At 72.3% G+C, this 113,887-nt stretch carries 96 protein-coding genes and 8 pseudogenes (2 of these 104 cut by a window edge); 40 read left to right on the plus strand and 64 right to left on the minus strand.

Annotated elements, in window-relative coordinates; genetic code table 11:
• The 5 genes in view from sbnA to AC07C1_RS00330 are tightly spaced (at most 41 nt apart) and all read right to left on the minus strand, a layout consistent with a single transcriptional unit that may run on beyond the window.
• On the minus strand, positions 1-95 hold the 5' end (the start) of the coding sequence (sbnA, locus tag AC07C1_RS00310; RefSeq protein WP_478935896.1) for a 2,3-diaminopropionate biosynthesis protein SbnA. It extends 934 nt beyond the left edge of the window; 95 of the gene's 1,029 nt are visible here — the first part of the coding sequence; it begins with the start codon at positions 93-95; its stop codon lies off the left edge, out of view.
• 36 nt (positions 96-131) lie between these two features.
• Positions 132-1,202, minus strand: a complete 1,071-nt coding sequence (gene sbnB, locus AC07C1_RS00315; RefSeq protein WP_478935898.1) for a 2,3-diaminopropionate biosynthesis protein SbnB — start codon at positions 1,200-1,202, stop codon at positions 132-134.
• A complete protein-coding gene (locus AC07C1_RS00320) occupies positions 1,199-2,203 on the minus strand; it encodes a TauD/TfdA family dioxygenase (protein ID WP_478935900.1) in 1,005 nt (334 codons plus the stop codon). Before AC07C1_RS00320 ends, sbnB begins: the two co-directional genes overlap by 4 nt.
• A 41-nt stretch (positions 2,204-2,244) precedes the next feature.
• Positions 2,245-5,508 carry a non-ribosomal peptide synthetase gene (locus tag AC07C1_RS00325; RefSeq protein WP_478935901.1) on the minus strand — a complete coding sequence of 1,088 codons (3,264 nt, stop codon included), beginning with the start codon at positions 5,506-5,508 and terminating at the stop codon, positions 2,245-2,247.
• Positions 5,509-5,521: 13 nt separating this feature from the next.
• Positions 5,522-8,116 carry a Pls/PosA family non-ribosomal peptide synthetase gene (locus AC07C1_RS00330; RefSeq protein WP_478935902.1) on the minus strand — a complete coding sequence of 865 codons (2,595 nt, stop codon included), beginning with the start codon at positions 8,114-8,116 and terminating at the stop codon, positions 5,522-5,524.
• A 617-nt stretch (positions 8,117-8,733) separates the two neighbouring features.
• Here AC07C1_RS00330 and AC07C1_RS00335 point away from each other — a divergent pair.
• Positions 8,734-8,981, plus strand: a pseudogene (locus AC07C1_RS00335) (SpoIIE family protein phosphatase); the annotation flags it as partial.
• A gap of 23 nt (positions 8,982-9,004) precedes the next feature.
• Here the strand turns inward: AC07C1_RS00335 and AC07C1_RS00340 are convergent.
• The 11 genes and pseudogenes from AC07C1_RS00340 to AC07C1_RS00390 form a co-directional block, all read right to left on the minus strand.
• Positions 9,005-9,493, minus strand: coding sequence for a hypothetical protein (locus tag AC07C1_RS00340; protein WP_478935903.1), 489 nt, complete (start codon positions 9,491-9,493; stop codon positions 9,005-9,007).
• Between the two features lie 319 nt (positions 9,494-9,812).
• Positions 9,813-10,202, minus strand: a complete 390-nt coding sequence (locus AC07C1_RS00345; protein ID WP_478935904.1) for a hypothetical protein — start codon at positions 10,200-10,202, stop codon at positions 9,813-9,815.
• A 294-nt stretch (positions 10,203-10,496) separates the two neighbouring features.
• Positions 10,497-11,213, minus strand: coding sequence for a SecDF P1 head subdomain-containing protein (locus AC07C1_RS00350; protein ID WP_478935906.1), 717 nt, complete (start codon positions 11,211-11,213; stop codon positions 10,497-10,499).
• A complete protein-coding gene (locus AC07C1_RS00355; RefSeq protein ID WP_478935907.1) occupies positions 11,210-11,761 on the minus strand; it encodes a SigE family RNA polymerase sigma factor in 552 nt (183 codons plus the stop codon). Before AC07C1_RS00355 ends, AC07C1_RS00350 begins: the two co-directional genes overlap by 4 nt.
• Positions 11,762-11,998: 237 nt before the next feature.
• Positions 11,999-12,181: pseudogene (locus tag AC07C1_RS00360) on the minus strand (transposase); the annotation flags it as partial.
• 31 nt (positions 12,182-12,212) lie between these two features.
• A pseudogene (locus AC07C1_RS00365) lies at positions 12,213-12,369 on the minus strand (DUF6584 family protein); the annotation flags it as partial.
• Positions 12,370-12,546: 177 nt separating this feature from the next.
• Entirely contained in the window at positions 12,547-14,397 is a 1,851-nt protein-coding gene (locus tag AC07C1_RS00370; protein WP_478935908.1) for an ABC transporter ATP-binding protein, read from the minus strand.
• On the minus strand, positions 14,394-14,831 hold the full coding sequence (locus tag AC07C1_RS00375; protein WP_478935909.1) for a lasso peptide biosynthesis B2 protein: 438 nt from the start codon (positions 14,829-14,831) through the stop codon (positions 14,394-14,396). The genes AC07C1_RS00370 and AC07C1_RS00375 overlap by 4 nt, the downstream gene beginning before the upstream one ends.
• Entirely contained in the window at positions 14,828-15,082 is a 255-nt protein-coding gene (locus tag AC07C1_RS00380) for a lasso peptide biosynthesis PqqD family chaperone (RefSeq protein ID WP_478935910.1), read from the minus strand. Before AC07C1_RS00380 ends, AC07C1_RS00375 begins: the two co-directional genes overlap by 4 nt.
• Positions 15,083-15,112: 30 nt before the next feature.
• Positions 15,113-16,963, minus strand: coding sequence for a lasso peptide isopeptide bond-forming cyclase (locus AC07C1_RS00385; RefSeq protein WP_478935911.1), 1,851 nt, complete (start codon positions 16,961-16,963; stop codon positions 15,113-15,115).
• A 26-nt stretch (positions 16,964-16,989) separates the two neighbouring features.
• Positions 16,990-17,100, minus strand: a complete 111-nt coding sequence (locus AC07C1_RS00390; protein ID WP_107047813.1) for a keywimysin-related RiPP — start codon at positions 17,098-17,100, stop codon at positions 16,990-16,992.
• Positions 17,101-17,699: 599 nt separating this feature from the next.
• Between AC07C1_RS00390 and AC07C1_RS00395 the strand changes: the two are divergent.
• Positions 17,700-17,813: pseudogene (locus tag AC07C1_RS00395) on the plus strand (IS630 family transposase); the annotation flags it as partial.
• A gap of 177 nt (positions 17,814-17,990) precedes the next feature.
• Here AC07C1_RS00395 and AC07C1_RS00400 read toward each other — a convergent pair.
• The 8 genes and pseudogenes from AC07C1_RS00400 to xylB all read right to left on the minus strand — a co-directional run bounded on the left by AC07C1_RS00400 (position 17,991) and on the right by xylB (position 27,230).
• Positions 17,991-18,131: a hypothetical protein gene (locus AC07C1_RS00400; protein ID WP_478935913.1), complete on the minus strand. Its 141-nt coding sequence runs from the start codon at positions 18,129-18,131 to the stop codon at positions 17,991-17,993.
• Between the two features lie 16 nt (positions 18,132-18,147).
• A complete protein-coding gene (gene exaC, locus AC07C1_RS00405) occupies positions 18,148-19,671 on the minus strand; it encodes an acetaldehyde dehydrogenase ExaC (protein WP_478935914.1) in 1,524 nt (507 codons plus the stop codon).
• 55 nt (positions 19,672-19,726) lie between these two features.
• Entirely contained in the window at positions 19,727-21,034 is a 1,308-nt protein-coding gene (locus AC07C1_RS00410; RefSeq protein WP_478935916.1) for a GAF domain-containing protein, read from the minus strand.
• Positions 21,035-21,189: 155 nt separating this feature from the next.
• Entirely contained in the window at positions 21,190-21,795 is a 606-nt protein-coding gene (locus AC07C1_RS00415) for an N-acetylmuramoyl-L-alanine amidase (protein WP_478935917.1), read from the minus strand.
• 197 nt (positions 21,796-21,992) lie between these two features.
• Positions 21,993-23,007: pseudogene (locus AC07C1_RS00420) on the minus strand (acetamidase/formamidase family protein).
• Between the two features lie 323 nt (positions 23,008-23,330).
• On the minus strand, positions 23,331-24,053 hold the full coding sequence (locus AC07C1_RS00425; protein ID WP_478935918.1) for an APC family permease: 723 nt from the start codon (positions 24,051-24,053) through the stop codon (positions 23,331-23,333).
• Positions 24,054-24,532: 479 nt separating this feature from the next.
• Positions 24,533-25,741: an ROK family protein gene (locus AC07C1_RS00430; RefSeq protein WP_478935919.1), complete on the minus strand. Its 1,209-nt coding sequence runs from the start codon at positions 25,739-25,741 to the stop codon at positions 24,533-24,535.
• A 28-nt stretch (positions 25,742-25,769) separates the two neighbouring features.
• Entirely contained in the window at positions 25,770-27,230 is a 1,461-nt protein-coding gene (xylB, locus tag AC07C1_RS00435; RefSeq protein WP_478935920.1) for a xylulokinase, read from the minus strand.
• 154 nt (positions 27,231-27,384) lie between these two features.
• Here xylB and xylA point away from each other — a divergent pair, with 154 nt between their 5' ends.
• The gene (gene xylA, locus AC07C1_RS00440; protein WP_478935922.1) at positions 27,385-28,551 is read left to right on the plus strand and encodes a xylose isomerase; all 1,167 of its coding nucleotides are present in this window, start codon (positions 27,385-27,387) and stop codon (positions 28,549-28,551) included.
• 212 nt (positions 28,552-28,763) lie between these two features.
• On the opposite strand, the pseudogene AC07C1_RS00445 reads toward xylA, so the two are convergent.
• The 3 genes and pseudogenes from AC07C1_RS00445 to AC07C1_RS00455 all read right to left on the minus strand — a co-directional run.
• Positions 28,764-30,098: pseudogene (locus AC07C1_RS00445) on the minus strand (esterase-like activity of phytase family protein); the annotation flags it as partial.
• Between the two features lie 149 nt (positions 30,099-30,247).
• Positions 30,248-31,567 (minus strand): SWIM zinc finger family protein, encoded by a 1,320-nt coding sequence (locus AC07C1_RS00450; protein WP_478935923.1) that lies wholly within the window; start codon positions 31,565-31,567, stop codon positions 30,248-30,250.
• Positions 31,564-34,449: a DEAD/DEAH box helicase gene (locus AC07C1_RS00455; RefSeq protein WP_478935924.1), complete on the minus strand. Its 2,886-nt coding sequence runs from the start codon at positions 34,447-34,449 to the stop codon at positions 31,564-31,566. Before AC07C1_RS00455 ends, AC07C1_RS00450 begins: the two co-directional genes overlap by 4 nt.
• Positions 34,450-34,691: 242 nt before the next feature.
• Between AC07C1_RS00455 and AC07C1_RS00460 the strand changes: the two genes are divergently transcribed.
• Positions 34,692-34,874: a hypothetical protein gene (locus tag AC07C1_RS00460; protein WP_478935925.1), complete on the plus strand. Its 183-nt coding sequence runs from the start codon at positions 34,692-34,694 to the stop codon at positions 34,872-34,874.
• Between the two features lie 141 nt (positions 34,875-35,015).
• On the opposite strand, the gene AC07C1_RS00465 is transcribed toward AC07C1_RS00460, so the two are convergent.
• Positions 35,016-35,867 (minus strand): hypothetical protein, encoded by an 852-nt coding sequence (locus AC07C1_RS00465; RefSeq protein WP_478935926.1) that lies wholly within the window; start codon positions 35,865-35,867, stop codon positions 35,016-35,018.
• A gap of 141 nt (positions 35,868-36,008) precedes the next feature.
• Positions 36,009-36,305, minus strand: a complete 297-nt coding sequence (locus tag AC07C1_RS00470) for a hypothetical protein (RefSeq protein ID WP_478936555.1) — start codon at positions 36,303-36,305, stop codon at positions 36,009-36,011.
• 96 nt (positions 36,306-36,401) lie between these two features.
• Between AC07C1_RS00470 and AC07C1_RS00475 the strand changes: the two genes are divergently transcribed.
• Positions 36,402-37,307, plus strand: a complete 906-nt coding sequence (locus AC07C1_RS00475; RefSeq protein WP_478935928.1) for an oxygenase MpaB family protein — start codon at positions 36,402-36,404, stop codon at positions 37,305-37,307.
• Here AC07C1_RS00475 and AC07C1_RS00480 read toward each other — a convergent pair.
• Positions 37,284-37,817 carry a PadR family transcriptional regulator gene (locus AC07C1_RS00480; protein ID WP_478935930.1) on the minus strand — a complete coding sequence of 178 codons (534 nt, stop codon included), beginning with the start codon at positions 37,815-37,817 and terminating at the stop codon, positions 37,284-37,286. The genes AC07C1_RS00475 and AC07C1_RS00480 overlap by 24 nt on opposite strands.
• Positions 37,818-37,925: 108 nt before the next feature.
• Between AC07C1_RS00480 and AC07C1_RS00485 the strand changes: the two genes are divergently transcribed.
• The gene (locus AC07C1_RS00485) at positions 37,926-38,681 is read left to right on the plus strand and encodes an alpha/beta fold hydrolase (RefSeq protein WP_478935931.1); all 756 of its coding nucleotides are present in this window, start codon (positions 37,926-37,928) and stop codon (positions 38,679-38,681) included.
• Between the two features lie 16 nt (positions 38,682-38,697).
• Here AC07C1_RS00485 and AC07C1_RS00490 read toward each other — a convergent pair whose 3' ends face one another.
• Positions 38,698-39,297, minus strand: a complete 600-nt coding sequence (locus AC07C1_RS00490; RefSeq protein WP_478935933.1) for a class I SAM-dependent methyltransferase — start codon at positions 39,295-39,297, stop codon at positions 38,698-38,700.
• 152 nt (positions 39,298-39,449) lie between these two features.
• On the opposite strand from AC07C1_RS00490, the gene AC07C1_RS00495 reads away from it, so the two are divergent.
• From AC07C1_RS00495 to AC07C1_RS00515, 5 genes are all read left to right on the plus strand, one after another.
• On the plus strand, positions 39,450-40,223 hold the full coding sequence (locus tag AC07C1_RS00495; protein WP_478935934.1) for an MHYT domain-containing protein: 774 nt from the start codon (positions 39,450-39,452) through the stop codon (positions 40,221-40,223).
• A 47-nt stretch (positions 40,224-40,270) separates the two neighbouring features.
• A complete protein-coding gene (locus tag AC07C1_RS00500; RefSeq protein ID WP_478935936.1) occupies positions 40,271-42,901 on the plus strand; it encodes a sensor histidine kinase in 2,631 nt (876 codons plus the stop codon).
• Entirely contained in the window at positions 42,898-43,335 is a 438-nt protein-coding gene (locus tag AC07C1_RS00505; RefSeq protein ID WP_478935937.1) for a roadblock/LC7 domain-containing protein, read from the plus strand. Before AC07C1_RS00500 ends, AC07C1_RS00505 begins: the two co-directional genes overlap by 4 nt.
• A 19-nt stretch (positions 43,336-43,354) precedes the next feature.
• The gene (locus AC07C1_RS00510) at positions 43,355-43,765 is read left to right on the plus strand and encodes a DUF742 domain-containing protein (RefSeq protein WP_478935938.1); all 411 of its coding nucleotides are present in this window, start codon (positions 43,355-43,357) and stop codon (positions 43,763-43,765) included.
• Between the two features lie 197 nt (positions 43,766-43,962).
• Positions 43,963-44,562: a GTP-binding protein gene (locus AC07C1_RS00515; protein ID WP_478935940.1), complete on the plus strand. Its 600-nt coding sequence runs from the start codon at positions 43,963-43,965 to the stop codon at positions 44,560-44,562.
• Positions 44,563-44,570: 8 nt separating this feature from the next.
• On the opposite strand, the gene AC07C1_RS00520 is transcribed toward AC07C1_RS00515, so the two are convergent.
• Positions 44,571-44,999: a PPOX class F420-dependent oxidoreductase gene (locus tag AC07C1_RS00520; RefSeq protein ID WP_478935941.1), complete on the minus strand. Its 429-nt coding sequence runs from the start codon at positions 44,997-44,999 to the stop codon at positions 44,571-44,573.
• A gap of 90 nt (positions 45,000-45,089) precedes the next feature.
• On the opposite strand from AC07C1_RS00520, the gene AC07C1_RS00525 reads away from it, so the two are divergent.
• Both AC07C1_RS00525 and AC07C1_RS00530 read left to right on the plus strand, forming a co-directional pair.
• Entirely contained in the window at positions 45,090-45,503 is a 414-nt protein-coding gene (locus AC07C1_RS00525) for a roadblock/LC7 domain-containing protein (RefSeq protein WP_478935943.1), read from the plus strand.
• Between the two features lie 124 nt (positions 45,504-45,627).
• Positions 45,628-46,650 carry a DUF6397 family protein gene (locus AC07C1_RS00530; protein ID WP_478935944.1) on the plus strand — a complete coding sequence of 341 codons (1,023 nt, stop codon included), beginning with the start codon at positions 45,628-45,630 and terminating at the stop codon, positions 46,648-46,650.
• A 48-nt stretch (positions 46,651-46,698) separates the two neighbouring features.
• Here the strand turns inward: AC07C1_RS00530 and AC07C1_RS00535 are convergent, their stop codons facing one another.
• Both AC07C1_RS00535 and AC07C1_RS00540 read right to left on the minus strand, forming a co-directional pair.
• The gene (locus tag AC07C1_RS00535; protein ID WP_478935945.1) at positions 46,699-47,568 is read right to left on the minus strand and encodes an acyl-CoA thioesterase; all 870 of its coding nucleotides are present in this window, start codon (positions 47,566-47,568) and stop codon (positions 46,699-46,701) included.
• Between the two features lie 19 nt (positions 47,569-47,587).
• The gene (locus AC07C1_RS00540; RefSeq protein WP_478935947.1) at positions 47,588-50,101 is read right to left on the minus strand and encodes a DEAD/DEAH box helicase; all 2,514 of its coding nucleotides are present in this window, start codon (positions 50,099-50,101) and stop codon (positions 47,588-47,590) included.
• A 145-nt stretch (positions 50,102-50,246) separates the two neighbouring features.
• On the opposite strand from AC07C1_RS00540, the gene AC07C1_RS00545 reads away from it, so the two are divergent.
• A complete protein-coding gene (locus AC07C1_RS00545) occupies positions 50,247-51,041 on the plus strand; it encodes a metal-dependent hydrolase (RefSeq protein ID WP_478935948.1) in 795 nt (264 codons plus the stop codon).
• Between the two features lie 86 nt (positions 51,042-51,127).
• Here AC07C1_RS00545 and AC07C1_RS00550 read toward each other — a convergent pair whose 3' ends face one another.
• From AC07C1_RS00550 to AC07C1_RS00575, 6 genes are all read right to left on the minus strand, one after another.
• Positions 51,128-51,373 carry a type B 50S ribosomal protein L31 gene (locus AC07C1_RS00550; protein WP_478935949.1) on the minus strand — a complete coding sequence of 82 codons (246 nt, stop codon included), beginning with the start codon at positions 51,371-51,373 and terminating at the stop codon, positions 51,128-51,130.
• A 42-nt stretch (positions 51,374-51,415) separates the two neighbouring features.
• Positions 51,416-51,886, minus strand: coding sequence for a DUF5709 domain-containing protein (locus AC07C1_RS00555; protein ID WP_478935951.1), 471 nt, complete (start codon positions 51,884-51,886; stop codon positions 51,416-51,418).
• A gap of 585 nt (positions 51,887-52,471) precedes the next feature.
• Complete coding sequence (locus AC07C1_RS00560) at positions 52,472-54,253, minus strand: ABC transporter ATP-binding protein (protein WP_478935952.1); 1,782 nt, start codon at positions 54,251-54,253, stop codon at positions 52,472-52,474.
• Complete coding sequence (locus tag AC07C1_RS00565) at positions 54,250-56,076, minus strand: ABC transporter transmembrane domain-containing protein (protein WP_478935953.1); 1,827 nt, start codon at positions 56,074-56,076, stop codon at positions 54,250-54,252. Before AC07C1_RS00565 ends, AC07C1_RS00560 begins: the two co-directional genes overlap by 4 nt.
• A 486-nt stretch (positions 56,077-56,562) precedes the next feature.
• Positions 56,563-58,581 carry an N-acetylmuramoyl-L-alanine amidase gene (locus AC07C1_RS00570; protein WP_478935954.1) on the minus strand — a complete coding sequence of 673 codons (2,019 nt, stop codon included), beginning with the start codon at positions 58,579-58,581 and terminating at the stop codon, positions 56,563-56,565.
• Positions 58,582-58,740: 159 nt separating this feature from the next.
• The gene (locus tag AC07C1_RS00575) at positions 58,741-60,330 is read right to left on the minus strand and encodes a M1 family metallopeptidase (protein ID WP_478935955.1); all 1,590 of its coding nucleotides are present in this window, start codon (positions 60,328-60,330) and stop codon (positions 58,741-58,743) included.
• Between the two features lie 164 nt (positions 60,331-60,494).
• On the opposite strand from AC07C1_RS00575, the gene AC07C1_RS00580 reads away from it, so the two are divergent.
• Entirely contained in the window at positions 60,495-62,105 is a 1,611-nt protein-coding gene (locus AC07C1_RS00580; RefSeq protein ID WP_478935956.1) for a peptide-N4-asparagine amidase, read from the plus strand.
• Positions 62,106-62,303: 198 nt separating this feature from the next.
• Here AC07C1_RS00580 and AC07C1_RS00585 read toward each other — a convergent pair whose 3' ends face one another.
• Positions 62,304-62,753: a MarR family winged helix-turn-helix transcriptional regulator gene (locus AC07C1_RS00585; protein ID WP_478935957.1), complete on the minus strand. Its 450-nt coding sequence runs from the start codon at positions 62,751-62,753 to the stop codon at positions 62,304-62,306.
• A 115-nt stretch (positions 62,754-62,868) separates the two neighbouring features.
• Here AC07C1_RS00585 and AC07C1_RS00590 point away from each other — a divergent pair, with 115 nt between their 5' ends.
• Positions 62,869-64,671, plus strand: coding sequence for an ABC transporter ATP-binding protein (locus tag AC07C1_RS00590; protein WP_478935958.1), 1,803 nt, complete (start codon positions 62,869-62,871; stop codon positions 64,669-64,671).
• 63 nt (positions 64,672-64,734) lie between these two features.
• The gene (mltG, locus tag AC07C1_RS00595) at positions 64,735-65,628 is read left to right on the plus strand and encodes an endolytic transglycosylase MltG (RefSeq protein ID WP_478935959.1); all 894 of its coding nucleotides are present in this window, start codon (positions 64,735-64,737) and stop codon (positions 65,626-65,628) included.
• A gap of 12 nt (positions 65,629-65,640) precedes the next feature.
• Here mltG and AC07C1_RS00600 read toward each other — a convergent pair whose 3' ends face one another.
• Positions 65,641-66,720: an NAD(P)-binding domain-containing protein gene (locus AC07C1_RS00600; protein WP_478935960.1), complete on the minus strand. Its 1,080-nt coding sequence runs from the start codon at positions 66,718-66,720 to the stop codon at positions 65,641-65,643.
• A gap of 123 nt (positions 66,721-66,843) precedes the next feature.
• Here AC07C1_RS00600 and AC07C1_RS00605 point away from each other — a divergent pair, with 123 nt between their 5' ends.
• The 3 genes from AC07C1_RS00605 (at position 66,844) to AC07C1_RS00615 (ending at position 69,341) form a co-directional block, all read left to right on the plus strand.
• Positions 66,844-67,266, plus strand: coding sequence for a secondary thiamine-phosphate synthase enzyme YjbQ (locus AC07C1_RS00605; RefSeq protein ID WP_478935961.1), 423 nt, complete (start codon positions 66,844-66,846; stop codon positions 67,264-67,266).
• A gap of 213 nt (positions 67,267-67,479) precedes the next feature.
• A complete protein-coding gene (locus AC07C1_RS00610; protein WP_062705208.1) occupies positions 67,480-67,683 on the plus strand; it encodes a cold-shock protein in 204 nt (67 codons plus the stop codon).
• Positions 67,684-67,856: 173 nt separating this feature from the next.
• The gene (locus AC07C1_RS00615) at positions 67,857-69,341 is read left to right on the plus strand and encodes a DEAD/DEAH box helicase (RefSeq protein ID WP_478935962.1); all 1,485 of its coding nucleotides are present in this window, start codon (positions 67,857-67,859) and stop codon (positions 69,339-69,341) included.
• 72 nt (positions 69,342-69,413) lie between these two features.
• Here the strand turns inward: AC07C1_RS00615 and AC07C1_RS00620 are convergent, their stop codons facing one another.
• Both AC07C1_RS00620 and AC07C1_RS00625 read right to left on the minus strand, forming a co-directional pair.
• Positions 69,414-70,190 carry a helix-turn-helix transcriptional regulator gene (locus AC07C1_RS00620; RefSeq protein WP_478936557.1) on the minus strand — a complete coding sequence of 259 codons (777 nt, stop codon included), beginning with the start codon at positions 70,188-70,190 and terminating at the stop codon, positions 69,414-69,416.
• Positions 70,191-70,521: 331 nt separating this feature from the next.
• Entirely contained in the window at positions 70,522-70,917 is a 396-nt protein-coding gene (locus tag AC07C1_RS00625) for a DUF5997 family protein (RefSeq protein ID WP_478935964.1), read from the minus strand.
• A gap of 58 nt (positions 70,918-70,975) precedes the next feature.
• Here AC07C1_RS00625 and AC07C1_RS00630 point away from each other — a divergent pair, with 58 nt between their 5' ends.
• On the plus strand, positions 70,976-71,764 hold the full coding sequence (locus tag AC07C1_RS00630; RefSeq protein ID WP_478935965.1) for a LysR family transcriptional regulator substrate-binding protein: 789 nt from the start codon (positions 70,976-70,978) through the stop codon (positions 71,762-71,764).
• 70 nt (positions 71,765-71,834) lie between these two features.
• On the opposite strand, the gene AC07C1_RS00635 is transcribed toward AC07C1_RS00630, so the two are convergent.
• Entirely contained in the window at positions 71,835-73,337 is a 1,503-nt protein-coding gene (locus AC07C1_RS00635) for an MFS transporter (protein ID WP_478935966.1), read from the minus strand.
• A 176-nt stretch (positions 73,338-73,513) separates the two neighbouring features.
• A complete protein-coding gene (locus tag AC07C1_RS00640; RefSeq protein WP_478935967.1) occupies positions 73,514-73,990 on the minus strand; it encodes an Lrp/AsnC family transcriptional regulator in 477 nt (158 codons plus the stop codon).
• Between the two features lie 230 nt (positions 73,991-74,220).
• On the opposite strand from AC07C1_RS00640, the gene AC07C1_RS00645 reads away from it, so the two are divergent.
• Together AC07C1_RS00645 and AC07C1_RS00650 are read left to right on the plus strand one after the other, a co-directional pair.
• The gene (locus tag AC07C1_RS00645) at positions 74,221-75,711 is read left to right on the plus strand and encodes an FUSC family protein (protein ID WP_478935968.1); all 1,491 of its coding nucleotides are present in this window, start codon (positions 74,221-74,223) and stop codon (positions 75,709-75,711) included.
• 227 nt (positions 75,712-75,938) lie between these two features.
• Entirely contained in the window at positions 75,939-76,976 is a 1,038-nt protein-coding gene (locus tag AC07C1_RS00650) for a lactonase family protein (protein WP_478935969.1), read from the plus strand.
• Between the two features lie 78 nt (positions 76,977-77,054).
• Here the strand turns inward: AC07C1_RS00650 and AC07C1_RS00655 are convergent, their stop codons facing one another.
• The 4 genes from AC07C1_RS00655 to AC07C1_RS00670 all read right to left on the minus strand — a co-directional run bounded on the left by AC07C1_RS00655 (position 77,055) and on the right by AC07C1_RS00670 (position 81,029).
• Positions 77,055-77,978: a sirohydrochlorin chelatase gene (locus AC07C1_RS00655; RefSeq protein WP_478935970.1), complete on the minus strand. Its 924-nt coding sequence runs from the start codon at positions 77,976-77,978 to the stop codon at positions 77,055-77,057.
• Between the two features lie 142 nt (positions 77,979-78,120).
• Positions 78,121-79,119: an N-acetylglucosamine kinase gene (locus AC07C1_RS00660; protein ID WP_478935971.1), complete on the minus strand. Its 999-nt coding sequence runs from the start codon at positions 79,117-79,119 to the stop codon at positions 78,121-78,123.
• On the minus strand, positions 79,116-79,793 hold the full coding sequence (locus AC07C1_RS00665) for a uracil-DNA glycosylase (protein WP_478935972.1): 678 nt from the start codon (positions 79,791-79,793) through the stop codon (positions 79,116-79,118). Before AC07C1_RS00665 ends, AC07C1_RS00660 begins: the two co-directional genes overlap by 4 nt.
• Before the next feature lie 147 nt (positions 79,794-79,940).
• Positions 79,941-81,029 carry a WD40/YVTN/BNR-like repeat-containing protein gene (locus AC07C1_RS00670; protein WP_478935973.1) on the minus strand — a complete coding sequence of 363 codons (1,089 nt, stop codon included), beginning with the start codon at positions 81,027-81,029 and terminating at the stop codon, positions 79,941-79,943.
• A 270-nt stretch (positions 81,030-81,299) separates the two neighbouring features.
• Between AC07C1_RS00670 and AC07C1_RS00675 the strand changes: the two genes are divergently transcribed.
• Positions 81,300-81,890 carry an Rv1733c family protein gene (locus AC07C1_RS00675; RefSeq protein ID WP_478936558.1) on the plus strand — a complete coding sequence of 197 codons (591 nt, stop codon included), beginning with the start codon at positions 81,300-81,302 and terminating at the stop codon, positions 81,888-81,890.
• 440 nt (positions 81,891-82,330) lie between these two features.
• On the opposite strand, the gene AC07C1_RS00680 is transcribed toward AC07C1_RS00675, so the two are convergent.
• Together AC07C1_RS00680 and AC07C1_RS00685 are read right to left on the minus strand one after the other, a co-directional pair.
• Entirely contained in the window at positions 82,331-84,322 is a 1,992-nt protein-coding gene (locus AC07C1_RS00680; RefSeq protein ID WP_478935974.1) for a HEAT repeat domain-containing protein, read from the minus strand.
• A gap of 145 nt (positions 84,323-84,467) precedes the next feature.
• Positions 84,468-86,144, minus strand: coding sequence for a DNA alkylation response protein (locus AC07C1_RS00685; protein ID WP_478935975.1), 1,677 nt, complete (start codon positions 86,142-86,144; stop codon positions 84,468-84,470).
• Between the two features lie 63 nt (positions 86,145-86,207).
• On the opposite strand from AC07C1_RS00685, the gene AC07C1_RS00690 reads away from it, so the two are divergent.
• The 3 genes from AC07C1_RS00690 to AC07C1_RS00700 all read left to right on the plus strand — a co-directional run bounded on the left by AC07C1_RS00690 (position 86,208) and on the right by AC07C1_RS00700 (position 92,474).
• Positions 86,208-86,966 (plus strand): PaaX family transcriptional regulator C-terminal domain-containing protein, encoded by a 759-nt coding sequence (locus AC07C1_RS00690; RefSeq protein ID WP_478935976.1) that lies wholly within the window; start codon positions 86,208-86,210, stop codon positions 86,964-86,966.
• Positions 86,967-87,640: 674 nt separating this feature from the next.
• Positions 87,641-88,174, plus strand: a complete 534-nt coding sequence (locus tag AC07C1_RS00695) for a hypothetical protein (RefSeq protein ID WP_478935977.1) — start codon at positions 87,641-87,643, stop codon at positions 88,172-88,174.
• 10 nt (positions 88,175-88,184) lie between these two features.
• Positions 88,185-92,474, plus strand: coding sequence for an HAD-IC family P-type ATPase (locus tag AC07C1_RS00700; RefSeq protein WP_478935978.1), 4,290 nt, complete (start codon positions 88,185-88,187; stop codon positions 92,472-92,474).
• A 487-nt stretch (positions 92,475-92,961) separates the two neighbouring features.
• Here the strand turns inward: AC07C1_RS00700 and AC07C1_RS00705 are convergent, their stop codons facing one another.
• Positions 92,962-94,041 carry an NADH:flavin oxidoreductase/NADH oxidase gene (locus tag AC07C1_RS00705; protein ID WP_478935979.1) on the minus strand — a complete coding sequence of 360 codons (1,080 nt, stop codon included), beginning with the start codon at positions 94,039-94,041 and terminating at the stop codon, positions 92,962-92,964.
• Between the two features lie 131 nt (positions 94,042-94,172).
• Here AC07C1_RS00705 and AC07C1_RS00710 point away from each other — a divergent pair, with 131 nt between their 5' ends.
• Positions 94,173-94,529 (plus strand): ArsR/SmtB family transcription factor, encoded by a 357-nt coding sequence (locus AC07C1_RS00710; protein WP_478935980.1) that lies wholly within the window; start codon positions 94,173-94,175, stop codon positions 94,527-94,529.
• A gap of 65 nt (positions 94,530-94,594) precedes the next feature.
• Here AC07C1_RS00710 and AC07C1_RS00715 read toward each other — a convergent pair whose 3' ends face one another.
• Positions 94,595-96,022, minus strand: coding sequence for an FAD-dependent oxidoreductase (locus AC07C1_RS00715; RefSeq protein WP_478935981.1), 1,428 nt, complete (start codon positions 96,020-96,022; stop codon positions 94,595-94,597).
• A gap of 203 nt (positions 96,023-96,225) precedes the next feature.
• On the opposite strand from AC07C1_RS00715, the pseudogene AC07C1_RS00720 reads away from it, so the two are divergent.
• Positions 96,226-96,498 (plus strand): annotated as a pseudogene (locus AC07C1_RS00720) (DUF6214 family protein); the annotation flags it as partial.
• Positions 96,499-96,513: 15 nt separating this feature from the next.
• Here the strand turns inward: AC07C1_RS00720 and AC07C1_RS00725 are convergent.
• The 5 genes from AC07C1_RS00725 to AC07C1_RS00745 form a co-directional block, all read right to left on the minus strand.
• Complete coding sequence (locus AC07C1_RS00725) at positions 96,514-97,188, minus strand: TetR/AcrR family transcriptional regulator (RefSeq protein WP_478935982.1); 675 nt, start codon at positions 97,186-97,188, stop codon at positions 96,514-96,516.
• 286 nt (positions 97,189-97,474) lie between these two features.
• On the minus strand, positions 97,475-98,164 hold the full coding sequence (locus AC07C1_RS00730; protein WP_478935983.1) for an HAD family hydrolase: 690 nt from the start codon (positions 98,162-98,164) through the stop codon (positions 97,475-97,477).
• A gap of 10 nt (positions 98,165-98,174) precedes the next feature.
• The gene (locus AC07C1_RS00735) at positions 98,175-98,900 is read right to left on the minus strand and encodes a phosphatase PAP2 family protein (protein WP_478935985.1); all 726 of its coding nucleotides are present in this window, start codon (positions 98,898-98,900) and stop codon (positions 98,175-98,177) included.
• A 70-nt stretch (positions 98,901-98,970) separates the two neighbouring features.
• Complete coding sequence (locus tag AC07C1_RS00740) at positions 98,971-99,906, minus strand: M56 family metallopeptidase (protein WP_478935986.1); 936 nt, start codon at positions 99,904-99,906, stop codon at positions 98,971-98,973.
• Between the two features lie 93 nt (positions 99,907-99,999).
• Complete coding sequence (locus tag AC07C1_RS00745) at positions 100,000-100,548, minus strand: DUF5134 domain-containing protein (protein WP_478935987.1); 549 nt, start codon at positions 100,546-100,548, stop codon at positions 100,000-100,002.
• A 163-nt stretch (positions 100,549-100,711) separates the two neighbouring features.
• Here AC07C1_RS00745 and AC07C1_RS00750 point away from each other — a divergent pair, with 163 nt between their 5' ends.
• The gene (locus AC07C1_RS00750; protein WP_478935988.1) at positions 100,712-102,376 is read left to right on the plus strand and encodes an FUSC family protein; all 1,665 of its coding nucleotides are present in this window, start codon (positions 100,712-100,714) and stop codon (positions 102,374-102,376) included.
• Positions 102,373-102,993 carry a MarR family winged helix-turn-helix transcriptional regulator gene (locus AC07C1_RS00755; protein WP_478935989.1) on the plus strand — a complete coding sequence of 207 codons (621 nt, stop codon included), beginning with the start codon at positions 102,373-102,375 and terminating at the stop codon, positions 102,991-102,993. Before AC07C1_RS00750 ends, AC07C1_RS00755 begins: the two co-directional genes overlap by 4 nt.
• 5 nt (positions 102,994-102,998) lie before the next feature.
• Here the strand turns inward: AC07C1_RS00755 and AC07C1_RS00760 are convergent, their stop codons facing one another.
• From AC07C1_RS00760 to AC07C1_RS00770, 3 genes are all read right to left on the minus strand, one after another.
• Positions 102,999-104,051: an aldo/keto reductase gene (locus AC07C1_RS00760; RefSeq protein WP_478935991.1), complete on the minus strand. Its 1,053-nt coding sequence runs from the start codon at positions 104,049-104,051 to the stop codon at positions 102,999-103,001.
• 129 nt (positions 104,052-104,180) lie between these two features.
• The gene (locus AC07C1_RS00765) at positions 104,181-104,945 is read right to left on the minus strand and encodes a VOC family protein (protein WP_478935992.1); all 765 of its coding nucleotides are present in this window, start codon (positions 104,943-104,945) and stop codon (positions 104,181-104,183) included.
• A gap of 204 nt (positions 104,946-105,149) precedes the next feature.
• Positions 105,150-105,542, minus strand: coding sequence for a VOC family protein (locus AC07C1_RS00770; protein ID WP_478935994.1), 393 nt, complete (start codon positions 105,540-105,542; stop codon positions 105,150-105,152).
• Positions 105,543-105,611: 69 nt separating this feature from the next.
• Between AC07C1_RS00770 and AC07C1_RS00775 the strand changes: the two genes are divergently transcribed.
• Complete coding sequence (locus AC07C1_RS00775; protein ID WP_478935995.1) at positions 105,612-106,151, plus strand: GNAT family N-acetyltransferase; 540 nt, start codon at positions 105,612-105,614, stop codon at positions 106,149-106,151.
• A 27-nt stretch (positions 106,152-106,178) separates the two neighbouring features.
• Here AC07C1_RS00775 and AC07C1_RS00780 read toward each other — a convergent pair whose 3' ends face one another.
• The gene (locus tag AC07C1_RS00780; protein ID WP_478935996.1) at positions 106,179-106,862 is read right to left on the minus strand and encodes a glycerophosphodiester phosphodiesterase; all 684 of its coding nucleotides are present in this window, start codon (positions 106,860-106,862) and stop codon (positions 106,179-106,181) included.
• 402 nt (positions 106,863-107,264) lie between these two features.
• On the opposite strand from AC07C1_RS00780, the gene AC07C1_RS00785 reads away from it, so the two are divergent.
• The 5 genes and pseudogenes from AC07C1_RS00785 to AC07C1_RS00805 form a co-directional block, all read left to right on the plus strand.
• Positions 107,265-108,662, plus strand: a complete 1,398-nt coding sequence (locus tag AC07C1_RS00785) for a DUF6421 family protein (RefSeq protein ID WP_478935997.1) — start codon at positions 107,265-107,267, stop codon at positions 108,660-108,662.
• A gap of 38 nt (positions 108,663-108,700) precedes the next feature.
• On the plus strand, positions 108,701-109,459 hold the full coding sequence (locus AC07C1_RS00790) for an SDR family NAD(P)-dependent oxidoreductase (protein ID WP_478935998.1): 759 nt from the start codon (positions 108,701-108,703) through the stop codon (positions 109,457-109,459).
• Positions 109,456-110,526 carry a threonine aldolase family protein gene (locus AC07C1_RS00795; RefSeq protein WP_478935999.1) on the plus strand — a complete coding sequence of 357 codons (1,071 nt, stop codon included), beginning with the start codon at positions 109,456-109,458 and terminating at the stop codon, positions 110,524-110,526. Before AC07C1_RS00790 ends, AC07C1_RS00795 begins: the two co-directional genes overlap by 4 nt.
• Positions 110,527-110,604: 78 nt before the next feature.
• Positions 110,605-111,195: a transglutaminase-like domain-containing protein gene (locus tag AC07C1_RS00800; RefSeq protein ID WP_478936000.1), complete on the plus strand. Its 591-nt coding sequence runs from the start codon at positions 110,605-110,607 to the stop codon at positions 111,193-111,195.
• Between the two features lie 24 nt (positions 111,196-111,219).
• Positions 111,220-111,415 (plus strand): annotated as a pseudogene (locus AC07C1_RS00805) (cytoplasmic protein); the annotation flags it as partial.
• A 444-nt stretch (positions 111,416-111,859) separates the two neighbouring features.
• Here AC07C1_RS00805 and AC07C1_RS00810 read toward each other — a convergent pair.
• The gene (locus AC07C1_RS00810) at positions 111,860-112,588 is read right to left on the minus strand and encodes a lysophospholipid acyltransferase family protein (protein WP_478936001.1); all 729 of its coding nucleotides are present in this window, start codon (positions 112,586-112,588) and stop codon (positions 111,860-111,862) included.
• 241 nt (positions 112,589-112,829) lie between these two features.
• On the opposite strand from AC07C1_RS00810, the gene AC07C1_RS00815 reads away from it, so the two are divergent.
• The 3 genes from AC07C1_RS00815 to AC07C1_RS00825 all read left to right on the plus strand — a co-directional run.
• On the plus strand, positions 112,830-113,195 hold the full coding sequence (locus AC07C1_RS00815; RefSeq protein ID WP_478936002.1) for a thioredoxin family protein: 366 nt from the start codon (positions 112,830-112,832) through the stop codon (positions 113,193-113,195).
• Positions 113,196-113,266: 71 nt separating this feature from the next.
• Positions 113,267-113,347 (plus strand): putative leader peptide, encoded by an 81-nt coding sequence (locus AC07C1_RS00820; RefSeq protein ID WP_478936559.1) that lies wholly within the window; start codon positions 113,267-113,269, stop codon positions 113,345-113,347.
• Positions 113,348-113,427: 80 nt separating this feature from the next.
• Positions 113,428-113,887, plus strand: partial view of a flavin reductase family protein gene (locus AC07C1_RS00825; RefSeq protein ID WP_478936003.1) — the 5' portion only. The gene runs 50 nt beyond the window's last position; 460 of the gene's 510 nt are visible here — the first part of the coding sequence; the start codon lies at positions 113,428-113,430; the stop codon falls past the right edge of the window.

Here is a 113,887-nt window from a genome sequence, read left to right on the forward strand (position 1 = left end):
TCGCACTTCAGGTAGAGCGGGTATCCGCAGATCGACGCGAGGTCGACGAAGAGATGGCCTTCGTTGAAGGCGTAGGGAGCCGATATGACAGGCACGGCGGGCCTCCTGGAGCCAGGCAGAGGACAACGGCTTCAGCCGTACCGGCGCAGGTCGTGGAAGAAGTCGTCGATGAGGCGGAGCTGTCCCGCCCGGGCTACTTCGTCGTACACGTACTTGCCGACGGCGAGATCGAGGACACCGAGTCCGAAGGGTGAGAAGATCACCGTCCGGTCGGTCGGCGGTGCGGCCCGACCGAGCATCACGTCATTGAGGGTGCCGTTCAGGAAGTCGCGGTTGCCGGTGCGCTGTTCGGCCAGATGGGGGGATGTGTCGGCTTTCAGACAGTGCTCGACGTCGTCGACGAAGTTGGCCGAGTCGAGCAGGATCTCGGGGGCGAGGTCCCGCAAGGACACGTGCAGGACCAGGGGGTTGTGGGTGAACCAGGCCGGGGTGGTGACGTGGGGCCGGCCGGCGACGGTGGCGAAGACCACGAGGTCGCTGGAGCGGATCAGGCCCTCGGCGCTGTCGTGGACGGTGACCGGTTCGGTGGCACCGGCCTCTCGCAGGTAGCCGCAGAAGCCCTCGGCGCTGCCGGCGGACACGTCGTGCACGCCGATCGCATCGAAGGTCCAGCCCGTGCGGGCCAGAAAGGTGTGGATGTAGCGGGCGATCAGGCCCGTACCGCAGAATCCCACACGACTGGGGCGGGTGCGGCTCCGGCTGAGCCAGTCGGCCGCCAGCGCGGCGGACGCCGCGGTCCTGGTCGCGCTGATGATGGAACTCTCCAGACACGCGAACGGATAGCCCGTCTCGTGGTCGTTGAGGATGAGCACCGCGGAAGCCCGGGGCAGCCCGGTGCTCACGTTCTCCGGAAAGCTGGAGATCCACTTCAGGCCGTCCACGTGGACGGACCCGCCGATCGAGGCCGGCAGCGCGATGATCCGCGCCGTGGGGCGGTCGGGGAAGCGCAGGAAGTACGACGGCGGGTTGACCGAGTCCCCCGCGCCGTGCAGCCGGTAGGTGGTCTCGACCAGCTCCACGAGCTGTTTCTCGGACCCGGTCAGCGCTTTTTGCACCTGCTCACCGGAGATCACCGCGAACGTCGGCGGCGAAGCTCCGTCGGGCACGGCCGCCCGGGCGGTGCTGGACAGCAGATCGGTCATCGCTCGCTCGCCTCCGGGGTCGGGCAGTGGTCGGCCAGGCGTCGGGGCTCACCCATGCCCACCAGTACCTGCCGCTCTCCGGTGAACGGCTCCCTGCTGTGCGCGGTGCGGATGTTGTCCACCAGCATCAGGTCACCGGCCTGCCAGGGCTCACGTCGGGTGTGTGCCTCGTAGGTCGAGTTGAGCAACTGAACGACGTCCTCGCCGATCGGGGTCCCGTCCCCGTAGCGGGTGTTGAAGGGCAGTCCGTCCTCGCCGTATTCGTCCACCAGGTACTCGCGCACCTCCGGGGCCAGCGTCCACTCGTTGAGGAAGGCGATCTGGTTGAACCAGCAGCGTCTGCCCGTGAGCGGGTGCCGCACGACGGCGCTGCGGCGCTGCTCGGTGTACAGGGACCCGTCGGCCCGCCAGGTGAAGTCGATGGCGTGGGCTCGGCAGTAGCGCTCGATCCCGGCGCGGTCGTCCGTGCCGAACGACTCCGCCAGAGACGCCCCGATCTCGTCGTTGTAGGTGCGGGTCAGCAGCCAGCCCTCGCGCTCGAACCGCTGCGTCAGCCCGGTGGGCAGCGCCCGCAGGATCTGTTCCGCGTCGGCCACCGCCGTCGCCCCGCCCTCCTCGGGCGCGGTCAGACACGCGAACAGCATCAGACCGGGCACCTCCTGCGGGTAACTCAGCTCGTGGTGCATGCACATCGGCTGGTTGGCCGGCCAGGTCGTGGAGGAGTACAGCCCCGGGCCATGAGCCTCGCGGGGGGCGAACGCCTCCCGCTCCGTCATGAGAGAACCGGCCAGCCGGGTGAAGACGGCACCGGCCTGCTCCGCGTCCCGCAGGCCGAGACCGCGGACGACCAGCGCCCCGTGCTCGGTGACCTGCGCACGCAGCGCCTCGCGGTACTCCGCGGCCCAGCTCAGGGCGTCACCCGGGGGATCGGCGCGCAGCAGCGCGGGTCTGTCCGGCCGCAGCTCCACGTCGAGCGGTGGTGCCAGGGATGAGAACGACATCTCGGTTTCCTTTCGGTGGCCGGTCTGGAGGTCTGCGAGGCTCAGGAAGAGGCCAGCGGCAGGGCGGCACTCAGGACAGCCTGCGCCGCCTCGGCCGGACGGGTGCGCGGGAAGTAGTGGCCGCCGTCGCCGAGTTCGTGCAGATCCACGTGCTCGGCCAGGAGCAGCCAGTCCCTGTGGCGATGGGCGTAGCCGGCCGTGTGCGGGTCGTCGGCGGCGACGACCACCGTGACCGGCGCCGACAGTTTCACCGGCGGCGGGACATCCAGGGCGGCGCAGAAATAGCGGTGCGCGGACACACAGTCGTGCCGATAGGCGGCACCGATGTGCTCGGCGTGCCGCGCGTTCAGTTCCGCGAGTTCCGTGTAGCCGCTGTCCGCGGTCAGCCGCGCCGCGATCTCGGCGTCGCTTCGGCTCGTCAGCTCCCTGACGGCCGCGCGCCGGTCGGTGGCGTTGCCGAGCAGTTGCGCACCGACGAACACCCGCGTCAGGCACCCGCCTCCCTCCTGGAGCTTCCTGGCTGTCGCAAGGGCCGGCGCGGCACCTGACGAGTGGCCCCACAGCATGACCCGGGTCAGGCCACGCGCGGTGATCTCGGCGGCGACCTGCTCGGCCACCTGCTCGATCGACGCCAACGGCTCCTGGTGCGCGGCCAGGTCGTGACCGGGCAGGTCCACCGCGAGGACCGCCAGGCCGCTGCCTGCCAGCGCGCTCGCCATCGGCTGGTAGTTGACCGCGTTGCCGCCCGCGTAGGGGAAGCACACCAACGCGCACTCCGGCCTACCGCCGGCTTCCGACAGGGGCTGGAGCAGTTCCCCGTGCTGCCGTGCCGTGCCGTCGAGGAGGGCCGCCAGATCGGCGAGCACCGGGTGCCGGGTGATGTCCTTGAGGGACACCGCGCGATCGAGCGCGAGGCTGAGTTTGACCGCCGTCAGGGAGGTGCCCCCGGAGTCGAAGAAGTGGTCCGCCGGGCCGACCTGGTGCTCGGGCATGCCGAGGACCTCGGCCCAGGCCGCCGCCAGCCTCCGTTCGCTCGGGCTGAGCGGTCCGGAACCCTCCCCGCCCGCCGCGCTCCCGCCGGTGGCCGGCGGGGTCCGTTCGGCGAGCGCGGTCAGGGCCTTTCTGTCGGTCTTGCCATTGGCGGTCAGCGGCAGGGCGTCCTGCCAGTGAAAGGCCGAGGGGACCATGTAGGCGGGCAGCGCCTCGCCGAGTGCCTCGCGCAGTACCTCCGGCTGGTGACGCCTGCCGGTGTAGAAAGCGATCAGATGCCTGCTCTCGCCGGCCAGCTCGGCGACGACCACGGCACCGTCGCGCACGCCGTCCACCCGCAGCAGGGAGTTCTCGATCTCGCCGATCTCGATCCGGAAGCCACGGATCTTGACCTGGTTGTCCCGGCGGCCGAGGAACTCCAGCTTGCCGCCGGGGTGCCAGCGGCCCCAGTCGCCACCCAGGTAGAGCCGCTCACCCGGGCGGTACGGGTCGGTCCGGTAGGCCTCACGGGTGCGCTCGGGATCGTTGACGTACCCCCGTCCCACGCAGACGCCCGAGAACGCGATCAGTCCCGGGGCGCCAAGCGGTACCAGCGACAGATGCTCGTCCACGACGTAGACGTGCACGTTGTTCACCGCACGTCCCAGCAGCACGCGGTCGGGCACCCCGTCCATGACCTCGTGGTTGGTGTCGTCCGAAGTCTCCGTCAGCCCATAGGCGTTGAGCAGCCTGACGCCCGGCTGGATCGCGAACCAGCGCTGTACCAGCTCCCGCTTCAACGCCTCACCGGTCACCGACACACACCGCAGGTCCGGCAGGCTCCGGGGATGCTGTTCCAGGTACGAGACCACGACCTCCAGATAGGAGGGCACGACCTGGGCCACGCCGACCCGGCCGCGTACCAGCGTGTCGAGGAACCGCTCCACGTCCACGATCACGTCCTGCTCGACCAGCAAGGTCCGCCCGCCGGCCAGCAGCGCGGACATCAGCTGCCACAGCGAGATGTCGAAGCACTGCGGGGCCGTCTGCGCCACCACGCACCCCTCGCCGATGTCCAGGTCGTCGATCTTGGCGTGGAGATGGTTGAGCATGCCCGCGTGCTCGCACATCGCCCCCTTCGGCTCCCCGGTGGAGCCGGACGTGAAGTAGATGTAGGCCAGCTGGCCGGCGTCCACCCGCACGCCGGGGTCTGCGTCGGCGTGCTGCTCCGCGTACGCCTCGTCGACCAGCAGCTTCTCGACCCCCGGTACCGTGGCCAGCGCCTGGTCGAGGGTGTCGGTGCTGCCCGGTTCGGTCAGGACCAGGCGGCACCCCGCCCGGGACAACGTCGCCGCGATACGGCCGGCCGGGAAGTGCGGCTCGATCGGCAGGTACGCGCCGCCCGCCTTGAACACCGCCAGCGTCGCCGCCAGCCAGTCGAGGTTGCGTTCGGTGACGACGGCGACCACGTCCTCGCGGCCCAGCCCCCGGTCCAGCAGCGCCCGCGCCAACCGGTTCGCGTGCCGGTTCAGCTCCCGGTACGTCCACTGCCGCTCGCCGTGCACCGCCGCCACCGCTTCCGGATGCACCCGCACCCGCTGCTCGAACAGCTCGTGCACCCGGGCGTCGGGCAGCGGCCGGCGGGGCCCGGCCAGCTCTTCCAGCTGCTCACGCATCTCGTCGGCCGACAGCAGGCTCTGCCGCGCGTGGTCGGCGTCCGCGTCGGCCGCCATCAGCCGCAGCGCGGTCAGGTGATAGCCGCCGATCCGGGCCGCGGCCACGCCGTCCAGCACGTCGGTGCGACAGCGCAGCCGCAGCATCAGCCGCCCGCCCCGCTCGGACCAGCGCACCTGCAGTACGCCGTCGTCGACGTGGTCCTCGTCGGCTCCCATGGGGCCGAACACGACCTCGTACGACGGCTCTGTCACCCCCAGCTCCCGCCGTAGCTCCTCCACGGGGAACTCCCGGTGCGCCAGCACCTCGGCCTCGGCGCGCTCGGCGGCCGACACCAGTGCACGCCAGGATCCCGGGGGGACGGCCAGGCGGCACGGCAACGGCTCGCCCCGCACTCCGGTGGTGTAACCCGTCACCACGTCCCGCTCGCCGGACAGCGCGGCCAGCACCTTGGCGTGCGCGGCCAGCAGCAGCGCACTGACCGGCACTCCCCACCGCCGCACCAGTGCGCGCACCGCGTCCGTCACGTCGTCCGGGACCGAGATCTCGTGCTCAGCCGCTCCCGGAACGGGGTCCCGAGCCCACCGTGGCACAGCGGTGACACCACCGGCGGCCAGCATGCGGTTCCAGTACTCCCGGTCCGTTTCCACGCGCGTTCCCATCGAATGGCCTTCCTCAACTCACGGTCGCCGCGGGGGCGTCGGCGGAGAACGGTGGCACTGCCCGGGCGATGCCGCGGTCGTGCCCGGAGACATCCGGCAGGTCCGCGGCCGGATTGCCGCCCCACCGTGCGTACGGCGGGACTTCCTCGCCTTTCATGAGGAAGGAGTCGGGTGCCAGCACCGAGCCGTCGCCCATGGTGACGCCGTAGTGCACATGCGCGCCGACGCCCAGCGTGCAGCCCGCGCCGAGCGTGATGCCGTCGGACTTGAAGGTGCCGTCCTCCTGCGAGTGGCACTGGATCTTGCTCCCGGCGTTGAGGGTGCACTCGTCGCCGATGGTGGCCAGGGTCCGGTCGGTCAGGTAACAGCCGTCGTCGAACACCCTGCTGCCGATGCGCACGCCCAGCATCCGCCAGACGAGGCTCTTGAAGGGGGTTCCGTTGAAGACATTGAGGTAATGGTCCGGAACCTTCCACAGGCGCTCCTGCAACCAGAAGGTGCGGTCGTAGATGGAGCACAGCTGGGGCCGCAGTCTGCGGAACGACATCAGGCAGCGTTCCACCAGGATGTAGTACACGGTGGAGAGCACGAGCGTAAGGGCCAGATATACGGCGATCACCACGTGGCCGACCACGCCGTACAGGTCCACGGAGGCGAGAGCGAGCAGTGTGAGCAGGAATACGTGCAGCCAGCGCACGAACAGCATCCAAGCCATCGAGCGCAGGTTGTAACGGTTCTTGTCGGCGAGACGACGGCGGAGGGCGTCCCCCGTCCGGAGATGGTCGAACCGTGCGTCACGGTCCACCGACCGCGGAATCTCGAAGCACGGAGAACCCAGGAGTCCCACTCCTTCGCGCACCTCGCCGTCGAGGGGAATCATCACCTTGGTCGCGAGGAGGCAGTTGTCACCTGTTCTGCCGCCCGCGGGATAGGCGATGTTGTTTCCCAGGAAGTTGCGCGTCCCGATCGACACCCGGGAGAGCCGGAAAGACGTACTGGAGAAGTCCGCATTCATCACGGAGAGCCCGTCGGCCACCATCGTTCCGCTGCCGACGGAGACCAGAAAGGGCGTCTCGTGCTGCACTTCGGTGCCGAAGTTGGATCCGGTCTGCTCGACCTGTGACAAGTCGTAGCCGAGTCCGCGGAGATAATGCACGATGTAGGAGCTGTCGCCGAAGAGCCAGGTGAAGAACTTGATGTTCGTCATGCGGGCTGCCGCCCGGTGTGCCGCGTACTGGAATCCGTAGAGCGGATAGACCCGGTCGGGCCTGACGACCAGGCTCAGCAGACGCGGAACGGTGTACAGGGTGATCAGACCCCCGACGACGAAGCCGAGGAAGAGGACGAGGGATACGGCCAGCGCGTCGGAGATCAGCTCCGGCCGCGACAACGATGCGGTCTGCGGATCGAGTCGCTTGCCGATCGCCGGTACCTCGGTGAACAGCATGTACATCCCGCCGACAGCGAGCGGAACGTAGAGGAAGACCAACTGCAGCAGCGTGACGAGGCCGAACCAGGCCCGGCGCGCGGTGCCGCAGCCGGCCGGCGCGATCCGTACGTGGTCGATGTGCGTGGGCTCCGCCGGTGAGCCGTGCCAGTGCTCACCGTCCGGGACCGCCTGGCCGCTGTGCAGCGCGGAGGAATGGCCGAGCTGCGCGCCGTCGCCCATCGAGGTGTCGATGTCCAGGACGGTCTTCTCGCCGATGAACACGTCCTGGCCGAGCGTGATCCGGCCGGTCTGGATGCGGCCCGCGTGGGCCCGGTAGCCGAGGAAGAACGAGTCCTTGCGGATCACCGTACCGGCGCCGACCGTCAGCAGGTCGGTACAGACCGGGATGGTGTGGGAGAGGATCGTGACTCCCTTGCCGATCCGCGCGCCGAGGGCGCGGAGATACAGCACGTACAGCGGAGTTCCGACGAGGAACACCATCGGATTCGCGTGGAGCAGTACCTTGACGAGCCAGAAGCGCAGATATGCCGGGCCCCAGACGGGGAACTCGCCCGGTTTCCAGCGGCCGACTAGGAGCCATTTGGCGATGACCGGGAAGACGCACAGAGCGATGAACCCGATGCCTCCGAAGAGAAGCGACCGCAGATAGATATCGGCCACGCCCGAACCGGTGGCGATCCACTCGTATCCTCCGGCCGTGACGAACCCGGAGACGAATGAGTACCCCAGGAAGATCAGCAACTGGATGGTGCCGCACAGCACATGGCTGAGCCGGCCGGTGCGTGACACCGGGGCCGACGGCGTCGTGGTTGCCGGCGCCGACGGGGAGAGCGTTGTATCGACCGGAGCGGGAGCGGTGTCCGCGAGAGCTGCCGCCAGGCTGCGGATGGTGGGGTTCCGGTAGATGTCCCTCATGGAGGGAGACGGCAGATCCGGAATTTTCCTCACCCGTGCGCAGAACTGGGCCATGACCAGGGAGTTCGCGCCGAGATCGTCGAAGAAGTGACCCTCTACCGGAACGTGCTCGGCACACACGACGCCGGCCAGCGCTTCCGCGAGTTTTCTCTCGGTCTCCGTCTCGGCGGGCCCGGTGCCGCTCATGGTGACGGCAGGGTCGTCCGGCCTGGATATAGAGGCCTTGGAGGACTGCTCCACCATGCGATCTCCTGGGGGCGTATGGATCGGAAGTTCGAAACGTTTTCTTTCCTGATCACTAACTGGCAGCTTTAGTTTGGCCAGGCCACCGCCAGGTTGCCACTTCGGATCGGCGGCCAGGATCGCGGGAAAATGCTCGTTGGGTCCGTATTCCTGGCCTTCCGCGCGGGGCGGGGCCTCGCCAGGGATCACCCGAACGGCGGGGGAGCGGTACGGCCACACAGTGCCCCCGCGGGTTGCCATGGGCTTTCGTCGCCGGCCCGGGGGCGATCCATCGCATCGCCGTCGCCGACGACCCGGACCTGGAGTCGGAGTGCCCGAACGAGCTGCCCCACCACGCACCACGCACCACGCACCGCGCCACTACGGCTGTCGCCGACATCGACCTGCTGCCCGGCCCGCGTCATGACGCCACGGGCCGGATCACGCATCGGCGGCGAGTGGGATGCCGGCGCTGCGGCCGGGCCGGGGCTTGCCGGAAGGGCGCCTGGGGCGGGCACGCGGTGGGCAGGAGCAGGTGCGGACCGTGCTCGTAACGCTCTGGAGCGAGCCGAAGGGCCTGGTCCTTGCTCAGGAACCCGCAACGGCGCACTGGAGGCGGCCTGGCGGTACCCGCCGGCGGAGGCGGGTGGTTCGACGTCATTCCGCTGCCGGGCGCTCGAGGCGCGCTGGTGATGGGCGACGTCGTCGGTCACGGGTTGCACACGGCGGCGATGACCGGGCCACTGCGCACCGCCGTGCGGGACTTCTCCACGCCACGAGGAGAGCGGGTGACGGAGCGATGCGTCTGTACGCGGTCCACGACCCGGTGACGGGAGCGTGCACGACGGCCCGCGCCGGGCACGCCGACCCGGTGGTGCGGAGTCCGGGCAACGACCGCTCGGCCGGCGGTCAGTAGCGCAGGGCGGTGCCGACGACTGCCTTTACTTCGCCGTTCAGCTTGCGGTTGCTGCGGGCGGTGCCCTCGCCCGAGGAACCGGCGGCCACATCCTTGAGTGTCACCACGACCACGTCCTGCAGATTGCCGCCCTTGTCCGTGAAATTGACCTGGACGGCGAAGGACTTGGCGGAGCCGGCGGTGTTCTTGGCGGTCACCTTCACCGTGGCCCGGCCGTCGCTGCCGACGGCGGCGGTGCCGAGCATCACCTCGTTCTTGGCGTTCACCCCGCCCTTGGCCTCGTCGAGCTTGCGCTTCGCCTCCGCCGTGGCCGAGGAGAGCGCGTCGGTTCCCCGGGAGGCGAGGGAGGACGCGGCGGAGGCGGCCGCCGAAGCCGCCTTGCTGGCCTCGCCGGACGGATTGCCGGAGCCGTCGGAGCACCCGGCCGCCGCGACCACGGCCAGCACCGCGCCCGCCGCCCCTCGTGTCCAGTGACTTGCCATGCCGTGCCTCCTGTGACGCGCAAGGACCGTTCCTCTCAGTGGAGACTGCGTGGCCCCGCCCCGCACACCGGGTGAGACACCCGGGCTCCGCGGCCACCCGAACGGCCCCGTCGACGTCCGCGAACGGGTGCTCGGCAGCCGGTGCCGGCCGGAGCGGCCCCGCGGGGGCGTCCGCATGCCCGCCCCCGCGTCGGTAGGCGGCCGGAAGAGACCAGCCGGCTGGGGAAGTGTTTCCTGGCCGGCCCGCACGAGCTGGAACACCCGGTGTGGGCCGAACTGCCGGCTGCTCACGCGCACCGTGGGTGCGCGCCGAGAGGCCCTATGGATGCCCGGGGTGTCCGCCGGGTTGCGGGACGGACGGCGGGGCCGGCGGTGGGGCGGTGTGCGGGGTCGCGTACGGACGCGGGTCACCCGGCTCGGCTGCTGGCCCGGAGGCCTGCCGGGGGACCGGGCTCGGGGCCGGGGCGGCGGCGCGGCCAGTGACCGGGAAACGGGCGCGGGGCGGCCACACGGCGCTGTCGAGGAGGCCGATGACGTACGCGCGGGCCACGAGCGCGGGCCGGGTGCCGGCGGCGAGCTTCCGGCGCAGTCGGCCGATGTGGTGGTCAAGGCCCTGGCGGCTGAGGTGAAGGGCGCGGCGCGCCTGGCGGGTGGTCGGCGATCGCCCGCGTCCGGAGGGCTTCGCGGCGGAGATGCCCGACTGGCTCAAGCCCGCTGCTCAGACGAAGCCGCTTCCGTCCGCCCTCTCGGCAAGGGCGGCTTCGGTGAAGTAGCCGTCAGGGTCGGTCTCGGTTCTGGCGGCGCGGGCGGTGAAATCGGTACGTCATGACGGGGTTCTATCAGCGTCTCCAGCTGACCGCGGCCCACACCGGGACTCCCCTGGGGTGGATCGGGTCGTCAACGCTGGAGCGGGAGTCGGCTTAGGCGCCGGGAGGCTCGCCCGGGGGAGTCCTGGGATGTATGACGTGCACCGGCTATCGGTGCACGTCACAGCGAGTGCGGGTCACCTGTCGGTATTCAGCCGGAGGGCGAGGTCGTGGGCGGTGGCGCTGGTGAGGTCCCCGACGAAGGGCCCGACGATTTCGAGACGGCCGCCGGTGATCGAGGAGGTCACGGCAGGGGTGCCCCAGAGCTTGCCGTCGATGACGATGGCGAACTCGTTGTGCGGGGCCGGGGCCGCGGCGATGGAGCCGGTGAGGGCGGCGAAACGGGCCCGGTCGGCGGAGTTGAGGGTCACCTCGACCTGCCAGGTGCCGTCGGTGCTGCTTCTGCCGGCCTTCGCGGAGGTGACATGGACGTCGGTCATGCCCCTGGCCCGGTCGGCGTGGACGCAGAACGCCGAGTGGGTCGCGCTCGCGTGCACGGTGTAGCCGCCGCTGCCCTGGGTGCAGGCGCGCTCCGTGGACGAGGTGACCGGGAGGAGGGAGATCAGGGCCGCCTTCTCGGTGTTCCCAGTGCCCCCTGCGGCAGGCTGAACCACGTGCGCGTGCTGGGTCACGCCGTCCGCGACGGCCACCCAGGCGGTGGCGACCACGGCGGCGGCGGCGATGCCGACCCCGGCGCGGGCCAGCCGCTGCCGTCGCCGGGCGACCTGCAACGCGCCGTCGGCCAGGCCGACCAGATAGGCACCGGCGGCATTACCGCCGCTCTCCCGGACATGGGCGTGCAGGGCATCGTGCAGAGCCGTTTCGGGCAGCGGGTGTTCGGTCGAGTCGTTCATACGATGACGCCCCTTCCGGAGGCAGTGCAGGAGGAGGCGGCCGACGGTCCTGGCTCGGCCAGGGCGGTGCGGAGGGAGGTGAGGGCCTTGTGGGTCTGGCTGCGGACCGTCCCCTGGGCGACGCCCAGAATCGCGGCGATCTCGGTGTCCGGCCGGTCCTCGAAGTAGCGCAGCACGATCACCGCGCGCTGGCGCTTGGGCAGCCGCCGCAGCGCGGCCATGATGTCCTGCCGCTGGACCACGGTGTCGGCCCAGTCGGCCACCTGCGCGGACGGCTGGTCCGGCAGGGTGTCGGTGACCGTCTCCCGTCCCCAGCTGAGTAGTCGGAAGCGGTCCACGTGGGCGTGGTAGATCGCCCGGCGCACATAGATCTCCGGCTGCTGCCGGTCGCGCAGCTGCGACCAACGCCGAGCGGTGGAGGCAAGCGCGGTCTGGAGCAGGTCACGGCCCTGCTCCCAGTCCCCGGTCAGCAGGTAGGCCGTGTGCAGCAGCGATCTCGACCGCGCCGCCACGAATTCGCGGAACTGGCGTTCCTCGTCGGCGTTCAATGTGCCCTCCCTCGTTCCCTCGTAAAGACGGGTGCGGAAGGGGGTTCGACTGCCCCGCCGGTCGGACTTTCTCGACACGACGCTGTGAGGCATCTCGCGCGGAGCGTCATGGCGGTTCATGCGGCCTCGACCAGGACACCGTTCCCGAGCCTGGCGCCTGTCCGGACCAGCGGCACCGGGTGGGCTTCAGTGTGATCATCCTCCAGCGGGCCTGGGCGGGCCCGACGAACTCGAAAACCTCTGATGCCTCGCGGCGGGGAACACCTCGGCCAGGGCCTTCCCCAATCCCGTCGCGCCGTCGCCGACGACCAGTTCGGGATCGCGCATGCCGCGTCGGCGGCAGCCGCGCAGCAGGTCGGCCCACGACTCGGTGGACTCGCGCAGCACCTCGGCCGGCCCGATCAACTCTTTGGTGCCATCGATGGCGAGGAACGCCCATGCCCCGCGGAGCTGTACGGCATCTCGCCTCGAAGGCGGAGGTGTCAGCTGCGTCCCGGTCCTGCTCGAGGTACATCCCGCGGCCTGCTTCTGCAGGCTCTCCGTACAGGCGGTACACCTCGGCCAAGCGCCGGCGAAGCCTCAGGGCCGTCCGGGAAGGACGACACCAGCACTTACGGGACAGCCCTCAGGGTGAGCATGACAGGGGCGCCTGCCGGGCATCTGCCCTTTGGTCAGGCGCCCCCACTGTTGACCGGCAGGAACGCAACTCATGGCGGCGACCGTTGGGCCGTCGGCCCGTGCATGGCCCTGATCCTGGTCGGCTGACATCCGGGAACGCCGCGGTGTCAACCGGCCGTCCCCGCTCCGGCGCCGCGGGGCTCCCCGCCCGGCCGGAGCATCTGGCTGGCGGCCAGTTCGCGGTAGAGGGCGTTGTCGGCCAGCAACTCCTCGTGGCGTCCGCCGGCGGCGGTGCGGCCGTCGTGCAGGACGATGATGTGGTCGGCGTGCTGCACGGTGGACAGGCGGTGGGCGACAACCAGCAGGGCGCACTCCCGGGCGACGTCTTTCATGACGGTGGTGAGCGCCGATTCATTGATCGCGTCGAGGTGGGAGGTGGGCTCGTCCAGCAGGAGCAACGCGGGGCGGGCCAGCAACGCGCGGGCGAGGGCGATGCGTTGCCGTTCGCCGCCGGAGAGGGTGCTGCCGCGTTCACCGATGACGGCGCTCAGGCCGCCGGGCAGCCGGTCGACGACTTCTTCGAGTCGGGCAAGTTCCGTGACGCGCCGAATCTCCGCTTCCGTGGCGTCGGGCACGGCGTAGGCGATGTTGTCGCGCAGGGTGCCGTGGACGACGTGAGTGTTCTGGTCGACGACCGCGATGCGCCGGCGGCATGCGTCAACGGTGAGTTCGGTCGCAGGCCGTCCGTCGAAGAGCACGTGGCCCGCGTCCGGCTCGTAGAACCTCGCCACCAGCGCGAACACCGTGCTCTTGCCGGCTCCGGACCGCCCCACCAGGGCGACGTGCTGCCGGTGCTCGACGGCGAACGAGACGTCGCGGAGGACCGGCCTGCCCGGGGCGTAGCCGAAGCGGACGTCGCGCAGGGCGAGGGCGGGCTGCGCGGGGGTTGTGGGCGGCACGGCCGGCCGGGGGGTGTGCGTGCGGACTCCCGTGATCCGCGGTGGGGTGGGCTCGACAGGTAGACGGAGCGCCTCGTCGATGCGCTGGTAGGCGCCCATCCCGCGTTGGATGAGGCCCACGGCACGGAAGACGGAGGACAGCGGCAGGACGAGGTACGAGGCGTACAGCAGGAAGGCGACGAGGTCGCCGAGGGAGCCGGCCCGGCCGTTGACGCGCAGGCCGCCGACGACCAGGACGATGAGGAAGGAACCCTGAACGGCGAGTTCGACAGCGGGGCTCATGACAGAAGCCAGCTTCGCGGTGCGTACCCCCGCGCCGTAGGCCGCCTCGACGCGTGCGCCGATGCAAGCCGCCTCGCGTTCCTCGGCGCGGTGCACCCGGACCATCGGCAGGGCACCGAGGGCGCGTTCCAGGTCGGCGGCGATGGCACCGACCGAGTCCTGCATCTGTTCGGACGCGCCTCTGATGCCGGTGAGTAGCGAGGCCACGACCAGGGCCGCCGCGGCCACGGTGACGGCGACCAGGAGCAGCAGCAGGGGGTCGAGCCACGCCATGATGACGATCGCCCCGGCGGCGACAAGGCTTCCCGTCACCAGATCGACGAGGGCCTGCGACACGACCTCCCGGAGCAGGGTGGTGTCGGCCGTCACCCGGGAGATGAGGTCGCCGCCCCGGTGGCGTTCGTACTCCCTCATCTCCAGCCGGAGCAGCCGCCCCACCAGCCCGTGTCTGAGCTGCCGTACGACACCTTCTCCCATCCGTTCCAGAAGGAAGCGTCCCGCGGCTCCCGTCACCGCTTCGGTGAGGAACAGTGCGCAGAGGAGTGCCAGCAGCGGCCAGACGACCTGCCCGCGGCCGCTCGCGTCCACGACGTGCTTGGCGACGAGCGGCTGGGCCAGTCCCAGGGCGGAGCCCACGAGGGTCAGTACCGTGGCGACCGCGACGGCGCTCCGGTGCCCGGCGGTGAGCCGGTACATCGTGGCCACCGCCGCCCGGGTGGACTTGTCACCCTCGGCGACCGCGCCCCGGCCGCCGTTCGGAACCGTCGTGCCGGTCATCGGGCGGTCGACCGTGGCAGCGGGTCGACGGCCACGAGCCGGGCGAAGTAGCCGTCCGGCACACCCTCGCCGACGGGACGGCCCTCCGCCTCGATCCAGGCGTGCGCGGTGAAGGGCGGGACGACGCGTACGCCGGTGCACCAGGTCGGCCATGTTCCGCCGAGCCGGCACACCAGTGCCGCCCCCAGAGAGCGTGGCAGGCACCCCTTCGGTCCGGCGCAGCGCAGGCTGGCGGCGCACATGGCGTCGCGCGCGTTCTGGGCCTGCGCGGCGGTGGCGGGCGCGGCACCGCGCCGCAGGATGCCGAGTACGGTGCGGATGCGGCGGGGCGGCAGAAGAGCGAGGACGACGGCGGGGAGCAGGACGAGGCGGGCGGCCAGGCGCCGGGCCACAGGAACACCGGCGGGTCGTTCCAGCGCGCTGGGCGTCGTCATGAGGCGAGCCCCGAGCTCCGCAACTCCCGTACGAGCGTCCCGACGTCCCGCACGGCCTGCGCCTGGTCGATGTCGAACTCCCGGACCAGGGCGGCGGCCGCGTCCGACTCCTCGCCGCCGTCGAGCAGCGTCCGCACGACCAGAGTGGCGGTCGGATTCAACTCCCAGTAGGTGCCGGCCCGTTCGTCCAGCAGTACCGTGCCGTAGTCGGTCTCGGCCGTGGAGACATTGTCACCGAACCGCAGGGGCATGTGGGGGGCCTTTCTGACGTGGGGACGTGGTCAGGGGTGCGGGACATGGGTGCGGCTGCGGGCGAGTCCCCGCAGCCACACCTCCGCGGCGATCGTGGAGTAGAGGATGGCGTCGGACAGCCCCGGAGAGGCGGGCCTCCGGGCGAGGCGGCGGAGTTCGGCGCCGTCCACCAGGCCCAGCGCCTCCAGCCGCGAGTCCTCCCACAGGGCCAGCAGGTCGGCGCGGTGTTCCCGCAGTCCGTTGGAGGCGTCCATGGAGGCCGTGGCCTTGTTGGCCCGCCGCAGGCAGGCCTCGGGCACGATCCCGCGCATCGCGGCGCTCAGGACGGGCTTGTACGCCCAGGGCGTGACGCGCTCGCTCGGGCGTACGGCGAGACACGCCTCGATGACGCGGTCGTCGAGGAAGGGAGAAGCCATCGGCAGGCCGGCGCGGGCTGCCATCCGGTCCCACTGCCGGACGACGCGGGTGCACGAGCGGATCTGTTCCAGGTCGGTGTGCAGACCACGGTCCGGATGCAGTGGCGAGATGGTCTCCGAGGCCGAAAGCAGTGCCTGACGGGCCATCCGTTCGGCGTCGGGAGTCACCCAGTCGAACAGGCGCGGGGCCATGCCCCAGCCGAGACCCGTCGCGACCGACGGGGCCAACGGGCCACGCAGTCGGCCGGCGGCGTCGGCGAGCCATTTCCCGTACGGCCGGGAGTCGGCGAGAGCGCGGACCGTGCCGGCGAGCGGCCACTGCCACAGTGCCCGGAACCCGCGCAACTGGCGCAGGGCGAAGAGCGGACGGCCGCGCAGCAGCCGGTGGTAGTACGCCTCTGAGCACCATGCCACGTGGTCGCCGCCGATGCCGGTCAGGTGCAACCGGCTGCCGCGTGAGGCGAGGCCGGGCAGATGATGCAGGACCCGGGAGCGGTCCATGACGCCGATGGTGGGCTCGTCGAGGAGGTCGTCGATGGCGAGCAGGTCCTCGTAGACCAGCGGCGACGCGTCGGCGTCCCAGACCACGTGCTCGACGTCCGGGAGGTGGCCCATCGCCCGCTCCGCCCAGTACAGGTCGGTGTCCGCCGGATCGCGTCCCGGCCATGTACTGGCCACCACGCGGGCGGGGGAGCGGTCGGCCAGGAAGCAGACGGAGGTGGAGTCCAGGCCGCCGGACAGGTCGCAGCTCACCACGCCGCCCTGCCGGGTGCGCGCGCCGACGGCCTCCTCCAGCGCGGTCCGGATCTGCGGCGCCGCTTCGGCGAGCGGCCGGACCGGCTCCGGCGGTGTCCACCACCGGGTATGCCGTACGGTGCGCCCGTCCGCGGCGACAATCACGGCGTCCTGTGGAGGAACGGCGGTGACCGCGCGCCACAGAGACGTCTCGAACAGCGGATACGGGGCGGGCCACAGCAGCCTTACGGCCAGCTCTTCCACGTCGGGGTCGAGGCCCAGGACGGCGGCGAGCGTGTCGGCACGGGTGGCGGCCACCCGTACGCCGTCCGTCTCCGCGTGGAAGACCAGTCGCAGGCCGGAGGCGGTGCCCTGAACCCTGATCTGTCCGTCGAGGGCGCCGACGAGGTGGAAACTGCCGGGGAGGGAGCGGGCCAGGGCGTCGAGCTCCGCGAGATCGCGCAACCGTGCGGCCCGCCGCCGCAGTTCACCGGCGTCGATGGGGCAGCAGCCGACGACGGCGACGGCGGCACCGCCGGCGGTCGCCATGACCATTTCGTCGTCGTGCCAGCGGCCGACCAGCCAGGGCCGGCCCGACGCATGCGCGAGGATCCGGCTTCCGGGGCGGGCGAAGGAGCGGGCCACGGCGGCCGCGTCCGCACGGTCGGTGAAGACCGCGAAGTGCGCGTCGCCGGGGCCCGTCCCCGGACTTTCGTGCAGTTCAGTCATGACGTCGGGTCAAGGACCGTCGGTCGTCAGTTCTTGCTCAGGATCAGCCGGTCGTTGCCGGAGCGCTGAAGGAGCCCCGTTTCCTTCCGGAAGGTGCCGAGCCGGACGAGCGTCGGTGCCTCGTATGCCTTCTTCATGACTACTCCTCACGTGCGGTTTCCCGACCGCTTCCCTGACCGACGACCCGGCACTGCCCGTGTGCCGTCGGTCTGCCCAGGGTTCATCGGGAACCCGGGCCGAAAGTGGGCGCATCACCCAGCTAGCTGCAGAACGTGAGCCGGTGGCAAGGGCGCTCATAAAAGTCGCATAATATGTGAAAGTTGAAACGCCCGGAATGCGTGCACCTCGCCTGGTGGTTGTGTTGACACTGCATTGTCGTGCGGCTCGGGGGTGCGCTTGGTGGATGAAACGATATGGGCTGTGTCCTTGCAGCTACCTGCCGCTCCTCCGGACGCGCCTGACGACAGCCATGGGCGAGCGCCGCCGGGCGCACTCCGCGCCCGTGGACACGCGCCCCTTCCTGGCGCTCCACTCCAAGCGTTCACCAGATGTCTCACCGACGGCCGAGTGCAGGCGAAGCCGCCGGGCCGTGCCGGAACGGACGCACGGCCCCGCCGGACATGAACGGACGGGGTCGGTCCTGACGTCTTGGCCACCAAGCCACACCGCGTTCCCGCACCTCTGGAGATCTTTGAGGGGGCGGGTTACGCGGGGGTGTGGCGGCTGTCGTGGGCCGCGCTGTGCGGCCCGGCGGTTCAGGGTGACGGGTAGGTCGGCGAGCCGCCGGCGTCGGGCGTTGGCTTCGGGCGGTCGGCAGGCCCTGGCCTCCAAGGGCCCCGGCGATGCCCGCTCGACCGCGCTTTCCGCAGGCGGTGTCAGAGGCCGGCCGGGCTGGACCTGCTGCTGCACGGCACCAGCTGGAGCGTGCAGATTCCCGGCTGGGCGATGCGCCTCTCGGCCGGGGTGAGCGGCGTGGTCGGGGCGGGGCGGTCATGGTGGTCTTCCTCGTCGGTATCGGTCAGTGGCTCTACATCGGGCGCAGGCGCACGGGGACGGAGGTGTGTCCGTTGCTGATGAGGCTCGGCAGCCTCTTCGGCGCGGTTCGCTCCGTGGCGAGTTGGGCGTCGGGGAAGCGTTCGAAGAGCAGGCGCAGCGCGTGCCGGAGCATCGAGGTTCTCTTGCGTCTAGAAGAACCCCAGCTTCTTCGGTGAGTACGAGACCAGGAGGTTCTTCGTCTGCTGGTAGTGCTCCAGCATCATCTTGTGCGTCTCACGGCCGATCCCGGACTGCTTGTAGCCGCCGAACGCCGCATGCGCGGGGTAGGCGTGGTAGCAGTTCGTCCACACACGGCCCGCCTGGATCGCCCGGCCCGCGCGGTACGCCGTGTTGATGTCCCGGGTCCACACGCCCGCGCCGAGGCCGTACAACGTGTCGTTCGCGATCTTCACGGCGTCGTCGAAGTCGTCGAACGAGGCCACCGAGACGACCGGGCCGAAGATCTCCTCCTGGAAGATCCGCATGCGGTTGTCGCCCTCGAAGATGGTCGGCTGGACGTAGTAGCCGCCCTTCAACTCGCCGTCGTACTCCACGCGTTCCCCGCCGGTGAGGACCCTCGCGCCTTCCTGCCGGCCGATGTCCAGGTAGGAGAGGATCTTCTCCAGCTGGTCGTTGGAGGCCTGAGCGCCGATCATCGTGTCGGTGTCCAGGGGATGTCCCGGCTTGATCCGCCGGGTGCGTTCGACCGCCGCCTCGAGGAACTCCGAGTAATGGCCGCGCTGGATCAACGCCCGGGACGGGCAGGTGCAGACCTCGCCCTGGTTGAGCGCGAACATCGTGAAGCCCTCGAGCGCCTTGTCACGAAAGTCGTCATCGTGCGCCCACACGTCGTCGAAGAAGATGTTCGGCGACTTGCCACCGAGTTCGAGGGTGACCGGCTTGATGTTCTCCGAGGCGTACTGCATGATCAGCCGCCCCGTCGTGGTCTCCCCGGTGAACGCGACCTTCGCCACCCGCGGGCTGGACGCCAGCGGCTTGCCCGCCTCCACACCGAAGCCGTTCACGATGTTCAGCACACCGGGCGGCAGCAGATCCGCGATCAGGCTCACCCAGTAGTGGATGGAGGCCGGGGTCTGCTCAGCGGGCTTGAGGACGACCGCGTTGCCCGCGGCCAGCGCCGGCGCCAGCTTCCACGTCGCCATCAGGATCGGGAAGTTCCACGGGATGATCTGCGCGACGACACCGAGCGGCTCGTGGAAGTGGTACGCCACCGTGTCGTCGTCGAGCTCGCCCAGCGACCCCTCCTGCGAGCGGATCGCCCCCGCGAAGTAACGGAAGTGGTCGATCGCGAGCGGGATGTCGGCCGCCAGTGTCTCCCGAACCGGCTTACCGTTCTCCCAGCTCTCGGCGACCGCCAGGGGCTCCAGATGGGCCGCCATCCGGTCGGCGATCTTCAGCAGGATGTCGGAGCGCTCCGTCACCGACGTACGGCCCCATCCGGGCGCGGCCTCGTGCGCCGCGTCCAGCGCCCGCTCGACGTCCTCCGCGGTGCCGCGCGCGATCTCGGTGAACGGCTGCCCGTTGACCGGCGACGGATTCTCGAAGTACTGCCCGCGCAGCGGCGGCACGTACTCGCCGCCGATGAAGTGGTCGTAGCGCGCCTGGTAGGAGACGATCGCGCCTTCGGTGCCCGGCGCCGAGTAACGAGTCATGCTGGTCTGCCTCCCGGTGCAGTGCTGCCCGCCGTGGGCAGCTCTCGGCGGGAGGCTAGGCAGGCGGACGTTGCAAGTACGTTGCGCCGCAGATCCGCGCCGCTGCCCGGCCGGCCGTCACAGTCAACTCCGCCTCCAGCGCGGCGAGCCGCGCCCGCACCGGGGCCGAGGGGCGCACGGCCGCCAGCGCCCGCCACACCTCGACGTCGTCCTCGCCCCACGCCGCGTGCGCCCAGTCCGCCAGCAGGTCCGGGTCACGGTGCGCGATCAGCGCCGTCCGCAGGCCGCCGGCGAGACGGTCCCGCAGCCGAACGATCGACGGCGCCTGCGAACCGGGCAGCAGCGGGCCGGTGTACGCCTCCGCCGCCGCCGTGAGCGCACCCGCCTCCAGCCGCCGCTCCACCACGGTGGCGTCCGAGTCGACCGCCGCCTCGAGCCGGTACGGCCGTGAGGCGAGCAATCCCGGACCCAGCAACCTGCGGAGCCGGGCCAGCTCGGCACGCAGGGTCACCGGGGTCACGGACTCGTCGGCGTACAGCGCGCACAGCAACTCGTCACCGGTCATTCCTTGCGGATGCCGGGACAGCAGCACGAGGATCTCGCTGTGCCGGCGGCTGAGTCTCATCCGCCGGCCGGCCAGCACCAGTTCGGCTTCGTCCCGGCCCAGCGCGGCCAGCAGCGGCGTGTCCGCGGCGCGGCCCGGTGGGGCGAGCAGGGCGAGCTGCGCCTCGGCGGCCCGCGCCACCGCCTGCACGAAGCCGAGGCTGTGCGGATGTGCCAGCCCGTCCCCACCGGTGATGTCCACGGCGCCCAGCACCTGGCCCGTACGCGGATCGTGCACGGGCGCGGCCGCGCACGTCCACGGCTGCACCCGCCGTATGAAGTGCTCCGCGGCGAACACCTGCACCGGCCGGCCCACGGCGACCGCGGTGCCCGGCGCGTTGGTGCCGACCGCGGTCTCCGACCAGCGCGCCCCCGGCACGAAGTTCATCCCGTCCGCCCGGCGCCGGGTCGCCGCATGCCCCTCCACCCACAGCAGCCTGCCGTGCGCGTCGCACACCGCCAGCAGATGCTCGCCGTCGGCGGCGAAGGTGCCCAGCAGCTCGCGGAACAGAGGCATCACCCGGGCCAGCGGATGCTCCGCGCGGTAGGCGCTGAGGTCACCGTCGGTCAGCTCCACGCTGGCGGTGCCGTCCGGCCCCACCCCGGCCCGCGCGCTGCGCCGCCAGGATTCCGCGACCACCGACCGCACCGGTCGCGGCACCGTGCCCACTGTGGTGAACGTCTCGTGCGCCCGGCGCAGCGCGCGGACGTGCTCGGCGGGGTCGGCCCCCTGCGCCAGGGCCACCCACGGATCGGTCAACTGGGCCTCCCCGGGCCGTGAACGGGCGGTGCTGCGGCTGAGACCATCGTCACTCGCAGTGTTCGTGCGGACAACCTGTTCGACGTGGTTCGCCCGGGCTCGGCGGTGGCTCCGTCTTCGGGGCGTGTCGGCTCGGCGGGCGGCCCGGTGGTCGGCTAGGAGAAATTGACGAGCCGGATGTAACGGGCCCAGTCCCAGTTCGGTCCCGGGTCGGTGTGATCGGTGCCCGGCACCTGGGAGTGGCCGATGATGTGCTCCCTGTCCTTGGGGATGCCGTACTTGTCGCAGATCGCCGCCGTGAGCCTCGCCGACTGCTCGTAGAGGGCGTTGGTGAAGTAGGCGGGCTGGTCCACCCACCCCTCGTGCTCGATGCCGATGCTGCGGGTGTTGTAGTCCCAGTTGCCCGCGTGCCAGGCGATGTCGCTCTCGCGCACGCACTGCGCGATGTGTCCGTCCGCCGAGCGCACCAGGTAGTGCGCGGACACTTTCTTCTGCGGATTCTTGAAGATCGCCAGCGCGTCGGTGTACGTCTCCTGCGTGACGTGGATGATCACCCGGTCGATGGCATAGCTGTCCGGGCGTTCGGACGACGTGTAGTTGGAGGTGCTCGCCGACTGCCACTCGGCGGGTGGGTAGTCGACGGCCGCGGTCTGCGCGCCGGCGTGGGGGGCGGGGAGCAGCGCGTAGGGCACCGCGGCCAGTGCCGCGCCCTTCAGGAGCCGGCGTCTGCTCAAACGCTGCTTCGGGCGGTCCATGTCCATCGCGGGGGCCTTCCGGGAGTCAGGGGAGCGGGAAAGGGGGAGCGGGACCATCGAGAGGGGGTGCGGCGACCAGGCCTTGAGGGGCGCGACTTTCGCGGCTCGAGGGGCGGAACTCACGGGCTGTGGGGGGAGGGCTTACGGGCTGCGGGGCGGAACTTCCGGGCTGTTGGGGGCCTCCGGCGGGTACGGAGGAGACATCAGCCGCGCAGCGCTCGCGCGGTCTCCCGCAGGCGCCCGTGCACACCCAGGTAGGTCTCCCGCGCGGGCAGCCACTCCTTGCGGAGCTTGGCCACGCACGTGTAGTTGGTGTCGCACACGTTGGCCAACGGTGATTCCACCGTCTGGGTTGCGAACTGGTACGCGTCCGGCTCACTGAACCCGTAGTCGCGCACCAGCCACTGCACCAGGTCGAGCTGCGATATGCGGAAGGCGTCCTCCAGGGGGCGGGCCGATCCGGTCGAGATGATGTGCGTGTCCGACTCCAGCCGGGGCCATGGCGTGACGACGTCCTTGAGGAGGTCCACGACCATCACCGTGTTCATCGCGCACTCCACGGCCACCCCGCAGGTCTCGCCCTCACCCTGCCGGGCATGCCCGTCGCCGAGGCTGAGCAGCGCGCCCTCGACGTTGATGCCCAGATAGCAGGTGACACCGGCCCGCATCTCGGGGGTGTCCATGTTCCCGCCGTGCGCGTCCGGGACCAGGGCCGAGCGCACCTCCAGGTTGGCAGGGGCCACGTCGACCGTGCCGTGCATCGGATCCAGGGGCAGCTCCACCTCGATGTCACTGTCCTGCGCCTGGAACAGGGCGGTGCGCCGCGCCCGGTCCAGCTGCCAGATCCAGACCCGCTCCGGCAGCGGTGGTTGCAGGGAGGCCGTGGTGTGTGTGGAGGTGAGCGCCCCGAAGAGTGGGACCGTCGTGGACGCGGCCCAGTCGCGCGCCGGCTCGATCGACACGAAGTGCACGGCCACCGTGTCGCTGGGCTCCGCGCCGTCGATGTGGAAGGGGCCGGTCTGTGGATTGAGGAAAGGGAACTCGCAGACCTCGGAGACGAGGTCCCTCTCGGAGCGGACCCGGCCCGCGAAAACAGTCCTCCGTGTACAGGTCGAGCACCGTGCCGGGAGCGATGCGGGCCACGGGTGCCGCGCCGCCGAAGGTCCAGGCGTACTGGTCCGGTTGCGGGCGCACGGTGAGGATCCGGGGGTCGACCATCGTGACATGGGTCCCTTCTCGCTGGGGTGGTCGTGGGATGCGGTGGCCCGGGGTGGCGGGCGGCCTCCGCCCGGGCCCGACGGGTGCTGACGGCCTGCCAGGGACCGCGACCTCTCCGGTCCGGCGATGCACGTGGGCGGACCGAGCCCCTCCCCACCGGCCGGGACCGGTCGGTCGGTCGGTGAGAGCCTGTCGGCCGGTGTAGGCCGGCCGGCCGGGCAGCGTGGTCGGCTCGGTGTAGGCCGGTCGGCCGGGTGGCGGCGGTCGGTCGGGTAGGGCCGGTCAGCGCGGCACGGTCCCGTCCTGCCGGTGGCCGACCGGGGCTAGTCGTCGAGATGCACCCGCGCGGTCTCGGCTATGCGCTCGCGGTGACGCCGTATCAGCACGAGCAGCACGAATACGCCGATCGCCATCCAGCTGCCGACCACCGGGCCGGCGTAGGACACCGGTGCCGTCCGTCCGGTCACGAAGTCGAACACCGGGAGGCCGGCGGCCGTCAGCAGCGCCGGCACGAACGCGACGATGCCCAGCACCGGCAGCAGCAGATGCCGTACCGGCCAGAAGGCAGCCCCGCCGGCCCGCAGGAAGTGGCCGGCACAGGCGAGGTTCACCACCATGTAGACACCGACGACCACCGTGACGATGACTGTGGCGAGGAGCAGGAACGCGGTCACGGGGTCGTAGGCGAAGCCCAGTCCCAGCACGGCTCCGACCGCCACGACGGTCTGTACCGCGATGCCCGCCACGGGGGATCGGCGCCCGGGATGGAGCGTGGCGAGCAGACGCGGCAGGACCCGGGTGCGGGCGAGAGCGAAGGCCGCGCGGGCCGAGACGTTCGCGCACGCGTTGGCGTTGGCGATCGTGGAGTTGACCACCGCCCCGATCAGCACCGCCAGTAGCAGGCTGCCGCCCGCGAACGCGGCGCCGGACGGAATCGACGCGGCCACCGCGGCGGCCGGCGCCATCGCCGTGACGCTCTGGAACAGGACCTCGCGCAACCCGACGGCGTCGCGTCGCAGCGCCCCGGTCGTCGTCTCCCTGTGCATGTGTCCCCCGATCCGTGTCAGCCCGCTGTCACCGGTCGCGTGTGAATTCCCCTCATCTCATTCCGCGGGCGCCCGCCGACCGTGACGGCCCGGCAGCCGCGCCTCGTGCGAAACACGGTACGACTCGGGTGGGTTGCGCAGAAGGGCACGGCGCGGTTCCGTGGACAACCCGCCACCTGTGGACAACTCGGCCACCCGTTCGGGCGAGTCCGGGCATGTCGTCCCGAGCGGCGACGTGCCGTCAGGTCCCGTCCTGACGCGGCGTCACTCCTTCCCGCAGCCAGACCACGCTCCCCGCTCGCGCCACGGCGTGCAGTGCGGCCGCGCGGAAGTGCCGCCCGGGAGGGAGCGCGAGGCGGGGGAATGGACGATGCGCCGACGTGCCGTGGTGGACGAAGCGCCGATGCGGCGCGGTGGCAGAAGCACCGGCAGCCGCGGTGTAAGAGGCAGGCGACGGCGCCGGATTCCGGCGGGAGACGTCAGGAGCGTTCCGATACGGCGGCCGGGTCGTCCAGTACGGACCGGACGACCGAGTGTGCCGCGCCCAGCAGCGGGCCTTCCGGGCCCAGCCGGGACACCGCCACCGGACAGGCCGGTCCGGCGGTGCGGCCGGTCAGCTCCGCCTCCAGCGACGGCAACAGCCAGGGTGAGAGTCCGGCCAGCGCCCCGCCCAGGACCACCGTCTCGGGGTCGAGGAGGTTCACCGCCCCGGTCAGGGCGATCCCGAGTGCCGTGCCGGCGTCCCGCAGGGCCGCCCGTACGCTCTCGTCGCCCTCCTCGGCTCGCTCCGCGAGCAGCCGTACCAGGTCCTCGCGTGGCTCAAGTCCCGCCGCGCGCGACACCGCCTCCTCGCCGGCGTACTGCTCGAGGCAGCCGCGGCCGCCGCAGGGGCAGGCGGGCCCGTCCGGCCACACGGGCACGTGGCCCAGCTCGCCCGCGAAACCCCGGGTGCCGCGCAGCAGCCCGCCGTCCACGACGACCGCGGCACCGATGCCGATCTCGGCCGACACGTGCAGGAAGTCACGCGGGGCGCCGTCACCGAGCCACAACTCGGCCAGCGCACCGAAGTTGGCCTCGTTGTCCACGGTCAGCGGCCATCCACCGGGCAGCAGGCCGCCGAGGTCCGTGTCGCGCCAGTCGAGGTTCGGGGCACGGACGACCGTCCGCCCGTCCCGGGCCACCAGTCCGGGAACGGCGATCGCGAGCCCGGCGGGCCACAGATCCTCTTGCTCGGCCTCCGCGACGACCCGGCGGATCAGCGCCGTCAGTTCCTCGATCACCGGCCCGGGCGCCCGGCCCCGGTTGGCGCCGTGTCGCACGGCCCGCGCGCGGACCGCCCCGCGCAGATCGACCGCGCACACCGCGAGGTGGTCGACGCCGATCTCCGCCCCGATCCCGGCCGGACCCCGGCCGCTCACCGCGAGCGCCGACCCGGGCCGCCCCACCCGGCCCGGCCGCTCCGGGCCCAGTTCCTCCAGCAGCCCCCAGCGGATCAGCTCGTCCACCAGCGTCGACACCGCCGCCCGCGTCAGACCGACGCGCGAGGCGACCGCCGCTCGCGACAGCGAACCCTCGATGCTGACGGCGTGCATCACGCGCGCGAGATTGCGCCGGCGCATTCCCCGCTGGGTGTCCGGCAGGGCACGGCCGTTGCCCGGCGGGCGGGCCTCGTGCGGCGGTACGGTCATGCCTCCGTCAATCCTCGGTGTCTGCCACTCAGCTCTGTGTGCGCGGCTGGGCTTCGGCCTTCCGCTCCAGCAGCGGGGCCGCGTCGGAGAGTACCCCGGTGATCCGGTCCAGCGTCTGCCCGTCCCGCTCCACGGCCTCCAGCACCGGGCCCGCGGCCGTGTTCCAGCGGCGGGCCACGGCCGCGGGGTCCTCCCCGGTCAGCAGTCCGGCCGCCTGCGCCGCCGCACCCAGGGCGACCAGTTCCCCGGCCTCCGGGACCTGCACGGGCCGCCCCGACAGGCGGCGCACGGTCTGCTGCCAGGCCGTGCCCCGGGCCCCGCCCCCGATCAGCAGCAGCGGGGTGCTGCGGTCGGCGTCCTTATCGAGGACCAGGTCGAGGGCCCCGAGCAGCGCGTGCACCGCGCCGTCGTACGCGGCCTGCAGCAACTGGCCCGCCGTCGTGTCGTGGCGCAGCCCGTGCAGCAGACCGGAGGCGTTCGGCAGGTTGGGGGTGCGTTCGCCGTCCAGGTACGGCAGCAGCGTCACCGAACCGCCCGGCTCCACGGCCTCCCGGTCCAGGCCCAGCAGGGCCGCGACGCGGTCCACGGCGAGCGTGCAGTTCAGCGTGCAGGCCAGCGGCAGCCAGTCCCCGTGCGCGTCGGCGAAGCCCGCCACCGTGCCGGTCGGATCGGCCGGACGGTGCGTGGAGACGGCGTACACCGTGCCGGACGTACCGAGACTGAGCACCGGGGTCCCGGGGCGCAGCCCGAGCCCCAGCGCCGCCGCCGCGTTGTCACCGGTGCCGGGTGCCACCAGCGTGCCCTTGGAGAACGGCAGGTCATGGCTGTCGCGGACGGTACCGGCCACCTCGCCGGGGCGCACCACGCGGGGCAGCACGGCCGGGTCCAGTCGGACATGCGCGAGGGTCTCCTCGTCGTACGCCTCCGTGCCCGACGCCCACCAGCCGGTGCCGGACGCGTCGCCGCGGTCGGTGGTGCCCTGCCCGGTCAGGCGCTCGGTGAGGTAGTCGTGGGGGAGCCGGACCGCCCGGGTCGCACGGGCCGCGTCGGGTTCGTGCTCGGCCAGCCAGGCCCACTTGGTGACCGTGAACGACGCCCCCGGCACGCTGCCGGTCCGCTCCGCCCAGGCCTTGGGGCCGCCCAGCTCTTCCACCAGACGGCGGGCCTGCGGAGCGGACCGGACGTCGTTCCACAGCAGTGCCGGACGCACCGGCTCGCCGTGCTCGTCCAGGGTGACCAGGCCGTGCTGCTGGCCGCCGATCGACACCGCCGCCGCCTCGTGCGCCGCGTCGCCGCACTGGCGCAGCGCCTCGCACAGGGCGTCCCACCACTGACGCGGATCGCTCTCCCGGCCCGCGCCGGCGGTCACGGTGTGCGGCGCCTGACCGCCGGCCACGACCTGCCCCGTGGCCGCGTCGACGACCAGCGCCTTCGTGGACTGGGTGGATGTGTCCACGCCGACGACGAGCGGACCCTCGGCTGCTGACATCGGGCTCTCCTCTTCCGCGTCTGTGCGGGATGTGCGGTGGGCTGTGGAAGACACCTTGCTGTCGAAGACATGGTGTCTCTTCCCAGAGGTGCGTGCGCATACTAATTTGTAAACGGCCATGACGAAATAGTCGTACGCAGCAAGGAGCCGCGGTATGAACCACCAGCCCACCCCCGAGGACAGGTTCACTTTCGGCTTGTGGACCGTCGGCTGGCAGGGAAGGGACCCGTTCGGTGACGCCACCCGCCGGGCTCTCGACCCGGTCGAGACGGTGCGGCGCCTGGCCGAGCTGGGCGCCCACGGAGTGACCTTCCACGACGACGACCTGATCCCCTTCGGCTCCTCGGACACCGAGCGCGAGTCACACGTCAAGCGGTTCCGGCAGGCCCTGGACGCCACCGGCATGACCGTCCCGATGGCCACCACGAACCTCTTCACGCACCCCGTCTTCAAGGACGGCGCGTTCACCGCCAACGACCGTGACGTGCGCCGCTACGCGCTGCGCAAGACGATCCGCAACATCGACCTCGCGGCCGAGCTGGGCGCGAGGACCTATGTCGCCTGGGGCGGCCGGGAGGGCGCCGAGTCCGGAGCCGCCAAGGACGTCCGCGTGGCCCTGGACCGGATGAAGGAGGCCTTCGACCTGCTCGGTGAGTACGTGACCGAGCAGGGCTACGACCTCCGCTTCGCCATCGAGCCCAAGCCGAACGAGCCCCGCGGTGACATCCTGCTGCCCACCGTCGGGCACGCGCTGGCCTTCATCGAGCGCCTGGAGCGCCCTCAGCTGTACGGCGTGAACCCGGAGGTCGGCCACGAGCAGATGGCCGGGCTGAACTTCCCGCACGGCATCGCGCAGGCTCTGTGGGCGGGCAAGCTCTTCCACATCGACCTCAACGGCCAGTCCGGCATCAAGTACGACCAGGACCTGCGCTTCGGCGCCGGTGACCTGCGGGCCGCGTTCTGGCTGGTCGACCTCCTGGAGAGCGCCGGTTACGAAGGGCCCCGCCACTTCGACTTCAAGCCGCCGCGGACCGAGGACCTCGACGGCGTGTGGGCCTCGGCGGCCGGCTGCATGCGCAACTACCTCATTCTCAAGGAGCGGGCCGCCGCCTTCCGCGCCGACCCCGAGGTCCAGCAGGCCCTGCGCGACTCCCGGCTCGACCAGCTGGCCCAGCCGACCGCGGCCGACGGCCTCCAGGCACTCCTCACCGACCGCGCCGCCTTCGAGGACTTCGACGTGGCAGCCGCCGCCGCACGCGGTATGGCCTTCGAACACCTCGACCAACTCGCCATGGACCACCTGCTGGGGGCCCGGGGCTGACCGCCACGCGCGCGTAGGCAGTCGTCCGCGCACGACGGAGTACGCAGGGGCCCGGGGAGGGCGGCGCGACCACGTGCCGCTCTCCCCGGCCCGCCCGTCGCCCGCAGGCCCCGCTTCCCTACGCCCGGCCGACCCGGCTTCCCCACGCCCGGCCGGCCCGGCCCTGCGGTGCCCGACCGGCCGGAAGCCCGGCCATCGGGTCCTCCGTCACAGCCCCTGGGCAGCCGTACGTAGGTCACGGTCGTCCTGATGCCGCTGTCGACCAGGCGGCCCTGGGCGTCGAACGCGCCCGCGCCGTCGGTCATACCGAAGTCGTTGTCGTTGATGAGAGCGAGCGTGTCGCGGTCCACGCGCGCGATGCCCTCGATCTTCCCCGGTACCCCGTCGACCTTGCCCAGGTCCACCACCAGCCGCTTCGCCGGCACCGGCACGCCCTGCGCCGTGGGGTCGTCCAGCTGTTCCAGCGAAGGAGACGTCGTGTCGTCGTCCCACGGGCCGCCGAGGATGTTCGCCTCGCGTCCGAGCGTGACCAGCTGCAACCGGGCCGCCTTGTCCGTGCGCTCCTCGACGAGCAGCCGGTCACCACCCACCGCCACCACCGACGAGATCTTCAGTTCGGACGTGTCGTCCTCGCTCGGGTCGACCACGTTCACCGGGTCGAACCGGTAGGCGTACTCGGCGGTGACGGCCCTCTTCCGAGGCGAGAAGCGCAGCAGACGGGTGGTGCGCGAGGCGCCCCCGGCGTCCGCGTCCGGCAGCGAGAGCGGGCTCTGCAGGGCGACCACCAGGTCACCGCCGGGAAGCTGCGCCAGCCCCTCGAACCCCCGGTTGATCTTGCGGTGCAGCAGGACCGAGGGCAGCGCCTCCACCACCGGATAGTCGGCGCCGGTCAGGTTCAGGCCCTTGGGTACGTAGCGGGTGAGCACCTTCCCGCGCGCGGAGATGTGGACGAGCGAGGGGCCGTACTCGTCGGCGAGCCAGAAGCTCCCGTCCCCGGCCCGCACGATGCCCTCGGTGTCCAGACCGTTCGGGTCGTAGGAGAGCGGGGTCCCGGCGTCGTAGGTGTACGGCCTCTCGTCGCGGCTCTGCTGGTTCGGCAGCCCGGTGACGGCCTTCCCGGAGGAGGTGGTCAGCGCGATCGCGTCGACGACCGTGACCGTGTCCCCGCAGACCCGGATCTTCACGATCGCGGGGTCGAAGCCCGGCACCGGGAACGTGCGGCGCTTCTTGCCGTCCACCTTGGTCTGGCCGTTGGGCCCGCGGTCGGTCACCGTCCAGTACTCGCCCGTGCGGCCCGTCGGGTAGATGTCGCTCCCGATGCCGCCCAGCTTCACCCCGTGGTCGTCGCTCACGCTGCCGGGCAGCAGCGCGTTGCCGAACGCGCCGAGCGGGATCTCACCGAGGGTCGCCGTGCGGACGACGCGGGCATCCCCGGACGGCGCCGCCGCGGCCGTCCCGGCGACCACGAGTGCGGCGGCCACAGCGAGGGGCAGGCCCGTGGCGACGGAACGGTGAACGCGGCGCCTGCCGACGGCATGCGGGGACATCGGGCCTCCTGGTGACATGTTCGTTGACAGCGGCCACATTTGGGTCCCAGGAGGAACGTCACCCGACCGCGGGGTGAACTGCGGGCGTCCACCGCTCATCGGATCGTGGGGCTGCCGCGGTAAGGCCTGTGAACGGCGGTGACGGTCGATCAGATCCCTTCAACGGCCGGTGAGAGCCCTGCAGCTGTACCCGCGTCCGCGAGCGGATCCGGGTCGAGCCGCGTCGAGGTCAGCGCCGCCGCCGGATCGCCGTCCGGTCCTGCCGCGGGGATCCAGCGGCCGTCCTCGTCGCGGTACGGCCACCAGCGGCCGTCCTTGCCGAGTCGCAGCTGAACTCCTTCATCCGGGATGGTCCACCGATTGCCGCTCCTGTGGAACGACGGTCGCTCGCCGGCCTCCCAGGCCCCTTCCAGTGCCGCACGCGCGCGTGCCAGTGCCACGCCCTGCACCTGCCACTCCTCGTCCAGTACGGCCAGGGCGGCCTCGCTCCCGACCTGCCAGGCGCGGACGGCTGTCGCCAGTCCCTCGCGGCCGCGCCCGGATCCGGCGGCGAGCCGCTCGGTCACGGCGCCGGACGGCGTACCGCAGGCCAGCCGTACGGCGTCCTGAGCGGCCGGCACGTCGGTGCCCTCGCACGGCTCGGGGGACAGGGACCGCGCCAGCAGCCGGTACGCCTCCACGGCGGTGCGGCCGGCCAGGTGTTCCAGAGCCGCGGGATCGACACCGGGCGCCGGTGCCGTGTCGGCGTCGAGGGACGGCGGTGGCCCGGGCGTCCGCGGGAGTTCCGGGAGCTCGGGCAGTGGGGGAAGGATGTCCGCGGCGGCCCATGCCTCCGCCGCGTCCACACCCTCCGCTTGAGGCGCGCGGGGGACTGACCTCGGCGCGGTACCGCGCACGTGCAGTTGCGCCAGGAAGGCGTCCTTCGCCCGCCCGCGCATCAGCAGGAGCAGAAACGGATCCTCGTCCAGCAGCCGCGCCACCTGGTGACACAACGCGACGGTGTGTCCGCAGTGGTCCCATGCTCCGCAGTCGCACTCGGGGTCCAGCTCGCCGAGGCCGGGAAGGAGTTCGATCCCGCTCACGGACGCGTCCTCGACCAGATGAGGCGGCAGCTCCCGGTCCAGGAGCGCGGCCATGTGCCCGACCTGCTCAACGGCCAGGTCCAGGAACCGCCCCCACTCCTCCGCGGACAACTCCGGCACCAGCACGTCCGCCCGGTGCGCCGCGCCTCCCCGGTCGCGCACCACGGCGGTGACCCGGCCGGGCCGCACGGTCACCGCGCCCACGCCGCCCGCGCGCGCGAGCCGGCGCCCCGCTTTGACCGCCGCCGCGTCCAGGGCCGCGTCCTCCAGGGCCCGCAGCCATGCGCGACCCCACCAGCTCTGCGCGAATCCGCGTCCCCGTGCGGGGGGCAGCGCGGCGAACGTGCGCCCGGTCTCGCGGTCGTGTTCGTCGCCGTAGCGGCTCATCGTGCCTCCCCGCGCAGTTCCACCAGTGCGGCCAGTTCCACGTCCGTCAGCTCCGTCAGTGCGGCCTCGCCGGCACCGAGCACCGCCTCGGCCAACTCTCGCTTGCGGCCCAGCATCTCCGTGATGCGGTCCTCCAGGGTTCCCTCGGCGATCAGCCGGTGCACCTGCACCGGGCGGGTCTGCCCGATGCGGTACGCGCGGTCGGTGGCCTGCGCCTCGACCGCCGGATTCCACCAGCGGTCGTAGTGCACGACATGCTCGGCACGCGTCAGGTTCAGACCGGTCCCAGCGGCCTTCAGCGACAGCAGGAACACCGGGACCTCGCCGTCCTGGAAGCGCCGGACCATCTCCTCGCGCGCGGGGACCGGGCTTCCGCCGTGCAGGAGCAGCGAGGGCACTCCACGGGCCGCCAGGTGCCGTTCGAGCAGGCGGCCCATGCGGACGTACTGGGTGAAGACGAGCACACCCGAACCCTCCGCGAGAATGGTGTGGAGCAGTTCGTCCAGCAGCTCCAGCTTCCCCGAGCGCCCGGTGAGCCGCGGATCCTCCTCCTTGAGGAACTGCGCCGGGTGATTGCAGATCTGCTTCAGGCCGGTGAGCAACCGCACGATCAGTCCCCGCCGGGCCATGCCGTCGGCAGCCGTGATCCGCTCCAGCGTCTCGCGGACCAGCGCCTCGTAGAGACCTGCCTGTTCACCGGTCAGGGCCACGGGATGATCGGTCTCGGTCTTCGGGGGCAGCTCGGGGGCGATGCCGGGGTCCGACTTGCGCCGCCGCAGCAGGAACGGCCGGACGAGCCGCGCGAGGCGCTCGGCGGCGGCGGGGTCCCGGCCACCCTCGACCGGTTGCGCGTACCGCGCGCGGAAGGTGGCGAGGCGGCCGAGCAGACCGGGGGTCGTCCAGTCGAGGATGGCCCACAGTTCCGTGAGGTTGTTCTCCACCGGAGTGCCGGTCAGCGCCACGCGCGCGCGTGCGCCGATGGACCGCAGGGCCCGCGCGGTCGCCGCGTAAGGGTTCTTGACGTGCTGTGCCTCGTCGGCCACCACCATGCCCCAGGACACCTCGGTGAGCCGCTCGGCGTCGAGGCGCATCGTGCCGTACGTGGTCAGGACGAACTCCCCGGCCGTCACGGAGCCGAGCTCACGCGTTGCGCCGTGGAACCTGCGCACCGGCACACCGGGGGCGAAGCGCTCGATCTCGCGCTGCCAGTTGCCCAGCAGGGAGGCCGGACAGACGACGAGCGTGGGCCCGGCCGCCGAGGTGTCCGCCTGCCGGTGCAGATGCAGTGCGATGAGGGTGATCGTCTTGCCGAGACCCATGTCATCGGCGAGGCAGCAGCCCAGACCGAGAGAGGTGGTGCGCGCCAGCCAGTCGAGGCCGCGCAACTGGTAGTCCCGCAGTGCGGCGGCCAGACCCGGCGGCTGCTCGACGGCCCGTGCCGGCCCGGCATCCGTGAGCCGCTCCCGGAGCCCGTCCAGCCATCCCGTGGACCGCACGTCCACCTCTTGGCCGTCGACCTGTGCCGAGCCCGTCAGAGCGGCGGCCAGCGCCTCGACGGGAGCGAGGGGGCGGTCCCGCCGGGTCCGGGCGCGGTCCGCCTCCCGCGGATCGACCAGCACCCATCCGTCCCGCAGCCGCACCAGGGGTCGCCTGGCGTCCGCGAGCCGGTCCAGCTCCTCCCGGGACAGCTCCCGCCCGTCCAGCGCGAACCACCAGCCGAGGGTGACCCCGGCCTCCGCCGAGAAGAACGACGACGGGGCCGAGGTTTCTTCCGGTGCGGCGGTGCCGTCGTCCGGCGGGCCGACCGTCGCGTGGACGGTGAGCCCACGGGACAGCTCCTTCGGCCAGTGCACGTCCACCCCCGCCGAGGCCAGCGCGCGCACACCCTCGCCCAGGAGTTCGGCGATCTCGTCGTCGGCGAGGTCCACCGAGTCGGGAACGGCGGCGGAAAGCAGAGGCGTCAACGGTGGCCAGGCCCGGGCCGCGCGGCGCAGTGCCAGCAGGGCGTCCGCACGCGCGCGTGGACCGAACGCGTCATGGGGACCGAAGGCGTCGTGCGCGGCCCCACCGGTCCACAGGCCGGCCGCGTCGCTCACGTCCGTGACCCCGCTGAGCCCGTGCACCTGGAGCACCGCACGGAACCGGACCGGGGCGTCGTCCTGCTGTGCCGCGTCGCCGAGGCCGGACGCCTCCACGCGCAGCGACAGCCGCACGCCCGCGTCGTGGCAGGCGGCGATGTCGTCGGCCCACGGCCGCAAAGCGGGCAGTCGTTGTGGCTCGGGCGCCGCGTATGCGGGGCCGCCGGTCACCATCGCGGCGGCGGGAGATCGCGGAAGCACGTCTGCGACCGCGTCCAGGAAGGCGCGCAGCAGCCGCTCCGGGTCGGGCAGCAGGAGCGGGCCGGCGGGCGTGAGCGGCGTGGCATGCGCCTCCGGAGGCATGGCGGCGGCGAGATGACGGACCAGCTCCGCGTCGCGCGCCGACAACGGCCCGACCCGCCAGGTGTCGTTGTCGCCCGGGGAGAGGCCGGGCAGGAGCAGGCCGCGCGCCAGGAAGTGCAGCGCCAGCAGACGGGCCGTGTCCCAGAAGACGGTGGACCGGTGTCCCTGCGGCAGCTCACGCGCACGGGTGAGAAACGGAAGCGCGCTGCGCACGGGCAACAGAAGGGCGGGCGTACGGCGGCGTTCGACATCGCCGTCTGCCGTGGGGGCGACGACGTCCAGCTCTGTCACGGACCCGTCCGCGACGACGGGAGGAGCCCCACCGTCCGGCCGCCAGAAGGCGAGCCGGCCCGTGCGAGCGGGGTCGGCGGGCAGGAACACGACGTGACAGCGGACCAGTTCGGACAGCCCGGAGGGTGGTGCCGTGGGAATCCTCTGCACTGTTGTGCCGCACTCCTCAAATTTGACTACTTGGCCAGGGTGGTCGAGGGTACAGCACGGTGAGACGCGAACCCCCAGACTGAGGAAGTGACGTGGACCACTGCTTCCCCTGCGCCGGCGATCGGCGGCACCATTAAGGGGCGCGTCTCAGGGATGTCTCAGGGTCGGCGTCCGGAACCGCGGGGAGCGGGGAGCCGTTCTCAGAGCAGAGAAGCGGCAGTGGCCGTGAAGGAGGGACGCTCATGTCCAACAACGCGAAGCTCGCCGTGGGCGGCGTGGCGGTGGGGCTCATCCTGCTGATATGGCTGCCCTGGTGGGTGGCTTTCCTGATCGTGGTGGGAGTCCCGGTGGCTGCTTACCTGGCGCTGGACCCTTCACAGCGGCGCCGGCTGCGCAGGATGGGCCGCAAGGAGCTGGGCCGCTGAAGCGACGGCGTACGGCCGGAGACGCTCGCCGAGGCCCCGGCGCGGGCCCCCGAGCCTTGGGGGCCGCGCAGGCTTGGGAACAGTGCGGCTCCCCTGGGCTCACGTGAGCCGCACGGACTCCTCGGCCCGGGCGGGCCAGGCTCACAGGGGCCGTACGGCCAGCTTGTCGAGCGCCTCCAGCAGGCCTGGTAGTTCGGGGCCCCGGCCGATCGGCAGGACCTCACCGGGCTCCTCGTCGAGCAGGACGAACGCGATGTCGTCGGTGCGGGCCACGATCGACCAGCCCGGGCCGTCGGCGCGCAGCGTACGGGCGTCGCCCGGGGCGAACGACGAGCGCACCCGCCCGAGCGGCGGCGGCGAGTCGACGTAGGCGTGGGCCTCCGCGAGCACCCGCCGGACACCCTGGTGGCCGCCCTTCGGCCCGTTCCCCTCGCCCTGCGGCGCGGACTTTGCCGGTTCCTCTGGCTGTGCCTGCCCGGTCGGCACGGGGAGATCGGCGTCGTTGATCTGCTCCCGCCACGCGGCCCACTGCAGCGCGATCTCGTCGGCGCCGAGACGCCGCTGGGCGGGTCCCCAGGAGCTGGTGTCCGGCGGGGTGAGCGTGGGCTGGTCCGCCGCCTCGGGCGGGGGGTCGTGCGGCGCGGGGACACCGGGCGCCGCCACGGCGACCGACAGGGGCCAACCCGGCAGAGCCGTCACGACCGCGCGCTCGTCCGGCGACAGCTCGTACTCCATGCCACAGTCCCAGGACGCGATCGCCACGGCCACCAGCGAGACGTCGTCGATGACGACCGTCCACCGAGCGCCGTCGCCGTCCTGGCCCAGCACCAGGCCGTACCCGTCGGGGCGGGGCGCCAGTCCCAGCGCCGCGCACGCTTGCGGGTAGTCGTCGCCCAGCACGCTCGGAAACTGCGCAGGCGTCAGCAGCACCGCCGTGAGCACGTACAGCGCATCGTCCGCGGCGGCGACGGCCTCATCGTCGGTCCCGGCCATCTCTGCCTCCCCAGTGGTTCGTCCATCGGCGCGCACCCTAGTGCGAGGGGGAGGCCCTTGTCACGACTCCGCACACCGCGCGGAGCTGCAGGTTTCCACCTGGACGGGGGCGAAACGACCACAGTGGGAGAGCGGTTTTCCTCAGGCCGCGGGCAGCCCGAGAAGGTCTCGCGCCACAGCCGCGGGCGACTCGTCGCGCTCCCGGGCCAACGTGACGACGGCCCGGCAGGCCAGTTCGCTCACGCCGAAGGACAGCGCCTCCGGCGACACCCAGGCCGCCGCCTCCTCGACCCGGTCCTGATCGTCCTCCGCGCGGGCCGCCACATAGACGGCCGCCGCTTCGAACAAGTTGTGCGCGCGTCTCTCCCGAGCGCTCGCGGACTGCACGCGCGCAGAGGCGCGGAGTCCGGCGGCGTACTTGCGAATCATGCCGAACACGCATACCACCCTTCCCCGGACGAGGTCGGTGCCGTCGCCCATCCATTGTCCTTCAACGTAGAGTTGGAGTTTCGGCGGCGAAAGGGGGAGAGCGCGGTGAAGCGCTTCGAGCGGCTCGGGCAGATCCGCCGGCTGGACCCGGTGGCGGACGCGCTGGAAATCCACCGGCTCAGCGTGGCGTTCGAATTCCCCTGGGACTACACACGCGCCCTGGAACTGGCGCTCTACCGCACGTACGCCGTGCCGAGCATCGGGCGGCTGCTCGCGCAGACGGCGGAGCTGACCGAGCGCACGCAGAAGCGGTACGACGACACGGCGCTGCTCCTCGACACCGTCGTGGAGCACGGCTTCGCCACCGAGGAAGGCCGTACCGCGATCCGTCGCATCAATCAGATGCACCGCAGCTACGACATCAGCGACGACGACATGCGGTACGTGCTCAGCACTTTCGTCGTCGTGCCCAGGCGCTGGATCGACGCCTACGGCTGGCGGCGGCTGTCCCGGCACGAGATCGTCGCCGCCACCGAGTACTACCGCACTCTCGGCCGGCACATGGGCATTCCCGGCATCCCCAGGACCTACGAGGAGTTCGAAGCACTGCTCGACGCCTACGAGGAGGCCCATTTCGGCTGGGACGAGCAGGCCCGCCAGGTCTCCGACGCCACCCTGGACCTGATGGCCTCCTGGTACCCGCGCCCCTTGGCGCCGCTGCTGCGCACGGCGACGCTCGCGCTGCTCGACGAGCCGCTGCTGCGCGCCTTCCGCTACACGCCTCCCGGCGCGGGCACCTCCACGTTCGTGCGCCGCGCCGTACGGGCGCGTGGCCGGCTCGTCCGGCTGCTGCCGCCGCGCCGCACCCCGCACTTCGCACGCCAGAACTGGGAGATCAAGGGCTACCCGAACGGCTACCGCGTGGCCGACCTGGGCACCCGCCCGGTCCCCGGGCTGCGGGGCTGCCCGGTGCGGCACCCGGACACCTCAGCGGCCGACCCCGTCGAGTGACGCGAGGGTGTCGCGCAGCCAGGCGAGTTCGGCCCGGCTCGTGGCACGCGCGATGGTGAGGACACCACGCCGGAACGGGTCGTCCAACTCCTCGGCGCGCAGCGGCCGGTCACCGTCGTAGAAGAAGCTCGCCGGCTCCTCCAGGAAGGCCAGCCGCCGTCGCAGTACGGTCGCCTGGGCGGCGGGGTCGTCCAGGTGCCGTAGGAACGCCAGCAGGGTGAACCACTGGTTCTCGTCGGTGATCTCGCGCTGTGCGGGTTCGGTGAGCCGGTGCTTGAGTTCACGCCCGCCCTCCTCGGTCAGCCTCAGCACATGACGCGGCGCGGCCACGGCGCCGGGCTCGGGTGTTCGTAGCAGCAGGCCGGCCTTCTCCAGGCGTTTGATCGCCGGGTACAGCGTGCTCTCGGCGACGGGCCGTACATGGCCGGTGAGCGCCGCGATGTGACGGCGCAGGACGTATCCGTGCAGCGGCGCGTCGTACAGGAAACCGAGGATGGCGAGCTCGAGCATGGCCTCATTCTCTCCCACGGCGCGGTACCTCGATACCTCTATACCTTCTTTCCGTCATACATCGGTACCGAGGTATAGTCGTCGCCTCACGGACATCAAGGGGGCACGGTGCAGCAGGCCGCATTCGACAGCGAGGGAAGCCACATCCGTTGGACGGAGGTACCAGGGACGGGGCCCGCGCGCGTGTATCTGCACGGGCTCGGATCGATGTCCGCCGTGTACCACGCCCACATCGCGGCCCGTCCCGAACTCGCCGGGAGAAGAAGCCTGTTCGTGGATCTGCCCGGGCATGGCATCAGCGACCGGCCCCAGCACTTCGGATACACACTGGAGGAGCACGCCGACGCGGTCGCCGTCGCCCTGGACCGGGCGGGAGTCGCCGGCGCCGAGCTGATCGCGCACAGCATGGGTGGCGCCGTCGCCGTGGTGCTGGCGCACCGGCGGCCCGACCTGGCCTCCAGGCTGGTACTCACAGAGGCCAATCTCGACTCCTTTCCGCCGCTGACCGCCGCCAGCAGTGGAATCGCCGCCTACGGAGAGGACGAGTTCGTCGAGAAGGAGTACGCGCGCGTACTGCAGGCCGTCGGCCCGCTCTGGGCGGCCACCATGCGACTGGCCGACCCGCGCGCCCTGCACCGAAGTGCCGTCGGCCTGCGCCAGGGCTCCAACCCCGTGATGCGATCGATCCTGGAGGGGCTCGCCGTCGAGCGTGTCTACCTCCAGGGGGAGCACAGCGGTGAACTCGAGGGCAGGACAAGCCTGGAAGCGGCGGGGGTGCGCGTGGTGACGGTGCCCGGCGCGGGGCACAACGTCATGTTCGACAACCCCGACGCCTTCGTGGCAGCCGTCACCGGAGAGGGCTGACCCATCCCCGGCCGCGTCACTCCTCGCGCACCGCGACCGCAAGGAAACGGGAATCCTCGTCGGTGTACGACGTCATGCGCCACCCCGAACCGGCCAGAAGGGGGCCCAGATTGGCCTCCGCGCGCATGTCGTCCGGCGTGATCCGCCGACCCTGACGCGCGGCCAGGGCCGCGCGGCCGATGGGATGGAACAGCGCGAGCGTGCCGTCCGGGCGTACCGCGCGGGCCAGTTCCCGCAGGTTGTCCACCGGGCGCGGCAGGTGTGCGATCAGGCCGGCCGCGAAGACGGCGTCCAGGGACCCCGACCGCAGCGGCAGCGCGGCCACATCCGCGAGCAGCAGCCGCCCGTGCCGGTCCCGGCCCGCCCGCGCGGCGTTCTCCAGCATCGCCGGGGTCAGATCGGCACCCAGTACCACCCCGGAGGGGCCAACGGCGGCGCGCAGGGGCGGCAGGGCACGCCCCGTGCCGCAGCCCGCGTCCAGCACACGGTCACCCGCCCGCAGCCCGAGGCCGGCGACGGCGGCCGCATAGGCCGGACCGTCATCGGGGAACCTGCTGTCCCAGTCGGCCGCCCGGACGGTGAAGAACTCCTGGACATGTGTGTGGTCGTCGCTCATGCTCCGCATGATCCCTCACCGTCACGAGGGATGTCCCGGTGCGCATGTTCGAGCGTGACGCGATCGTTCCGTCGCATCTCTGTGTCATATTCCAACAGCTTTCGAAATGCGCCCCCTTTGTGCGCCCCTGACCCGGCTAGCGTCCCGGGGCCATGGGACACCTGGACCACGCCGCCTTCGGCTGGCTGACCCCCGTGCTGTCATACGTGATGGCCTGCACAGCCGCCGCACTGGGACTGCGCTGCACCGTCCGCGCGCTCGCCGCCACCGGCCGCTCGCGCCGCAACTGGCTCTTCACCGCGGCCTCCGCGATCGGCACCGGCATCTGGACGATGCACTTCGTGGCCATGCTCGGCTTCCGCGTCAGCGGCACCGACATCCGCTACGACGTGCCACTCACCATCCTGAGCCTCCTCGTCGCCATGGCCTTCGTCTGCGCCGGCGTCTTCGCCGTCGGCTACAGCCGCGACCGCAACAGGGCTCTTCTGCTCGGCGGACTCACCACCGGGCTGGGCGTCGCCAGCATGCACTACCTGGGCATGGCGGCGGTCCGGCTGCACGGCCAGGTCCGGTACGACCCGGTCCTCGTCGGACTGTCGGTGCTGATCGCGGTGGTGGCGGCGACGGCCGCACTGTGGGCCGGGCTCAACATCCGGTCGCCGCTCGCGGTCACCGTCTCCTCCCTGGTCATGGGCGCAGCCGTCAGCAGCATGCACTACACCGGAATGTTCGCGGTGAGCGTGCGCGTGAACCCGTCCGGCGAAAACCTGTCCGGGGCCACGGCGATGCAGTTCATCTTCCCCCTCGCCGTCGGCCTCGGCTCCTACCTGTTCATCACCTCGGCCTTCGTCGCCCTCTCGCCCACGGCCGACGAGCGCGATGCGTCCGCCTCCGCCCAGCGGCCCGTCGAGACCGTCGCCCGCTAGCGGGAGCCGGTCCGAGCGCCCCGACCCACGTCCCGAACGAGGAGGCCATGCGCCCACCCCGCAGACCCGAGAACGCCGGCTCCCCGTCGCACCCCCCGCGCGGCCGCCGCGCACACGCCGGACCGCCGGCGCAGGAGGGCATCGACCATCCCCTCGGCACACCACAGCCCGTGGCACGCGCGCGGGGAGGCCGTCGGCACCTGCGTCCCCGGACCGTGCGCGCCAAGGTGGTGAGTCTGCTGATGGTGCCCGTCGTCTCCCTGCTCGCCCTGTGGGCCTACGCCACCGTCAGCACCGCCCAGGATGTCGCCCGGCTGCGCCAGTCCCAGTACGTCGACGCGGAGCTGCGCACCCCGGTGGCCGCGGCCGTCGCCGCGCTGCAGGCCGAGCGCCGCGCAGCCGTGCACTACGCCGGCGCTCCGGGCACCGCAGACCGCGGCGACCTCGAAAGACTGGCGGCCCGCACCGACCGGGCCGTGGCCGAACTGCGGCTCGGCGACGACAGGACGGTCGCCGACAGCCAGGAACTGCCCGCCGGTGTCTCCGGGCGCCTCGGCGCCTTCGTCACCGGCGCCGAGCACCTCCGCACCCTGCGGACGGCCGTACTCGACCACAAGGCCGGCTGGGACGAGACCTACGCGCAGTACACGAAGACGATCAGGGCCGCCTTCGCCGTGGACGGCGCCCTCACCGGCGTCCAGCAGGCCGATGTCGGCTCCGACGCGCGCGTACTGCTCGAGTTCTCCCGGGCCGCCGAGTCGCTGGCTCAGGAGGACGCCGTCCTGGGCAGCGCGCGGACCGGCGGCGGTCTCGGGGGCGAACGGCTGCGACTGTTCGGCTCCGCCGTCGCCGCACGCCGTGCCCTCACCGAGGCAGCCGTCGCCGATCTGCCCGCCGCTCAGCGCGCCTCCTGGCGCGGCCTGGCCGCCGGCCGCTCCTACACCGCCCTGGGTGCGGCCGAGGACAGGGTCCTCACCGCCGAACCGTCCGAGGTGGCACCACAAGCCGCCTGGAGCGCCGCCCACGCGCGCGTGCAGGACGGAATGCGGGCCATCGAGGCCGACGCGGGCCGCGCTGTCGCCGGCCGTGCCGACCCGGTGGCCCGCGGTCTGCTCAGTCCGGCGGGCGCCGCCGTGCTTCTCGGCCTCGCCGCGGTCGCCGCCTCACTCGTCATCTCCGTCCGCATCGGCCGTGCGCTCGTGGTCGAACTCGTGAGCCTGCGCAACGACGCCCTGGAGATCGCCCGGCGCAAACTCCCGGAAGCGATGCGGAAACTCCGCGCGGGCGAGGAGATCGACATCCAGGCCGAGGCACCCGCCGGATCAGCTGCCGACGACGAGACCGGCCAGGTCGCGGAAGCCCTGGCCACCGTGCACCGTGCCGCCCTGCGTGCCGCCGTGGAACGCGCCGAGCTGGCCAGCGGCATCTCCGGAGTCTTCGTCAACCTGGCCCGCCGCAGCCAGGTACTCGTCCACCGCCAGCTCAGCCTCCTGGACAGCATGGAGCGGCGCTCCGACGACCCCGACGAGCTGAGCGACCTGTTTCGCCTGGACCACCTCACCACCCGGATGCGCCGCCACGCCGAGAGCCTGATCATCCTTTCCGGATCGGCCCCCGGCCGGGCCTGGCGCATGCCGGTGTCCCTGACGAACGTCGTACGCGCCGCCGTGTCGGAGATCGAGGACTACGCGCGTGTGGAGGTGCGTCAGCTCCCCGAAGCGCACGTCATGGGGGCGGCGATCGCCGACCTCACCCACCTGCTCGCCGAACTGGTCGAGAACGCGGCCCAGTTCTCACCGCCCCACACACGCGTGCGTGTCATCGGCGAACCCGTCGGCAACGGCTACGCCCTGGAGATCGAGGACCGGGGACTCGGCATGGGCGCCGACACCCTCGCCGAGGCCAACCGGCGGATCGAACAGTCCGAGGCCCTCGACCTGTTCGACAGCGACCGGCTCGGGCTCTTCGTGGTCAGCAGGCTCGCCTCCCGGCACGACATCAAGGTGCATCTGCGGACCTCTCCCTACGGAGGCACCAGCGCCGTCGTTCTGTTGCCGACCGCACTGCTGCACAGCGGTTCGGCGGAAGCTTCTTCCCGGCAGGGCGAGCAAGTCCGTCGTGAGCAGGAAGGCGCCTACGCGCGCGTGCCCGGTGACGCCGCGGCCCCACGGGCCGTCGCCGCGCACTCGGACCGGCCCGCCCTCGCGGCCACCACCCCCAGACCGGACGGCACCGCCCCCAGCCCCGGCCCGCACGACACCGCGACCACCCCCGGACCGCACGGCATCACTCCCGGGCCCGGCCCCCACGGCACCGCTACCGAGCCTGGCCTCCTCCGCCCCCCGACCGGCCCGCACGGCACCCCGAACGACCCCTCGCCCCCGGGAGTCACCACCTTGAGGCTGCACCGCCCGCCGAGCGACTCCGAGCCCGCCGACGACCTCCCGCGCCGCGTCCGCCAGGCGAGCCTCGCCCCCCAACTCCGTCATCAGCGGACCGAGGAGCCCGCGTCGGCCGCCGCACGGCGCGGCAATGACCGGCGCACCCCCGAACTCGTTCGGGACCGCATGGCGGCCTACCGTGACGGCTGGGCGCGCGGCGGTGGGTGCCTGCCCGGCCACGGCGCCGCCCCGGAAACCGAAAAGGACAGTCACAGCAGCGAAGGAGACCCGGCATGATCCAGGACCCCCACCAGAGGGCCGGCCGGCGATCCGGCGAACTCGACTGGCTGCTCGACGACTTGGTCACGCGGGTGAGCGAGGTACGGCACGCCGTCGTGCTGTCCAACGACGGCCTGGCCATCGGCGCCTCCACCGGTCTGGCGCGGGAGGACGCCGAGCACCTCGCCGCCGTCGCCTCCGGCTTCAACAGCCTGGCCAAGGGCGCGGGGCGGCACTTCGGGGCGGGTGGCGTGCGCCAGACCATGGTCGAGATGGACGACGCGTTCCTCTTCGTGGCCGCCGCCGGCGACGGCTCCTGCCTCGCCGTGCTCACCGCCGTCACCGCCGACATCGGCCTGGTCGCCTACGAGATGGCGCGCTTGGTCAAGCGGGTCGGCGAGCACCTCTACACACCGCCGCGCGTCGCCGCACAGCCGCCCGCCGCCGGATGAGCCGGAGAAGGCGCCACCGATGACCGAGAACCCGACCGGCGGCCCACGGGAGCCGGGGAGCCAGTGGTACGACGGCGAGGCCGGGCCCCTGGTCCGCCCGTACGCCATGACGGGCGGCCGCACCCAGTCCGGCCCCGCCGGTGTGCGCTTCGACCTGATCGCGCTCATCACCCTCGCCCCCGCCGGACCGAAGCCCGGCGACACCGCGCTCGGCCCCGAACACAGGACCCTGATCGAGCTGTGCCGCACGGAGACACAGTCCGTCGCCGAACTCGCCGCGGACGCCGACCTGCCCGTGGGTGTGGTCAGGGTGCTCCTCGGAGACCTTCTGGAACTCGGCTGTGTGACCATCAGCCGCCCCGTGCCCCCGGCGCACCTGCCCGACGAGCGCATCCTGCGCGAGGTCATCGAGGGATTGCGGGCGCTGTAGATGAGCGTTCAGAACCCGCCGCAGACCTCGTCCCATCCCGAACCGTACGGGTTGCGCAACCGACCGGGCGCGAGTCGGTCACATCAGGTGCTTTCCGGTCCAACCACTCGGACGAGTGCCCCGGTTGCCATGATGCTGGCTTCAGCCCCGGAGCACCCGGACATCCACCGCAGCCGGCCCTCCCGAGAGAAGTGATCATGGTCTCCGAGCACTCCGACGCCGTCGCCGACTCCGCCCTGGCGCTGAAGATACTGGTCGCCGGCGGATTCGGGGTCGGCAAGACGACCCTCGTCGGGGCCGTCAGCGAGATCCGGCCGCTACGCACCGAGGAACTTCTCAGCGAAGCCGGTCAGCTGGTGGACGATACCGGCGGCGTGGACCAGAAGGTCACCACGACCGTCGCCATGGACTTCGGGCGCATCACCATCCGCTCGGGCCTGTCCCTATACCTCTTCGGCACACCCGGACAGGATCGATTCTGGTTCCTGTGGGACGAGTTGTCCCAGGGTGCGCTCGGTGCCGTGGTCCTCGCGGACACCCGGCGCCTGGAGGACTGCTTCCCCGCCGTCGACTACTTCGAGCACCGGGGCATCCCGTTCGTGGTGGCCGTCAACTGCTTCCCGGGCGCCCGCACCTACGGCGCCAACGACGTCTCGAAGGCCCTGGATCTCGACCGCGGCACACCGGTGGTCTTGTGCGACGCGCGCGACCGGGACTCCGGCAAGGAGGTGCTCATCCGGCTCGTCGAGTACGCCGGGCGGGTGCACACCGCCCGGCTTCTGGACTCGGTAGGCTGACCGGCCGCTCAGGCCGCCAGATCCTTCACGGCCACCACCTTGTCGACGGTGACGCGGACCAGCAGCTCACCCGGAACGCCGTTGCGGGCGCCGTACTCCTCGGCGCGGTCCTCGCCCATGTACCGGGCTGCGATCCGGGTGGCCCACAGACGTACCTCGTCCAGGTCCTCCGACAGCCGGGCGCGGCCGTTCAGCACCACGAAGTGGAACGGCGGCCGGTCGTCGTCCACGCACAGCGCCACCCGCCCGTCGCGGGCCAGATTGCGCCCCTTCGCGGTGTCCTTGCCGGTGTTGAAGACCAGTTCGTCGCCGTCCAGCAGGAACCAGATCGGTGCCACATGGGGGCTCCCATCGGCGCGAACGGTGGACAGTTTGCCGGTGCGGGTGCCCTCCGAGACGAACGCCCGCCATTCCTCGTCGGTCATCTTGTCTGCCATGCGCCCATCCTGCTTGCCCGGACGCCAGTCGTGGGGAAGGCTGGCGGGAGTTCCTCCTGTCAGGAGGAGACGTCACACGGGGAGACGGACATGGCGCAGAACCAGGGACTCGGGTGGCTCCTGGACGATCTGACCGAGCGGGTGGACCATGTGCGGCACGCGCTGGTCCTGTCGAACGACGGGTTGGTCACGGGAGCGAGTACCGGCCTGCGTCGCGAGGACGCCGAGCATCTGGCCGCCGTGGCGTCCGGGCTGCACAGCCTGGCCAAGGGTTCGGGACGCCACTTCGGCGCGGGCCGGGTGCGTCAGACCATGATCGAGTACGACGACGCCGTGCTGTTCGTGACCGCGGCCGGCACCGGTAGCGCTCTGTGCGTGCTCAGCGGAGCGGAGGTCGACATCGGGCATATCGCCTACGAGATGACCCTGCTGGTCACTCGCGTCGGCGAACACCTCGGCGTCGACGCCAGGCAACCCGAGCGGACTCCCATAACGGACCTTTGACCTGCGTTCTTCAGCCCCCCGGGGGAGTTATCCACAGGCTTGCCACGAGCGGCGGCACATTGGCTACGGTGTGTGCACGGCTCACGCACAGGGCGTCAGTCACGGATTCCACGGGGGTACGACCATGTCGGCCAGCACGTTCGGCCAATCCCGCCCCATCACCTGCACTCCGGGCCATGCCGCTCGTGAACTGGGGCTGAAGCGAGGAGAGTTCGACCTCGCCGTGCAGCTCGGCCTTGTCCGGGCCGTGCCTGACGAGGGCGGGGGAGGAGCCCGGCGGGTGGAGCGCGCGGAGATCGATCGCCTCCGCGCCCAGGACGGCTTCCCCGACGCTCTGCGCGACCGGGTCCGAGTCGTGGGAACCGCGGAGGGCGCCGCGCTCATGAAGATCCCCGCCGGCCGATTCACCCGCCTCGCGCGTCTGGGCCTGATCGTGCCGGTGAAGTTCTACCTGAACCGCTACCGAGCCGTGGTCTGGCTCTACCTGGCCGAAGAGCTGCGGAACTTCGCGTCCGGGGCCGGGAACGCCCACCTGCTCAAGGGGCGTACGCCCGAGACGCTGCGGGGCCAACTGGAGGGAGGAGTGGATCTGCGTGCCCGCAACTGGCGCGGACGGCACCTCGGGTTCCTGTTGCGCCAGGCCGGGGACTCCTGGGCCCGGGCCGGAGCCCTGGCCGCCTTCCTCCCGCCCACCGAGGTCGTCGACGTCGTCAAGGACCCGTACGAACGCGCCCACCTGAACCGGTTCCGGGCCGCGCCGCCCGGTCAAGGGGCTCCCGGGTCACCATCCGCGCACCTCGCCGAGCGGATCATGACCGCGCACGACACGGACGAGATCGAGTGGCTGCGCAGCGAGCTGGCCCGCGCGATCGAGGAGACCCGCACCCTTTCGCCCGCCCCGCGCCCGGCTGCCCGAGGTGCGGCGCTCGCCCCGCGCCCGGCGGCCCGCCGCGTGGCGCCGACATCGCGGACGGCGGCACGGCCGATCGCGCCGATGGCGCGAACGGTCACTCGTGCGACAGAGCCGGCGCAATGGCCGGCCCCGCCCTCCGCGCCGCTGCGCGATCGCGGGCAGTCCCCGCCGCAGCCGGCCCGCGGCCTGCGGGCCTGGCTGCGACAGAGAAGTCCGCGGCCCGTGCGGGTCTGAACCACGTGCGGTTCAGAACGGCGACCACGGGCCCTTCCCGGCAGCCCTCTACAGGGCCCTGAAGAGCCCCTCCTGGACGACCGAGACGAGCAGTCGCCCCCGCAGGTCGTAGATGCGCCCACGGGCCAGACCGCGCCCGCCGGTGGCGATCGGCGACTCCTGGTCGTACAAGAACCACTCGTCCGCGCGGAACGGCCGGTGGAACCACATGGCGTGGTCCAGCGAGGCCATGTCGAAGTTCCGCGGTCCCCACAGCGGTTCGACCGGGATGCGGACCGCGTCCAGGAGGGTCATGTCACTGGCGTAGGTCAGCGCGCAGGTGTGGACCAACGGGTCGTCGCCGAGCGGCCCGACCGCCCGCATCCACACGGCGCTGCGCGGCTCGGCTCCCTCGATCTCCTCGGCGTTCCAGCGAAGCCGGTCCACGTACCGGATGTCGAAGGGCTGGCGGCGCGCCATACGTTCCAACTGCTCCGGCAGCGCGCCCAGATGCTTGCGGATCTCCTCGGTCACCGTCGGCAGCGTCTCCGGGTCCGGCACCTCGCGGGCCGGCGGCAGCTGGTGCTCGAACGATCCTTCCTCAGGCTTGTGAAAGGAGGCGGTCAGATTGAAGATCGTGCGGCCCTGCTGCACGGCCGTGACCCGGCGGGTCGTGAACGACCGGCCGTCGCGGACCCGCTCGACCTGGTACACGATCGGTACGCCGGGACGGCCCGGGCGCAGGAAGTACGCGTGCAGCGAGTGCACCGGCCGGCCGCCGTCCGTGGTGCGCCCGGCGGCGACCAGCGCCTGGCCCGCGACCTGGCCGCCGAAGACCCGCTGCAGGGACTCCTGCGGGCTTCGGCCCCGGAAGATGTTGACCTCTATCTGCTCCAGGTCGAGCAGGTCGACCAGCCTCTCGGCCGGGTTCGTCGTCATCGGTGGGATTCTCCTGTGCTCACAGCTGGCCGACGTCGGTGACGCGGACGATCGCGCGGCCCTCGGCGTCGGAGGCCGCCAGGTCGATCTCCGCGCTGATGCCCCAGTCGTGGTCGCTGTCCGGGTCGTCGAAGATCTGGCGGACGCGCCAGAGGCCGTTCTCGGGCTCTTCCTTGATCACCAGCAGCTTCGGGCCGCGGGCGTCGGGTCCGGTGCCGAGGTCGTCGTACTCGTCCCAGTACTTGTCCATCGCCTCTCCCCAGGCCTCGGCGTCCCAGCCGGCCTCGGCGTCCATCTCGCCCAGTTCCTCGACCTGGTCCAGGGCGGCCAGCTCCACACGGCGGAACAGGGCGTTGCGCACGAGGACCCGGAAGGCGCGCGCGTTGGTGGTGACCGGCTTGACCTCGTCGGCCTTCTCCCGGGCCTCCTCGGCGGTCATCTCCTCCGGGTTGGCCAGCTGCTCCCACTCGTCCAGCAGGCTGGAGTCCACCTGGCGGACCATCTCGCCGAGCCACTCGATCAGGTCCTGCAGGTCCTCGGACTTCAGGTCGTCCGGGATGGTGTGGTCGAGGGTCTTGTAGGCGCTGGCGAGGTAGCGCAGCACGATGCCCTCGGTGCGGGCCAGCTCGTAGAAGGACACCAACTCCGTGAAGGACATGGCCCGTTCGTACATGTCCCGGACGACCGACTTCGGCGACAGCGGGTGGTCGCCGACCCACGGGTGGCTCTTGCGGTAGGTGTTGTACGCGTGGAAGAGCAGCTCTTCCAGCGGTTTCGGGTACGTGACGTCCTGCAGGCGCTCCATGCGCTCCTCGTACTCGACACCGTCCGCCTTCATCGCGGCGACGGCCTCGCCGCGCGCCTTGTTCTGCTGGGCGACGAGGATCTGCCGCGGATCGTCCAGTGTGGACTCGACCACGGACACCATGTCGAGGGCGTAGGACGGCGACTCGGGGTCGAGGAGTTCGAACGAGGCGAGCGCGAACGTGGACAGCGGCTGGTTGAGCGCGAAGTCCTGCTGGAGGTCGACCGTGAGCCGGACGACGCGTCCCTCGGCGTCCGGCTTGTCGAGCTTCTCCACGATCCCGCCGTCCAGCAGCGAGCGGTAGATCGCGATGGCCCGGCGGATGTGCCGCAGCTGCTGCCTGCGCGGCTCGTGGTTGTCCTCCAGGAGATGGCGCATCGCCTGGAAGGCGTTGCCGGGCCGGGCGATCACCGACAGCAGCATCGTGTGCGTGACCCGGAAACGGGACGTGAGCGGCTCCGGCTCCGACTCGATCAGCTTCTGGAAGGTGTTCTCCGTCCAGCCGACAAAGCCCTCCGGCGCCTTCTTGCGTACCACCTTGCGGCGCTTCTTCGCGTCGTCGCCCGCCTTCGCGAGGGCCTTCTCGTTCTCGATGACGTGCTCGGGCGCCTGCGCCACGACGAGTCCGGCCGTGTCGAAGCCCGCCCGGCCGGCCCGGCCCGCGATCTGGTGGAACTCGCGGGCCCGCAGCGTGCGCACGCGGCTGCCGTCGTACTTGGTCAGGGCCGTGAACAGCACCGTGCGGATGGGCACGTTGACACCCACGCCGAGGGTGTCCGTGCCGCAGATGACCTTCAGCAGGCCGGCCTGGGCGAGCTTCTCCACCAGGCGCCGGTACTTGGGCAGCATGCCGGCGTGGTGGACGCCGATGCCGTGCCGGACGTAACGGGACAGGTTGCGGCCGAACTTGGTGGTGAAGCGGAAGTTGCCGATCAGCTCGGCGATCTGGTCCTTCTCCTCGCGCGTGCACATGTTGATGCTCATCAGCGCCTGCGCACGCTCCACGGCCTGCGCCTGCGTGAAGTGCACGATGTAGACAGGAGCCTGCTTGGTCTCCAGCAGCTCGGTGAGCGTCTCCGTGAGCGGGGTGAGCTTGTACTCGTAGGAGAGGGGGACCGGCCGGGTCGCGGAGCGGACCACCGAGGTGGGGCGGCCGGTGCGGCGGGCGAGGTCCTTCTCGAAGAAGGACACATCACCCAAAGTGGCCGACATCAGGACGAACTGCGCCTGGGGGAGTTCCAGCAGAGGAATCTGCCAGGCCCAGCCGCGGTCACCCTCCGCGTAGAAGTGGAACTCGTCCATGACCACCTGGCCGACGTCCGCGTTCTTGCCGTCGCGCAGCGCGATCGACGCCAGCACCTCGGCGGTGCAGCAGATCACGGGCGCGTCGGCGTTCACGGAGGCGTCGCCGGTGAGCATGCCGACGTTCTCGGTGCCGAAGAGCTTGCACAGCTCGAAGAACTTCTCGGACACCAGCGCCTTGATCGGGGCCGTGTAGAAGGTCACCTCGTCACGGGCCAGCGCGGCGAAGTGCGCGCCCGCGGCGATCATGCTCTTGCCGGACCCGGTGGGCGTCGAGACGATCACGTTCGCCCCGGAGACCACCTCGATCAGCGCCTCCTCCTGGTGGGAGTAGAGGGTGAGACCGCGCTCCTGCGCCCACGACTCGAAGGCTTCGTACAGGGCGTCGGGGTCGGCGGTCGGCGGCAGCTGATCGATGAGGGTCACGGACCCATCTTGCCTGGCCTTCTCCCCGAGAGGGGAATCGGCTGCGGGTACGAAGATCATGGCCGCTACGCTGTGTCGCCGACGCGGCGTCAGTGCACCAGGTCAACTGGACAGCCGCACACGAGGAATGGGGCGGGAAGCGGCCATGATGGGACCAGCACACTCACTGTCGGGGGCCGCGGCCTGGCTCGGCGTCGGAGCGGCCGCCGCCGCGGCCGGTCATCCGATGCCCTGGCCGGTCCTCCTCGTCGGCGCACTGATCTGCGCCGGCGCCGCGCTCGCTCCGGACCTCGACCACAAGGCGGCCACCATCTCCCGGGCCTTCGGGCCGATCTCCCGCTGGATCTGCGAGATCGTCGACAAGCTGTCGTACGCCGTCTACAAATCGACAAGGAAGCAGGGGGACCCGCGCCGCTCCGGAGGACACCGCACGCTGACACACACCTGGCTGTGGGCGGTGCTGCTCGGGGCCGGGTGTTCCGGGGCGGCGATCACGGGCGGTCGCTGGGCGGTGCTGGCGATCCTGTTCGTGCACATGGTGCTGGCCATCGAGGGCCTGCTGTGGCGGGCGGCGCGCGGTTCCAGCAGCGATGTGCTGGTCTGGCTGCTGGCGGCGACCAGCGCGTGGATCCTCGCGGGGGTGCTGGACAAGCCGGGCAACGGCTCGCACTGGCTGTTCACGGAGGCCGGGCAGGAGTATCTGTGGCTGGGGCTGCCGATCGTGCTCGGTGCGCTGGTGCACGACATCGGGGACGCGCTGACGGTGTCCGGCTGCCCGATCCTGTGGCCGATCCCGGTGGGCCGCAAGCGCTGGTACCCGGTGGGGCCGCCGAAGCCGATGCGGTTCCGGGCCGGCAGCTGGGTGGAGCTGAAGGTGCTGATGCCGGCGTTCATGCTGCTCGGAGGCGTGGGCTGCGCGGCGGCCCTCAACGTGATCTGAGCCGCCCGACCCGCTCGGGGTGCCTGGCGCCTCGCTCCCTCCCGGGTTGCCCGGGCCGGCGTGCGGCGGCAGGCCGCCTCGCCCGGCTACGCCCCGCCGTACCGGCGCTCGAAGCGGGCGATGCGGCCCTCGGGGTCCACGGTGCGGGCCTTGCCCGTGTGGAAGGGGTGGCTCTCGGAGGAGATCTCCACGTCGATCACCGGGTAGCTCTGGCCGTCGTCCCACTCGATGGTCTGCTCGCTCCGCGCGGTGGACCGGGTCAGGAAGGCGTAGCCCGCGGCGCGGTCGCGGAAGACCACCGGGTGGTAGTCGGGGTGCTTGTCCTGCTGCATGGCGGCTCCTCGTGCGCGGCGGTCGGGCAGGGGGCGTGCGGGTCAGCCGGGAAGGGAGTCCTCGTCGACGATGTGCATCGCGGCCTCCTCCGCGGAGGCGGCGGCACCGTCGATGCCGACGTCGGTGGCGACAAGGGCGGCCTCCTCGTCCTCGTGCACTCCTTCGTCGGGGGCCACCAGCCGGCCGGAGCGAAGGTTGCCGACTTCGTTGTCGAGGGGTTCGCCGTCGGTGCCGTCGCAGTCACCGATGCCGTCGCCGTCGGGCGGGGCGGGGTCGGGCAGCTCCTCGGCGAGCCGCTGGTCGAGGGTTTCGCCCGCCTGTCGTTCGGCCGCTGTGACACCGACGTGGTCCACCGCCCACGGCCGCTCAGGAGGGGACCAGCCGCGGTCGAGAGGCTCCGCGACGCCGTCGAAGTCCAATGTGTCCTCGACGTCGAGCACCCCCGAGTCCTCCCGGATCTCCGAGGAATCGGGCTGGTAGACGTCGTCCCCCCAGCCGTCGGCGCTGTCCACGAGTACCTCCAGGTGGTGAGGACGGCCGCGTGCCGCCGAAACGGGCTGCGGGCCGTCGGCACGCCCGGCACGGATGCGCGACGCGAACCGAGTGGTTCCCGGGCGTTTCCCGCACCGGTGCCGTTCTCCAGACTTCCACTCCGGCTCGGGACCGCGCAACGGCACGCGCCCCGGCCGGGTCCTGTCCCCGTGCGCCGGGGACCGGCGGGACCGAGGGGGCGGTGGTGGTACGTCGTGGGCGGCTCCTCGCGCCATCCGCTCCACGCGGGCACCACAGCCGGGGCGGATCCCGGCGCCCTGGCCGGCCGGTGCGCCGGCGCCACCCGCAGACTGATCGGTGTAGACACCGGCGTCATGCGAGCCCTCTGTGCCGTCGGCGCGGGTGCCGGTGGCGATTGCGGACTCGCTTCTGCCATGGGTGGGCTCTGTGCCGACGGCGCGGGTGCCGGTGCCGACGGCGGGCCCGCTCCTGCCATGGGTGCGTGCCGCGCCGTCGGCACGGGCGCCGGTGCGCCTGGCGCGGCCTCACCTGCCACGGGTGCCTGCCGTGCCGTCCGCACAGGTACCGGTGCCCGCGGCGGATCCTCACCCGTGCCAGGACCGCCACAACGCCGCGTAAGCCCCGTCCGCCGCCACCAGCTCGTGGTGGCTGCCCAGCTCGCTGATGCGCCCGTTCTCCACCACGGCGATCACGTCGGCGTCGTGGGCGGTGTGCAGGCGGTGGGCGATCGCGACCACGGTGCGGCCGTCCAGCACACGGGCCAGGGAGCGCTCGAGGTGACGTGCCGCGCGCGGGTCGAGCAACGAGGTCGCCTCGTCCAGGACGAGCGTGTGCGGATCGGCCAGTACCAGCCGGGCCAGCGCGATCTGCTGGGCCTGCGCCGGGGTCAGCGCGAGGCCGCCCGAGCCGACCTCGGTGTCCAGGCCGTCGTCCAGCGCCCGCGCCCATCCGTCGGCGTCGACGGCGCCCAGGGCCGCCCACAACTCGGCGTCCGTGGCGCCGGTGCGGGCCAGCAGGAGGTTGTCGCGCAGGGCGCCCACGAACACATGGTGCTCCTGGTTGACCAGGGCGACGTGCGAGCGGACGCGATCGGCCGGCATCCGGGACAGCTCCGCCCCACCCAGGGTGACCCGGCCGTCCCGGGGCGCGTAGATTCCGGCGAGCAGCCTGCCCAGGGTGGACTTGCCCGCGCCCGAGGGGCCGACCAGGGCCAGTCGGGTGCCGGGCGCGACGTGGAGGGAGACCCTGCGCAGCACGTCGACGCCCTCGCGGTAGCCGAAGTGCACCCGGTCGGCGCGCACGTCCCGCCCGGCGGGGACCAGCGCACCGTCCCCGGTGTCCGGCTCGACGTCCCGCACCCCGACCAGGCGGGCCAGCGACACCTGGGCCACCTGTACCTCGTCGTACCAGCGCAGGATCAGGTTCAGCGGGTCGACGAGCATCTGCGCGATGAGCGCGCCCGTGGTCAGCTGGCCCACGTCGATCCAGCCCCGCAGGACGAACACACCGCCGGCCATCAGGACCGAACCGAGCACGAGGACGTGGACGGCGTTGATCACCGGGAAGAGCACGGACCGCAGCCACAGGGTGTAGCGTTCCCAGGCCGTCCATTCCTTGATCCGCTGCTCCGACAGCGCGATGCGGCGAGCGCCGAGGCGGTGCGCCTCGACGGTGTTGCCCGCGTCCACGGTCTCGGCGAGCGCGGCGGCCACGGCGGCGTACCCGGCGGCCTCGGAGCGGTAGCCGGAGGGCGCCCGCTTGAAGTACCAGCGGCATCCGGCCACGAGCACCGGCACGGCCAGCAGGACGGCGGCCGCCAGCGGCGGGGCCGTCACGACGAGCCCGCCGAGCAGCAGCAGGGCCCACACGACACCGATCGCCAGCTGCGGCACGGCCTCACGCATGGCGTTGGCCAGGCGATCGATGTCGGTGGTGATGCGGGAGAGCAGATCGCCGGTGCCCGCCCGCTCCAGCACGCCCGGCGGCAGCCCGACCGACCGGACGAGGAAGTCCTCGCGCAGGTCGGCCAGCATCCGCTCGCCGAGCATCGCGCCCCGCAGCCGCACCTGCCGGACGAACACGGCCTGTACGGCCAGCGCGAGCACGAAGAGGCCTGCGGTCAGGCCGAGATGAAGCTCCCGGGCCCCGTCCGACACCCGCTCGACCAGACCGCCGAGCAGGTACGGGCCCACCATCGAGGCGACCACGGCCACGGTGTTGACGGCGATGAGCAGGAGGAAGGCGCGCCGGTGCCGGCGGAACAACTCGACGACGTAGGCACGCACGGTCGCGGCCGCGCCGACGGGCAGGGTGGTGGCGGTCGTCGGGGCCGCCGGGTCGTACGCCGGTGGCGCAACGCCGATCATGCGCTCTCCTCGATCTCTTCCAGCTCCTCGAGAGCGCCCAGCAGGACGTCCCCGTCGGACAGGTCCACATCCGCGCCGCTCGCGACCGGCTCCTCATCGGGCTCGCGCGTCACCACGGTCCGGTACCGAGGGTCGCTGTCCACCAGTTCGCGGTGCACGCCGGTCGCCACGACCTCGCCGTCGTGCACCAGGGCGACCCGGTCCGCACGGTCGAGCAGCAGCGGCGAGGAGGTGAACACCACCGTCGTCCGTCCCGAGCGCAGCCGGCGCAGTCCGTCCGCGATCCGTGCCTCGGTGTGCGAGTCGACCGCGGAGGTCGGCTCGTCCAGCACCAGCAGCTCCGGGTCGGTGATCAGCGACCGGGCGAGGGCGAGCCGCTGGCGCTGGCCACCGGAGAGAGAGCGTCCACGCTCGGTGATGCGGGCGTCCATCGGGTCGGCGGCGTCCACCGAACCCTGGACGAGCGCGTCCAGGACGTCCTCGCACTGCGCCGCCGCCAGCGCCTCCGCGGCCCGCACGGCACCGGAGGCGGGCACGTCGAGCAGTTCGCGCAGGGTGCCGGAGAGCAGTACCGGGTCCTTGTCCTGGACGAGGACGGCGGTACGCGCGCTGTCCAGGGGAAGTTCGTCCAGGGGCACCCCGCCGAGCAGCACCGAGCGGCCCGGCTCGGCGGGGTGGCCGCCCAGCCGCTCCGCGAGCCTGCCCGCCGCGTCCGGGTCGCCGCAGACCACGGCGGTGAGCCGGCCGGCGGGAGCGAGCAGACCGGTGCCGGGGTCGTACAGGTCACCGCCCGGCACCTCGGCAGCGCGGGTGCCGTCGGTGGCGGTGGTTCGTTCCAGCGACAGCACGCGCGCGGCCCGTTTGGCCGAGGGGCGGGAGAAGGAGTAGGCCATCGCGATCTCTTCGAAGTGGCGCAGGGGATAATTCAGGATCATCACCGCGCTGTACACGGTGACGAGTTCGCCGACCGTGATCCGGCCCTGGCGGGCCAGGTGGGTGCCATGCCAGACCACCGCGATCAGCAGCAGTCCGGGCAGCAGCACCTGGATGGCGGAGATCAGCGACCACATCCGGGCGCTGCGCACCGCGGCGTGCCGCACCTCCTGCGAGGCCCGGCGGTAGCGGTCGAGGAACAGCTCCTCGCCGCCGATGCCACGCAGCACGCGCAGCCCGGCGACCGTGTCCGACGCCAGTTCGGTGGCCCGGCCGGCCTTCTCGCGCTGCAGGTCGGCGCGGCGTGTGGCACGGGGCAGCAGCGGCAGCACCGCGAGCGCCACGACGGGCAGGCCGACGGCGACCACCACGCCCAGGGCAGGCTGGTAGACGAGGAGGCCCACACAGACCACCACGACCGTCGATGCGGCCGCGGTGAACCGGGACACCCCTTCGACGAACCAGCCGATCTTCTCCACGTCACCGGTGGAGACGGCGACCACCTCACCGGCCGCGACCCGCCGGGTCAGCCCGGAGCCCAAGTGGGCGGCCTTGCGTGCGAGCAGCTGCTGGACGCGCGCGGCGGCGGTGATCCAGTTGGTGACGGCGGCCCGGTGCAGGAAGGTGTCGCCGACGGCGATGCCCGTGCCGCACAGCAGCATCAGACCGCCCGTCAGGGCGAGCCGGGTGCCGGAGCGGTCGATCACCGCCTGGACGGCGAGGCCGACGCAGAAGGGCAGGGCGGAGACGGAGACGAAGTGCAGCAGGCCCCAGGCAAGCGACTTCAGCTGCCCGCCCATCTGGTTCCGCCAGAGCCACCACAGGAAGCGAGGACCCGAACGTACGTCGGGGACGCCCGGATCGGAATACGGAAGGTCTTGAATCTGCATGGCGTCCCAGTGGCTCGTGTCAGGGGAGGGGGGAGCGGCAATACACGGCAACAAGCCGTGAAAGGTTCGCGTCGCAGAGTGGTGAATTTCAAACGGTTTTCCCGGCCGGCCCGCGCGGACAACCGTCTTCCGGCCAAGCCCCGATCACCTGTCACCCCTCGCCCCACACATCGGTCTCACCTGTCACCCCTCGCCCCACACATCGGTCTCACCTGTCACCCCTCGCCCCACACATCGGTCGCCCGGCGACCGATCACCCGGCACGGTGGCCGCCACTGGCCCCTTGCGGCAGCCCTGCCCCCCGGACCGGCCTTGCGCGCTGGGCCGACGGCCGCACCACCCGGACTCCGACCGACTCCTCCCCCGATCCGGGACCTGCCCACTTCGACCGTGCTGCTCAACCGGTGGGCCTATAGGCCATCCACCAGCAACGACGAACGCGCCGCCACCCTGGCAGACTTCTCCGGCCGAGCGGCCGTCGTGCGGCTAGCGTCCGGCCGGGTGACCCTTGTGCGTCGACGGCGGTCCTGCCGCGGCGGGTCCGGCCAGCACGTCCACGTCGCTCACCCGGACGTAGGCGAGCCGGTGGCCGAACTGAATCTGGTAGTAACCCTCCTGACCCTTCACCACAGGCTCGGGTGTGTCGGCGATGGACGACCTGGCGACGTACGAACTTCCGACGCGGGCCTGGGTCACGTACCGCTGGCCCGCCGCGAAGCGGTAGGGGAGCGGCGACTGGGGCTGCTCCTCCACGCCCTCGGGGTAGGCGTCCGCTTCCGGCAGGGCACGCCCGTACACCGGGATCTCGTCCAGGCCCTCCTTCGGCGTCACCATCCGGCCGGCCGCACCGACGGCCGTGGGGTGTTTCTTCGGGTTCTTGAACCACGCCTTGCGGCCCTGGAACCAGATCGCCGTCCACTCGCCGCTGCGTCCCGCGACGGCGAAGGCCTGGCCGGCCGAGACGCGCGACCCCAGGTCGTTGACGTCCTCCGTGGAGGGGTCACCGTCCGGCTTGCGGCCCGGGTCCTGGATGAGCGGGGCGTTCTCGCCGGGATCCGTGTGGAGTCGGACGGCGCTGGAGCCGTGCGCCGGACACGGCACACCGCTGCCGGCGCACCCCGTGAACCGGGGCTTGTGGGTGGCGAAGTCCGGCAGGATCGTCACCATGTCGCTGTTCGGTCCGGCCGTGGCCCGCAGCGGCGCGCCGAGCAGGTCGAAGTAGTGCCGCCAGTCCCAGAAGGGGCCGGGGTCGTCGTGCATGTCGGGGATGCTGTCGCCGGTCGGGGACGGAACGTTGTCATGCCCGAAGACGTGCTGCCGGTCGAGCGGGATGCCGTAACGTTTCGCCAGGTAGCGCACCAGGCGGGCCGAAGCCCGGTACATCTGTTCCGTGTACCAGGTGCCGGGCTGGGTGAGGAAACCCTCGTGCTCGATGCCGATCGAGCGGGCGTTCACGAACTGGCTGCCCGAGTGCCAGGCCTCGTCCTTGGTCTTGACGTGCTGGGTGATGTGGCCGTCGCTGGAGCGGATCGAGTAGTGCCACGACGCCTCCGTCGGATCCAGCACCGTGTCGAACATGCGGGGCAGCTTCGCCTCGGTGTCGTGGATGACGATGTACTCGATCTTCTGGTCCCTGGGCCGGTCGGCGAGGTCGTGGTTGCCGTACCCGCCCTCGTCGTCGATCTCCTCGTACGGCGCGCTGAGCCAGTCGCAGGACAGTTCCGCGGGGCACTCGACCTCCTTGGGCCGTCGTGGATCCTGGGGGCGGGCGATGCGCGGTCGTACGCCGGGGCTGGCGGCGAGGGTGACATCCTGTCCTTCGGCTGTGGTGCGGTGCGCTCCCTCGCGGATCACCTCGAAGACGTCGTTCGCGTACGTCGCCGCCGACGTGATGTCACGGGTGCCGGGATAGCGCTCCACCGCCTCCCACCAGTCCGCCGGATCGTCGCTGAGGGGCTTGCCGAGCTGACGTTGCGTGGCCGCCAGAAGCGCGGCGCCGCCGCGTACGTTGGCGACGGTGTCCGTTCGCAGGCGCCCGGCCGGGACATGGATCAGATGCGCGGCGCGCTCCAGGTCCGCCGGCTGCACGCCGTGGCCGTCCGGTGCGTCGCCCTCAGGGGCTGCGGGCGGCCCGGCCTTTCCCGCGCGCGGCGGGGTGTCGGCGTCGTGTTGTGCCCGCTGGCTCGCTGCCGTTGCCGGGTTCTTGATCCGGTCGGTGTCCAGCAGGTGCATCGGTCCGTAGCCGCCCGCGACGCTGGGCGCGCCCGGGTGGGAGTCCCACCGCGACTGCACATAGGACACGCTCATGAGCACACTGCGCGGCACGTGGTACTCGCGCGCGGCGTCCTCGAAGGCGTCCTGCAACCCCAGGTCCGGTGACCCGTCCTCGCCGGAGACAGGGATGAGCAGCAACGGCGCCAGCACCGCCGCCGACGCGATCAGGCAAGCCGTTCGGCGGTACCCGCGGAGGGCGTCGGGAACACGTGGGGTGGCCGGTCTTCTCATTGCACGGTTCTCCAGACATGCTCGTCACCTTCAGGGCGAAGACAGTTGCCCTGCACGCCACCCCTGGTACGTTTCCGTGCTTGGCGCGCCACGTCGCGCCAAGCGTCACCGGGGTGGCCGAGCGGCCGGGCAGAGGCCACTCGGTCGGCGGCGTGCGGCTCACTCCTCGACCGGGTCCACCCGCCAGTCGGAGTGGCCCGGCATGGGCGGCGTGTGCGGCCCGTACAGCCACGGGGTCAGGAAGGGGTTCAGGTCCTCGCCCGCGACCTGGGAGGCCAGCGCGATGAACTCCCGGGTCCCGGCCGCCAGGCCCCGGTACTTCGTCACCCAGGAGCGCTCGATCCTGTCGAAGGTCTCCGCGCCGACCTTCTCCCGCAGGGCGAACAGCACCAGCGCCGAACCGTCGTAGCGCATCACCTTGAACAGCGTCGGCTCCGAGGGCTCGGCAGGCGCCCCCTCGTCGTGCCGCCACTGGTCGTGCTGCTCGTACGCCGCCCGCATCGCGTCCGCCAAGCCGACACCGCCGTGCTCGTCGGAGTACAGACGTTCGTAGAACCGGGCATGACCCTCGCTCAGCCACAGGTCGGACCAGCGCCGGATGGCGACGCTGTCACCCGTCCAATGGTGGGTCAGCTCGTGTACGAGATTGCGTTCCGCCTCGACCCGGTCGCCCAGCAGGTCGTCCTTCGGCACGACGGAGAGCGACTGTGTCTCGAGTGCCACGGGCAGGTCGGTGTCCCCGACCAGCACGCCGTAGCGGTGGAACGGGTACGGGCCGAGCCGCCGTTCCAGCCAGGCAAGGTGCTCCGCGGTCAGCGAGCGATAGGTCGCTGTGTCGCTGACCAGGGTGTCCGGGACCACGTCCCGGACGGGCAGCCCGCGCGGACCGGTGCTGTCGACGAACGCGAACCTCCCGATCGCCATCTGGACCAGTTGCGGCGCGACCGGTTGTTCGGAGTCGTAGGTCCACCTGATGCGTCCGTCGGATCGCCGGACCCTGTCGACGAGCCGGCCGTTGGCCACCGCCTTGAGCCCCGGAGGGGTGACGATGCGGAAGGTGACCGGTGCCCGCAGGCTCGGGTGGTCGTTCGCCGGGAAGATCATTTTCGCGCCGTCGGGCTGTGCGCAGACCACGGTGCCGTCGGAGGTGGGTACCCATCCGTAGTCCTGGATGGCGTCGTCGCGGTGCCGGTGCTGCGTCGGGTCGGCGGTGTAGGAGATGCGGACGGTGAAGGCGCTTCCGCGCGGGATCGGTTTCGCGGGAGTGACGACGAGTTCGTCGCCGTCGCGTACGGCGGTGGCCGGCGCGCCGTCGACTGTGACCTTGTGCACGGTGTTGCCCGCGAAGTCGAGGTCGAAACGGGACAGGGACTGGGTGGCGGTGGCGCTGATGGCGGCGCCGGCGGCGAAGGGTGTCCGGGGCGCCCGCCAGTCGAAGTCGAGCGTGTAGCGGCGGACCGTGTAGCCGCCGTTGCCGGCGAGCGGCATCAGCGGATCGCCGATGCCCGGTGCGCCAGGGGCCGGAGCCGGGGCCGGGTCCGACGAGGCGGCCGGACCGGGAGCGGGCGAGCCGTCGGCTCCACGCGGGAGCATGCCGGCGAGAGCGGCGGCGCCGGTGAACGCGCCGGCTCCGGCGAGGGTCAGGGTGAGGGCGAGGGCCGTGCGACGGTTGCGGAGGACATGACGGGGGCGCCCCTGGCGGGACTCCGGATGGGCGGATCCCGCGAGTGACCCCTTGTTGATCTCCATGACCGCACTATGTCAGTCATGTGTGCTTATAGCACTAAATGGTCCCCTGTGACGCACCCGTGCGGGGCAATGTGGCCGACCGGCCTCGCGGACGTGCTCGCGCGCCGGCCTTCGTCCGGTCCGGCCGTTGCGGTCGGCGGTCAACTCCCCGTAGAACACCGGCCATGAGAAGACGGATAGTCATGTCCATGCTCGCCGGGGCGACCCTTCTGGTGAGCACGTTCTTCGGTACCGGAACCGCTGCCGCCCGAGCGGCGGAGGTGCCCGCAGAGTTCGGTACCGACTGGCACGATCCGGTGACCGCGGCACCGCCGCTCGACCGGCCGCACACGAAGTCGTGCCAGGTCACTCTCGCCGACAACCAGTTCCGCGACTTCACGCCCTACCGGGGCGCGTACACTCCGCCCAAGGGCTGCGGTGACCGCTGGAGCAGGGTCGTCCTGCGCCTCGACGGCAAGGTGAAGGGACGTCAGTACGACCGGCTCGGCTATCTGCGCGTCGGCGGGGTCGAGATCCTGCGCACCTCCACGCCGGAGCCCTCGCCCGACGGCATCGAGTGGCACGTCGAGAAGGACGTCACCCGCTACAGCGACACCTTCCGCGGCGCTCAGGACGTCGAGATGCTCATCGGCAACGTCGTCGACGACACGTACACCGGGGTCATCGATGTGCACGTCACCCTGACCTTCTACGCGGGCCGTCCCGAGACCCCCGCGCCCGACCGTGTCCTCACCCTCGCCGACACGCCCGACGGTATGACCCTCACCACCCCCCGCAACAGCGAGCGGATCGTCGCCGAGGTGTACGCGACCGGATCGGGCGGCGGCTGTGAGGAGTTCTGGTACCTGACCGTGGCCGACCCGGCGTCCTACTCCTGCAAGGCCGACCACGGGCCCTATCGCGAGGTGCAGATCAAGGTCGACGGCCGACTCGCCGGTATCGCCGCGCCGTTCCCGAACGTATGGACCGGCGGCTGGTCCAACCCCTTCCTCTGGTACGTCCTCCCGGCTCCCCGCGCCTTCGACGTCCGGCCCCTCGAATACGACCTGACGCCCTTCGCCGGCCTTCTCGACGACGGCCGCCCGCACCGCGTCGAGGTCTCGGTCGTCGGCGTGCCCGCGGGACAGTCCGGCTGGAGCGCACCGGTGAACGTCCTGGTCTGGCGGGACGCGCACCGCGCACACGTCACCGGCGCGCTCACGGGGGCCAGGGCGACGAACATCACCAACTCGTCCACCTACACTCCCGGTTCGGAGAACCGTGTGGACACCGACGCCGGGCACCGGCTCACCGTCTCCGGATACCTCGACACCTCGCACGGACGTGTGACCACCACCGTCAGCCGGACGCTCGCCAACACCTCCGTCCACCGCTGGACCGACGGCGAGAACACGGACGGACTCGACGCGACCTGGACCGACGACGAGACCGTCACCGTCGGCGGACACGGCCCCGCGCGGACGACGCACACGCACCGGACGTACACGATGAACGGCGCCACGACCGTCGGCTCGGACAACCGGCTGCGCACCGCGCTGACCCTGGGCGACCGTGCCTCGGTCGTGGAGCGCCGGAGCGGCCGACGCACCGCGTGGTCCCGGCTCGACGACACCTACAGCGGCGACGCCGCGTACACGCTCAACGTCCCGCGAGACCAGCGGCACGCGGTGGGCACGTCGGCCGAGCGCTACCGGCTGTACGGCTCCGACGGCTGCTACGACCGTTCACTGACCACGGCCCAAGGAGTGCTGACGGAGGACCGCAGCCGCTGCTGACCCCGGCGATGCGGGGACGCGTGTGGGATCTGCCGCTCGCGGGGTGATGCGCACGGCTGCGGCGCGGTCGTCTCGCTCCGGCCCGTCAAGGAGCCCGACGGGCCGGCCTCGGAGGCCGGCCGGCACACATCTGCGTGGCGCGGCCTCGCCGCGGTCTTCCGGAGCCCGCTCCGGCCATTCGGAGCGGGCTGCGGCCGTTCAGCACTGCTTGGCCGCGTCTCCGTCGACCAGCGTGTCGAGCAGTACGCCGAGCACCTGGCGCTCCTTCTCCGTCAGCGGGGCGAGTATCTCCTCGGCCGCCGAACGGCGTGCGCCGCGCAGCTCGCGCAGGGTCGAGCGCCCCTCGTCCGTCAGCTCGATACGAGTCACGCGCCGGTTCGCCGGATCAGCCATCCGCCGCACCTTGCCGCTCGCCTCCAGCCCGTCGACCAGTGTCGTCACCGCGCGGGGTACCACCTCCAGGCGCTCGGCGAGGTCGGCCATGCGCGGGGGCGAGCCGTAGTGCGCGAGGGTGCGCAGCAGCCGGGACTGGGCCGGGGTGATGCCCACGTCGCGCTGTTCCAGATGCCGCTTCTGGATGCGGTGCACCCGGCGGGTCAGCCGCAGCAGCTGCTCGGCGAGCAGGCCCTCGGGATCGGGGGTGGTCATGCGGGAACAATATCAGGATGCCGTTCATTGTGAGTATAGGTAACAATGAGCTACGATCCGTTCCGTTCCCGTCGGCCGACCCCCGACCGGCGCCCGTCCGCCTCCGTAGGAGCCCATGCATCCCGACCGTGACCCCCCCTGGACCCCGCCTGCCGACACCGAGGAACAGCCCCGGCAGGTGCGTCGCATCCTCAAGCTCTTCCGGCCCTACCGCGGGCGGCTCGCGATCGTCGGCCTGCTGGTCGGTGCCTCCTCGCTGGTCTCGGTGGCCACGCCGTTCCTGCTGAAGGAGACCCTGGACGTCGCGATCCCCGAGGGCCGCACCGGCCTGCTGAGCCTGCTCGCGCTCGGTATGATCTTCAGTGCCGTCCTGTCCAGCGTCTTCGGCGTGCTGCAGACGCTGATCTCGACCACGGTCGGCCAGCGCGTCATGCACGACCTGCGCACCGCCGTCTACGGCCGCCTGCAGCGCATGTCGCTCGCCTTCTTCACCCGCACCCGCACCGGCGAGGTGCAGTCCCGCATCGCCAACGACATCGGCGGAATGCAGGCCACCGTCACCTCCACCGCCACTTCCCTGGTCTCCAACGCCACCAGCGTGGTCGCCACGATCGTCGCCATGGTCGCCCTCGACTGGCGGCTCACGATCGTCTCGCTGCTCCTGCTCCCGGTGTTCGTGTGGATCAGCCGCCGCGTCGGCAACGAGCGCAAGAAGATCACCACCCAGCGGCAGAAGCAGATGGCCGCGATGGCCGCCACGGTCACCGAGTCGCTCTCCGTCAGCGGCATCCTGCTCGGCCGCACGATGGGCCGCTCCGACTCGCTCACCGCGTCCTTCGCCGAGGAGTCCGAGCGCCTGGTCGACCTGGAAGTGAAGTCGAACATGGCCGGGCGCTGGCGCATGGCGGTGATCACGATCGTGATGGCCGCGATGCCCGCCGTCATCTACTGGACCGCCGGCACGGCCCTCCAGGCCGGCGGACCCGAGGTCTCCCTCGGCACCATCGTCGCCTTCGTCTCGCTCCAGCAGGGCCTGTTCCGCCCGGCCGTCAGCCTGCTCGCGACCGGCGTTCAGATCCAGACCTCGCTCGCGCTCTTCCAGCGCATCTTCGAGTACCTGGACCTGCCCATCGACATCACCGAGCGCGAACAGCCCGTCCGCCTGGACCGGATCAAGGGCGAGGTCCGCTTCGAGAACGTCGAGTTCCGCTACGACGCCGCGGCCGGCCCGGTCCTCGACGGCATCGACGTCACCGTGCCCGCCGGGGGCAGTCTCGCCGTCGTCGGACCGACCGGCGCGGGCAAGTCCACGCTCGGCTATCTGGTGCCCCGCCTCTACGACGTCACCGGCGGCCGCGTCACCCTGGACGGCATCGACGTCCGCGACCTCGACTTCGACACCCTGGCCCGCGCGGTCGGCGTCGTCTCGCAGGAGACGTACCTCTTCCACGCCTCGGTCGCCGACAACCTGCGCTTCGCCAAGCCGGACGCCACCGACGAGGAGCTGCACGCGGCGGCCAAGGCGGCACAGATCCACGATCACATAGCCGCGTTGCCCGACGGCTACGACACGATCGTCGGCGAACGCGGGCACCGCTTCTCCGGAGGCGAGAAGCAGCGTCTCGCCATAGCCCGCACCATCCTGCGCGACCCGCCCGTCCTCATCCTCGACGAGGCGACCAGCGCGCTCGACACCCGCACGGAAGCCGCCGTCCAGCAGGCCATCGACGCCCTGTCGGCCGACCGTACGACAGTCACCATCGCCCACCGCCTGTCCACGATCCGCGGTGCCGACCAGATCGTCGTGCTGGACTCCGGGCGGGTCGCCGAACGCGGCACACACGTGGAACTGCTGGAGCTGGACGGGCGCTATGCGGCCCTGGTCCGCCGGGACGCGCAACTGGAACCCGCAAGCTGACGCAGTGATCGACAAATTGACCATATGCCGGGTTTATGGCGGTATGCGTACTACCGTGCCCGCATGCAGACCAAGACTCCGCCACGGAGCACGATCCGACTGACCCGCCGAGGCCGCCTCGCCCTCGTCGTGGCCGGCGCCGTCGTGGCCGGCGCCGCCGTGGCGGTGCCGTTGCTGACGCTGGCGAGAAGTCATGAAGAGGCGAAGCCGGCCACCCTGGTCATCCCGGAGGGCTGGCGCGCGAGCCAGGTGTACGACGCGATCGACAAGGCCCTGAGACTGCCCCCGGACAGCACCCGCAAGTCCATCGGCAAGGCGGGCCTGAAACTACCGGGCGAGGCCGGGGGCAACCCCGAGGGCTATCTCTTCCCGGCGACGTATCCGCTGGAGAAGGGGGCGACGCCCGAGTCCCTGCTGCGGTTCATGGTCGACACCGCGGCCAAGAAGTTCAACGCGGCGCCGATCGCGGCCGGGGCACAGCGCAGCCCCATGAACCTCTACCAGGCCGTCACCATCGCCAGCATCATCCAGGCGGAGGCCACGACGAAGGCGGACATGGGCAAGGTTGCCCGGGTCGTCCTCAACCGGCTGGAACGCGGGATGCCGCTGCAGATGGACTCGACCATCAACTACGCACTGAACCGCACCACCATGACCAGCCAGGACGACATCCGCATCGAGAGCCCGTACAACTCCTATCAGCGCATGGGCCTGCCGCCCACGCCGATCGACAACCCCGGCGAGGAGGCGATGCGCGCCGCGCTCAACCCGCCGCCCGGCAACTGGCTGTACTTCGTCACGGTCAAGCCCGGGGACACCCGCTTCACCGACGACTACACCACGCATATGCGCAACGTGGCCGAGTTCAACGCGCTCCACCAGGGCGCCGGGCAGGCGCAGACCCCGAGCCAGAGCCCGCCGCAGTCCCCGGCCGCCTCGCAGCCCGCGGTCCGCTGAGCCGGCGGGACGTCACGCGGCGGCCGGCTCTTCCTCGGCCGGCAACCGCCTGATGTCCCGGACGGCCGCGCGACCGGCCCGGTTCGCGCCGATTGTGCTCGCCGAGGGGCCGTACCCCACGAGATGGACGCGCGGATCGGCCACCGCGCGGGTGCCCTCGACCCGGATGCCGCCGCCGGGTTCGCGCAGCCGCAGGGGAGTGAGGTGGTCGAGCGCGGCCCGGAAGCCGGTCGCCCACAGGATCACATCGGCCTCCACGTGCCGGCCGTCGTTCCACGCCACGCCGTCCGGGGTGATGCGGTCGAACATCGGCTGCCGGTCCAGGACGCCGTCCGCGAGGCCCTCCCGGACTGCGTCGTTCAGGGGCAGCCCGGTGACCGAGACCACACTGCGCGGCGGCAGCCCCTGCCGCACCCGCTCCTCCACCAGCGCGACCGCGGCCCGACCCGCCTCCTGGTCGAACGGCCCTTCGCGGAACACCGGAGGCCGCCGGGTCACCCAGGTGGTCGCTGCCGCGTACGGGGCCAGCTCCAGCAGATGCTGGGTGCCCGAGGCGCCGCCGCCGACGACCACGACCCGCAGCCCGTCGAACTCCTCGGGCCCGGCGTACTGCGCGGTGTGCAACTGCCGTCCGCGGAAGGTCTCCTGGCCCGGGTAGCGCGGCCAGAACGACCGGTCCCAGGTGCCGGTCGCGTTGATCAGCGCCCGCGTCGACCAGATACCGTCCGACGTCTCCACCAGCAGCCGCCCGCGTTCCCCCTCGCGCACCGCCCGCACATCCACGGGCCGCCGTACCCGCAGGTCGAAGGTGCGCTCGTACCGATCGAAGTACTCCCGGACGACCTCGGCGGAGGGCCGCGCGGGGTCGGCGCCCGTCAGCTCCATGCCGGGCAGCGAGTGCATCCCGTGCACCTTCCCGTACGTCAGCGACGGCCAGCGGAACTGCCAGGCGCCGCCCGGCCCGGGGGAGTGGTCCAGCACCACGAAGTCATGCTCCGGCTCGAAGCCGGTGCGCCGCAGGTGGTAGGCGCCGGCCAGTCCGCCCTGCCCAGCGCCGATGACGACCACTTCGACCTCGTGCCTTCCGTTCACGTTTCTCCCAACAGGGAGCCGTGCACGGATCTTCCCGGCCCGGCAAGCAAGTCCGGACGCGCCGTACCAGGAGATGCCGGTGTCCGTGGGTGTGAAACACGGCGTATGGGTCAGGATGGGGGCATGTCAGATGCCTTCACCACCCGCACGCTGAACATCTCCACCGGCTCCCGGGAACGCGTCGTCGACCTCACCGAGGACTGCGAGGACTTCCTGCGGGACGCGGCGGGCGGCCGCGACGGCCTCCTCAACCTCTTCGTCCCGCACGCCACCGCCGGGATCGCCATCATCGAGACGGGCGCCGGCAGCGATGACGACCTCCTCGCCGCCCTGCACACCCTGCTTCCCGCCGACGACCGCTGGCAGCACCGGCACGGCAGCCCCGGCCACGGCCGCGACCACGTCCTGCCGGCCATCGTCCCCCCGCACGCGACCCTCCCGGTGATCGCCGGCCGCCTGGAGCTGGGCACCTGGCAGTCCGTGTGCCTGGTGGATACAAACAGGGACAATCCGAACCGGAAGGTCCGCCTGTCGTTCCTGGGGTGAGCCGGCGCATTGTGGACACCCGAGGAATTCCCGGCCTGCCGTGCTAAACTTGAGACAGTTGCAGTTGCGGTTCCCTGAACTTCAAATGTCTTGGCGACTGTATGTCGTCGGGCATTTTTGTATCTCCGGTGCTTATCCGGACGGGGTTCATTGTGGCAACGCAGGGGTTCACACGGTGTGGGCCCGCGGGCACTGCCCCCAAGGAGATGTGACATGGCTACTGGCACCGTCAAGTGGTTCAACGCGGAAAAGGGCTTCGGCTTCATCGAGCAGGACGGCGGCGGCCCGGACGTCTTCGCCCACTACTCGAACATCGCCGCCCAGGGCTTCCGTGAGCTTCAGGAAGGCCAGAAGGTGAACTTCGACGTCACGCAGGGCCAGAAGGGTCCGCAGGCGGAGAACATCACTCCCGCCTGACGCCGAAGCGTGTGAGATGACTGGGGCCCCGCCTGATGGCGGGGCCCCAGCTTACTGTTTTTTTGCATTCCGCTGGAAGTTTTTCAGATTCACATTCGGCTCGTTCGCGCAATTTATCCGGCTCATTTCCGTCGGGAATTCTTCGATGCGTGCCCTGTTCAGGAGGGTTCTCCATGAGCCGTTCAGCTCGCACGAACGATCGTTTCCGTCCTCGGGGTCAGGGCCGCCCCGGCGCCGGTCCGGGTGACACCGGGCGCCGCTCCTCCACTCCACAGGGGGAGTTCGCGCTGCCGGTCACCGTCACCCCGGCCCTCCCCGCCGCCGCGACCTTCGGTGAACTGGACATGCCCGTCGAGTTGCTGGAGATGCTCGCCGACCGCGGCCTGAACGAGCCGTTCCCGATCCAGGCCGCCACGTTGCCGAACACCCTCGCAGGGCGCGACGTCCTGGGCCGCGGGCGCACCGGATCGGGCAAGACGCTCGCCTTCGGCCTGGCGCTCCTCGTGCGCACGGCCGGGCAGCGTGCCGAGCCGCGCAAGCCGCTGGCCCTGATCCTCGTCCCCACGCGCGAGTTGGCCCAGCAGGTCACCGATGCGCTCGCCCCGTACGCCCAGTTGCTGAAGCTGCGGCTGGCCACTGTGGTCGGCGGCATGTCGATCGGCAGGCAGGCCGGCGCACTGCGTGCCGGGGCCGAGGTGGTCGTCGCGACTCCTGGCCGCCTCGCGGATCTCATCGAGCGCAAGGACTGCCGCCTGGACCGAGTGAACATCACCGTCCTGGACGAGGCCGACCAGATGGCGGACATGGGCTTCATGCCGCAGGTCACAGAACTGCTGGACCAGGTACGTCCCGACGGCCAGCGCATGCTGTTCTCGGCCACGCTGGACCGCAACATCGACCTCCTGGTCCGTCGTTACCTCCATGACCCGGTAGTCCATTCGGTCGACCCGTCGGCAGGCGCGGTCACCACGATGGAGCATCACGTGCTGCAGGTGCACGACGCCGACAAGTACGCCACCGCCACCGAAATCGCTGCCCGCGACGGGCGCGTGATCATGTTCCTGGACACCAAGCATGCTGTCGACCAGTTCACCAAGCACCTGCTGAGCAGCGGGGTGAAGGCCGCGGCGCTGCACGGCGGGAAGTCGCAGCCGCAGCGCACCCGCACCCTGGCACAGTTCAAGACCGGTGCCGTCACGACGCTCGTGGCCACCAACGTCGCGGCCCGGGGCATTCACGTCGACGACCTCGATCTCGTCGTCAACGTCGATCCGCCCAGCGACCACAAGGACTACCTGCACCGCGGTGGCCGTACTGCCCGCGCCGGCGAGTCCGGCAGTGTCGTCACGCTGGTCCTCCCCGGCCAGCGCCGGGAGATGGCCCGACTCATGTCCGACGCAGGCATCAGGCCGCAGATCACGCAGGTCCGCTCCGGCGAGGCCGAGCTGAGCCGCATCACCGGCGCCCAGGCTCCCTCCGGTGTCCCCGTAGCCGGCAGCGGGCCGGTCGCGGAGCGCCCGAAGCGCGGCGGTGCACCCTTCCGAGGCCTGGGCACCCGCCCGGGGCGGGCCGGCGGCGGTGGCGAGTCTCGCCGGTCCGCTGAGGCTCGCCAGATTGCCGAGGCCCGCAAGGCCGCCCGGGTCCGTCGTGGCGCATAGGCCGGCAACGGTGCCCTCGTCGGCGAGGGGCCGGCTCAGGTCCCGGTACCGGACGAATGGCGAAGGGCCGGCTCAGGTCCCCGTAGCGGACGGGCCGGGCGACGGGACCAGGCCGAGTCGCTGGGCGCGCAGCACGGTGCCGACACGGTCACGGGTGCCCAGCTTGCGGTAGATGTTCTCGACGTGCTTGTGCACGGTGCGGACCGAGATGCCGAGGCGGCGGCCGATGGCGTCAGCGGTGAGCGCGTCCGTGAGCAGCAGCAGGACGGCGGTCTCCCGGGGAGTCAGCGCGCAGTCGGCCGCCCGCTGGTCCGGCGCGCCGTCCGGGCCCAGCGTCCGCCGCCATTCCTCCAGCAACTGCCGCTGCCGCTCGACCGCGGCCAGCAGCGGCTGCGCATGCTCGGCCATGACGAGGTGGTCGTCGGTGAAGTCCGTACCGGAGCGGTACACGAGGCACCCGGTGATCGGGGCCGTGCTGTCGGGAACGGGCACGCCCAGGACGTGATCGACGTCCAGGACCTCATCGAGCAGACGCGCTGTCGGACTGTCCGGCCAGCCGCGGCCCGCCGCCCGGCGCGCGGTGACCGGGACCCGGTCGGTCCTGGCCGCGTAGTGCTGCGCGAAGGGATAGCCCGCGCGGAACAGCCGCAGGTCCGCGTCCTGGAGCCGGTCCAGTTCGGCGGCGGCAGCGTGGGGCGTTGTGCCGATCCTGCCCTGGCTCTCGTTCCAGTCGTCGAGTTTGTGGATGACCGCCTCGCCGCCGCAGAGGTCCGCCAGCGCGGCGCCGAACATCGGCCACAGACGCTCCGGATGCCGTTCGTGCAGCGCGGCCACGGCGACCGCCGCCATGCGCTCGTAGGTCCTGCCCAGCTCCACGTGACCTCTCCGGTCGACTCGCGTCCTCGGTGTCTCCGTCCGCGTACGTAGTTGTACGCATACCCGCGCTCCTTCTGGCTGTCGCACACTTCAACCAGGCGACACCGGCTTGCCCGGACGCATGTCGGACGGGCCGCCGGCACGGGGGAACGGCGGCCCGACCGGTGTCCCCTGCCCTGCGCCCGGCCCGACCGGTGTCCCGCCGCTGCGCTTTCCGCGACCGCTTCTCAGCGCGATGCCCCCACCGCCATGTGGGTCGGCGGTGGGGGCGTCGGGAGTGAGAGGCGCCAAGGGGCGCTCGGCGTCAGGGGCGCGGGTTTGCGGCGCGCTCGGCGTTCTTCTCCTTGATCCGCGCGGCCTCCTTGCGGACCTCGGCCTGGGTGGCGCGCTCCTTCTCCAGCCACTCCGGCCGCTCCTGCTTGAGCGCCTCGATCTGCTCGGTGGTCAGCGGCTCGGTGACCCCGCCGCGACCGAGGCCGGCGATGGACACGCCCAGCTTCGCCGCGACGACGGGGCGCGGGTGGGGGCCGTTCTGGCGCAGCTCGCGCAGCCACTCCGGCGGATCGGCCTGCAGCTCGTTCAGCTCGGCGCGCGTGACCACACCCTCCTGGAAGGAGGCGGGAGTGGCGGGGAGGTACACACCCAGCTTCTTCGCCGCGGTCGCGGGCTTCATGGTCTGGGTGCTCTGCTGCGAACTCATGAGGTCAAGGGTATCGGCCGTGTGCGGGCGGGCCGACCACGGCCGGTAACCTGGCCTGGTGACAGGCTCGGAGGAATCACCGTCGTTCCGGCTCGCGTATGTTCCCGGAGTGACGCCCGCCAAATGGGTGAAGGTCTGGAACGAGCGCCTGCCCGACATCCCGCTCACCCTCATCCAGGCACCCGCTGCCGAGGCGCCGGGGCTGCTGCGCGCGGGGGAGGCCGACGCAGGACTCGTACGGCTGCCGGTGGACCGGACCTTCTTCAGCGCGATCCCCCTGTACACCGAGGCCACCGTGGTGATCGTCCCCAAGGACCACCTGATCACCGCGGTGGACGAGATCACGCTCGCCGACCTCGACGACGAGGTGCTGCTCCACCCCCTCGACGACGTCTTCGACTGGGCCGGCCCGCCCGGCGAGCCGGCCTTCGAGCGGCCCGCGACGACACCGGACGCCATCGACCTGGTGGCGGCGAACGTGGGCCTCCTGGTCGTGCCCCAGTCCCTGGCCCGCCTGTACCACCGCCGGGACCTCACCTTCCGACCGGTCCTCGACGCCCCTCAGTCGAGCGTGGCCCTGTCCTGGCCGGAGGAGGCCACCACCGACCTGGTGGAGGAGTTCATCGGCATCGTCCGCGGCCGCACGGTCAACAGCACGCGGGGCCGTACACCGGCGAAGACCGGGGCCGACCAGCAGCGCGAGCGGCCGGAGCAGGGGGGCGCCCGGCTGCAGAAGGCGCCCGCGAAGTCGGGGGGCGCGAAGCCGGCGGGCCGCACCCAGCGTCGCAGCGCGGGCTCGGGAGGCGGCAAGCCGGCCAAACGGGGGAAGCCGCGCCGAAGGTCATGAGACGGGAGGGCAGCCGAGGCCCGCGGGCGCCGAGCCCCCTCCTCGGCCTCCCCGCCCGTGCCCGGGCCTTTCAGGTGCCGCGCTGGACCCTCTCCTCGGCCCCGTCTTCCCCAGAACCCCGCCGGACCGTCTCCGCAACCTTCTCCGGTTCGGGACGCACGTGGCGTTCCCGCAGGTCGGCGACCGCCAGCACCAGCGCGACCAGGATGATCCCCACGGCGGTGAGCAACCCGAGCTGAATCGCCGTGGCGGGGCGCCCGTGGTTGGCCAGGTGCGCGAAGTACACCGCGCCCACGACGGCGATCCCGGCCGCCGAGCCGACGCGCTGGCCCGTCTGGAGGACGCCGCCGGCCGCGCCGGCTCGGCGTACGGGGACGCGGGTGAGGGTGAGCGTCGTGTTCGGGGAGACCGTCAGGCCGGAGCCGATGCCCCCGACGAGGAGCGGCAGCGCCGACGCCCAGCCGACGCCCTGCCCGGGCACCAACTGAACCGCGGCGACCACCCCGAGCAGCCCCAATGCCACACCGCACAGGCCGATGACGACGAGCTTGCGGCCGAAACGCACCACCAGCCGGCCTCCGGCGGCCGCACCGACCGCCGAGGCGGCCGCGAAGGGCAGGACGCTGAGACCCGCCCCGAGCGCGCTGTATCCCACGATGTTCTGCAGATACAGGGTGTAGACGAAGAAGACCGTGGTGAAGCCGGCGAAGTACGTGAGGCTGACCAGGGCGCCGAGCGTGAAGGAACGCAGGGAGAACAGCGCCAGGTCGACCAGCGGAGCCCGCCCGAGCCGGCCCTGCCGTCTCTCCCAGGCCCAGAAGGAGCCCAGCAGCAGCGCGGCCACCGGCATCAGCGCCCACTTCTCCCGCCCGGTCCACTGCTGCTCCTGGACCAGAGGCAGCATCAGCGCGAGCACGCCCGAGCCGAGGAGCAGTACACCGAACAGATCGAAATCCTCGCGCTTTCCCGCCGGCACCGGGAAACGCGGCAGCAACCGGAGCCCCGCGGCGAAGGCGGCCGCCCCGATGGGCAGGTTGACGAAGAACACCCAGCGCCAGCCGCCGTCGGTGCCCATGGCATCGATCAGCAGACCGCCCGCCAGCGGGCCCACCGCCGTCGACACCCCGATGACGCTGCCGAGCAGGCCGAAGGCCTTGGCCCGTTCGGTGCCCGGGAACATCTGCTGGATCAGCCCCGAGGTCTGCGGCGCGACCATGCCCGCCGCCGTGCCCTGGATCAGCCGGAACAGCACCAGCCAGGAGGAGCCGGGCGCGAGACCGCACGCCGCCGAGGCCACCGTGAACAGGGCGAGCCCGAACAGGAAGGCCTGCCGCCGTCCGTACATGTCACCCAGCCGGCCCGCCGGTACCAGGGCGAGCCCGAAGGTGAGGGCGTACCCGGAGACCACCCATGACTGGGCGGCCTCGGAGGCCCCGAGTCCGCGCTCCATCGAGGGCAGCGCCACATTCACGATCGAGGTGTCGAGCAGCGAGATGAAGCCCGCGGCCAGACAGACCGCGAGCGCCTTCCACCGCCGGTCGTCCGGGGCGGGCCGGGCCAGGTCTGTGGTCATGTGGTCACGCTAAGCAGCCGCGGCCCGCCGCGCACGGGGAACCACCGCGCGCGTCACCCCCTGACGGCGGCTTGCCGCATCCTCGGCTACACGCCGAGTCAAGCTCTGGGCACGCCTCTGCCAGGGGCGTATGACGCCTCTCAATCGCGTCGATGACCGGTCCAGGATGCCAAGCGTCAGCCGCGGGCCGCCCGGCCGACGGACTCCACCAGCGGCAGCAGCCGGTACGGGACGCGTTCACGCAGCGCCACCTCGGTGCGGGTGCGCACCACGCCCGGGAGGCTGATCAGCTTCTGGATCACGTCTTCCAGATGGGCGTTGTCCCGGCCCACCACCCGCGCGAGCAGGTCACCGCCGCCGGTGATCGAGAAGGCCTCCACGATCTCCGGCACGGCCGCCAGCGCGTCGCCCACATCGTCGAGGTGGCCCTGGGTGACCTCGATGTGCACGAACGCCAGCACCGGATGGCCCAGGGCGGCGGGGGAGAGCGACGGGCCCGTGCCGGTGATCACACCGTCCCGCTCCATGCGGTCCAGGCGGGCCTGGAGCGTGCCGCGGGCGACACCGAGGATGCGGGCGTACTCGCGCACGCTGGTGCGCGGCTGCTCCAGAAGCAGCCGCAAGATACGGGTGTCGAGGTCGTCCACGGCCATGACCTACGACTGTACCAATGGCTCAACCACCTACCGCTCGCCTGTTCCACCCGACCTGGTCCGTTGGCATTCCGGCCGACTCATCTGTCAGTCGTCTCCTGGGCCAATGGCTCAGTGATTCGCGCACCACTTGAGCCAGTGACCTCGGTGATGCTCTCATGGGCAGGTCGATGGCGCTGCGGACCTCCGCGGCGCCTTTTCTGTGCCGGTGATCCCAGGGGAGGACAGCAGTGCTGAAGAGGGTGTTCGTGGCTCCGGACCCAGGGCGGGCGCGGTTGCGCTTCGCCGCGCGGGCCGTCCTCGGCATCGGGCTGGCCGTAGTGGTCTGCCTCCTGGCCGGACACTCCCTCGCCGGTGCGGTCACCGGCGGCCTCGCGGCGCTGCTCGCACTGTTCACCGTCACCGACCCGACCGTGCGCGGGCAGGCGGTCACCACCGCGCTGCTGCCCCCCGTGGGCATACCGGTGCTCGCCGTCGCGGCCGGACTGCACGACCAGCCCGTGGCGCGTGACCTCGCCTTCCTGGCCGTCGTCGGCGCCGGCGTGTACGCCCGCCGCTGGGGTCCGCGCGGACACAGCCTCGGCGTGTTCGCCTTCATGACCTTCTTCGTGGCCCAGTTCCTGCACGCCACCGCGGCCCAGCTGCCCGAGCTGCACGCCGCCGTCCTGCTGTCCGTACTGAGCGCCGCCGTGATCCGCTTCGGCGTGTGGTGCTACGAGCGCCGCCTGCCCCCGGCCGCCGCCCCCGTCCCGCCCACCGGGACCGGGCTGGCCCGGGTCACCACCCGGCAGGCGGTCCAGGCGACGGCGGGCGCCGGGTTCGCGCTGATCGTGGGCCAGCTGGTGTCCGGACAGCGCTGGTACTGGGCCGTCGGCGCCACCTGGTGGATCTTCGTCAACACCGCCTCCCGCGGCGAGACACTGGTCCGCGGCTTCCGGCGCGTCCTCGGCACGGTGATCGGCATCGGCCTGGGCTTCCTCGTCGCCGTGCCCGTGCACGGCGCGCCCGTACCGACGGCCGTCCTCGTCGCGGTCGCCGTCTTCGGCATCTTCTACACGGCCGCCGTCTCCTACACCTGGATGATGCTCTGGGTGACGTTGCTCGCCGAAATGCTCTACGGCCTCCTCGGCGTCCTCAGTCCAGGCCTGCTCGCGCTGCGCCTCGGCGAGACCGGCGTGGGCGCGCTCGGCGCCACCCTCGCCGTGCTGTTCGTGCTGCCGGTCACCACGCACGCCACCACCGACGCCTGGATCCAGCGCGCCCTGCGCTGCGTCCACGCCTGCACGGCCGAGGCCGCGGCCCGGCTCGCGGGCTCGGCCACGGCCGACCCGGCGCCGCGCGTGGCGGAACTGGAGCAGCTCCTCGGCCGCGTCCGGCTCTCGGTGGCGCCGCTGGTGCACCCGCTGAACCCGATGCCGGCCCGCAAGCGGCGTGCCCGCCGGGTCCTCGCGCTCCTCGACGACTGCGCCCGCGAGATCCGTGGCCTGGTGGCGGTCGCCGCCGACCCCGAGGCCTCCCACGACGCCCGCCTGGCCGCCGCCTGCTGGCGCGTGGAGGCCGCTGTCGAGGCCCTGACCGCGGGCGGTGACCAGCCTCTTCGGCACCCCGCCGCCCCGCCCGCCGAACCGGCTCTGGCTCATCTGCACGGCCTGGAACGCGCCCTCGCCGACCTCGCCGAACCGCTGCGCACCCCTTCGGGCTCACGGCTGGCGGGGGCTTGAGGGGAAGCCCGCACCACGGGTTCGTGGCCGGAGCTTGAGGGGGAGCCGCCGTCGCGCCGACAGTTGGCCGGCCGTGCGCGGCAGCGGGCGCGCGGGAACCACGCGGCAATCGGAGGGCTTCTCGAATATCCACCCCGTTGGCCCGCATCTTGGTCTAGACCGCGCCTGATCGACTGCTACCGTCGGCCCCGGACCGGCACGGCTGGCTCGACCGAGAGGGGACAGTGGTGGCACAGCACGGCAGGGCGGACAGGCCCCGGGCGTTCATCGGCTCGTTCACGGCGGCGGGCGGCCCCGGACTGGTGACCGCGCAGGTCGCGCCGGGCGGCGGGGCCCTCACCCTCGTGGCCGCCGCGAAGGACCTGCCCGACCCTTCCTACCTGGCCCTGGCGCCGGGCGGTGACACGCTGTACGCGGTCAGCGAGACGGCGGAAGGAGCCGTCGCCGCCTACCGCCTCGACGGTGACCGGCCGGCACTCGTCGGACCGCCCGTGCAGGTGGACGGCAGCGGACCCACCCACCTCAGCCTGTACGACGGACACGTGCTGACCGCCAACTACGGCTCCGGCAGCGTCACCGCCGTACCCGTGCGCCCGGACGGCACGCTCGCCGCCAAGCCCTCCGGCCTCCTCCAGCACACCGGCTCCGGCCCGCACGACAGGCGCCAGCGCGGTCCGCACGTCCACCAGGTGCAGCCCGACCCCAGCGGGAGGTGGGCCGTCAGCGTCGACCTCGGCACCGACTCGGTCCGGGTCTGCGCCCTCGAGCAAGGCACCCCCGTCCTGCATCGCGAGTTCGCCCTGCGCCCCGGCTCCGGTCCCCGCCATCTGGCCTTCCACCCGGACGGCGAGCACGCCTACGTGGTCAACGAACTCACGCCGACCGTGACGGTGTGCCGCTGGAGCGCGGCGCACGGCTCCCTGAAGCCGCTGGCCGAGATTCCCCTGCTGGCGGGCGCCCCGGCCGGCGACGCCTACCCCTCGGGCATCGTGGTCTCGCCCGACGGCCGCTTCGTGTGGACCGCGACCCGCGGCGAGGACGTCCTGTCGGTCCTCGGCGTCGAGGGGGACGGGCTCCGGCTGACCGGCACGGTGCCCTGCGGCGGGCACTGGCCGCGCGCGCTGGCCGAGCACGGCGGGTTCCTCTACGCGGCCAACGAGCGCTCCGGAGACGTGAGCTGGTTCGCCGTGGACGAGACGACAGGGCTGCCCCGGTACGACGGCTCGGTGCGGGTCACCGCGGCCTCCTGCGTCGTCTTCGGCTGAGCACGCCCGCCCGGGGCAAGGCCAGGGCCCGCCCCGGAGACCGGAGCGGGCCCTGTGCCGTACGGATGCCTCGTCCGGTCAGCGGACCGGGGTACCCTGCGCCTGCTGCGGGGCGATGCCCAGCGCCGTCGTGTACTTGGCCAGCGCGAGCTTGCCGATCGCCGGGTACGCGCCCAGCGCCTCGGCCGTGGCGCAGCCCGCCTCCTCGGCGGCCGCCGCCAGCAGCCCCGGGTCGATCTCCGGGCCGATCAGGTACGGCGCGAGGGCCAGCTGCTGAGCGCCGGCGGAACGCAGCTGCTCGGCGACGGAGGCGATGGAGCCCTCCTGGTCCAGGGCCGCCGCCATCACCGGCACCGCCAGGCGCGCGGCCAGCAGCATGCCGGTGATCCCGGCCGCCTGTACGGCCTCCTCGCCGCCCACGGAGGCCAGGATGATGCCGTCCGCGGCGGTGGCCACGGTGAACAGCCGGGCACGGTCGGCGCGGGCCAGGCTCGCCTCCGACAGCCGCACGTGCAGCGCCTCGGCGAGCAGCGGGTGGGGGCCGAGGACATCGGTCAGCTCGGCGGCGACCCGGCTGTCCATGACGGACTGACGGACCTGCCGGAGCAGGGAGCTGTCCGGACCGGCCAGCAGCGGCACGACGACGGCGACCGGGCCGTCGGGCTCCTTGACCTCGACACCGGCGGCGACGGCCTGCTCGTAGCGGGCGGTGCGCTGCTCGGCGGCACGTGCCAGCACGGACCGAAGGGTGGGGAACTCGGTGTCGTCCCCGTCCAGGTACCCGATCCGGGCGTCCAGGCCGGGCAGCTCGGAGCGGGCGATGCTCACGACCTCCTCGGCGAGGCCGCGCGTGGCGGCGCTGGGCGCACCTGGCACCGCGAGGACGAGCGCGGGCGCGCCCTCGGGAGCCACCAGCGGTTCCGGTCGGCGGTGCCGTCCGGGCTGGCGGGGTCGCGGCATTCGTACTGGCAGGCCGGACGCGGGTCCAGTGGGGGAGCTCATGGCGCCGCATGTTACTGGTTTCCCGGGCTCCCCTGTTCGGGGAGGGTGCAGGTGAGCGGTATCCGTCCGGTTTTGTCTGATGAGTGACGCCCGCGGGGCACATGTTCCGGGCACATGCCGGGTACATGGGACCACAGTGGGATCAAATATCTTTTGTGGGGATGCCGGCCGCCGTCCGTGGGGCCACGTAGAGCATCGTCGCCGGTTCACCCGGCAGGGTGAGCCGATCGGCGGCGAGGTCGGTGGCGATCCGTACCGAGCCGTGCAGCGGGTCACCTTCGGCCGGCACCTGCCGGGCGTGCGGCAGCCTGCTCGCCAACTCCTCGCGCAGCGGTACTAGGAGGGCATCACCCAGCTTGAGCAGGCCACCCGTGAGCGCCACTTCGGGTTCCCCCTCCGCCGGGCACACGGCCGCGGCCGACTCGGCCATGTGCCCGGCCGCCGAGCGCAGGATGCCCGCGGCGACCGGGTCGTGCGCGGCGCACGCGGCCACCCGGGGCGCGAAGGAGGCCAGTACTGCGGGCCGGTCGGAGCGGGGGTACACCAGGCCGGGCAGCCCGGGCATCGCGCCGAACTGCTCCTGCGCGCAGGCCAGCAGCGGAGCGGAACCGCCGTCCCGCCCGTCGAACGCGCGCAGCGCCGCCTCCAGGCCGGCCCGTCCGATCCAGGCACCGCTGCCGCAGTCGCCCAGCAGATGCCCCCAGCCGTCGGCCCGCCGCCAGCCCCGCAGGTCGGTACCGAGCGCGATCAGTCCGGTGCCCGCAGCGAGCACCGCGCCCGGACGTGGCCCGAGTGCACCGACGTAGGCGGTGACCGCGTCGGCGGCGAGCGCCACCTTCCGCACGCCCAGCTCCCGGGCGAGTGCGCCGGGCAGTTCGGCGCGCAGGGCGTCGCCCAGGGTGGCGAACCCGGCGGCGCCCACGACGGCCGTGCCCAGCTCGCCCACCCCCGCCTCCGCGGCCAAGGCGCGCGCCAGCGGGAGGAGTTGTGCCATCAGGTGAGCAGGATCGATGCCCCGCGCACCCATGCGGACCGGTTCCCGGGTCTCCCGCTGGGCCGCGGGCTCCCGCCCCGGGACGCCGACGGCGACCCGGAGGCCGGAACCGCCGGAGTCCACGGCAAGATAACCGGGGGCGGTCACGGCAGACGCCAGTCCACCGGCTGTCCACCCTGCTCGATCAGCAGATCGTTGGCCCGGCTGAACGGACGCGAGCCGAAGAACCCGCGGTCGGCGGACATGGGCGAGGGGTGCGCGGACTCCACCGCCGGCAGCCTGCCCAGCAGCGGACGCAGATTGCGGGCGTCACGGCCCCACAGGACGGACACCAGCGGCTTGCCCCGCGCCGCCAGCGCCCGGATCGCCTGCTCGGTGACCTCCTCCCAGCCCTTGCCCCGATGCGCGCCGGGGCTGCGCGGCGCGGTGGTCAGCGCCCTGTTGAGCAGCAGCACGCCCTGCTGCGTCCAGGGTGTGAGGTCGCCGTTGGAGGGCTGGGGCAGTCCCAGGTCGCTGTTCAGCTCGCGGAAGATGTTGATCAGGCTCGGCGGCAGCGGGCGCACATCGGGTGCGACCGAGAACGACAGGCCCACCGCGTGCCCCGGGGTGGGATACGGGTCCTGACCGACGATCAGGACCCGCACCTCGTCGAAGGGCTGCTGGAAAGCCCGCAGGACGTTGGGCCCGGCCGGGAGGTAGGTGCGTCCCGCGGCGATCTCCGTGCGCAGGAAGTCGCCCATCTCGGCGATCCGTCCGGCGACGGGTTCCAGGGCCTTCGCCCAGCCCGGTTCGACGATTTCATGCAAGGGTCGTGGTGCCACGGGCGTCACCCTACTGCCGCACACCGGTCGGCGATCAACCGATGGCCGGAGCGCGGCCGGACAACCCCTCACCGCTTGCGCGAAGTCAGACCGGGCCCGGCCGCCCGCGGCTACGTCCGGGCGGCCCCGCACCGCTCGGCGCCGGGGTCAGCCGACCACCGCCGCGCGCACGCACAGCACGTCCGGCAGATGCGCGGCCAGCTGCTGCCAGCTGTCACCGTCGTCGGCCGAGGCGAACACCTCGCCGTTGCGGTTGCCGAAGTACACCCCCGCCGGGTCGGCGTCGTCGGTGCACAGGGCGTCCCGCAGGACCGTGCCGTAGTGGTCCTCCCGCGGCAGCCCCCTGGACAGCGGCTCCCACGTCCTGCCCGCGTCCGCGGTGCGGAAGACCCGGCACCGGTGCTCGGCGGGCACCCGGTCGGCGTCGGCGTTGATCGGGAAGACGTACGCCGTGTCGCCCCGGTGCGGATGGGCGGCGACCGCGAAGCCGAACGTGGACGGCAGATCCGCGCCGATGTCGGTCCAGTGCCCGCCTGCGTCGTCGCTGCGGTACACCCCCCAGTGGTTCTGCAGATACAGCCGGTCCGGGTCGCCCGCGTCCTTGGCGATCTTGTGGACGCACTGCCCGAACTCCGGGTTCGGGTCCGGCAGGAACACCGCGGACACACCGGAGTTGGACGGCTTCCAGCTCGTGCCGCCGTCGGTGGTACGGAACACGCCGGCCGTCGAGACGGCCACGGTCACCTCCCGCGGGTCGCGCGCGTCGGTCACCACCGTGTGCAGACCCTCACCGCCGCCGCCCGGCACCCACCGTGAGCGCGTCGGGTGCTCCCACAGCGGCCGGACCAGCTCGAAGCTCTCGCCGCGGTCCTCCGAGCGGTACAGCGCGGCCGGTTCCGTGCCCGCATACACCACGTCGGGCTCGGCGGCGGCCGGATGCAGCTGCCAGACGCGCTCCAGGGAAGCGCCGGTGTCCTTGGGGAACTTGACGGCCGGCTGCGAGGGCTCGGTCCAGCTGCGGCCCAGGTCGTCGGAGTGGAACACCGACGGGCCCCAGTGCGTGCTGTCGCCGCCCGCCAGCAGCCGCGGCCGGGCGCCCCTGGTGTCGATCGCCACCGAGTAGACCGCCTGCGCGTTGAAATACGGGCTCTCGTCGAACTCCCAGGCGCCGCCGCCCCGCCGCCGCCCGAGGAACAGGCCTTTGCGGGTGCCCACCGCCAGCAGTACCTCGGTCATGCCGATCACCTCCGGGACGCCTTCGTCCAGGTAGCCGTCAGATATCGGCCAGTCTGCACCCCACCACTGACACTCTCCCCTGTTGTGCGCGTCTGCGCAGGCCACAGCTGTGTCGCCGGCCTCCGACGAAGATCGGCCGGTTCCGTTCCGGAATGCGCCTGCGCGGCAGGGGTGTCTCGTGCGACCGTCGATGGACGGCTCGTCGTGAGCAACGGAGTGATCTCTCCCGTATGGGAGGGCGGTCAGCCGGTCGGTGCGCTCGTGAGGAGGATGCCCTTGAAGGCGTTCCGTGGTCCGAAGGTGTGGCTGTGGCGCTGGCGGCGCAACCCGCTCAAGCGCCGGGCCGACGTGGTGGAGGCCTGGGTGGTGCTCGGCGCCTGGCTGCTGACCGTCCTGGCCGGGACGCTGGTGGGCCTCACGGCGGCCCGGTCCGCGGAGCACGGACTCGCCCGGGAGCGTGCCGCCTGGCGTCCCGCGGTGGCTCGCGTGGTCCAGCGGGTTCCGGGATCGTCCCCCGCGCAGAGCCACGTCTCCTCCGGCGAGCGGGTGTGGGCCGAGGTGCGCTGGACGGTGGCCGACGGTTCCGCCCGCACCGGCCGGGTCCGGGTGGAGCCCGGCAGCAAGGCCGGCACCCCGGTCACCGTCTGGACCGACTCTCAGGGCCATCTCGTCGGCCGGCCCACCTCCGCCGGCGAGGCCGCCTTCCGGGCCGCACTCCTAGGCGGCCTGCTCGGTGTGAGCGCGGCCGCCGTCCCTCTCGTCGGCGGCCTGGCCCTGCGCAGCCGGCTGGAACGCCGGCGGATGGACGCATGGGACACGGAATGGGCCCGGCTCGGGCCGCAGTGGGGGCGGATGGTCTGACGGCCAAGGGCGTGCACCTGTGTTCGGCTCAGGTGAGGGCGAGGTGCCGGTGCGGCCGGGTGGTGAGACGCGCCTGGTCCTCCGGTACGGGACCCCCCCGAGGTGCCGGTGCGGCCGGGTGGTGAGACGCGCCTGGTCCTCCGGTACGGGACCCCCCCCGAGGTGCCGGTGCGGCCGGGTGGTGAGACGCGCCTGGTCCTCCGGTACAGGACCACCCGGTCCCGCCGGATCGTGCGGTGGCCCTCGCCGGGCCTGAGGCACCCGCCCGGCTCCGGCGAAGCGCGGAACTCCTCGAGCGTTTCAGGTGGTCCGCCGTCCATGGCCGCAGGACGGGCGGACGCCCACCCCGCGCTCCGGCGCGAACAGCCGCATCCACGAACTCAGCACATCGGGCAGTGCCCGATGTGAACCCCGCGTGCGCGCAGGTCTGTCAGAGGCCTCTACGCCCGCGCCAGCACCTCCCGGCACGCTCTCAGCAACGCCTCGTCCTCGGGGATGTCGCGGCTGCCGCCGTACCCCCTCTCACGGGCCAGGTGCCGACGTGGGGCGGCCAGTTCGGCCACCACCAGGTCCCGTAGCGGCGCGGCCGCCGGACCCATTCTGGTGAGGCACCCGGCGATCTCGCCGCGGGTCCGGGGGGCCTTTGCCCAGGCGGCACGCAGCACCGGCAGCACGATGTCGGGGTCCGCCGCGATCTGCCAGAGCGCGCACGCGGCCGATGTCCGCTCCCGCGTCGGACCCGACCGGGCGGTCCGGCGCAGCTCGGGCAGGGCGGCGCGGGCGGCCGGGCCCAGCCTGCCGAGCTGCCGGGCGGCGAGGCGGCGGTTCGCCGGGTCGCCCTCTTTCAACTCCCTTATGAGAACGGGGAGTACGGCGGTGGCGTCCCGGTCGGCCGACCAGAGCGCGCCCGCCGCGGTGGCCGCGTGCCGGGTGTCCAGCAAGGCGTGCAGGAGCGGTGTCGCCCGCGCGGCGGCGCCGAGCGCCTCCACCGTCCGGATCGCCTGCTCCGCGACCGCGTCCCGTGCCCCCAGGCCGTCGGCGGCATCGGCACCCGACAGCAGCCGCAGCACCTCCGGTACGGCCTCCGCGTCCCCGACGGCCCCGACCGCCGACAGCAGCGGGGCGGCGAGCCGGGCGGCGGCGGGGGAGGCCAGGGGGATCCGGCCGAGCCGGTGCCGTAGCGCGGGGGCGAGCGGGGCCGTGGCGCGGCCGAGTTGTGCGAGTTCGAAGCCCAGGTCGGCGGGCGCAGCCGGGCCGGCCAGTAACTGGGCGAGCGCCGGGACCGCCCGTGGATCGCCGCTCCGGGCCAGTGCCTTGAGCGGGTAGCCCAGCGTGGGGGCGCAGCGCTCCCAGCGGTGTGTCCACAGATCGGGCCGGGCACTCACCAACGCGTGCAGTCCGTCGGCGGCGGGCGCGGCCAGGGCGAACAGCTCCGCCAGGACCGAGACCGCCGCCTCCCGTAACCGGTCGTGCTCGGTGTCCAGTTGGGCGCCGAGCAGCTCGACGGGGCCGGTGTGGTCACCACGCCAGCCACGGAACAGTCCCGCCGCCATCCACACGGCATTGCACCGGTCCACCGGCTCCGGACTGGTCAGCTGGCCGGTGAGCAGGGCGATCCGGTCCCCGACCCGGTCCCCCAGCGCGGTGTGCAGGGTGCGCAGCAGATGAGAGCCCTCCTCGTCGAAGGGGCGCAGACGCCGTATCCGGCCCACGAGGGTGGCCGTGCCGGAGTACCGAGACTCACGGACGCGGTGCGCGGACCGCTCCCGCAGCAGCCGGACCGCGGTCGGCACCAGATCGGCGGGCAGCCGGCCGGGCGCGCCGAGCGCGAGCTGTCCGAGTGCGGCGAGCCGCAGCCCCGGAGCGTACGGTGGCGCGCTCTGCTCGGCCAGCAGGTCCACCGCGCCGTCGGCGTGCGCGGGGCACCGGCGGACGAACAGGCCGAGCGTCTCCGTGAGAGCGAGCAGTACACGGTCGTCCCGCTCGGCCCGGACGCGGCGCCGTAACAGATCCAGGGTCCGGGCGGGCTCGTCCAGGAACCGGACGAGCGCACCGGCCGCCGCTGCGCGCACCACCGGGTCCGGATCCCCGGCGAGGGAGACGAAGCCCTCGGCGCCCGCGCACACCGCCTCCCGCGCCCGCGCGTTCCCGTCCGCGCTCTCCGCGCCGATGCTGATCAGCAGTTCCACGACGGCGCCCCGGTCCGGCACCTCCGGCCGGGCCGCGACCGCGAAGAGGAACGGGACGCAGGCCAGCGTCGAGTCGTACACGTTCCCCTGGTGGTGCACGGCGCCGTACATCCCGTCGAGCGCGGTCGCCCGCTCGGCGGTGTCCGCGGACGCCAGCGCCCGTAACCAACCGGGCACGTCCTCCGCGCTGCCGTGCGCGTGCCGCAGCGAGGCCCAGTCGATCTCGTCGATCCCCGTGAACACGTTGTCCTCCCCCAGGCGAGTGTCACCTGATCGCGAGTGTGCACCACGGCACCGACAACGGTACGGAACCGCACGCTGACTGTGTGCGATCCGTCGGCTGTGATCGGCCAGCGGCGCCGACCCGGGAAGGACGCCCGAAGAGGGATCAGTTCCGGTCGGGCAGGGCGCGCTCCAGGATCGCGTCGAGGCCGGTCCCGGAGGGCAGCGTGCCGAACGCGTGCCCCCAGTCGCCACCCAGCCGTGTCGCGCAGAAGGCGTCCGCGACCGGGGACGGGGCGTGCCGGACCAGCAGGGAGGCCTGGAGAGCGAGGGCCATCCGCTCCACCAGCCGGCGGGCGCCCGCCTGATCGGTCTCGGCCAACTGGTCCCTCAGCCCGGTCACGGCCGCGTCCAGGCGGGCGTCCGCCCCGCGTGCGAGGGCGAGTTCCGTGAACAGGGCCTCGGCGCTGTCCGGTTCCCGGCCGAGGGCGCGCAGCACGTCCAGCGCGTTGACGTTCCCGGAGCCTTCCCAGATCGACAGCAGCGGAGCCTCCCGGTAGTGCCGGGGCATGCCGGACTCCTCGACGTACCCGTTGCCGCCCAGGCACTCCAGGGCCTCGGCGGTGAACGCCGGACCCCGCTTGGTGACCCAGTACTTGCCCACCGCGGTCGCGATCCGCCGGAACGCCCGCTCACCCGCGTCCCCGCGCACCGCCCGGTCCGCCGCCCCGGCCAGCCGCAACGTCAGCGTCGTCGCCGCCTCCGACTCCAGCGCGAGGTCGGCCAGGACGTTGCGCATGAGCGGCTGGTCGACGAGGCGGGCCCCGAAGGCGCTGCGGTGCCGGGCGTGGTGGCCGGCCTCGACGAGCGTCTTGCGCATCAGGGTCGCCGTGGACATCACACAGTCCAGCCGGGTGCAGTTGACCATCTCGATGATGGTCTTCACACCGCGGCCCTCCGGACCCACCAGCCAGGCCACGGTCCGGTCGAACTCCGGCTCCGAGGAGGCGTTGGACCGGTTGCCGAGCTTGTCCTTCAGCCGCTGGATGCGGAAGGTGTTGCGGCTGCCGTCCGGCAGGATCCGCGGCACCAGGAAGCAGGACAGCCCGCCAGGGGCCTGCGCGAGCACCAGGAAGACATCGCACATCGGCGCCGACGTGAACCACTTGTGCCCGCGCAGCGTGTACACGCCGGGCTCGTCGGTGGGTGTGGCCGTGGTGGTGTTCGTCCGGACGTCGGAGCCGCCCTGCTTCTCGGTCATGCCCATCCCGGCGAGCAGCCCGGGCTTCTCGGCCGGCACGCGCAGTTCCGGGTCGTACTCCCGGCTGGTGAGCAGCGGCTCGTAGACCTTGGCCAGATCCGGTTGCGCCCGCAGCGCGGGCACGGCGGCGTACGTCATCGACGTCGGGCAGCCATGACCCGCCTCCGTGTGCCCCCAAACCAGCCCGCCCGCCGTACGGGCCACGTGCGCGCCGGGCCGCTCGTCCGCCCACGGGGCTCCGGCCAGGCCCTCGGCGACCGCCGTGCGCATCAGGTGGTGCCAGCTGGGGTGGAACTCCACCTCGTCGACGCGGTGGCCGTAGCGGTCGTGGGTGCGCAGGACCGGCTCGTACCGGTTCGCCTGATCGCCCCACTCCTGCGCCTCCGCGCTCCCGGCGCGGGCCCCGAGCCCGCGGATGTCGTCCTCGGCCCACCCGGCGCCCTCCCGGCGCAGCCCCTCCAGCAGGGCCCGGTCGTCGGAGGCGTCGTACGGGGCGAGGGGCGGCGCCTGGTTGGTGACGTCGTGCGTGGCGAACTGCGGCTGAGCCGGCGACTGCGCGGGAATCGAGACCATAGGAGTCATGTTGCACTCTTCTTGCGGTCGTAGCAATGATGCAACAAGGAGGCGCACGTACAGTACGTGCTCATGCGCATGAACGTGTCGGCGGAGCCGGACGCGGCCGGCCTGCGGCCGCTGTCCGCGCGATCGGTCGTGCTGAGCCTGCTCCTCGGCGCGCACCCGCCGGAACTGCCCGTGAAGGACCTGGTCCGGCTGGTGGAGCCCTTCGGTGTCGGCGGCTCCACCCTGCGGGCCGCGCTGAGCCGGATGGTGGCCGCCGGCGACCTGCGGCGCACGGACGCCGTCTATGGGCTCAGCGACCGGCTGCTGGCCCGTCAGCGCCGCCAGGACGACGCCGTGCACCCCGGCACGCGCGCGTGGGACGGCGACTGGGAGATGGTGGTGATCACGGCGACGGGTCGTGGCCCGGCCGAACGCGCCGAGCTGCGGGGCCGGTTGGCCGCCCTGCGCCTGGCCGAACTCCGCGAGGGTGTGTGGCTGCGGCCGGCCAACCTCGACCGCCCGCTGCCGGGCGAGCTGCACGCTGCGGCCCGGACGTACACCGCCCGCCCCGACGAGCCCTCGCGCGACCTGGTCGCCCGGCTCTGGCCGCTGGAGGGGTGGGCGGGCACCGCGCGTTCCCTGCTCGGCCGCGCGACCGCGGCCGAGCGGCCGGCCGACCGCCTCGCCGCCTACGCCGCCGCCGTACGCCACCTGCTCACCGACCCCGTGCTGCCACCCGCCCTCGTGCCCGCGGACTGGCCGGGCGAGGCCCTGCGCACGGCGTACGCCGGCTACCGACGGGAACTGGCCGCGACGCTCGGTTCCGGGGGCGCGGCGCCCTGACCGCACGGGCCGGTTCTGCCGATGGGTGTCCGCGGCCTCGACGCATTGGGGTGGGGGCCATGAAAGCGGCATCCGCCTCCCCGACGGCGGCTCGGGAAGGGCCGGTTCATGGAGGCGCGGGTTGCGAGGAGGCCTGGATCGGCGCCTCCGGGGGAAGCCGCCCGCGGGGGCGCCGGTGACGCCCCCGCGGGTCGGCCAGGACTCACTTGTACGTGATGTTCGAGGTGGCGTACTTGCAAGAGGTGCCGTTGGAATGATCTTCCCGCGAGGGTGGCGGCGGCGACCGTGATGGTGGTGCGTCGTTGTCGTTGCACGGGGCGCGTTCCTTCGAGTGGGGAAGGTTACGTACGTGAATGCTGTACGTCACGCGGAACGCAGCTGTGCTGCAGCGGCCGTAAGTGCCCCCTCTGTCGGGGCTCCTCGGTCACGTTGATGAACGTGACCGTAAAGGGTAAGCGCTTTCTAGTCACGGTTCCCGCACGGCTCGTGCCAAACGCCGGTCTGTGCCGTGGGGGCGCTCCGCAGGGCGCGGGACCATAGCGGGGCCAGATGGCGCCGGCGTGATCGGTGGCGGCCCCTGGGAAGAGCTGGTGTTTCCCGGTGGGATAAGTGGATGACCAGCGCGGCCGTGGGCACTCGGGGGGCACGGTAAGCGATCTCACCCGAGGAGAGTCATGGCTGAGCAGAAGTCGTCGTCGACGCTCACGGCGCCCCTGCGCGGCGCGGCCTCGGTACTGCGCAAGGTGCCCGGCGCCGGGACGGTGGGCAGGGCGGCGGAGGAAACCCTGGACAAGGTCGGCGCGGTGTCCCCCCGCGGCCGGCGCATGGCGGTGTACGCGGGGGCCGGGCTGCTCGGCGCCGCGGGTGTGGTGGAGTGGCCCGTCGCCCTGACCGGCGCCGCGGTGGCCTGGCTCACCCAGCCCCGGCCCGTGCACCCGGCGGAGGACGTCTCCACGCACCGTCCGGAACCCGCGCACGACCTCGGCACCGCGGCGCTCAGGTCCGGCCACGCGCCCGGGCGCGTGGCCGGGCACGACCCGGCGGCGGGGCCGCACACCGGCGCCGCGAAGGCGTCGGAAGGCGCCAAGCCGTCCGGTCCCGCCGAGGCGCCCCCGGCCGGGAAGCCGGCGCAGAGCACGGGGCCGGAGCCGAAGTCGTCCTCCGGTCCGCTCGGCCCGACGGCGCGGCCCGACCGCACCACGCTCTGAGGAGGGTCAAGTGCTCGGTCTGCTCACGGTGCCCTCCGCCGCCGCACGCCTGCTGCCCGCGGCGCCCAGGCTCCTCGCGCGGGCGGCGGCGCCGGCCGTCGGGGCGGCGGCAGCAGCCGCCGCCGGGACCGCACGCGCCGGGGTGCGCGGCGCCGACGCCGCCGTGCGGGTCGCGCGCGTGGCTCGCAACACGCTGCCCGGCGCCGGTGACCACTGGCGGGCCGGCGCCCGCGCGCACCTGGCCCTGCGGCCCGTGGAACACGACCGGGTGCGGCGCACGGGCGGCATGGCCCACCTGGCACGACGGGTGGCCGAGACCCTGGCGGAGCGGCCCGACGTGCTCGTCGCCTACTGGGACGAGGGGCTCGCGCGGCTGGTGGTGACCGCGGCCGGGGACGAGGCGGTCGACCAGGTCATGGAGCACGCGGCCGAGCTGGCCGAGCGGCACGGACTGGTCCTGTCCGCCGGGGACGTGGAGGAGACCACGCATCCCGCCGACCCGGCCGGGGTGCGCGCCGCCGTGACCACGCTCGCGGCCGACGGCGTGGGCATCGGTGTCGCACTCGGCGCGTACGCGATGCGCCTGCCGCCCTCACCCCGCATGGTGACCGCGATGGTGACGCTGCTTCGGGAGAACCCGCGCTTCCGTGACCGGCTGCGCGACCGGCTGGGCGCCGACCGGATGGACCTGGCGCTCGCCTGTGTGAACGCCGTCGTCCACGGCGCCGGCCAGACCCCCACCTCCCTCGTGCTCGACGGCGCCCTGCGAGCCTGCCAGGTGGTCGAGACGGTGGCCCGCGCCGCCGCCTTCGAAACGGTCCACGACCAGTTGTGCGCACCGGACCGGATCAGCCTCGCCGCGGGCGGCTCTCCTCGGCCGCCACTGCGCGAGTCCCCGGCCCAGGAGTACGCCTCGCACGCCTCCACGGGGAGCCTGCTGGGCGCCGCGGCCACCCTGCTGGTGAAGCACGACGCCGCCGAGGCGGCGGAGGCGGTGCTGGCCGGCTCGCCGAAGGCGGCCCGCTACGGCCCCGCCGCCTTCCACGCCCTGCTCAGCGCCGCGCTCGCCCGCGCCGGCGTGCTGGTCCGGGACCCTGACCGGTTGCGCCAGCTGGAGATGGCCGGCACCGTCGTCCTGCACTCCGGTGCGCTGTGCACCGAGGACGGCGAGGCCGACCCGTGGGCCGAGGCGGTGCTGGACGCCGCGCGCCGGGCCGGTCTCCGGGTCGTGATGGTGGACGACCCCGCGCTGGAGGACTTCACCGGGCTCGCCGACCAGGTGGTCGACGCCCGGCGGCCGCTGGACGACGTGGTGTACGAGGCGCGCGGCGACTCGGGTGTGGTGCTGACGGTCGCCCGCGTGCGCGGGGCCGAGGAGCACGACGTCCTGGCCGCCCTGCGCGCCAGTGACGTGGCCGTCGCCCTGACCGACCACGACGGCGCGGTCGTGTGGGGCGCGGACATCCTGGCGCTGCACGGCCTGCCCGATGTGTGGCGCGTGCTCACCGCGATCCCGGCCGCCCGCTCGGTCGGCCGGCGGTCCCAGACCCTGGCGCGTTCCGGTGCCGCGCTGTCCGGTCTCCTCGTGGCCGTCGGCGAGTCCGGGGGCGGACGCGGTCGCATCGCCGTGCTGCCGGGGCTCCGGCACGCACCCGTCGACGCGGGTGCCGCGACCGCTCTGCTGTCGGGGGCGCGGGCCGCGTTCGGTGTGGCGACGGCCCGCGCCCCGCACCCGCGTCCGCGTGTGCACTGGCACGAACTGGAGCCCGACGAGGCCCGTGAGCGGCTGGAGCACGAACCGGTCACCGAGAGCACTGCCCTTGAGGAGCTGACCGCCCGCGTCCGCAAAGCGACCGCCGGAGTCTCCCGGCACCCGGCCGTCGTACCCCTGCGCTGGACCTATGGGCTCGGCCGGGCCGTCCGCGGCGAACTCCATGACCCGCTCACCCCGGTCCTGGCCGTCGGCTCGGCGGCGTCGGCGATCCTCGGCTCGGTCATGGACGCCCTGCTCGTCGTCGGCGCCCTGGACCTGAACGCCCTGGTCGGCGGCATCCAGCGGCTGCGCGCCGAACGGGCGCTGTCCGGACTGGTCGCCGAGCAGAAGCAGAAGGCGCGCGTCGTGGCACCGGAGGACGAGGCACCGGCCGGCGGGACCCGCACCGTGGAGGCGGGCAAGCTCCAGCCGGGCGACGTGATCCAGCTCAAGGGGGACGACGTGGTGCCCGCCGACGCCCGCCTGCTGTGGCAGGACGGCCTGGAGGTCGACGAGTCCGCACTGACCGGTGAGTCGCTGCCGGTGGAGAAGCGCACGGGCTCGACCCCGCACGCCGCGGTCGCCGACCGGCGCTGCATGGTCTTCGAGGGCACGACCGTGGTGGCGGGGCAGGCGCACGCCGTCGTGGTCGACACCGGCGACCGCACCGAGGCCGCCCGCGCCGTCCACCTCGCCGCGCGTACGCCCCCGGCCGGCGGTGTGCAGGCCAGGCTGCAGGACCTCACCCGCAAGGCACTGCCGTTGACGCTCGGCGGCGGCGCCGCGGTCACCGGTCTGGCACTGCTGCGCGGCACCCCCATCCGCGAAGCGGTCAGCGGCGGCGTCGCGGTCGCCGTGGCGGCCGTCCCCGAGGGGCTGCCGCTGGTGGCCACGGTCGCGCAGCTGGCGGCAGCCCGGCGGCTGAGCCGTGGCGGTGTCCTCGTGCGCACCCCGCGCACGCTGGAGGCGCTGGGCCGCATGGACACCATCTGCTTCGACAAGACCGGCACCCTCACCGAGAACCGGCTGCGGCTCGTGCGCACCTCCGACGCCGACGGCACGGTCCGCGCGGTGGACGACGCCGGGTCCGCGGACACGATCCGGACCGCGGTGCGGGCCTGCCCGCAGCTCAACGGCGGATCCGACCGTCCGGTGCACGCCACCGACGAGGCCGTGCTGGCCGCGGCCGGGCCCGACCCCGACTGGACGCAGCTCGCGGACCTGCCGTTCGAGGCCGCGCGGGGATACGCCGCCGCCGTCGGCCGCACCGGGGACGGGCCGCCCGTACTCGTCGTCAAGGGCGCCCCGGAAACCGTGCTGCCCGCCTGCTCCGGCCTGCCGAAGCACGCCTCCGACGCCGCGCACGCGCTCGCCGGGGGCGGCCTGCGGGTCCTCGCGGTCGCGGAACGGCGGCTCGGCGCGGGCGAGAAGGAGTCCGACATCCTCGAACAGCCGCTGGCGGAACTCGAGTTCATAGGTCTGCTCGCACTGTCCGACGTGCCGCGCGACACCTCCACGGCTCTCGTGAACGGCCTCGACAAGGCAGGCGTACGACCGGTCATGCTCACCGGCGACCACCCGCAGACCGCGCGGGCCATCGCCGCGGACCTGGGCTGGCCCGAGGACACCGTGGTGGTCACCGGGGACGAACTGGCGGCGGCGGACCGGGCGGCCCGGGCCCGCATGCTGCGCGACGCGGGTGTGGTGGCCCGGGTGGCGCCCGAGCAGAAGCTCCAGGTCGTGGAGGCGCTGCGGGACGCGGGCCGGGTGGTCGGCATGGTCGGCGACGGGGCCAACGACGCCGCGGCCATCCGCGCCGCCGACATCGGTGTCGGCATCAACGCGCGGGGTTCGGCCGCGGCGCGCAACGCCGCCGACATCGTCCTCACCGACGACGACCTGACCGTCCTCATCGACGCGGTCGGCGAGGGGCGCGCCCTGTGGCACAGCGTGGCCGACGCCATCGCCATCCTGATCGGCGGCAACGCGGGAGAGGTCGGCTTCGGCATCCTCGGCACGCTGCTGTCCGGGCGGGCACCGCTGTCCACCCGGCAGATGCTGATGGTGAACCTGTTCACCGACCTCTTCCCGTCGATGGCGGTGGCGGTGACGGAGAAGGAGGGCGAGGCGGACCTGGCTCACGTGGAGGAGGCGGCCGGTGTGCTGGGTGAACCCCTGCTGCGGCAGATCCGGCACCGCGCCCTCACCACCTGCCTGGGCGCGCTCACGGCCTGGCTGATCGGCCGCTTCACCCCGGGCACCGCCCGCCGCTCCGGCACCATGGCCCTGTGTGGAGTGGTCGGCACCCAGCTCGCGCAGACCCTCCTCGACCGGCGCGACAGCCGCCTGGTGCAGGTCACCTCCCTGGGGTCCGCCGTGGCCCTGGTCGCCGTGGTGCAGACCCCGGGCGTCAGCCGCCTCTTCGGATGCACGCCGCTCGGCCCGGTCGCCTGGGCCGGAGTCGTTGCGGCGATCGCCCTGGCGCTGGCGGGGCAGCGGACCCTGCCCCGCCTCGAGGAGACCATCGGGCGGCTGCTGCCCACATGAACCGCCGGCCGTCCGGCCGTCCGGCCGTCCGGCGGTCCATGGGGGCAGGCCGCCGGACGGCCGGAGCCGACGCGACGGGCGGACGCACCGCCCGCCGCCGCCACGGCGCCGCCGGACCGACGGGGGGAGCGGGGCTCGGGCGCCCGCGCCCGGAGCTGGGTCCGGGCGCCCGTGGCGGGAAGCCGGGTTGGTCCCGGAGCCGTCTGGGCAGGGGAGTGCGGTTCGATGAGTGGGGCTCGAACCGATGCCGTGCGGCTGCGCCACTGGGCCGACGGGTCGGAAGCCGGGCCCCGGGGCCCGATCACCGCCGCCGGGCTCGGGTCCGGCTGCCACAGCGGAGCCGGGCTCGAATCGGGCACAGGGACGGGGCCCGCAACCGGGCGGGGACCGGGGGTACGGCGGAGAGCCGACCGTGGTCGGCCGGCCGGGCCCGGAATCCGCCGGGCCCGGGGCCGACGGGGCCCGCAACCGGCCGGGGCCGGCCGGTTCAGGCTGACCAGCTGTACTGGTTCGGCACCCTCACCTCGCCGCCCAGGTCCCGGGCCGCCTGCCGGGCCCAGGAGGGGTTGCGCAGCAGTTCCCGGCCCAGGAACACCGCGTCGGCCTCACCGTTCGCGATGATCTTCTGGGCCTGCTCGGCCTCGGTGACCAGGCCGACGGCGCCGACGGGCAGCGACGTCTCGGCCTTCACGCGGGCGGCGAACGGAACCTGGTAGCCGGGCCGGGTCGGGATGCTCACGCCGGAGGCGTTGCCGCCGGTGGAGACGTCGAGGAGATCGACGCCGTGGGCGTGCAGGTCACGGGCGAAGCGGACCGTGTCCTTAGTGGTCCAGCCGCCGTCCTGGAGCCAGTCGGTGGCCGAGATGCGGAAGAACACCGGCTTGTCCTGCGGCCACACCTCCCGCACCGCGTCGACGACCTCGAGGGCGAACCGCGTGCGGTTCTCGTACGAGCCGCCGTAGGCGTCGGTGCGGTGGTTGGAGTGCGGGGAGAGGAACTCGTTGACGAGGTAGCCGTGGGCGCCGTGGACCTCGGCGATCTCGAAGCCGGCGGCCAGCGCCCGGCGGGCAGCGGCCGCGAACTGCGCGACGACTTCCCTGATCTGATCAACAGTCAGCTCTGTCGGAACGGGGTGGCGCTCGTCGAAGGGCACCGGGCTCGGGGCGACCGGCTGCCAGCCGTGGGCCTCCGGCCCGACCGGCGCGCCGCCCCGCCACGGCTGGTCCGTGGAGGCCTTGCGGCCGCCGTGCGCGAGCTGGATCGCGGGCACCGAGCCCTGGGCGACGAGGAAGCGCGTGATCCGGCGGAAGGCCTCCACCTGTGTGTCGTTCCACAGGCCGAGATCCTGGGGGGAGATCCGGCCCTCCGGAGAGACCGCGGTCGCCTCGACCATGATCAGCCCGGTGCCACCCGTGGCGCGCGCAGCGTAGTGCGCGAAGTGCCAGTCGTGCGGGGCGCCGGTCAGCGGGCCCTCCGGCTCGGCCGAGTACTGGCACATCGGCGACATCCACACCCGGTTCGGGATGGTCAGTTCGCGCAGGGTGATGGGCTCGAAGAGCGTGCTCACGACGGACTCCGTTCGTCAGGGGACCGGTGGTCGACTCGTACGATATCCCTCGTACTACGAGACATGTCAAACTACGATGCCTCTCGTACAATGCTCGTAGCCGAAGGAATCCCCGACGAAGGGCAGCCGCCGTGACCGACACCGCCACCCCCGGCCGTGCGCTGCCGCACCCGGACCGGGAGGAGATCCGGCTGGAGGCCGTGCTGCACGCGCTCTCGGATCCGATGCGGCTGCGGATCGTGCGCGAACTCGCCGCCGAAGAAGTCGAGTTGTCCTGCTCGCACTTCGACCTGCCGGTGACCAAGTCCACCACCACGCACCACTTCCGGGTGCTGCGGGAGAGCGGCGTCATCCGGCAGGTCTACCGGGGCACGGCCAAGATGAACGCCCTGCGGCGGGACGATCTGGACGGCCTCTTCCCGGGGCTGCTCGACAGCCTTCTCGCCGCCGCCGGCCACCAGTCCCTCCGCCTCGGCGACGGAACCTGAGCGTTGACCCGCCCGCGCCGCCTGAGCCTTGGCCGGCTCGCATCGACGGCGGTCGAGGAGACGGTTCAGCCCGATCGCGGACCGGCACCCTGGCCGCTCGGACTTCCTGGCGACGAGGCCTGAGCCGATCGTGCCGCTCCGAGCAGGGCGTCCCAGTCGGCCAGCTTGACCACACCCCGCCCCAGGCTCGCTCCCAGCGCGGCCTCGGCCCGTTCGATCGACAGCCACTCGCTCCAGGAGACGGGGTCGACGCCCGTCGCCCGGAGCGCCGCCACCGGATCCGCCGGAACGTCCTCGCGGGCCAGCGCGGGCGCGTCGGCGAGCAGGGAGAGCACCGTCTCCTTCGCGCAGGGCCGGTTGGTGCCGATGACCCCCGTCGGACCGCGCTTGATCCACCCGGCGACGTACTCACCGGGGGAGGGGGCGCCGTCGCGTACGACCCGCCCCGCCACGTTCGGCACCGTGCCGGTCGACGCATCGAACGGCAGGCCGTGCAGCGGCACTCCGCGATAGCCGACCGACCGCAGCACCAACTGGGCGGGCACGTCCTCGAAACGGCCCGTGCCCGTCACGCCGCCGCGCCCGTCCGGCACCGTCCGTTCGAAGCGCACCGCGCTCACCCGGCCGCCCTCGAGCCCTCGGCCGCCCTCGAGCAGGGAGGTACCCCCATCCGCGAGGAGTTCGACGGGCCGCAGGAAGAACCGCAGACGGATCCGCCGGTCGGCCGGCGCCGGGGGCCGCTCCGCCCAGCCGCGCAGCACCTCCACGTTACGGCGCTGGACGGCAGGCAGTGCTCCGGGATCGACCGGATCGAGCGCCAACTCGCCGGGATCCACGGTCACTTCGGTGCCGGGCAGGCAGCCCAGCTCGCGCAGCTCCTTCGTGGTGAAGCGGGCCTGCGCCGGACCGCGCCGCCCCACCATGTGCACCTCGCTGACCCCGCTCGCCGTCAGCGTGTCCAGGGCCGCCTGCGGGATGTCCGTCGGACGCAGCTCTGCGGCCCCCCGGACCAGCATCCGCGTGACGTCCACCGCGACATTGCCCACCCCGATGACCACCGCCGAACGCACCCCGCGCAGGAAGTCCGCGTCGGCCGCGTCCGGATGCGCGCTGTACCAGGACACGAACTCGGTCGCCGACCAGCTGCCCGGCAAGTCCTCACCCGGGATGCCGAGCCGGCGGTCGGTGGCGGCGCCCACGCAGTACACCACCGCGTGGTACAGCTCCCGCAGCCGCTCCACCGGCAGGCCACCGGGACCGCCCACCCGGATCCCGCCGAGGAACCGCACCCGCTCGTGCTCCAGCACCGTCCGCAGGCTGCCCTGCAGGGACTTGATCTTCTCGTGGTCCGGGGCGACGCCGTAGCGGACCAGGCCGTACGGGCACGGCAACCGGTCCAGGACGTCGACGTGCACCCCGGAGTCCAGCTGGACGAGACTCTGGGCGGTGTAACACCCGCTCGGCCCGGAACCGACGACGGCGACTCGCAGCACAGCGGTGCTCCTTGCCCGAAGGAGGGTGGTGTGCGGACGACTCCAGCATGGCACCGCCGGGCCCGCGACGGCAGGGGCCGCCGGGGTGACCCGGACGCGTGTCTATTCGTATGAGTGTGATCATGACCCAGCCGGCCCTGTCCGCGCCGTCCACCCTGTCCCTCGCCGACCCGACGATGCCGACGGGCTGAATCGGGGAACCGCTGGTCGAGGCATTCGGAGCGGGGCCTAGGGGTCGTACGAAGGTGGCGGCCACGAGCGCCGGGAAGGGCGCGGACGGCAAGCCGGGGCGAGCGGGCGGGCGCCTTCGTGCGGGGCCGCGCCGCGGCCGGCCGGCCGGGCCGCGCGGCATCGAGGTCCGCCGGCTCCTCGCGCTGAGGTACCGCGCGGCGCAGCGGCAGGGCGTCGACCAGGTGCTCGCCGTGATGAGCGCGACCGGGCACGGCCGTCACGGGCGCACCCTCCCCCTCAGGGCCGCTCGGCGGAACCCGTCAGGGGTGGCCCGGGCGTTCCTCCGTCGCGAAGAACCGGGACAGATCCTCGGCCTGTCGCCGTGCCCCCGCCTCCGTGTCGCTCTCCGGCGGTACGCCCAGTCCCCAGTCGAGCCCGTAGCGCTGGAACAGTTCGGCCCGCAGTGCCGGGACGGGCATCGGCGCCCCCGGCACCAGTGCCGCGTACACCGCGCCCATCAGCAGGGCCCGCAGCATCGGATAGTCGGCCGAGACGTGCTGGGAGCCGTACCGGGCGACGGTGTCGCTGAGCAGCTCCGACAGCCGCCGCTGCTCCGGGCACTGTACGAAGCCCTCGCCCTGGAGCAGCCCCGCCATGTGCTGGCGCATGAGCACGGGCCGGTCCCGGGCCAGGCCCAGAATCGCGTCCATGGCCCGGGCCAGCCGCTCCCGGCCGTCCTCGGTGCACGGCTCCCGCTCCAGCGCCTCCTCCAGTGTGCGGTGCATCAGCCGGTGCACGGCCGACTGCACCAACTGACGCTTGCCGGGGAAGTAGTACGACACCAGCCCGCGCGCCGAACCGGCGCGGTCCGCGATGTCGCCCAGTGTCGTGGCCTCGAACCCGTGCTCGCCGACCAGTTCCACGGCGGCTTGCAACAGCCGCTCCCGGGAACGCCGCCGCAACTCTTCATTGACCGAGGCGCTGCGCGGGGACATCCTGTAACTCCTGCGTTGACTGGCTGCCAGCCAACTATACTCACCGCAGGAGGCACCGCTCTGGGCGGAGCCGACCGAGAGCTGCCGTCCGTCTGGGGCGACGCGGGGGATCGTCTCAGGCGGACGGCGCGGGGCCGGCGGGCAACTGCGAGCGCCCGCAGGGCTACTCGTCCTGCTCGCCGTCGCCGTCGAGCAGAGCGTACTTTTCCAGCGGCGTGAACGACTTGGGCGTACCACCCGGCTGCGGCTTGCCCGCCTGTGACCAGCGCCCGCCTGTGACCAGCGCTCACCCCACCAGGTCCAGCACCGGCAGCAGCGCGTCGGGCCGATGCGCCACCGGCAGGTGGTCCACGAAGTGCACACGGCAGCCGAGCGCGGCCGCGCCGCCGTCCGCAGGCCTGCTGTCGCCGACCATCAGCGCCTGCCGCGGATCGACGTTCAGCGCCTCGCAGGCGATCGAGAACAGCCGCGGGTCCGGTTTCTGCACACCGTGCTCGTACGACAGCACGTAGGCGTCCACATAGGTGTCGAGCCCGTGCTCGCGGAACACGCATCGCAGGTCCCAGCCGATGTTGCTGACCACCCCCACCCCGATCCCACGCTCGCGCAAGGTGCGCAGCACTTCGGCGGTGTCCGGGTACGGGGACCAGGCGGCGGGGGACTTGTGCCGCTCGTACAGAGCGTCGTGGAGCCCCGGGTCGGGCAGTGGCACCCGCCGGGACAGGCCCGTGTAGGCGGCCCGGTGCAGTTCCGCGCTCTTGTCGCGCGCCGCCCACACACCGGCCAGGTCCGCCGGCAGCTCCACCGGCTCCGCACCCCCCGGCAGAGCCCCGGCCGCCTCCAACGCCTTTGCCATCGCGGCGAGTTCAGGCTCGGGCAGGACGACTCCGGTCTCGTCCAGCACCCCGCGCAGCCAGGACTCGGTGGACTCGATGCGGAACAGTGTCCCGGAGAAGTCGAACAGCACGGCAGTCATGCGCCGGACCTTACCCGGGCCGGTGTCCGGGCAGTTCCGCGCGGCCGGCCCGCCGCCACTCGTACACCACCACGGCCAGCGCCGCGGTCAGCGCCCCGAACAGCCAGCCGCCGAGCACATCCGAGGGCCAGTGCACGCCCAGCCACACCCGGGTCACGCCCACGCCCACCACCGAGACCAGCGCCGCCGCCACGGCCGTACGCCACAGGACGCGGCTCGCGCCGAGGCGGTGCAGGAGCCACAGCAGCAGCCCGCAGACCACAGTGGCCGTCATCGCGTGGCCGGAGGGGAAGGCCGCGTAATGGGCGGAGTCGACGGGGTCCCGCCAGACCGGTCGGGGCCGGTCGACGACGGTCTTCAGGGACTGTTGCACGATCGCCGCGAAGGCACAGGTGACCGCCAGCCACCCCGCCGTCCACCAGGCCGCCCGCCGCCACACCAGCCATACCGCCGCTGCCGCGCAGGTCAGGCGCATGGTCAGCGGATCCCAGACCCAGTCCGTCAACACCCTGAAGACGTGGGTGACCTCGCGGTCGTGCACCGCCCAGCGGTGGCTGGTCCGGGAGATGCCGCCGTCCACGGTGAGCAGCGGGTGCCACCGGACGGCGACGAGGATCAGGAGCAGTAGGGAACAGGCGCCGAGGGCGGCGGCCACGAGAGCCGCGGCGCGGAGCGCGTGGGGAGCGTGGGGAGCGTGCGGACGGGGTGGCGGGGACGCGGCGGGCCGATGGTGCATGCCGCGATCTTCGCCGACCGGATGGCCCCGGGGCCAGCACGAGGGTGCCATCACCGCTCGAGGGGCGGCGTCAGCCCAGTGCTCGCAGTGCCGGGACCAGGGCCACCAGCACCGGAACCACCGGTACCAACGCGGCGGCCGCCGTCAGCCGCAGTCGGCGCAGTGCGGGCAGCCGGTCCGGCGGGGTCAGCAGCCGGTGCACGCGCTGCGGCACATGCGCGTGTGGAGTCGGACAGGGCCCGAACACGCCCCGTTCCTCGTTGAGTTCGACCAGCGCGAGCGCGGTCGTCAGCCGGCCGAAGCGCCGGGAGGCCATGTCGTCGGCGGCCAGCTCGACGAGGCGGTGCATCTCGCCGCGGAACGCGGCGAAGACCGGAACCTGCGGGAATCCGGCGGCGAGCGCCGCCGAGCAGTGCAGCAGCCAGTCGTGCCGGGCCCGCGCGTGTCCCTGCTCATGGGCGAGCAGCGCGTGCAGTTGGCGTTCTTCCAGGCGGCGCAGCGCGGCCGTGGTGATGACCAGCCGGGGTGCCGCACCGGGCAGCCACCAGGCATCGGGTCGCTCGCCCTCCAGCACCACCAGCCGTCCGCCCGTCGGCTCCTCGCCCGGCAACAGAGGTGCGCGCACCAGGAGTTCGTCCCGTCGACCGCGCCGCCGGGCGCGCGCCCGTACGACCTCGCGCACGAGCATCGCGAGGCTCCACAGGCCGCCCGAGGCGAGCAGCACGGCGGTTGGCGCCGCCCATGGACCGGCGGCGCCGAGGGCGTACGCGTCCGCGACCCCGCGCGGAGCCGGGGCGAACACGTGCCCGCGCACCGCCCGCCAGGCCGCGGCGGCGCTGAGTGTCATCGACAGCGCGCAGCACAGCAGTACGGCGGCCACGACGCACTGCCACAGCCAGAGCGCGACGACCGGTTCACGATCCGGCCAGTCGGCCCGGGCGAGCAGCCGCGGGGCGCCGACGGCGGTCAGGGCACCGAGCAGCAGCAGGGTCACGGGGACCATCATGGTCAGCACCCTATGAGCGCGAAGCCGCTCAGGGGTACGGTCCGCGGTGCCTAAGTGACGCAAGCAACGCCTGCGCGCCAGGGGGCCCGGCGCTCACATCGTCAGCAGCATGGCGACCATGCCGATTCCCATCGACAGCCGGCACGCCCGTGCCAGCTCGGGCCGGTCGCCCCAGCGAGCGGTCACCACACCGGCCCCGGTGACCGCGGGCACGAGCCGGGCGCCCGAGAGCAGCACGTAACCCGTGAAGTACACAAGGAGCGCGCCGGTCAGCAACGGCACCCCGGAGCCGCCGTGCGCATGGTGTGCGGCGGGTGGGGCCGCGGCCATCACCACCGACATGTAGACCATGGCCGCCGTGCCCACCAGATGGTGCAGATGGTGCGGGCCGTGGCGCGTGGCCCACAGGGTGCGCAGGGCGGCCGCGCCGAACACGGCCGCGTACACCGGCCACGCCCACCCCGGCGGCGTGAACACGGCTGCCGGTACGGCCATCACGGCCATGCCGAAGCCCATCAGCGCCTCACCGCCCGCGGCCCGGCGCTGCTCCTCCACGCCGCTGCGCATGCGCAGCAGGCAGTAGGCCCCGGTCGCCCCGCACAGGGCGACCAGCAACCAGGCTGCCGGCACCGGTCCGTGCATGCGCACCTCCCCCGCTCGACGGTCGGTCGAGGGTGCGATGCCCAGGTCGGGCGGAGCGCACGCGAGCGCAAGGGTGTACACGGGGAGCGTGCGAGGGAACACACCCGGTGAGCGCGTGATAGCCTCGATCATTTACAGGTAAAACACATGCTAAATTGTTGGGATGAGCAGTGCGACTCCCCGCCGCCTTCCCCTCGCCGGAGTGCTCCGCCTGGGGCGGCCCTCCGACATCTGGTTCAAGCCCGCGCTGAGCGTCGTCGCCTCGGCGGCCCCGCCGAACCTGGCTCTGCTGGCGCTCGGCCGTCTCGACCTCGCCATGTACACGATGGCCGGATCGCTGTGCGCCCTCTACGGCCACAACCGGCCCTACGCCGCCCGCGCCAAGACCCTGACCTGGGTGGTGCTCGGCATGGTCGGCGGCCTCGCCCTGTCCCTGCTCGCGGCGTCGCTCACCTCCGACGCCGTCGTCCTCGTCGCGGTCGGCGCGCTCATGGCGGCCGCCCAGAAGACCGTGTGCGACGCCACCCGCGTCGGACCGCCCGGGAACGTGGTCCTGACCTTCATCAGCTCGGCCTCGATGTTCGCGCCGCAGACCCTCGGCCAGGTGCCCGGACACGTCGGGCTGGCGCTGGCGGCCGGCGCCTGGGCCTGGCTGGTCGGCATGGCGCCCGGACTGCTCCGCCCGCACGGTCCCGAGCGTCGCGCCACCGCGTCCGCCCTGAACGCCGCCGCCGCGTACGCGGGCACGCGCGGCACCGCCGAGGGCCACGCCCGGGCCCGCGCCGCGAGCGCCGCCGCCATCCACGCCACCTGGCAGTCGCTGCTCGCCGCCGGCGCCCGCGCCGACCGCACCCGGCGGGCCCTCGAACAGCTCCTCGTCCGCGCCGAGGTCGCCCTCGCCGCCCCCGCCGACGCCGACCCCGCACGGCTGCGCGCCTGGGCCCGAGAGCTGCGTGGCACCGGCCGGATCCCGCGCGTCGGGCCCACGCGCGAGTCCGCCGACGAACTCCTCGGCGTGGACGCCGAACTCGCCTCGCCGCGACGGCCGTTGGGGCACCGCCTCGCCCCCCTCGCCCCGCTCGCCGCACGCACCGCGATCGGCTGCGCCCTGGCCGGCTACGCCTCCCTCGCGCTCGGCGTCGGCCGCCCCTACTGGGCGCTGGTCACCGCGGCCTCCCTCTACCAGGCCAACGTCACTCTCACCTGGAGCCGGGGCATCCAGCGCGTCGTCGGCAACCTCGTCGGCGTCCTCGCCTTCGCCGCCCTCGCCCCGCTCGCCCATCTCCACCCGGCCGCCCTGGTCCTGTGCTGCCTCGCCCTCAACTTCGGCGCCGAGGCGCTGATCGGCCGCAACTACTGGCTCGGCAGCGTCTGTGTCACCCCGATGGCGCTGCTCATCACCGAGTTCGCCCGCACCCAGGACCCGGGACGACTGATGACCGAACGCGTCGCGGACACCGTCGTGGGCGCCCTGGCCGGTTTCGTGGCGGCCGTCGCCGTCACCAACCGCCGCGCGGGCGACCGCCTGGAACAGGCGCTGACCACGGCGGAACGCGCCCGCGAGGACGCCGCCCGCCTCCTCGCCGAGCCGCACCCGGCACCCCGCGCCCTGGAGTCCGCCGGTCGCGCCCTCGCCGCCGCACTGGTCGACCTGCGGGCCACCGCCGACGCCGCCACCGGCGAGTGGTGGCAGCGCGCCCTGCCCGAGGAGCGGGTCGTGCTCACCGAGCAGTCCGGACACCGTACGCTCGCCGCGACGGTACGACGGCAGGGCCTCGTGCCGCAGGACCCCGATCCCGGCAGGACGACGGAGGACATACGGCCATGACGGCGACCAACGGTGAACCCGTGCCCGGGAGCGACGCGCCCGGTGCGCGCCCGGAGCACGAGGTCCCGGCCGGCGTACGACCGCTGTCCGCGGCCCCCGTGGCCGGCGCCGCCCAGAGCGACACGGTCGCCACCGTCGTCCGGCAGTGGCGGGCCGTGCACCCGGAGCTGGACACCGGGCCCATGGAGGTGATCGGCCGGATCAACCGCTGCGCCGCCCTCCTCCAGCAGGCCGAGGATGCGCCGCTGCGCCGGGCCGGCCTCAGCCGGGCCGAGTTCGACCTGCTCGGCGCGCTGCGCCGGACCGGTCACGAGCTGACCCCGGGGGAGCTGGCCCGGGAGACCTTCTCCTCCGGTGCCGCCGTCACCAAGCGGCTCAAGCAGCTGACCGAACGCGGGCTGGTGGAGCGGCGCGGCGACACCCGTGACCGCCGCGTGGCCCATCTCCGCCTCACCGACACCGGCCGCGACCTGGTCGACGGCATCCTCCCCGAGCAACTCGCCTACGAGACGGCCGTACTCTCCGTCCTGGCCCCCGAGGGGCAGGGCGAGCTGTCCAGCCTGCTCGCCGGCTTGCTGAGCCGCCTGGAGGGCCGGACGGGTGCGCTGCGCGCGTAGGGGCGTCAGAGGACGTCGTGCGCCGTGCGGCGGTATGCGGAGCGGCGGTCGACGATGTCCTGCCAGCGGTCGCCGTAGACGTTGCGGGTGATGGGCGGCTCCCGCAGGAAGTCGTGCGGGAACCCGAGCGGGACCGCGCTCACCTCGTCCAGGCGGGCCACCGCGTCCCCGTCGAGCCGTACCCCGGTGGCCGCCAGATTGTCGGCCAGCTGCTCCGGCTTCGTCGCCGAGACGATCGGTACGACGTTGCCGGGACGGCGGAGCAGCCAGGCCAGGGCCACCTGCGCCGGACTCCAGCCGCCCAGCTCGGCGATGTCCAGGACGGCACTGATGACGTCCTCCTCCCACGCCTCCGGCTCGATCCCGAGCGTGTCCAGCCGGCCCCGCTCCCCACGCCGGTGCTTCCCGGTGAGCTTGCCCGACGCCAGCGGCGCCCAGGCGAACACCGCGAGGTCGAACGCCCGTGCCTGGGGCAGGAGTTCACGCTCCGGGGTCCGCTCCAGCAGGCTGTAGCGCAGCTGCGAGCCCGCGAAGCACGTCCAGCCCCGCAGCTCGGCCAGGGTGTTGGCCTGGGCGATCTCCCAGGCCGGCCAGTCCGACACTCCCACGGACAGCGCCTTGCCGGAGCGCACCAGGTCGTCCAGCGCGCGCATGACCTCATCGACCGGGGTGAAGTTGTCGCGGGCGTGCACCCACAGCACGTCGAGCCGGTCCGTGCGCAGCCGCTTCAGGCTCTCCTCCACCGACTGGACGAGGTTCTTGCGGTGGTTGCCCGCAGAGTTGGGATCCCCGTCCCGCGTGCCGCACGTGTACTTGCTCGCGAGGACGAACCGGTCACGGCGCCCGGCCAGCAGCTCGCCGAGGATGCGCTCCGAGCTGCCCGAGGTGTAGTTGTTCGCGGTGTCGATGAAGTTGCCGCCCGCGTCGCCATAGGTGTCGACGATCCGGGCGCTGGTGTCCTTGTCGGCACCCCAGCCCCACTCCTCGCCGAAGGTCATCGCGCCGAGCGCGAGTTCGCTGACGCGCATACCGGTCCTGCCGAACAGCGTGTACCGCACGTGGGCTCCGTTCCAGATCGGAAACGAACAGGTCGTGCGCTCGACGCTAGGCTTTGGAGCGCACTCCAAGGCAAGCCGGTACCTGCCGAGCGGCAGGCGCTCCGGGGCGGACCGAGCCGGCCGGGGGTCTCAGCCCTCCTCGCCCGCCCGGTGCACCCCGAACGCCGCACCCTGCGGATCCCGCAGCACCGCGATGCGCGGACCGTCCGGCACCGAGACGGGAGCCACGGCCACGGCACCGCCCGCCCGCGCCGCGACCTCGGCCGCCGCGTCCACGTCGTCCACCGCGAAGTACGGCAGCCAGTGCGGCGGCACCTCGGGCGGGAACCGATCACCCATGCCGGCCATGCCGCCGAAGTCCTCCCCGTCGATGCCCCACTGCGTGTACCACTGCGAGGCATTGACGCTCCAGCCGAACACCGAGGTGTAGAAGTCCCGCGCCCGGTCGGTGTCCCGGGTCGCCAGCTCCACCCAGCCGAGCGAGCCGGGCGCGTTGAACAGCCCGGCGCCCGGGAAGGACCGCGCCTGCCACAGCTGGAACACCGCGCCCGTCGGGTCGGCGGCCACCGCGAAACGGCCCACGTCGAACACGTCCATCGGGCCGAGTAGCACCGTCCCGCCTGCCTCTTCCACGCGCCGTACCGCCGCGTCCGCCTCGGTCACCGCGAACGAGACGTTCCACGCCACCGGCTGGGACTCCTGGTACAGCGGGCTCAGTGCGGCCACCGCCGCGTCCCCCAGGTGCGCCACCGTGTACCCGCCCGCCTCCTGCCGCGGGTCGGTCTCCGGCCGCCACCCGAACAACTCGGTGTAGAACCGCTTGGCCCCCTCCAGGTCACTGGTCCCCAGCTCGGTCCAGCAGGGACCGCCGGTCACCGGCTTGTCGAACTTCATGGCGGTTCCCTTCCGGCCGGGGCGGCCTGCCGCGTGGAAAGCAGGGGAAGACCAAGCTCTCCCGCGCGGGAGACCTGATGTCCGCACGCTAGCCTCCGGCCATCCGAACCCGGTACGAGGACCAGCGCCCGGCACGCCGAGAGCACGCACCTGACACCGCAGGCCCCGGCCTTCGGGCGGACGGCCGGAGTTCGACGACAGGACTTAGATGCCCGGCCGGTAGCGCAGTGGATGGTCCGTCGGCACCTCCACCAGTGCGATGCGGGTGCCGTCCGGGTCGGCGATCCACATCTCGACCAGGCCCCACGGCTCCCGCACCGGTGGCCGGACGATCGCGACGTCCTTCGCCCGCAGCTCCTCGTGCGCGGCCGTGACGTCCTCGACCTGCAACCAGAGCCCGACGGCTGGGGAGGACGGAGTTTCCGACCGTCCGGACACCTCCAGGAATCCACCGCCGAGGAAGTAGACCGTCCCGCGCTCGGGGCCCGTACCGAACTCGCGGTAGACGGGGAGCCCCAGCTGCCCGCCGTAGAAGGCGCGGGAACGTTCGGGGTCGGTGGGCCGCAGAAGTGTCCGGCTGCTGAGTACATGCACCATGCAGGCGGAGCCTAGTGGCAGGGTTACGCTCATCCCTGGCTCAGCCACGCCCGAGAAGGAGACCGCGCCATGGAGACCGCCGCCACCGGAGTCATCTTCCGCGACACCACCGACGCCGACGTCGACGCGCTGGTCGCGCTGGTCGAGTCGGCGTACCGCGGGGACGACAGCCGGGCCGGGTGGACCACCGAGGCGGACATCCTGGACGGCCGGCGGACCGACCCCGAGGGCGTGCTGGAGGTGATCAAGTCGCCGGACAGCCGGCTGCTGACCGTCGAGCAGGGCGGCCGGATCGTCGCCTGCTGCCAGCTCGAGCACCGCGGCGACCATGCCTACTTCGGCATGTTCGCGGTCAGCCCCACGCTGCAGGGCGCGGGCCTCGGCAGGACCGTCATCACGGAGGCCGAACGCCAGGCGCGCGAGATCTGGGGCGTCACCGAGATGCGCATGACCGTGATCTCCGTGCGCGACGACCTGATCGCCTGGTACGAGCGCCGCGGCTACCGCCGTACGGGAAAGATGTCCCCGTTCCCGTACGGCGATGAGCGCTTCGGTGTCCCGCAGCGCGACGACCTGCAGTTCGAGCTGCTGGTCAAGCCGCTGGTGTGACGCTCACCCGGGGGATCGGGCGCAGGGTCACGCGGTGAAGCGGCCCGTGCGCTTGATCTCCGGATAGTCGGTCGTCGCGCCGTCCAGCCCCAGCGCGCGCACCAGCCGCAGATGGTCCTGCGTGTTGACCACCCAACCGATGATCCGCAGTCCCGACGCGCGCGCGTGCTCGACGGTCTCCAGGGTGAGCCGGCGGATGTCGAGACAGACGGTCGCGGCACCCACGGCGACGGCGCGGTCCACGACGTCGATGCCGTAGCGGCTCGCGACCAGCGCGGTCCGCACCCCCGGCACCAGCCGGGCGATCTCGGCGACCGCCTCGTCGTGGAACGAGGACACCTCCACGCGTCCGACCAGGTCCCGCCGGTGCATCACGTCGGCCAGCGCCCTGGCCGCCGCGACGTCCTTGATCTCGGCCTGCACCGGCGTGCTCACCGCGTCCAGCACCTCCTCGAACACCGGCACCCGCTCGCCGCGGCCCGCGTCCAGGGCCCGCAGCTCCGCGAGGGTCTTCTCGGCGATCGGCCCGGAGCCGTCGGTCGTCCGGTCCACCTCCGCGTCGTGCATGACGACCAGGGCGCCGTCCTTGCTCAGATGCAGATCAAGTTCGATCAGGTCGAGGCCGGCGTGCTGCGCGGCGACGAAGGAACGAAGGGTGTTCTCGGGCTCGACACCCATGACCCCGCGGTGACCGATGGTAAGGAAGTTCAAGGTTCGACTCGCTTCCGTCGACGGCGGCTCGGCACGCGCGGGACGGGCGGACGCCGTCGTCCGCGCGGGCAGAGTCGCAGCCTAATGGCCGGGACCCGCGATGAACCCGCATGTGCGCGGGTGATCAGGGCGCGTGGCGGGCGCCAGCTGGCCGGTTCCCGCTTCCGCAGTCACCCTGGCGTGGGCGATTCCTGGCGCCCTTGACCGTCCGGTTCGCCCCGGTCGCAGCCCCTCTGTTCCGCCCTGGGATACAGCGGAAGTGACTGTAGTCACGGTTTGCGGCAGGAAAAACGTCGGTGGCGAAGGGGCTGGGCAGAACAATTTCCCGAGCTGCCCCTTGCTGAGAGAAAGCGGGTATGCATACGGTGTCCATACGCGAGCTTCTCCCGTGGAGGATGGGTCATGACGGAAATTCTTGTGCAGGCGGGTGCGGAGGACCAGGTTTCTTCGCTGACCAGGGTGGTTGAGCACCCGGCCTGGCCCGTCCTCAAGGATGCCGTGGAGCAGATCCGGCCATGGCAGTCGAAGGACGGTGCGATCGACTTCGACGCCGAGGGTGCCCCGCGGCGGGCCGACGCCGTCGCGGCCGTCGAGCGCGTCGCCGACGCGGTCGAGCAGCTTTCCCCGCTGCTCCCGCACGACGCCGTCTACCACCAGGCCCTGGTGAAGGATCTGCGCCGCTGGGCCGAGGGTGGCTTCGAGGTCCCGGACTTCCTCGACTCGCTGCTGGCCTTCCAGCCCGCCGCGGAGCGCGCGGACGGCCTGCAGCACCTGGTCGTCTTCCCGATGTACACGCAGAACGGCAACCCGGACCGCAACCTGGAGGCGGTCGTGCTGCGCATGGTCTGGCCCGACTGGCTGGCCGAGCTGGAGCGCACCCGGTACGACAACCCGCTCTTCTGCGGCATCACGTTCGAGGACTTCACCTCGGGCTACGACACGAACTCCGCCGTGCTCTTCCCGGAGACCATCGCCGTACGCGAGGCGCCGGAACGTTTCTCCTGGGGTGGCATCTTCTGCGACCGCGAGGCCGCCCGCTTCCGCCGGGTCACCGACGCCGCCGTCGACCTCCTCGGCCTGGAGCTGCCCGAGGACATCGCCGCGATGGTCCACGACCAGAAGCGCTGCGAGGAGGCCTTCGTGCTGTGGGACATGGTCCACGACCGCACCCACAGCCACGGCGACCTGCCGTTCGACCCGTTCATGATCAAGCAGCGCCAGCCGTTCTGGATGTACGGCCTGGAGGAGCTGCGGTGTGACCTCACCGCCTTCAAGGAGGCCGTGAAGCTCCAGGCGGACGGCGTCCCGCAGGCACGTGACGTGCAGTACGCCGTGCTCTTCGACCGCATGTTCCGCTTCCCGGTCACCGGCGACCGCGTCCGCAACTACGACGGCCTCGGCGGCCAGCTGCTCTTCGCCTACCTGCACAAGCACGACGTCGTCCGCTGGACCGACAACAAGCTCTCCATCGACTGGGAGCGCGCCCCGCAGGTCACCAACGAGCTGTGCGCCGAGATCGAGAAGCTGTACAAGGACGGCATCGACCGCCCCAAGCTCGTGCACTGGTTCGCCGGGTACGAGCTGGTCGCCACCTACCTGGCCCCGCACCCCGGCTCGAAGTGGGCCAAGGGTCCGGATGCCCTGGACCTGACCCAGCCGCCGCGCAAGCTCGTGGACGACGTGCTTCCGGACGAGTTTCCGTTGAGCATGTTCTATGAGGCCCTGTCCAAGAAGCTGAAGAATGTGATCGCCTCGACCAAGGGCATCACGGCGGACAGCGCCGAGCGGCTCGCCGCGTGAGCGACCGCCTCCGGAACACTGCTCAAAAGGGGAAGAACATGGTGGGGAACGGGTCTCTCAGTGGTGCGGTGATCGCGGTGGCCGGAGCGGGCGGACCCGCCGGGCACGCGACGCTGGTCCGGCTCGCCGAGGCGGGCGCGGTCGTGGTCGGCGCCGACAACAACCCCGAGCGCCTGGCCGAGGCCGTGGACGCGGCCCGCTACGCGCGCGGCGGCGCCATCGTCACCGGCGAGACGGTCGACCTGCTCGACCTGCGATCCACCCGCGACTGGGCCGCGCGCATCGAGAAGGACCACGGCCGCGTCGACGGCCTGGTCCACCTCGTCGGCGGCTGGCGTGGCAGCTCGACCTTCGCCGAGACCGACCTCGCCGACTGGGACCTGCTGGAGAAGCTGCTCATCCGCACCGTCCAGCACACCTCCCTGGCCTTCTACGACGGCCTGCAGCGCAGCGACCGCGGCCGGTACCTGCTGATCAGCGCCGCCGGCGCGTCGAAGCCGACGGCGGGCAACGCCGCGTACTCCGCGGCCAAGGCGGCCGCCGAGGCCTGGACGCTCGCCATGGCCGACGGCTTCCGCAAGGCCGGGATCGCCGAGGGCGCCGAGGGCCCACGCTCGGCCGCTGCCATCCTGGTGGTGAAGGCGCTGGTGCACGACGCGATGCGCGCCGAACGCCCCAACGCGAAGTTCGCGGGCTTCACGGACGTCAAGGACCTGGCCGAGGCCGTCGAGGGCGTCTGGAGCAAGACCCCCGCCGAAGTGAACGGAAACCGTCTGTGGCTGACCGAGAAGCCGTGAACCCCCCCAGGACCGACGCACGTCGCCACCACGACCCGCAGGTCCGCGGTTTCGCCAGTGACAACTACGCCGGAGCCCACCCCGAGGTGATGGCCGCCCTGGCGATGGCCAACGGCGGCCATCAGGTGGCGTACGGCGAGGACGACTACACCGAGAACCTCCAGCGGATCATTCGCAGCCACTTCGGGTCCACCGCCGAGGCCTTCCCGGTCTTCAACGGCACCGGCGCGAACGTGGTCGCGCTCCAGGCGGTCACCGACCGCTGGGGCGCTGTGATCTGCGCCGAGAGCGCGCACATCAACGTCGACGAGGGTGGCGCCCCCGAGCGCATGGCCGGCCTGAAGCTGCTGACGGTGCCCACGCCCGACGGCAAGCTCACGCCCGAGCTGATCGACCGGCAGGCCTGGGGCTGGGAGGACGAGCACCGTGCCATGCCGCAGGTGGTGTCGATCACCCAGAGCACCGAGCTGGGCACGCTGTACACGCCCGAGGAGATCCGCGCGATCTGCGAGCACGCCCACGCGCACGGCATGAAGGTGCACCTGGACGGCTCCCGGATAGCCAACGCGGCCGCCTCCCTGAACGTGCCGATGCGCACGTTCACCAACGCGGTGGGCGTCGACATCCTCTCGCTCGGCGGGACGAAGAACGGCGCGGTGTTCGGTGAGGCGGTCGTGGTCATCAACCAGGACGCCGTCAGCCACATGAAGCACATCCGCAAGATGAGCATGCAGCTCGCCTCCAAGATGCGCTTCGTTTCGGTGCAGTTGGAGGCGCTGCTCGCCAGGGACCTGTGGCTGCGCAACGCCCGGCACGCCAACGAGATGGCCCAGCGGCTGGCCGAGGGCGTCCGCGCGGTGCACGGCGTGGAGATCCTCTACCCGGTGCAGGCCAACGGCGTCTTCGCCAAGCTCCCGCACGACGTGAGCGAGCGGTTGCAGAAGCGGTTCCGGTTCTACTTCTGGGACGAGGGCGCCGGGGTGGTCCGCTGGATGTGCTCCTTCGACACCACGGAGGAGGACGTCGACACGTTCGTGGCGGCGCTCAAGGAGGAGATGGCACGCTGACCCTCAGTGATGCATAGGTATGCGATTACCTGAAAAGTCATTGACGTTCGGGTGATCGCATTCCTATGCTCCGCAGGCATGGAGCTTATCCAGAACACCACCGATCTGTCCGCCTACCTGGCTGCTGACGACGCCATCGACCATCACCGTCCCGTGGTCCGGAAAACGGCCGCCGGGCTGGCCGAGGGTGCGTCCAACTCGTATGAGTATGCGCGCGCCGCATACGAATTCGTGCGGGACACCATCCCGCACTCCCAGGACTCCGGTGATCTCCGTGTCACCTGGCGCGCGTCCGACGTGCTGACGATGCGCACCGGCATCTGTTACGCCAAGTCCCATGCTCTGGCGGCACTGTTGCGGGCCGAGGACATCCCGGCCGCCCTCTGCTACCAGCGCCTGGGTGACGGCGAGGGCGGACATGTGGTCCACGGTCTGGTCGCCGTCCGCTTCAACGGCGCCTGGCACCGCCAGGACCCCCGCGGCAACAAGCCGGGGGTCGAAGCGAGGTTCTCCCTGGACGGCGAGCGGCTGGCCTGGATTCCGGATCCGGCATCCGATGAGCTGGACTATCCGGCCCTGTACGCGGAACCCCACCCGGTCGTCCTGGGCGCCCTCAAGGCGGCCCCGGACCGGCCGTACTTGTGGAAGACGCTCCCCGACGCACTCTGAGGCGAGGCAGACGACCTCGCAAACCTCGTCAACGGATCCAGCACGGAGGGGAGTTCGGCCCCGTGGGGCGAGGTCGCCGGCCGTATCGCCGCCCGCCTCGACGGGCGCGCTCCGCACGAGGACCGCACCTGGCCGCCTGCCGCGAGGTGACCACCGCCTTCGGCGCCACGCCGTCGCCCACCGCAACTCGGCCGAGGCGCCGGCCAAGCAGGCCCTCTCGGCCCCATGCCGGTCGCCGAGGCAGCCGGCGCGGACGCCGAACCCGCCGGACCGCTCGAGAAGTTATCCGGTGACGGCTGCGACCCCCGCCTGGCCGACGTCCCGTCGGGCGAGGCCGGCGCTTCGGCGGTCCGCCGGCCCGGAGGGGGCTGTCGCTCCGCGGGTGGCGGGAGGACCGGTCGTGAGTCCCTGGGTCAGGAAGGCGCCGCTGGTCCGGCCGGGGGGTCAGGAGCCTGACGAGCGCCTCGGTCGGCCGGCATCGCTGGGAAACGGCCGGCTGCTCCTTCGCCGTGGCGCCGGCCCTGGCCGCGGATGCCGTCGCCGTGCCGCTCGCGCTCACCGGTGGCGACATCTCCCGCACCGAGCACGCCGCCTCCGAAAGGACATCGCGCTCCGCCGTTGCGACCGCGAACCCCGCCGGCCGCAGCACCGCGTTCTCAGGGGGTCAGTGCGCCTCGGCCGCGCGCAGCTGCTCGACCGTCGGAGCCGCACCACCGAGGTGCGCGGGCAGCCACCAGGTGTCCTCCGGGCCCTTGGGGCGGCCCGGGTAGGCGCGCTGCGCGGCGTCCAGCAGCTCCTGGACGCGCTCGCGCAGCCGGCGGGTGATGGCACCCGCGTACTGGTCGCGAGGGGCCTCGATGGCCTCGCCGACGCGAATGGTGACGGGCAGGTGACTGCGCTTGAAGTGGCGGGGGTGGCCCTTCGTCCACAGCCGCTGCGTGCCCCACACCGCCATCGGGACCAGCGGGACGCCCGCCTCCTGGGCGAGCCGGGCCGCGCCGGACTTGAAGCTCTTCAGGGTGAAGGACTGCGAGATCGTGGCCTCCGGGAACACCCCGATGACCTCGCCGGAGCGCAGCGAGTCCAGCGCGTGGGCGTAGGCCGCCTCGCCCTGGTTGCGGTCCACCGGGATGTGCTTCATTCCCCGCATCAGCGGACCGGAGACCTTGTGCCGGAAGACGGCCTCCTTCGCCATGAAGCGCACCAGGCGCTTCTGTGGCAGGGCCGCCAGGCCGTTGAAGACGAAGTCCAGATAGCTGATGTGATTGCTCACCAGCACGGCGCCGCCCGAGCGCGGGATGTTCTCCGACCCCTGACAGTCGATCTTCAGGTCCCAGACCTTGAACAGCGTCTTGGCGAAACCGATGACGGGACGGTAGACCAGCTCTGCCATGGGCGGGGTGGGCCCTTTCTGCTCTGCTCGGGAAAGGGGGCTCCCGGCGGGAGGTTACGCAGCCGTAGGTTTACGGCGTCTCGCAGATCGTGCCCCAAGAACGGACGGGTAGCCAGTCCTGGTGCCCGGCCGTGGCGAGATCCTCGTCACGTCGGCCTACATGCCCTCTATAATCTTTAAGTCCCCTTTACTCCGCCCGTACCGTTGCCCTCTTCGCGGAGCCGGGAATCTTCGCGGTCTCATGAGTGCTTGTGGGGATGACGACCGGAGGGAGAGTGCGGTGCGAGGGCGGGACGACGGCAAGCGGCTCGGAGCGGCCCAGCTGGGCGGCGAACTCGGCGCGCGGGCGACGCTCGTCCAGTTCTCCAGCGCCTTCTGCGCGCCCTGCCGGGCCACTCGGCGCGTCCTCGGCGAGATCGCCGGCATGGTACCCGGGGTGACCCACGTCGAGATCGACGCCGAGGCCCACCTGGACCTCGTACGTGAACTGGAGATCCTGAAGACGCCCACCGTGCTGGTGCTGGACGCGGGCGGCCGGGTGGTGCGCCGCGCGACCGGACAGCCGCGCAGGGCCGACGTCATCGCGGCGTTGGGGGAGGCCGTGTGAGCGGGGTGAGGTATCTCCCGGATGCCGGGACGAACTTGACTGTGCGCGCCGCCTATCGTCAGCCTGACCGTATGCCGATCGAAGTCCTTCTCTTCGGGCGGGTCCACGTCGACCTCGCTCGCACCGCGAGCGCGACCTGTCCGGGCTGTTGAGCACCAACGGCCCTTCCCCCGGTCTCGGCCGCGCTCGACCGGGGGGACCCCCACGTCACCTCCGGCAGAAGGACAACTCCATGACGGCCACGCCCGACCTCGGCACTCCCCAGCTCGGCTCTCCCGACCTGCTGCGCTCCACCTTCCGCCGGCACGCCGCCGGTGTGGCGGTGATCACCGCGCGTGGAGCCTCCGGGCCGGTCGGCTTCACCGCCACCTCGCTCTCCTCCGTCTCGGCCGAGCCCCCGATGCTGTCCTTCGGTATCGGTACGGGCGCCTCCAGCTGGCCCGCGATCGCCCGGACCGAGTACGTGGGCGTCCACATACTCGGCGAGCACCAGAGTGAGCTGGCCGCCACCTTCGCCCGCAGCGGCGCCGACCGCTTCGGCGCGCCGACCGCCTGGCGTGACGGCCCGGAAGGTGTACCGGTGCTCGACGGCGTGCTCGCCTGGCTGGTCTGCCGGATCGTCGGACGCGTCCCGGCCGGTGATCACCGGATCGTGCTCGCCGAGGTCGCCCTCGGCGATCCCTCGGGCTCCG

The sequence above is a fragment of the Streptomyces sp. NPDC045022 genome, from assembly GCF_056432605.1.

Excerpts from the sequence above, each read along its gene's own strand:
- AC07C1_RS00635 (WP_478935966.1), bottom strand. The coding sequence starts at position 73,337 with ATGACCACAGACCTGGCCCGGCCCGCCCCGGACGACCGGCGGTGGAAG.
- AC07C1_RS00490 (WP_478935933.1), bottom strand. The coding sequence starts at position 39,297 with ATGAGCGACGACCACACACATGTCCAGGAGTTCTTCACCGTCCGGGCG.
- AC07C1_RS00520 (WP_478935941.1), bottom strand. The coding sequence starts at position 44,999 with ATGGCAGACAAGATGACCGACGAGGAATGGCGGGCGTTCGTCTCGGAG.
- AC07C1_RS00575 (WP_478935955.1), bottom strand. The coding sequence starts at position 60,330 with ATGGAGATCAACAAGGGGTCACTCGCGGGATCCGCCCATCCGGAGTCC.
- mltG (WP_478935959.1), top strand. The coding sequence starts at position 64,735 with ATGCAGACCAAGACTCCGCCACGGAGCACGATCCGACTGACCCGCCGA.
- AC07C1_RS00500 (WP_478935936.1), top strand. The coding sequence starts at position 40,271 with ATGCGCCCACCCCGCAGACCCGAGAACGCCGGCTCCCCGTCGCACCCC.
- AC07C1_RS00535 (WP_478935945.1), bottom strand. The coding sequence starts at position 47,568 with ATGACGACGAACCCGGCCGAGAGGCTGGTCGACCTGCTCGACCTGGAG.
- AC07C1_RS00460 (WP_478935925.1), top strand. The coding sequence starts at position 34,692 with ATGTCCAACAACGCGAAGCTCGCCGTGGGCGGCGTGGCGGTGGGGCTC.
- AC07C1_RS00690 (WP_478935976.1), top strand. The coding sequence starts at position 86,208 with ATGCGCATGAACGTGTCGGCGGAGCCGGACGCGGCCGGCCTGCGGCCG.
- AC07C1_RS00770 (WP_478935994.1), bottom strand. The coding sequence starts at position 105,542 with ATGGTGCATGTACTCAGCAGCCGGACACTTCTGCGGCCCACCGACCCC.
- AC07C1_RS00810 (WP_478936001.1), bottom strand. The coding sequence starts at position 112,588 with ATGGCAGAGCTGGTCTACCGTCCCGTCATCGGTTTCGCCAAGACGCTG.
- AC07C1_RS00545 (WP_478935948.1), top strand. The coding sequence starts at position 50,247 with ATGATGGGACCAGCACACTCACTGTCGGGGGCCGCGGCCTGGCTCGGC.
- AC07C1_RS00670 (WP_478935973.1), bottom strand. The coding sequence starts at position 81,029 with ATGACCGAGGTACTGCTGGCGGTGGGCACCCGCAAAGGCCTGTTCCTC.
- AC07C1_RS00505 (WP_478935937.1), top strand. The coding sequence starts at position 42,898 with ATGATCCAGGACCCCCACCAGAGGGCCGGCCGGCGATCCGGCGAACTC.
- AC07C1_RS00380 (WP_478935910.1), bottom strand. The coding sequence starts at position 15,082 with ATGCCCCTGCGGTTCGGTGACAATGTCTCCACGGCCGAGACCGACTAC.
- AC07C1_RS00615 (WP_478935962.1), top strand. The coding sequence starts at position 67,857 with ATGAGCCGTTCAGCTCGCACGAACGATCGTTTCCGTCCTCGGGGTCAG.
- AC07C1_RS00370 (WP_478935908.1), bottom strand. The coding sequence starts at position 14,397 with ATGACCGGCACGACGGTTCCGAACGGCGGCCGGGGCGCGGTCGCCGAG.
- AC07C1_RS00525 (WP_478935943.1), top strand. The coding sequence starts at position 45,090 with ATGGCGCAGAACCAGGGACTCGGGTGGCTCCTGGACGATCTGACCGAG.
- AC07C1_RS00755 (WP_478935989.1), top strand. The coding sequence starts at position 102,373 with ATGACGGCGACCAACGGTGAACCCGTGCCCGGGAGCGACGCGCCCGGT.
- AC07C1_RS00590 (WP_478935958.1), top strand. The coding sequence starts at position 62,869 with ATGCATCCCGACCGTGACCCCCCCTGGACCCCGCCTGCCGACACCGAG.
- AC07C1_RS00330 (WP_478935902.1), bottom strand. The coding sequence starts at position 8,116 with ATGGTGGAGCAGTCCTCCAAGGCCTCTATATCCAGGCCGGACGACCCT.
- xylA (WP_478935922.1), top strand. The coding sequence starts at position 27,385 with ATGAACCACCAGCCCACCCCCGAGGACAGGTTCACTTTCGGCTTGTGG.
- AC07C1_RS00765 (WP_478935992.1), bottom strand. The coding sequence starts at position 104,945 with ATGAAGTTCGACAAGCCGGTGACCGGCGGTCCCTGCTGGACCGAGCTG.
- AC07C1_RS00425 (WP_478935918.1), bottom strand. The coding sequence starts at position 24,053 with ATGCACAGGGAGACGACGACCGGGGCGCTGCGACGCGACGCCGTCGGG.
- AC07C1_RS00605 (WP_478935961.1), top strand. The coding sequence starts at position 66,844 with ATGTCAGATGCCTTCACCACCCGCACGCTGAACATCTCCACCGGCTCC.
- AC07C1_RS00450 (WP_478935923.1), bottom strand. The coding sequence starts at position 31,567 with ATGAGCCGCTACGGCGACGAACACGACCGCGAGACCGGGCGCACGTTC.
- AC07C1_RS00350 (WP_478935906.1), bottom strand. The coding sequence starts at position 11,213 with ATGAACGACTCGACCGAACACCCGCTGCCCGAAACGGCTCTGCACGAT.
- AC07C1_RS00480 (WP_478935930.1), bottom strand. The coding sequence starts at position 37,817 with ATGCTCGAGCTCGCCATCCTCGGTTTCCTGTACGACGCGCCGCTGCAC.
- AC07C1_RS00385 (WP_478935911.1), bottom strand. The coding sequence starts at position 16,963 with ATGACTGAACTGCACGAAAGTCCGGGGACGGGCCCCGGCGACGCGCAC.
- AC07C1_RS00695 (WP_478935977.1), top strand. The coding sequence starts at position 87,641 with ATGGCTGAGCAGAAGTCGTCGTCGACGCTCACGGCGCCCCTGCGCGGC.
- AC07C1_RS00620 (WP_478936557.1), bottom strand. The coding sequence starts at position 70,190 with ATGGCGGCGGTCGCCGTGGCCGCGCTGCACGAACGGCATCCGGAGCGT.
- AC07C1_RS00580 (WP_478935956.1), top strand. The coding sequence starts at position 60,495 with ATGAGAAGACGGATAGTCATGTCCATGCTCGCCGGGGCGACCCTTCTG.
- AC07C1_RS00655 (WP_478935970.1), bottom strand. The coding sequence starts at position 77,978 with ATGAGCTCCCCCACTGGACCCGCGTCCGGCCTGCCAGTACGAATGCCG.
- AC07C1_RS00400 (WP_478935913.1), bottom strand. The coding sequence starts at position 18,131 with ATGCTCCGGCACGCGCTGCGCCTGCTCTTCGAACGCTTCCCCGACGCC.
- AC07C1_RS00550 (WP_478935949.1), bottom strand. The coding sequence starts at position 51,373 with ATGCAGCAGGACAAGCACCCCGACTACCACCCGGTGGTCTTCCGCGAC.
- AC07C1_RS00565 (WP_478935953.1), bottom strand. The coding sequence starts at position 56,076 with ATGCAGATTCAAGACCTTCCGTATTCCGATCCGGGCGTCCCCGACGTA.
- AC07C1_RS00725 (WP_478935982.1), bottom strand. The coding sequence starts at position 97,188 with ATGTCCCCGCGCAGCGCCTCGGTCAATGAAGAGTTGCGGCGGCGTTCC.
- AC07C1_RS00675 (WP_478936558.1), top strand. The coding sequence starts at position 81,300 with ATGCCCTTGAAGGCGTTCCGTGGTCCGAAGGTGTGGCTGTGGCGCTGG.
- AC07C1_RS00495 (WP_478935934.1), top strand. The coding sequence starts at position 39,450 with ATGGGACACCTGGACCACGCCGCCTTCGGCTGGCTGACCCCCGTGCTG.
- AC07C1_RS00340 (WP_478935903.1), bottom strand. The coding sequence starts at position 9,493 with ATGGCAAGTCACTGGACACGAGGGGCGGCGGGCGCGGTGCTGGCCGTG.
- AC07C1_RS00375 (WP_478935909.1), bottom strand. The coding sequence starts at position 14,831 with ATGACGACGCCCAGCGCGCTGGAACGACCCGCCGGTGTTCCTGTGGCC.
- AC07C1_RS00415 (WP_478935917.1), bottom strand. The coding sequence starts at position 21,795 with ATGGACATGGACCGCCCGAAGCAGCGTTTGAGCAGACGCCGGCTCCTG.
- AC07C1_RS00740 (WP_478935986.1), bottom strand. The coding sequence starts at position 99,906 with ATGATGGTCCCCGTGACCCTGCTGCTGCTCGGTGCCCTGACCGCCGTC.
- AC07C1_RS00585 (WP_478935957.1), bottom strand. The coding sequence starts at position 62,753 with ATGACCACCCCCGATCCCGAGGGCCTGCTCGCCGAGCAGCTGCTGCGG.
- AC07C1_RS00430 (WP_478935919.1), bottom strand. The coding sequence starts at position 25,741 with ATGACCGTACCGCCGCACGAGGCCCGCCCGCCGGGCAACGGCCGTGCC.
- AC07C1_RS00800 (WP_478936000.1), top strand. The coding sequence starts at position 110,605 with ATGGAGCTTATCCAGAACACCACCGATCTGTCCGCCTACCTGGCTGCT.
- AC07C1_RS00640 (WP_478935967.1), bottom strand. The coding sequence starts at position 73,990 with ATGGCCGTGGACGACCTCGACACCCGTATCTTGCGGCTGCTTCTGGAG.
- exaC (WP_478935914.1), bottom strand. The coding sequence starts at position 19,671 with ATGACTCGTTACTCGGCGCCGGGCACCGAAGGCGCGATCGTCTCCTAC.
- sbnB (WP_478935898.1), bottom strand. The coding sequence starts at position 1,202 with ATGACCGATCTGCTGTCCAGCACCGCCCGGGCGGCCGTGCCCGACGGA.
- AC07C1_RS00790 (WP_478935998.1), top strand. The coding sequence starts at position 108,701 with ATGGTGGGGAACGGGTCTCTCAGTGGTGCGGTGATCGCGGTGGCCGGA.
- AC07C1_RS00685 (WP_478935975.1), bottom strand. The coding sequence starts at position 86,144 with ATGACTCCTATGGTCTCGATTCCCGCGCAGTCGCCGGCTCAGCCGCAG.
- AC07C1_RS00730 (WP_478935983.1), bottom strand. The coding sequence starts at position 98,164 with ATGACTGCCGTGCTGTTCGACTTCTCCGGGACACTGTTCCGCATCGAG.
- AC07C1_RS00515 (WP_478935940.1), top strand. The coding sequence starts at position 43,963 with ATGGTCTCCGAGCACTCCGACGCCGTCGCCGACTCCGCCCTGGCGCTG.
- AC07C1_RS00465 (WP_478935926.1), bottom strand. The coding sequence starts at position 35,867 with ATGGCCGGGACCGACGATGAGGCCGTCGCCGCCGCGGACGATGCGCTG.
- AC07C1_RS00530 (WP_478935944.1), top strand. The coding sequence starts at position 45,628 with ATGTCGGCCAGCACGTTCGGCCAATCCCGCCCCATCACCTGCACTCCG.
- AC07C1_RS00735 (WP_478935985.1), bottom strand. The coding sequence starts at position 98,900 with ATGCACCATCGGCCCGCCGCGTCCCCGCCACCCCGTCCGCACGCTCCC.
- AC07C1_RS00510 (WP_478935938.1), top strand. The coding sequence starts at position 43,355 with ATGACCGAGAACCCGACCGGCGGCCCACGGGAGCCGGGGAGCCAGTGG.
- AC07C1_RS00320 (WP_478935900.1), bottom strand. The coding sequence starts at position 2,203 with ATGTCGTTCTCATCCCTGGCACCACCGCTCGACGTGGAGCTGCGGCCG.
- AC07C1_RS00610 (WP_062705208.1), top strand. The coding sequence starts at position 67,480 with ATGGCTACTGGCACCGTCAAGTGGTTCAACGCGGAAAAGGGCTTCGGC.
- AC07C1_RS00625 (WP_478935964.1), bottom strand. The coding sequence starts at position 70,917 with ATGAGTTCGCAGCAGAGCACCCAGACCATGAAGCCCGCGACCGCGGCG.
- AC07C1_RS00775 (WP_478935995.1), top strand. The coding sequence starts at position 105,612 with ATGGAGACCGCCGCCACCGGAGTCATCTTCCGCGACACCACCGACGCC.
- AC07C1_RS00815 (WP_478936002.1), top strand. The coding sequence starts at position 112,830 with ATGAGTGCTTGTGGGGATGACGACCGGAGGGAGAGTGCGGTGCGAGGG.
- AC07C1_RS00820 (WP_478936559.1), top strand. The coding sequence starts at position 113,267 with ATGCCGATCGAAGTCCTTCTCTTCGGGCGGGTCCACGTCGACCTCGCT.
- xylB (WP_478935920.1), bottom strand. The coding sequence starts at position 27,230 with ATGTCAGCAGCCGAGGGTCCGCTCGTCGTCGGCGTGGACACATCCACC.
- AC07C1_RS00570 (WP_478935954.1), bottom strand. The coding sequence starts at position 58,581 with ATGAGAAGACCGGCCACCCCACGTGTTCCCGACGCCCTCCGCGGGTAC.
- AC07C1_RS00750 (WP_478935988.1), top strand. The coding sequence starts at position 100,712 with ATGAGCAGTGCGACTCCCCGCCGCCTTCCCCTCGCCGGAGTGCTCCGC.
- AC07C1_RS00745 (WP_478935987.1), bottom strand. The coding sequence starts at position 100,548 with ATGCACGGACCGGTGCCGGCAGCCTGGTTGCTGGTCGCCCTGTGCGGG.
- AC07C1_RS00325 (WP_478935901.1), bottom strand. The coding sequence starts at position 5,508 with ATGGGAACGCGCGTGGAAACGGACCGGGAGTACTGGAACCGCATGCTG.
- AC07C1_RS00390 (WP_107047813.1), bottom strand. The coding sequence starts at position 17,100 with ATGAAGAAGGCATACGAGGCACCGACGCTCGTCCGGCTCGGCACCTTC.
- AC07C1_RS00560 (WP_478935952.1), bottom strand. The coding sequence starts at position 54,253 with ATGATCGGCGTTGCGCCACCGGCGTACGACCCGGCGGCCCCGACGACC.
- AC07C1_RS00785 (WP_478935997.1), top strand. The coding sequence starts at position 107,265 with ATGACGGAAATTCTTGTGCAGGCGGGTGCGGAGGACCAGGTTTCTTCG.